This is a genomic window from Arthrobacter sp. CP30 (genome assembly GCF_053470025.1).
Genome location: NZ_JBQEMM010000009.1, coordinates 1 through 113491, shown reverse-complemented (window position 1 = coordinate 113491; position 113491 = coordinate 1). Strand labels below are relative to the sequence as shown.

114 protein-coding genes, 1 tRNA gene and 2 pseudogenes (1 of these 117 cut by a window edge) are annotated in these 113491 nt (G+C 69.2%); 38 read left to right on the top strand and 79 right to left on the bottom strand.

All coding sequences use genetic code 11. The annotated features are described in order from the left end of the window. Positions 1-242 carry the beginning of an NAD(P)-dependent alcohol dehydrogenase gene (locus ACTIMO_RS12830; protein WP_448182638.1) on the bottom strand. It extends 805 nt beyond the left edge of the window, so the window shows 242 of its 1047 coding nt (coding positions 1-242); the start codon lies at positions 240-242; its stop codon lies beyond the left edge, outside the window. Between the two features lie 342 nt (positions 243-584). Further along, the gene (locus tag ACTIMO_RS12825) at positions 585-722 is read right to left on the bottom strand and encodes a hypothetical protein (protein WP_448182637.1); all 138 of its coding nucleotides are present in this window, start codon (positions 720-722) and stop codon (positions 585-587) included. A gap of 269 nt (positions 723-991) precedes the next feature. On the opposite strand from ACTIMO_RS12825, the gene ACTIMO_RS12820 reads away from it, so the two are divergent. From ACTIMO_RS12820 to ACTIMO_RS12810, 3 genes are read left to right on the top strand one after another with little or no spacing between them, the layout of a single operon-like run. Beyond that, entirely contained in the window at positions 992-2395 is a 1404-nt protein-coding gene (locus ACTIMO_RS12820) for an MFS transporter (protein WP_448182636.1), read from the top strand. Positions 2396-2398: 3 nt separating this feature from the next. After that, positions 2399-4576 carry a molybdopterin oxidoreductase family protein gene (locus ACTIMO_RS12815; RefSeq protein WP_448182635.1) on the top strand — a complete coding sequence of 726 codons (2178 nt, stop codon included), beginning with the start codon at positions 2399-2401 and terminating at the stop codon, positions 4574-4576. Beyond that, positions 4573-6096, top strand: coding sequence for an FAD-dependent oxidoreductase (locus ACTIMO_RS12810; RefSeq protein WP_448182634.1), 1524 nt, complete (start codon positions 4573-4575; stop codon positions 6094-6096). The genes ACTIMO_RS12815 and ACTIMO_RS12810 overlap by 4 nt, the downstream gene beginning before the upstream one ends. Before the next feature lie 15 nt (positions 6097-6111). Here the strand turns inward: ACTIMO_RS12810 and ACTIMO_RS12805 are convergent, their stop codons facing one another. From ACTIMO_RS12805 to nirB, 3 genes are read right to left on the bottom strand one after another with little or no spacing between them, the layout of a single operon-like run. Then, complete coding sequence (locus tag ACTIMO_RS12805) at positions 6112-7233, bottom strand: uroporphyrinogen-III synthase (protein ID WP_055768177.1); 1122 nt, start codon at positions 7231-7233, stop codon at positions 6112-6114. Continuing rightward, complete coding sequence (cobA, locus tag ACTIMO_RS12800) at positions 7230-8336, bottom strand: uroporphyrinogen-III C-methyltransferase (protein WP_448182633.1); 1107 nt, start codon at positions 8334-8336, stop codon at positions 7230-7232. The genes ACTIMO_RS12805 and cobA overlap by 4 nt, the downstream gene beginning before the upstream one ends. A 2-nt stretch (positions 8337-8338) precedes the next feature. Next, entirely contained in the window at positions 8339-11014 is a 2676-nt protein-coding gene (nirB, locus tag ACTIMO_RS12795; protein WP_448182632.1) for a nitrite reductase large subunit NirB, read from the bottom strand. Between the two features lie 228 nt (positions 11015-11242). On the opposite strand from nirB, the gene nirD reads away from it, so the two are divergent. The 4 genes from nirD (at position 11243) to ACTIMO_RS12775 (ending at position 14459) form a co-directional block, all read left to right on the top strand. Next, the gene (gene nirD, locus ACTIMO_RS12790) at positions 11243-11614 is read left to right on the top strand and encodes a nitrite reductase small subunit NirD (protein WP_448182631.1); all 372 of its coding nucleotides are present in this window, start codon (positions 11243-11245) and stop codon (positions 11612-11614) included. A 19-nt stretch (positions 11615-11633) separates the two neighbouring features. Then, positions 11634-12434 carry a sirohydrochlorin chelatase gene (locus tag ACTIMO_RS12785; protein WP_448182630.1) on the top strand — a complete coding sequence of 267 codons (801 nt, stop codon included), beginning with the start codon at positions 11634-11636 and terminating at the stop codon, positions 12432-12434. A 118-nt stretch (positions 12435-12552) separates the two neighbouring features. Next, positions 12553-13761, top strand: a complete 1209-nt coding sequence (locus tag ACTIMO_RS12780) for a cysteine desulfurase-like protein (protein ID WP_448182629.1) — start codon at positions 12553-12555, stop codon at positions 13759-13761. A 74-nt stretch (positions 13762-13835) separates the two neighbouring features. Then, complete coding sequence (locus ACTIMO_RS12775) at positions 13836-14459, top strand: DUF305 domain-containing protein (RefSeq protein WP_448182628.1); 624 nt, start codon at positions 13836-13838, stop codon at positions 14457-14459. 234 nt (positions 14460-14693) lie between these two features. On the opposite strand, the gene glmM is transcribed toward ACTIMO_RS12775, so the two are convergent. The 3 genes from glmM to rplM all read right to left on the bottom strand — a co-directional run bounded on the left by glmM (position 14694) and on the right by rplM (position 17145). Then, positions 14694-16052 carry a phosphoglucosamine mutase gene (glmM, locus tag ACTIMO_RS12770; RefSeq protein WP_055768158.1) on the bottom strand — a complete coding sequence of 453 codons (1359 nt, stop codon included), beginning with the start codon at positions 16050-16052 and terminating at the stop codon, positions 14694-14696. Between the two features lie 111 nt (positions 16053-16163). Beyond that, positions 16164-16661 carry a 30S ribosomal protein S9 gene (gene rpsI, locus ACTIMO_RS12765; RefSeq protein WP_448182627.1) on the bottom strand — a complete coding sequence of 166 codons (498 nt, stop codon included), beginning with the start codon at positions 16659-16661 and terminating at the stop codon, positions 16164-16166. Between the two features lie 40 nt (positions 16662-16701). Next, entirely contained in the window at positions 16702-17145 is a 444-nt protein-coding gene (rplM, locus tag ACTIMO_RS12760) for a 50S ribosomal protein L13 (protein ID WP_055768152.1), read from the bottom strand. 503 nt (positions 17146-17648) lie between these two features. Between rplM and ACTIMO_RS12755 the strand changes: the two genes are divergently transcribed. From ACTIMO_RS12755 to ACTIMO_RS12710, 10 genes and pseudogenes are all read left to right on the top strand, one after another. Continuing rightward, positions 17649-17885, top strand: a complete 237-nt coding sequence (locus ACTIMO_RS12755; RefSeq protein ID WP_448182626.1) for a Flp family type IVb pilin — start codon at positions 17649-17651, stop codon at positions 17883-17885. 63 nt (positions 17886-17948) lie between these two features. Continuing rightward, a pseudogene (locus ACTIMO_RS12750) lies at positions 17949-18032 on the top strand (TadE/TadG family type IV pilus assembly protein); the annotation flags it as partial. Between the two features lie 30 nt (positions 18033-18062). Then, complete coding sequence (locus ACTIMO_RS12745; protein ID WP_448182683.1) at positions 18063-18335, top strand: hypothetical protein; 273 nt, start codon at positions 18063-18065, stop codon at positions 18333-18335. Continuing rightward, positions 18323-19366, top strand: coding sequence for a pilus assembly protein TadG-related protein (locus tag ACTIMO_RS12740; protein ID WP_448182625.1), 1044 nt, complete (start codon positions 18323-18325; stop codon positions 19364-19366). The genes ACTIMO_RS12745 and ACTIMO_RS12740 overlap by 13 nt, the downstream gene beginning before the upstream one ends. A gap of 22 nt (positions 19367-19388) precedes the next feature. After that, a complete protein-coding gene (gene cpaB / locus ACTIMO_RS12735) occupies positions 19389-20153 on the top strand; it encodes a Flp pilus assembly protein CpaB (RefSeq protein ID WP_448182624.1) in 765 nt (254 codons plus the stop codon). Further along, positions 20150-21346 carry an AAA family ATPase gene (locus ACTIMO_RS12730; protein ID WP_422390424.1) on the top strand — a complete coding sequence of 399 codons (1197 nt, stop codon included), beginning with the start codon at positions 20150-20152 and terminating at the stop codon, positions 21344-21346. Before cpaB ends, ACTIMO_RS12730 begins: the two co-directional genes overlap by 4 nt. Then, a complete protein-coding gene (locus tag ACTIMO_RS12725) occupies positions 21343-22782 on the top strand; it encodes a CpaF family protein (RefSeq protein WP_448182623.1) in 1440 nt (479 codons plus the stop codon). Before ACTIMO_RS12730 ends, ACTIMO_RS12725 begins: the two co-directional genes overlap by 4 nt. Positions 22783-22786: 4 nt before the next feature. Further along, positions 22787-23722 (top strand): type II secretion system F family protein, encoded by a 936-nt coding sequence (locus ACTIMO_RS12720; RefSeq protein ID WP_448182622.1) that lies wholly within the window; start codon positions 22787-22789, stop codon positions 23720-23722. A gap of 10 nt (positions 23723-23732) precedes the next feature. Beyond that, a complete protein-coding gene (locus ACTIMO_RS12715; RefSeq protein WP_422390427.1) occupies positions 23733-24614 on the top strand; it encodes a type II secretion system F family protein in 882 nt (293 codons plus the stop codon). 133 nt (positions 24615-24747) lie between these two features. Then, positions 24748-25119: an Hpt domain-containing protein gene (locus tag ACTIMO_RS12710; RefSeq protein WP_448182621.1), complete on the top strand. Its 372-nt coding sequence runs from the start codon at positions 24748-24750 to the stop codon at positions 25117-25119. 15 nt (positions 25120-25134) lie between these two features. On the opposite strand, the gene ACTIMO_RS12705 is transcribed toward ACTIMO_RS12710, so the two are convergent. Continuing rightward, positions 25135-25911, bottom strand: a complete 777-nt coding sequence (locus ACTIMO_RS12705; protein WP_448182620.1) for a response regulator transcription factor — start codon at positions 25909-25911, stop codon at positions 25135-25137. 193 nt (positions 25912-26104) lie between these two features. On the opposite strand from ACTIMO_RS12705, the gene ACTIMO_RS12700 reads away from it, so the two are divergent. Next, on the top strand, positions 26105-27799 hold the full coding sequence (locus ACTIMO_RS12700; protein ID WP_448182619.1) for a sensor histidine kinase: 1695 nt from the start codon (positions 26105-26107) through the stop codon (positions 27797-27799). Next, positions 27800-28444 carry a prepilin peptidase gene (locus ACTIMO_RS12695; protein WP_448182618.1) on the top strand — a complete coding sequence of 215 codons (645 nt, stop codon included), beginning with the start codon at positions 27800-27802 and terminating at the stop codon, positions 28442-28444. On the opposite strand, the gene ACTIMO_RS12690 is transcribed toward ACTIMO_RS12695, so the two are convergent. From ACTIMO_RS12690 to ACTIMO_RS12475, 44 genes are all read right to left on the bottom strand, one after another. Continuing rightward, positions 28441-29229 carry an anti-sigma factor gene (locus ACTIMO_RS12690; RefSeq protein ID WP_448182617.1) on the bottom strand — a complete coding sequence of 263 codons (789 nt, stop codon included), beginning with the start codon at positions 29227-29229 and terminating at the stop codon, positions 28441-28443. The two genes, ACTIMO_RS12695 and ACTIMO_RS12690, sit on opposite strands and share 4 nt — an antisense overlap. Beyond that, entirely contained in the window at positions 29216-29785 is a 570-nt protein-coding gene (locus tag ACTIMO_RS12685) for an RNA polymerase sigma factor (RefSeq protein ID WP_055769261.1), read from the bottom strand. Before ACTIMO_RS12685 ends, ACTIMO_RS12690 begins: the two co-directional genes overlap by 14 nt. 86 nt (positions 29786-29871) lie before the next feature. Beyond that, complete coding sequence (locus ACTIMO_RS12680) at positions 29872-30606, bottom strand: sortase domain-containing protein (RefSeq protein WP_448182616.1); 735 nt, start codon at positions 30604-30606, stop codon at positions 29872-29874. A 77-nt stretch (positions 30607-30683) separates the two neighbouring features. Beyond that, positions 30684-31505, bottom strand: a complete 822-nt coding sequence (locus ACTIMO_RS12675) for a DUF4397 domain-containing protein (RefSeq protein WP_448182615.1) — start codon at positions 31503-31505, stop codon at positions 30684-30686. Between the two features lie 119 nt (positions 31506-31624). Next, entirely contained in the window at positions 31625-32596 is a 972-nt protein-coding gene (locus tag ACTIMO_RS12670) for a tRNA pseudouridine synthase A (RefSeq protein ID WP_448182614.1), read from the bottom strand. A gap of 22 nt (positions 32597-32618) precedes the next feature. Beyond that, a complete protein-coding gene (rplQ, locus tag ACTIMO_RS12665; RefSeq protein ID WP_448182613.1) occupies positions 32619-33227 on the bottom strand; it encodes a 50S ribosomal protein L17 in 609 nt (202 codons plus the stop codon). A gap of 67 nt (positions 33228-33294) precedes the next feature. Next, a complete protein-coding gene (locus ACTIMO_RS12660; protein ID WP_055769255.1) occupies positions 33295-34305 on the bottom strand; it encodes a DNA-directed RNA polymerase subunit alpha in 1011 nt (336 codons plus the stop codon). 150 nt (positions 34306-34455) lie between these two features. Further along, a complete protein-coding gene (gene rpsK, locus ACTIMO_RS12655) occupies positions 34456-34857 on the bottom strand; it encodes a 30S ribosomal protein S11 (protein WP_019481517.1) in 402 nt (133 codons plus the stop codon). Between the two features lie 140 nt (positions 34858-34997). Then, a complete protein-coding gene (gene rpsM / locus ACTIMO_RS12650) occupies positions 34998-35375 on the bottom strand; it encodes a 30S ribosomal protein S13 (protein WP_043440660.1) in 378 nt (125 codons plus the stop codon). Positions 35376-35538: 163 nt separating this feature from the next. Next, complete coding sequence (rpmJ, locus tag ACTIMO_RS12645) at positions 35539-35652, bottom strand: 50S ribosomal protein L36 (RefSeq protein WP_043440658.1); 114 nt, start codon at positions 35650-35652, stop codon at positions 35539-35541. A gap of 21 nt (positions 35653-35673) precedes the next feature. After that, on the bottom strand, positions 35674-35895 hold the full coding sequence (gene infA / locus ACTIMO_RS12640) for a translation initiation factor IF-1 (protein WP_019481515.1): 222 nt from the start codon (positions 35893-35895) through the stop codon (positions 35674-35676). A gap of 288 nt (positions 35896-36183) precedes the next feature. Continuing rightward, positions 36184-37011: a type I methionyl aminopeptidase gene (gene map, locus ACTIMO_RS12635; RefSeq protein WP_448182612.1), complete on the bottom strand. Its 828-nt coding sequence runs from the start codon at positions 37009-37011 to the stop codon at positions 36184-36186. A 6-nt stretch (positions 37012-37017) separates the two neighbouring features. Further along, positions 37018-37581: an adenylate kinase gene (locus tag ACTIMO_RS12630; protein WP_448182681.1), complete on the bottom strand. Its 564-nt coding sequence runs from the start codon at positions 37579-37581 to the stop codon at positions 37018-37020. A gap of 5 nt (positions 37582-37586) precedes the next feature. Next, the gene (gene secY, locus ACTIMO_RS12625) at positions 37587-38897 is read right to left on the bottom strand and encodes a preprotein translocase subunit SecY (protein ID WP_055768099.1); all 1311 of its coding nucleotides are present in this window, start codon (positions 38895-38897) and stop codon (positions 37587-37589) included. Between the two features lie 224 nt (positions 38898-39121). Then, on the bottom strand, positions 39122-39610 hold the full coding sequence (gene rplO / locus ACTIMO_RS12620) for a 50S ribosomal protein L15 (RefSeq protein WP_055768097.1): 489 nt from the start codon (positions 39608-39610) through the stop codon (positions 39122-39124). Beyond that, positions 39610-39828, bottom strand: coding sequence for a 50S ribosomal protein L30 (gene rpmD / locus ACTIMO_RS12615; protein ID WP_055768095.1), 219 nt, complete (start codon positions 39826-39828; stop codon positions 39610-39612). The genes rplO and rpmD overlap by 1 nt, the downstream gene beginning before the upstream one ends. Then, complete coding sequence (rpsE, locus tag ACTIMO_RS12610) at positions 39828-40535, bottom strand: 30S ribosomal protein S5 (RefSeq protein WP_152812406.1); 708 nt, start codon at positions 40533-40535, stop codon at positions 39828-39830. Before rpsE ends, rpmD begins: the two co-directional genes overlap by 1 nt. A 29-nt stretch (positions 40536-40564) precedes the next feature. Further along, complete coding sequence (gene rplR / locus ACTIMO_RS12605; RefSeq protein WP_055768092.1) at positions 40565-40948, bottom strand: 50S ribosomal protein L18; 384 nt, start codon at positions 40946-40948, stop codon at positions 40565-40567. Between the two features lie 2 nt (positions 40949-40950). Further along, complete coding sequence (rplF, locus tag ACTIMO_RS12600) at positions 40951-41487, bottom strand: 50S ribosomal protein L6 (protein WP_055768089.1); 537 nt, start codon at positions 41485-41487, stop codon at positions 40951-40953. 18 nt (positions 41488-41505) lie between these two features. Beyond that, positions 41506-41904 carry a 30S ribosomal protein S8 gene (gene rpsH, locus ACTIMO_RS12595; protein ID WP_043440638.1) on the bottom strand — a complete coding sequence of 133 codons (399 nt, stop codon included), beginning with the start codon at positions 41902-41904 and terminating at the stop codon, positions 41506-41508. A gap of 87 nt (positions 41905-41991) precedes the next feature. Then, complete coding sequence (rplE, locus tag ACTIMO_RS12590; RefSeq protein WP_055768087.1) at positions 41992-42567, bottom strand: 50S ribosomal protein L5; 576 nt, start codon at positions 42565-42567, stop codon at positions 41992-41994. Further along, entirely contained in the window at positions 42567-42941 is a 375-nt protein-coding gene (gene rplX, locus ACTIMO_RS12585; protein WP_055768085.1) for a 50S ribosomal protein L24, read from the bottom strand. The genes rplE and rplX overlap by 1 nt, the downstream gene beginning before the upstream one ends. Positions 42942-42944: 3 nt before the next feature. Next, positions 42945-43313, bottom strand: a complete 369-nt coding sequence (gene rplN / locus ACTIMO_RS12580; RefSeq protein WP_049829173.1) for a 50S ribosomal protein L14 — start codon at positions 43311-43313, stop codon at positions 42945-42947. A 324-nt stretch (positions 43314-43637) separates the two neighbouring features. Continuing rightward, a complete protein-coding gene (gene rpsQ, locus ACTIMO_RS12575) occupies positions 43638-43949 on the bottom strand; it encodes a 30S ribosomal protein S17 (protein WP_448182611.1) in 312 nt (103 codons plus the stop codon). Continuing rightward, a complete protein-coding gene (rpmC, locus tag ACTIMO_RS12570; protein ID WP_152812412.1) occupies positions 43946-44290 on the bottom strand; it encodes a 50S ribosomal protein L29 in 345 nt (114 codons plus the stop codon). The genes rpsQ and rpmC overlap by 4 nt, the downstream gene beginning before the upstream one ends. Before the next feature lie 2 nt (positions 44291-44292). Beyond that, the gene (gene rplP / locus ACTIMO_RS12565; RefSeq protein ID WP_049829176.1) at positions 44293-44709 is read right to left on the bottom strand and encodes a 50S ribosomal protein L16; all 417 of its coding nucleotides are present in this window, start codon (positions 44707-44709) and stop codon (positions 44293-44295) included. Further along, the gene (rpsC, locus tag ACTIMO_RS12560; RefSeq protein ID WP_055768076.1) at positions 44710-45558 is read right to left on the bottom strand and encodes a 30S ribosomal protein S3; all 849 of its coding nucleotides are present in this window, start codon (positions 45556-45558) and stop codon (positions 44710-44712) included. Continuing rightward, complete coding sequence (rplV, locus tag ACTIMO_RS12555; RefSeq protein WP_055768073.1) at positions 45559-45924, bottom strand: 50S ribosomal protein L22; 366 nt, start codon at positions 45922-45924, stop codon at positions 45559-45561. Between the two features lie 37 nt (positions 45925-45961). Then, positions 45962-46243 (bottom strand): 30S ribosomal protein S19, encoded by a 282-nt coding sequence (rpsS, locus tag ACTIMO_RS12550; protein WP_026549122.1) that lies wholly within the window; start codon positions 46241-46243, stop codon positions 45962-45964. Positions 46244-46255: 12 nt separating this feature from the next. Next, complete coding sequence (gene rplB, locus ACTIMO_RS12545; protein WP_055768070.1) at positions 46256-47095, bottom strand: 50S ribosomal protein L2; 840 nt, start codon at positions 47093-47095, stop codon at positions 46256-46258. Between the two features lie 32 nt (positions 47096-47127). Further along, positions 47128-47433, bottom strand: coding sequence for a 50S ribosomal protein L23 (gene rplW, locus ACTIMO_RS12540; RefSeq protein ID WP_049829181.1), 306 nt, complete (start codon positions 47431-47433; stop codon positions 47128-47130). Then, on the bottom strand, positions 47430-48053 hold the full coding sequence (rplD, locus tag ACTIMO_RS12535) for a 50S ribosomal protein L4 (protein ID WP_055768067.1): 624 nt from the start codon (positions 48051-48053) through the stop codon (positions 47430-47432). Before rplD ends, rplW begins: the two co-directional genes overlap by 4 nt. A gap of 4 nt (positions 48054-48057) precedes the next feature. Further along, positions 48058-48714 (bottom strand): 50S ribosomal protein L3, encoded by a 657-nt coding sequence (gene rplC / locus ACTIMO_RS12530; protein WP_422390435.1) that lies wholly within the window; start codon positions 48712-48714, stop codon positions 48058-48060. Between the two features lie 16 nt (positions 48715-48730). Then, complete coding sequence (rpsJ, locus tag ACTIMO_RS12525; protein ID WP_026531952.1) at positions 48731-49039, bottom strand: 30S ribosomal protein S10; 309 nt, start codon at positions 49037-49039, stop codon at positions 48731-48733. Between the two features lie 468 nt (positions 49040-49507). After that, on the bottom strand, positions 49508-53383 hold the full coding sequence (locus tag ACTIMO_RS12520) for a hypothetical protein (RefSeq protein ID WP_448182610.1): 3876 nt from the start codon (positions 53381-53383) through the stop codon (positions 49508-49510). A gap of 154 nt (positions 53384-53537) precedes the next feature. Further along, positions 53538-54728, bottom strand: coding sequence for an elongation factor Tu (gene tuf / locus ACTIMO_RS12515; RefSeq protein WP_055768056.1), 1191 nt, complete (start codon positions 54726-54728; stop codon positions 53538-53540). 199 nt (positions 54729-54927) lie between these two features. Beyond that, a complete protein-coding gene (fusA, locus tag ACTIMO_RS12510) occupies positions 54928-57042 on the bottom strand; it encodes an elongation factor G (protein ID WP_055768051.1) in 2115 nt (704 codons plus the stop codon). Between the two features lie 86 nt (positions 57043-57128). Next, positions 57129-57599, bottom strand: coding sequence for a 30S ribosomal protein S7 (gene rpsG, locus ACTIMO_RS12505; protein ID WP_043440595.1), 471 nt, complete (start codon positions 57597-57599; stop codon positions 57129-57131). Position 57600: 1 nt separating this feature from the next. Next, the gene (rpsL, locus tag ACTIMO_RS12500; RefSeq protein ID WP_043440593.1) at positions 57601-57975 is read right to left on the bottom strand and encodes a 30S ribosomal protein S12; all 375 of its coding nucleotides are present in this window, start codon (positions 57973-57975) and stop codon (positions 57601-57603) included. Between the two features lie 436 nt (positions 57976-58411). Then, complete coding sequence (locus ACTIMO_RS12495) at positions 58412-62305, bottom strand: DNA-directed RNA polymerase subunit beta' (protein WP_448182609.1); 3894 nt, start codon at positions 62303-62305, stop codon at positions 58412-58414. Between the two features lie 174 nt (positions 62306-62479). Next, positions 62480-65989 (bottom strand): DNA-directed RNA polymerase subunit beta, encoded by a 3510-nt coding sequence (rpoB, locus tag ACTIMO_RS12490; RefSeq protein ID WP_448182608.1) that lies wholly within the window; start codon positions 65987-65989, stop codon positions 62480-62482. A gap of 292 nt (positions 65990-66281) precedes the next feature. Next, positions 66282-67901 carry a phytoene desaturase family protein gene (gene crtI, locus ACTIMO_RS12485; RefSeq protein ID WP_448182607.1) on the bottom strand — a complete coding sequence of 540 codons (1620 nt, stop codon included), beginning with the start codon at positions 67899-67901 and terminating at the stop codon, positions 66282-66284. Then, positions 67898-68797 (bottom strand): phytoene/squalene synthase family protein, encoded by a 900-nt coding sequence (locus tag ACTIMO_RS12480; protein WP_422390438.1) that lies wholly within the window; start codon positions 68795-68797, stop codon positions 67898-67900. Before ACTIMO_RS12480 ends, crtI begins: the two co-directional genes overlap by 4 nt. Continuing rightward, positions 68798-69859, bottom strand: coding sequence for a polyprenyl synthetase family protein (locus ACTIMO_RS12475; RefSeq protein WP_235498665.1), 1062 nt, complete (start codon positions 69857-69859; stop codon positions 68798-68800). It abuts the gene before it with no gap. Positions 69860-70013: 154 nt separating this feature from the next. On the opposite strand from ACTIMO_RS12475, the gene idi reads away from it, so the two are divergent. After that, a complete protein-coding gene (gene idi, locus ACTIMO_RS12470) occupies positions 70014-70631 on the top strand; it encodes an isopentenyl-diphosphate Delta-isomerase (protein WP_082471267.1) in 618 nt (205 codons plus the stop codon). A gap of 62 nt (positions 70632-70693) precedes the next feature. Continuing rightward, positions 70694-71893, top strand: a complete 1200-nt coding sequence (locus ACTIMO_RS12465) for an acetyl-CoA C-acetyltransferase (RefSeq protein ID WP_448182606.1) — start codon at positions 70694-70696, stop codon at positions 71891-71893. Positions 71894-72017: 124 nt separating this feature from the next. On the opposite strand, the gene rplL is transcribed toward ACTIMO_RS12465, so the two are convergent. The 8 genes and pseudogenes from rplL to ACTIMO_RS12425 form a co-directional block, all read right to left on the bottom strand. Further along, positions 72018-72395 carry a 50S ribosomal protein L7/L12 gene (rplL, locus tag ACTIMO_RS12460; protein WP_055768032.1) on the bottom strand — a complete coding sequence of 126 codons (378 nt, stop codon included), beginning with the start codon at positions 72393-72395 and terminating at the stop codon, positions 72018-72020. 57 nt (positions 72396-72452) lie between these two features. Then, complete coding sequence (gene rplJ, locus ACTIMO_RS12455; protein WP_055768030.1) at positions 72453-73052, bottom strand: 50S ribosomal protein L10; 600 nt, start codon at positions 73050-73052, stop codon at positions 72453-72455. Positions 73053-73333: 281 nt separating this feature from the next. Beyond that, positions 73334-74122: pseudogene (locus ACTIMO_RS12450) on the bottom strand (GNAT family N-acetyltransferase); the annotation flags it as partial. Continuing rightward, positions 74122-74826: a 50S ribosomal protein L1 gene (rplA, locus tag ACTIMO_RS12445; protein WP_055768025.1), complete on the bottom strand. Its 705-nt coding sequence runs from the start codon at positions 74824-74826 to the stop codon at positions 74122-74124. The gene rplA and the pseudogene ACTIMO_RS12450, both read right to left, overlap by 1 nt. Before the next feature lie 147 nt (positions 74827-74973). Then, positions 74974-75405 carry a 50S ribosomal protein L11 gene (gene rplK, locus ACTIMO_RS12440; protein WP_043440576.1) on the bottom strand — a complete coding sequence of 144 codons (432 nt, stop codon included), beginning with the start codon at positions 75403-75405 and terminating at the stop codon, positions 74974-74976. Between the two features lie 122 nt (positions 75406-75527). Further along, complete coding sequence (gene nusG / locus ACTIMO_RS12435; RefSeq protein WP_448182605.1) at positions 75528-76475, bottom strand: transcription termination/antitermination protein NusG; 948 nt, start codon at positions 76473-76475, stop codon at positions 75528-75530. A 103-nt stretch (positions 76476-76578) separates the two neighbouring features. Beyond that, complete coding sequence (secE, locus tag ACTIMO_RS12430; RefSeq protein WP_235498664.1) at positions 76579-76836, bottom strand: preprotein translocase subunit SecE; 258 nt, start codon at positions 76834-76836, stop codon at positions 76579-76581. Positions 76837-76989: 153 nt separating this feature from the next. Then, positions 76990-77062, bottom strand: a tRNA-Trp gene (locus ACTIMO_RS12425). A gap of 301 nt (positions 77063-77363) precedes the next feature. Here ACTIMO_RS12425 and ACTIMO_RS12420 point away from each other — a divergent pair. Continuing rightward, positions 77364-78599, top strand: a complete 1236-nt coding sequence (locus ACTIMO_RS12420) for a pyridoxal phosphate-dependent aminotransferase (protein WP_055768017.1) — start codon at positions 77364-77366, stop codon at positions 78597-78599. A gap of 130 nt (positions 78600-78729) precedes the next feature. Here the strand turns inward: ACTIMO_RS12420 and ACTIMO_RS12415 are convergent, their stop codons facing one another. Further along, a complete protein-coding gene (locus tag ACTIMO_RS12415) occupies positions 78730-79410 on the bottom strand; it encodes a LuxR C-terminal-related transcriptional regulator (protein WP_448182604.1) in 681 nt (226 codons plus the stop codon). Between the two features lie 84 nt (positions 79411-79494). Further along, entirely contained in the window at positions 79495-80865 is a 1371-nt protein-coding gene (locus ACTIMO_RS12410; protein ID WP_448182603.1) for an ATP-binding protein, read from the bottom strand. A gap of 124 nt (positions 80866-80989) precedes the next feature. Here ACTIMO_RS12410 and ACTIMO_RS12405 point away from each other — a divergent pair, with 124 nt between their 5' ends. The 4 genes from ACTIMO_RS12405 to ACTIMO_RS12390 all read left to right on the top strand — a co-directional run bounded on the left by ACTIMO_RS12405 (position 80990) and on the right by ACTIMO_RS12390 (position 84472). Next, a complete protein-coding gene (locus ACTIMO_RS12405; RefSeq protein ID WP_448182602.1) occupies positions 80990-82903 on the top strand; it encodes a PspC domain-containing protein in 1914 nt (637 codons plus the stop codon). After that, a complete protein-coding gene (locus tag ACTIMO_RS12400) occupies positions 82900-83211 on the top strand; it encodes a hypothetical protein (protein ID WP_422390446.1) in 312 nt (103 codons plus the stop codon). The genes ACTIMO_RS12405 and ACTIMO_RS12400 overlap by 4 nt, the downstream gene beginning before the upstream one ends. Positions 83212-83352: 141 nt before the next feature. Beyond that, on the top strand, positions 83353-83592 hold the full coding sequence (locus ACTIMO_RS12395) for a PspC domain-containing protein (protein WP_448182601.1): 240 nt from the start codon (positions 83353-83355) through the stop codon (positions 83590-83592). Positions 83593-83674: 82 nt separating this feature from the next. Further along, complete coding sequence (locus tag ACTIMO_RS12390) at positions 83675-84472, top strand: carotenoid biosynthesis protein (protein WP_422390448.1); 798 nt, start codon at positions 83675-83677, stop codon at positions 84470-84472. 115 nt (positions 84473-84587) lie between these two features. Here the strand turns inward: ACTIMO_RS12390 and ACTIMO_RS12385 are convergent, their stop codons facing one another. Next, positions 84588-86021: a phytoene desaturase family protein gene (locus tag ACTIMO_RS12385; protein WP_448182600.1), complete on the bottom strand. Its 1434-nt coding sequence runs from the start codon at positions 86019-86021 to the stop codon at positions 84588-84590. After that, complete coding sequence (locus tag ACTIMO_RS12380) at positions 86018-86884, bottom strand: UbiA family prenyltransferase (protein WP_235498663.1); 867 nt, start codon at positions 86882-86884, stop codon at positions 86018-86020. The genes ACTIMO_RS12385 and ACTIMO_RS12380 overlap by 4 nt, the downstream gene beginning before the upstream one ends. Positions 86885-87120: 236 nt before the next feature. Here ACTIMO_RS12380 and ACTIMO_RS12375 point away from each other — a divergent pair, with 236 nt between their 5' ends. Continuing rightward, positions 87121-88146 (top strand): 6-phosphofructokinase, encoded by a 1026-nt coding sequence (locus ACTIMO_RS12375; RefSeq protein ID WP_055767992.1) that lies wholly within the window; start codon positions 87121-87123, stop codon positions 88144-88146. After that, a complete protein-coding gene (locus ACTIMO_RS12370) occupies positions 88143-88874 on the top strand; it encodes a GNAT family N-acetyltransferase (RefSeq protein ID WP_448182599.1) in 732 nt (243 codons plus the stop codon). Before ACTIMO_RS12375 ends, ACTIMO_RS12370 begins: the two co-directional genes overlap by 4 nt. 54 nt (positions 88875-88928) lie before the next feature. On the opposite strand, the gene ACTIMO_RS12365 is transcribed toward ACTIMO_RS12370, so the two are convergent. The 4 genes from ACTIMO_RS12365 to ACTIMO_RS12350 all read right to left on the bottom strand — a co-directional run bounded on the left by ACTIMO_RS12365 (position 88929) and on the right by ACTIMO_RS12350 (position 92109). After that, positions 88929-89366: an ankyrin repeat domain-containing protein gene (locus tag ACTIMO_RS12365; protein ID WP_448182598.1), complete on the bottom strand. Its 438-nt coding sequence runs from the start codon at positions 89364-89366 to the stop codon at positions 88929-88931. Then, complete coding sequence (gene ygfZ, locus ACTIMO_RS12360) at positions 89363-90454, bottom strand: CAF17-like 4Fe-4S cluster assembly/insertion protein YgfZ (RefSeq protein WP_448182597.1); 1092 nt, start codon at positions 90452-90454, stop codon at positions 89363-89365. The genes ACTIMO_RS12365 and ygfZ overlap by 4 nt, the downstream gene beginning before the upstream one ends. 70 nt (positions 90455-90524) lie before the next feature. Beyond that, a complete protein-coding gene (locus ACTIMO_RS12355) occupies positions 90525-91124 on the bottom strand; it encodes an FABP family protein (RefSeq protein WP_055767982.1) in 600 nt (199 codons plus the stop codon). Positions 91125-91356: 232 nt separating this feature from the next. Next, positions 91357-92109, bottom strand: coding sequence for a hypothetical protein (locus ACTIMO_RS12350; protein ID WP_055767980.1), 753 nt, complete (start codon positions 92107-92109; stop codon positions 91357-91359). 204 nt (positions 92110-92313) lie between these two features. Between ACTIMO_RS12350 and ACTIMO_RS12345 the strand changes: the two genes are divergently transcribed. From ACTIMO_RS12345 to ACTIMO_RS12320, 6 genes are all read left to right on the top strand, one after another. Then, positions 92314-93021, top strand: coding sequence for a winged helix-turn-helix transcriptional regulator (locus ACTIMO_RS12345; RefSeq protein ID WP_055767977.1), 708 nt, complete (start codon positions 92314-92316; stop codon positions 93019-93021). Between the two features lie 226 nt (positions 93022-93247). After that, positions 93248-94219 carry a mycothiol synthase gene (gene mshD, locus ACTIMO_RS12340; RefSeq protein ID WP_448182596.1) on the top strand — a complete coding sequence of 324 codons (972 nt, stop codon included), beginning with the start codon at positions 93248-93250 and terminating at the stop codon, positions 94217-94219. Positions 94220-94294: 75 nt separating this feature from the next. Further along, positions 94295-96517, top strand: a complete 2223-nt coding sequence (locus ACTIMO_RS12335; RefSeq protein WP_448182595.1) for an RNA degradosome polyphosphate kinase — start codon at positions 94295-94297, stop codon at positions 96515-96517. Next, positions 96517-97485: an NUDIX hydrolase gene (locus ACTIMO_RS12330; protein WP_448182680.1), complete on the top strand. Its 969-nt coding sequence runs from the start codon at positions 96517-96519 to the stop codon at positions 97483-97485. Before ACTIMO_RS12335 ends, ACTIMO_RS12330 begins: the two co-directional genes overlap by 1 nt. A gap of 163 nt (positions 97486-97648) precedes the next feature. Then, positions 97649-97888, top strand: coding sequence for a hypothetical protein (locus ACTIMO_RS12325; protein WP_157365751.1), 240 nt, complete (start codon positions 97649-97651; stop codon positions 97886-97888). A gap of 178 nt (positions 97889-98066) precedes the next feature. Continuing rightward, positions 98067-98933, top strand: coding sequence for a 4'-phosphopantetheinyl transferase family protein (locus ACTIMO_RS12320; RefSeq protein WP_448182594.1), 867 nt, complete (start codon positions 98067-98069; stop codon positions 98931-98933). Positions 98934-99030: 97 nt separating this feature from the next. Here ACTIMO_RS12320 and ACTIMO_RS12315 read toward each other — a convergent pair whose 3' ends face one another. Next, entirely contained in the window at positions 99031-100401 is a 1371-nt protein-coding gene (locus tag ACTIMO_RS12315) for a M1 family metallopeptidase (protein WP_448182593.1), read from the bottom strand. Further along, positions 100391-104368 (bottom strand): Pls/PosA family non-ribosomal peptide synthetase, encoded by a 3978-nt coding sequence (locus ACTIMO_RS12310; protein WP_448182679.1) that lies wholly within the window; start codon positions 104366-104368, stop codon positions 100391-100393. Before ACTIMO_RS12310 ends, ACTIMO_RS12315 begins: the two co-directional genes overlap by 11 nt. Positions 104369-104519: 151 nt before the next feature. Between ACTIMO_RS12310 and ACTIMO_RS12305 the strand changes: the two genes are divergently transcribed. From ACTIMO_RS12305 to ACTIMO_RS12290, 4 genes are all read left to right on the top strand, one after another. Further along, complete coding sequence (locus tag ACTIMO_RS12305; protein WP_055769234.1) at positions 104520-105299, top strand: thymidylate synthase; 780 nt, start codon at positions 104520-104522, stop codon at positions 105297-105299. Next, entirely contained in the window at positions 105296-105859 is a 564-nt protein-coding gene (locus tag ACTIMO_RS12300; protein WP_055767959.1) for a dihydrofolate reductase, read from the top strand. The genes ACTIMO_RS12305 and ACTIMO_RS12300 overlap by 4 nt, the downstream gene beginning before the upstream one ends. A 53-nt stretch (positions 105860-105912) precedes the next feature. Next, positions 105913-107052: an aspartate-semialdehyde dehydrogenase gene (gene asd / locus ACTIMO_RS12295; protein WP_082471261.1), complete on the top strand. Its 1140-nt coding sequence runs from the start codon at positions 105913-105915 to the stop codon at positions 107050-107052. Between the two features lie 142 nt (positions 107053-107194). Further along, on the top strand, positions 107195-107623 hold the full coding sequence (locus ACTIMO_RS12290) for a hypothetical protein (RefSeq protein WP_157365750.1): 429 nt from the start codon (positions 107195-107197) through the stop codon (positions 107621-107623). A gap of 12 nt (positions 107624-107635) precedes the next feature. On the opposite strand, the gene ACTIMO_RS12285 is transcribed toward ACTIMO_RS12290, so the two are convergent. The 8 genes from ACTIMO_RS12285 to ACTIMO_RS12250 form a co-directional block, all read right to left on the bottom strand. Continuing rightward, the gene (locus ACTIMO_RS12285; protein WP_414826601.1) at positions 107636-108727 is read right to left on the bottom strand and encodes a UDP-N-acetylmuramate dehydrogenase; all 1092 of its coding nucleotides are present in this window, start codon (positions 108725-108727) and stop codon (positions 107636-107638) included. Beyond that, on the bottom strand, positions 108724-109164 hold the full coding sequence (locus ACTIMO_RS12280; protein ID WP_055767951.1) for a MaoC family dehydratase: 441 nt from the start codon (positions 109162-109164) through the stop codon (positions 108724-108726). The genes ACTIMO_RS12285 and ACTIMO_RS12280 overlap by 4 nt, the downstream gene beginning before the upstream one ends. Before the next feature lie 2 nt (positions 109165-109166). Further along, entirely contained in the window at positions 109167-109616 is a 450-nt protein-coding gene (locus tag ACTIMO_RS12275) for an FAS1-like dehydratase domain-containing protein (RefSeq protein WP_055767948.1), read from the bottom strand. A gap of 72 nt (positions 109617-109688) precedes the next feature. Continuing rightward, positions 109689-109919, bottom strand: a complete 231-nt coding sequence (locus ACTIMO_RS12270) for a hypothetical protein (protein ID WP_055767946.1) — start codon at positions 109917-109919, stop codon at positions 109689-109691. A 45-nt stretch (positions 109920-109964) separates the two neighbouring features. After that, positions 109965-110906 carry a DUF2797 domain-containing protein gene (locus ACTIMO_RS12265; protein WP_448182592.1) on the bottom strand — a complete coding sequence of 314 codons (942 nt, stop codon included), beginning with the start codon at positions 110904-110906 and terminating at the stop codon, positions 109965-109967. Between the two features lie 49 nt (positions 110907-110955). Further along, entirely contained in the window at positions 110956-112005 is a 1050-nt protein-coding gene (locus tag ACTIMO_RS12260) for an ATP-dependent DNA ligase (RefSeq protein WP_448182591.1), read from the bottom strand. A gap of 137 nt (positions 112006-112142) precedes the next feature. Further along, positions 112143-112709, bottom strand: coding sequence for a type 1 glutamine amidotransferase domain-containing protein (locus ACTIMO_RS12255; protein WP_055767941.1), 567 nt, complete (start codon positions 112707-112709; stop codon positions 112143-112145). Positions 112710-112796: 87 nt separating this feature from the next. Beyond that, on the bottom strand, positions 112797-113491 hold a 695-nt coding region (locus ACTIMO_RS12250; RefSeq protein ID WP_448182590.1), incomplete at its 5' end, for a MinD/ParA family ATP-binding protein.

The window sequence follows — 113491 nt, the reverse complement described above, 5'->3', positions numbered from 1 at the left end:
ACCTTGTGTTTGGTGACCTCGGAGCCGATCTCACTCACGGTGCCGACGATCTCGTGGCCGACGACCTGGGGGTACTGGATGTCGCCCCACTCGCCGCGGACGGTGTGGATGTCGGAATGGCAGACGCCGGAGTAGGCGATGTCGATCAGGACGTCCTTGGGGCCGACGTCGCGGCGCTCGATGGTGGTCCTGATCAGTGGTTCGGTGGCGGACGGTGCCGCGACGGCGTTGACGGTGCGCATGATTCTCCTTGAAAAGGGCGGGGTGTGGGCAGGCTGTGGGCGTACAGATGAGGCATCAGTGCGTCTTCACGACAGCTGGCGTGTTGGTGTCGGTCGATGGTGACCGCGGCCTCGAGGTACACAGGACGCGGGGTGGACCCTGTTGACGCCGGGTGACCGCCAGCGCATCGTCTGAGGCCCCACGATCGGCACCTCTTCGACAGTGCCTGATCAGCGATCCCTACGTAGTAGCCGATCTGTTCGTCGTAGCGGATTCGTCGGCGGTCGATGCTCGACAGTCGATCTTACCGAATCCAGCGCTACTGATTGCGCGCGCCGCCATCGTCGAGTGGCTTGGGAAGCTCAACGGCACGCCTCAATCATGCAGGACGAGGTGAGCGGGAGCTGCTTCGGGGGCCGCTGACCGAACGGCCCGTGCTCACCGAGGGCGTTCAGGCCCACCAGCAGGTTCTTGACCTGCGGCAGGCACTCCTTCCTCACGGCCGCACCCTCCTAAATCCGGTCGGCACGGCTCATCGAGGACAAGACCCCCGATCCTGCTTCTTCGCGTCCGGTGGCTCCCCGGAGACCTACAGCCGGCCGGCATGGCACACGGTCGACGCCGGAGGAGGACCGCGCCGGAACTTCTCACGATGCACCTGCGCCGCGGATAGGTGATCGTCACGAATCGTTCACGCGGCGCGCCAGGACCTGAAACGCAGCCTCACTAGCCTCGGGGAAACGCTCGAACACCATCCCTGGAGGACTCCGTGAGCATCGACGAGGCAGCATCCCCCACCCTTGCCCCACCACCATCGGGCGTCACCGCGCTGACCCATCGCCCCGGCCGCTGGATCGACGGCTGGGATGCCGAGGACACCGCGCAGTGGAACGGCGTCGGCAGGTCCATCGCGAGACGCAACCTGCAGTGGTCCATCGCCTGCGAGTTCCTCGGCTTCGTCGTCTGGCAGCTCTGGTCCATCGTCGTCGTCTACCTGCCGGCGGCGGGCTTCACCTTCACGACGTCGCAGATCTTCTGGCTGATCTCCATGCCGTCCCTCGTCGGTGCGACGCTGCGCATCCCCTACACCTTCATGGTGCCGAGATTCGGCGGACGCAACTGGACCATCATCTCGGCCCTGCTCCTGCTCATCCCGGCCGTCGGACTGGCCCTGTGCGTCTCGAACCCGGAGACGCCGTTCGGCGTGATGCTCGCCGTCGCCGCCCTCGCCGGTCTCGGTGGCGGCAACTTCGCCAGTTCGATGGCGAACATCACCTTCTTCTACCCTGCCCGCGAGAAGGGCTGGGCCCTCGGGCTGAACGCCGCGGGCGGCAACCTCGGTGCCGCCGTCGCGCAGTTCGTGGTCCCCGTCGTGATCGGCCTCGGAGCGGCCTTCACCCTGGGCATCCCCTTCGCCGGGTGGGTCTGGGTCCCGCTGATCCTGGTCGCCGCGTTCGGCGCCTGGAAGTACATGGACAACCTGTCCAACGCCAGGAGCGACCTCGCCGGATCCCTCGCGGCGGTCCGCGAGCCACACCTCTGGATCATGGCGCTCCTCTACATCGGGACGTTCGGCTCGTTCATCGGCTTCGCGGGCGTCTTCCCGAAGCTGATCGCCGATTCCTTCCCGGCCTTCAGGACCATCGACATGATGGGGATCAGCCTCACCCTGGCCTTCCTGGGCCCGCTGGTCGGCTCGCTCGCCCGCCCGTTCGGGGGGCGTCTCGCGGACCGCTTCGGCGGTGCGATCATCACGGTGTGCGCCTTCGCCGTGATGGCGGCCATTGCCCTCACCGTGGTCTGGACGCTGCCCCTGGGCAACTTCTGGCTCTTCCTCGGCCTCTTCCTGGTCCTCTTCACGGCGGCCGGCGCCGGCAACGGTGCCACGTACCGGATGATCCCGATCATCTTCGCCCGGCGCGGCGCAGCGGGACAGGCAGGGGAGGTCCGTGAGTCGGTCAGTACCGCCCGAAAGTCAGCCGCGGCCCTCGGCCTCATCTCCGCCGTCGGTGCCTACGGCGGCTTCCTGATCCCCCAGGTGCTCAACGCGTCGAACAGTGCGACCGGCAGCTATGACAACGCCTTCTACGGCTTCGTGGCCGGCTACGTCCTGATGCTCGCCGTCACCTGCTTCTTCTACCTCCGCCGCTCGTCCACGGTCGGCAAGGTCTGATCCGTGCCGGCCCAGGTGGGAACCGAGACGCACTGCCCCTACTGCGCACTCCAGTGCGCCATGACGGTCACGGCGGGCTCCGGGAGCGTCCGCGGGGACACCGGACGGCACGACGACGCGACGATCGCGGGCCGCGACTTCCCCACCAACCGCGGCGGGCTCTGCCGGAAGGGCTGGTCGGCCGCCGACCTCCTCCGCCACCCGGACCGGCTCACCGCTCCCCTGCTGCGTGGACCGGACGGCGTGCTCCGGGAATCGACGTGGGACACCGTGCTCCCCCTCATCTCCCGACGCGTCCGGAGCATCCAGGCCGAGCACGGCCAGGATGCCGTCGCGGTCTTCGGCGGCGGCGGGCTCACCAACGAGAAGGCGTACACCCTCGGCAAGTTCGCGCGGCTGGCCCTTCGCACCTCGAGGATCGACTACAACGGACGGTTCTGCATGTCCTCCGCGGCAGCCGCCGGGAACCGTGCCTTCGGCGTCGACCGCGGCCTGCCGTTCCCCCTGGCCGACCTCGACGACGCGTCGGTGGTGCTGCTGCTCGGGTCCAATGCGGCGGACACCATGCCGCCCTTCATCCAGCACCTCCGCGGCGCACAGGCGGCGGGCGGACTGATCGTCGTCGACCCCCGCCGTTCCGCCACCGCACGCCTGACCGGACAGGGGCAGGGCCTCCACCTCCAGCCCACCCCGGGGACGGACCTCGCGCTCCTGCTCGGGCTCGCGCACGTCGTCGTCGCCGAGGGTCTCGAGGACCGCGCCTTCCTCGCGTCCCGGACGCGGGGGTACGGGGACGTCGCCCGGGAACTGGCGCGCTGGTGGCCCGAGCGCGTCCAGGCCGTCACCGGCGTCCCGGCCCCGCTGATCCGCGCGACGGCGAGGCTCCTCGCCCGCGGCGCCCGCAGCGGGACGGCCGGCGGACCCGGTGCGTACATCCTCACGGGGCGCGGCATCGAGCAGCACGCCGACGGCACGGACACCACCACGGCCGCGATCAACCTGGCGCTGCTCCTCGGCCTGCCCGGCACCGCGGGAAGCGGGTACGGCACCCTGACGGGTCAGGGCAACGGGCAGGGCGGCCGCGAGCACGGACAGAAGGCGGACCAGCTGCCGGGCTACCGCAGGATCACCGACCCCGCGGCCCGCGCGCACCTGGCATCCGTGTGGGGCGTGCCCGAGGACGCCATCCCCGGACCGGGACTTCCGGCGGTCGAGCTGCTCGCCTCGCTGGGGCGACCCGATGGCACGCGCTGCCTCTTCGTCCACGGAGCCAACGTGGCGGTCTCGGCACCCGACGCCTCCGCGGTCATCGCGGGCCTGGAGTCCCTGGACCTGCTGGTCGTCTCGGACTTCTTCCTCTCCGAGACCGCTGCCCTCGCCGACGTCGTGCTCCCGGTGCTGCAGTGGGCCGAGGAGGAGGGCACCGTGACGAACCTCGAGGGACGCGTCCTCCGCCGCCGCGCCGCCGTCACGCCGCCGTCCGACGCCCGGAGCGAGCTGTGGATCATGCAGGAACTCGCGCGCCTGCTGGAGGCCCCCTCGGTGTTCAGCGAGGACCCGGAGACCATGTTCGACGAGCTGGCGCGCGCGAGTGCCGGCGGCCCTGCCGACTACTCCGGCCTCGACTACGCCGTGCTCGACGGCGGCTCCCCCGCCTACTGGCCCTATCCGATCGGCAGCACCGGCACGCCCCGGCTCTTCCTCGACACCTTCGCCCACTCCGACGGCCGGGCCGTCCTCGTCCCCGTCACCCCGCGCGCCGACAGTGCGGCGGCCCGCGTCCCGGCGCCCCTGCTCCTCGCGACGGGCCGCCTGCTCGAGCACTACCAGTCGGGTACGCAGACGCGCCGCGTGCCCGAGCTGCTCGCCGCCCGGCCAGGGCCCCGCCTGGACCTGCACCCCGCCACGGCGCAGGGGCTCGGGATCGGCCAGGGCGACCCCGTCCTCGTCACCAGCACGCACGGGGAGGCGCAGGCCACCGTCCACCTGACCCCGGACATCCGCCAGGACACGGTGTTCCTCGCCTTCCATTTCGCCGGCGCCGGGAGCGCGAACCTCCTGACGGGCGGGCCGACCGACCCGGTCTCGGGCATGCCGGAGTTCAAGACGACGCCGGTACGGGTGACCCGCCTCATCGCGCGCGCCCAGGGGGACGATCAGGTACAGGAGGTGTACGCATGACGGCCACGGGCGAATCCGCTGCCGAGCGGATCGTGATCGTGGGCTTCGGGCCCGTCGCCGCACGCCTTCTCGAACACCTCGAACCGCTCGTCGCTGCGGGCGCCGTCGCGGTGACCGTGATCGGCCAGGAGCCGGAGGCTGCATACAACCGCGTCCTGGTCGCGGATGTCGCCGTCGGCCGCACCCGGGAGGGGGCCATCCGGCTCGCGGACGCCGCGGCACTGGCCACCCTCGGCATCGACGTCCGGCTCGGTGCGCGCGTCACCCGGGTGGACCGGCCGTTCCGGCGCGTGCTGCTCGACGACGGTGGGAGCGTCGACTACGACCGCCTGGTCCTCGCGACCGGCTCGCGCCCCGTCCTCCCCCGGCTCGCCGGGATCGACGACGCTCTGCTGCCTGCCGGTGTCAGCTTCCTCCGGGATCTCGCCGACGCGCGGGCGCTCTCCTCGGCCATGGCCGCGGACCGGCGCGTCGTGGTGCTCGGCGGCGGGATCCTCGGCATCGAGGCCGCCCTCGCCGCCGCCGAGGAGGGAGCACGCGTCACGCTCGTCCACTCCGGCCGCGCTCCGCTGGAACGCCATCTCGGCGATGGCGCCCGCGTCCTCGGAGCGGCGCTCGCCCGGACCGGTATCACCGTGACGGGCGGTGCCTCGACAGGGATCACCCTGACGGACGGGCGTTTCTCGGGCCTCACCCTCGAGGGCGGCCTGCAGGTCGAGGGCGGGGCGCTGGTGATCGCCTGCGGTGTCCGTCCGCGGACCGAGCTCGCGGATGGCTGCGACCTCAACACCGCCGCCGGCATCCTCGTGGACCACGACCTCCGCGCGCTCGACACCCGGGACATCTGGGCCATCGGCGACTGCGCCGAGGTGCGCTGCTGGGATCCCTCCTGCGCGGGATGCTCCGGAACCACCGTGCCGCAGGGGCTGATCGGGCCGGGCTGGCAGCAGGCGGACCAGCTCGGGGCGGCCTTCACCGCCGAGCTCACCGGCGCCCTCCCGTCCGCCGCCGCCGGGCCGCCCGATCGGCGGGACCCCCTCCTGCTCCTCAAGGCCCGCGGTGTCGACGCCGTGACCGCCGGGGAGACCGACGCCGATCCCTGGTCCACGGAGCCCGGCCTCGACGTCGCCGTATGGACCGACCCGGGCCACGGCCGCTACGCGAAGATGGTGACGCGCGACGGCGTCCTCGCGGGACTGGTCTGCGTGGGCATGCCGCGGACCGGCGCCGAACTGGTGCTGCTCTTCGAGCGGGGCAGCGAACTGCCGGCCGACCGCTCGAGCCTCCTGCGCCTCGACGGTGTGGAGGGAGGGGCACCGGCCCTCCTTCCGGGACCGGAGGCGACGCTGTGCCGGTGCGCCGGCATCACGCGGGGCACGGTGGAGGCCTCCGTCCGCGCGGGCTGCACGACGGTACAGGAGGTGTCCGCGGGGACCCGTGCCGGCACCGGGTGCGGAGGCTGCCACGAGGACATCCGGTCGGCGATCGAGCAGCATTACGCGGCGGCAGTGGCCCCGTGAGCGGGCAACGGGTGCTCAGACGTGCAGCCGGTACCCGCGCTTGACCACCGTCTCGACGAGGTGCGGGTCGGGCAGCGACTTCCGCAGGCGGTTCACGTTCATGTCCAGTGCGTGCCCTGCCCCGGTGTGCGCGAGCAGGGAGGTGAGCGCGTCCCGGCTCAGCACCGCGCCGCGCGCGGAGAGCAGCGCCTTGAACAGCACCAGCTGCGCGGGGGCGAGGTCCACCTCGACGTCGTCGACCCGCACGGACCGGCCGCGCACCTCCACGTATCCGGCGCGCGTGCGGAGCTGCTCCACGTGGTGTTCCGCGAGGTGGTCGCACACGAGGCGGATCAGCGCGCCCATACGGAAGCGCTCGGGGACGATCGGCTCGATCCCCGCATCGACCAGGGGCTGCGCGGTGACCGGGCCCACGGCGGCGGCGAGGACGCTCCGCCGGAAACGCTGGATCAGTTCCTCCTGCAGCCCCTGTTCCGCGGCGGTGCTGAACAGCGCGTCGACGGCCGGTGCACTCGTGAACGTCACGCAGTCCAGCCGGCCCGCACACACGGCCTCGATGAGGCGGGGCAACCGCTCGGATCCCTCGGGCTTGATCCACCGGTAGGGCGTCACGGTGAGGAGGGCGGCGCCGGCTGACCGCAGGCGTTCCAGCTGATGCGCATCCGCGTAGGCGTGCAGCTGCACACCGATTGTCAGCCCGGCGAGGTCCTGCTCCAGCAGCTCGTCCACGAGCGTCGCCGTGGTCTCGTCGGAACTGATGCCGACGTCGTCGAGCCCCGCGGCGCGCACCGCACCCCGCGCCTTCGGGCCGCGGACGTAGATCCGGCCGCTCCCGAGCACGTCCAGGAGATCGTCACCGAGGCCCGCGGCGTCCGCGGCCTCGAACCACCTGCGCATGCCGTACGCCGTCGTGATGAGGAAGAGATCGGGCCGGGCCTCGACGATGGCGGCCGTGTCGGCGAGCAGGTCGACGTCCTCGGCGATGGGCGCGATCTTCAGCGCGGGGGCGTGGAACACGGAGGCCCCACGCCGTTCCAGGGCGTCGATGAGGTCGCCGGAGCGTCGGTCGGACGTGACCCCGATCCGGAACCCGGCGAGCTGTCCGCCGGACGTGTCGATGCGGAGGGTCTCGGTCATGAGGCCAGCGATTCCGTGAGGCGGGCCAGGTGCGCCGCTCCGCCCTGCAGCTCCAGACCCACGCGCACCACCTCACCGATCACGAGTACCGCCGGCGATTGGCAGCGCGCGGCACCCGCCGCGGTCACGATCGTGGCGAGCGTCCCCGCCGTCGTCCGCTGCGACGCGCTGTAGCCGCGCTCGACGACGGCGACCGGCATGTCCGGCCGCATTCCCGCGCGGCCGAGGCCCGCGACCAGCTGGGGCAGCGTCGAGACGCCCATGAGGACCACGATGGTCCCGCCGAGCCCGGCGAGGTGCAGGTGCTCCTCCTCGGAGAGGGGCGCGTGGCCCGAGACCACCGTGAACACGTGGCTGACGCCCCGGTGCGTGACAGGGATACCCGCCGCGGCCGGCACCGAGATCGCGGAGCTGACGCCGGGGACCACCCGGCACGGGACGCGTGCCTCCAGGCAGACAGCGAGCTCCTCGCTGCCGCGCCCGAAGACGAACGGGTCCCCGCCCTTCAGCCGCACCACGTGCCGCCCCTCCCGCGCGTGCCGGACGAGCAGGTCGTTGATGCCGGACTGCGGGACGCGGTGGTGCCCCGGCAGCTTGCCGACGTCGATCAGCTCCGCGGCCGGGGCGAGGACGGCGAGGTCCTCGGTGGGTGCCAGCCTGTCGTACAGCACGACGTCGGCCTCGCGGAGGGCGGCCGCGGCGTCGAGCGTGAGCAGGCCGAGCGCTCCCGGACCGCCGCCGATCAGCGTCACGTGGCCGGGCCCCCCGGCTGCGGCCTCCTCCCGGACGACCAGGACACCGGCGTGCCGGCAGCGTTCCCGCAGATCCCCGGCGACGTCGGTCCGGTCCGGTCCCGCCGGCCCCGATCCGGCAGCCACGGACGGAACGTCCGCGGCCCGGGGGGTGCATCCGCCCCCGTGCGCTCCCTCGACGAGGACGACGAGGCGCGCGCCCGCCAGGGCGCCCCGTTGGAGCGCCGCGGCACCGCCCACGCGCTCGACGTCGGCCCCGGCGGCGCGATACCGCGCCAGGACCCTGCGCGAGGCCTGCTCGGTCCCGACGACCACGACGCGTTGCCCGGCCAGATCGACGTCGAGCTGCATGGTCAGCCTTCCGTTCGTGGCATGGTGCCGGCCCCGGCGCGCACGGGGATCGCGGAGCCGAGATCGGTCCGCCGTGCCCGGGCCTCGAGTTCCGCCTCCGTGGCCGGGCGTCGCTGGCCGCGTTCCTCGACGAGGACGATCGACTGGTCCGCGGCGTCCGGCGCGTTGACGAAGGACCGGAAACGGCGGAGCCGGTCCGGGTCCCTGAGCGTCGCGGCCCACTCGTCCTCGTAGTGCTCCACGTGCCGGGCCATGGCCGCCTCCAGGTCCTCGCCGATGCCGAGGGAATTCTCGACGACGACGCTGCGCACATGGTCGAGACCACCGTCGAGGTCGTCCATCCAGCGGGCGGTGCGCTGCATCCGGTCCGCCGTCCGGATGTAGTACATGAGGTAGCGGTCGATGTACCTAATCAGGGTCTGCCCGTCGAGGTCCTGGGCGAGGAGCTGTGCGTGGGCCGGCTGGAACCCCCCGTTGCCGCCCACGTAGAGGTTCCAGCCCTGGTCCGTAGCGATCACGCCGACGTCCTTGCTGCGGGCCTCGGCGCATTCTCGGGCGCACCCCGAGACGCCCATCTTGAACTTGTGCGGCGCGCGCAGCCCGCGGTACCGCAGTTCGAGGTCGATCGCCATGGCCACCGAGTCCTGGACGCCGAACCGGCACCAGGTGGACCCGACGCAGGACTTCACGTTCCGCAGAGCCTTGCCGTAGGCCTGGCCGGACTCGAACCCGGCCTCGACGAGGATCTTCCAGATCTCCGGCAGCTGCTCGAGCCGCGCGCCGAAGAGGTCGATGCGCAGCGCGCCCGTCAGCTTCACGTACAGGCCGAACTGCTCCGCCACCTGCGCGATCACCGCGAGTTTCTGCGGGGTGATCTCGCCTCCCGGGATGCGCGGCACCACGGAGTAGGTGCCGTTGCGCTGCATGTTCGCCAGCGCCCGGTCGTTGGTGTCCTGCAGCGTGCCGCGGCCGCCGTCGAGCACGTACTCGCCACGCTGGGTCGCGAGGATGGACCCGATGGCCGGCTTGCAGATGTCGCAGCCGTGACCGGCCCTCGCCTCGTCGGTGGTGCCGAAACGCCGGATGATGTCGGTGAAGGAGCTGAGGTCGAGCGCCTGGATGGCCTCGAACAGCTCGGGCCGGGACATCCCGAAGTGCTCGCACAGCCCCCGGGAGACCGTCCGCCCGGCCTTCGTGAGTTCACCGTCGAGGAGCTTCTTGAGCATCGGGACGCAGGAGCCGCACTGCGTCCCCGCCCGCGAGCAGGCCTTGAGTGACGGCAGGTCGAGGGCGGGTTCCACCGCCGAGCCGTCCTCCGCCGTCCCATGGACCGCCGAACGGCAGGCCCCCGCCGTCACGTTGTTGCAGGAGCAGAGCACGACGTCGTCCGGCAGCTCGGACTGCGGCGCCTCGCTGCCGCCCGCGGAGGAGAGGTACGCGCCGGGTTCGGCGGGGAGTTCGCGTCCGAGGAGCGGTCGCAGCGCCGAGTAGGGGGCCGCGTCGCCCACGAAGATCCCGCCGAGCAGGGTCTTCGCATCGTCGGTGACCACGAGCTTCTGGTAGAGCCCGCGTGCGGGATCTGCGTAGACGATCTCGAGGCTGCCCTCGGTGTCGGCGAGCGCATCCCCGAAGCTCGCCACCTCCACGCCGGAGAGTTTGAGCTTGGTCGCCGTGTCGAAGCCCGCGAAGCTCGAGACCCCGCCGAGGATCCCGTCGGCGCAGACCTCGGCCATGGCGTTCGCCGGCGCCACCAGCCCCATGCTGACGCCACCGTAGCTGGCCACCTCGCCGATCGCCCAGACGCCCGGCACCGACGTCTCGCAGGAGGCGCTGATGACCACGCCGCCGCGCGGTGCAGTGGCCAGGCCCGCATCGCGGGCCAGCTCGTCCCGGGGGCGGATACCGACGGCGAAGACCACCAGATCCGCGGGGAGCACCGCCCCGTCGCTGAGGCCCACGGCCGTGACCCGGCCGTCGTCGTCCCTGTCGATCGAGGTCGGAGCCCCGCCGCAGTGGAGGCCGAGCCCCTTGGCGGCGATGAGGCGGCCGAGGGCCTGGCCGCCGCCCTGGTCGAGCTGTGCGTTCATGAGCCAGCCGGCGCGGTTCACCACCGTGGCGTCGGCGCCGAGGACCTGCAGCCCGCCCGCGGCCTCGAGCCCGAGGAGCCCGCCGCCCACCACGACGGCGCGCGGCGGCCGCCCGAGGTCCTCCGCGAGTCTCGCCGTCTCAGTCCGCAGCCAATGCACGTCGTCGAGCGTGCGGTAGACGGCAGCGTGCTCGCCGTTGGGCACCGGCAACCGCACGGCATCGGAGCCTGTGGCGAGGACGGCGTCGTCGTACGCGTAGACCGTCCCGGACGCGCCGATGACACAGCGTGCCGCCGTGTCGAGCCGCACGGCGCGCTCACCCGTGACGAGGCGGATGGTGGGTTCGCGCCACATGAGGGGTTCACCGAGGGTGAGATCGACGTCGCCCGTGAGCGCCGAACTCAGCGCCACGCGATCGTAGGGCGCGTGCTCCTCCTCGGTCAGGACGGTGATGTGCAGTCCGTCCGTGCCGCGCCGCCAGAGCGCCTCGACGAAGCGGTGGGCCGCCGGGCCGCCACCGACGACGACGATGCGGCGCTCCGCTCCTTGCGGGGAGTCCCCGGCGGGCCGTGGTGATCGCGTCTCGCTCATGGGTGCCTTCCGTCCGGACCTGGTGTCCCGTTCCTTGGCTCCCACAGTACGAACGGGCAATTTCTCCCGTGTGTCACCGATGTGTCGCAACGTTAACTTCCGGCTCACGCGGCAGCCCGACCGCGGTGAGCCCGAAGTTACCCGCGCGCAACAGCGGCGGGACGCACCCGACACGCGCGGTGCCTAGCGTGGGATGCAGCCCGACCGTCGCCCGACAGGAGAACCGACATGACCGAACTCGTCCTGCAGCGTCCCGTGGACGCGGGAACCACGGAGCCCACCTGGCGTCCGGTGTGCCGCCTCGACGACCTCGAGGAGTGCTGGGGCGAGGCCGCCCTGGTGGACGGCGAGCAGATCGCCCTGTTCCGGCTGCCCGGCGACAGGCTCCACGCCGTCGGCAACATCGACCCCCGGACCCGCGCGGCGGTGATGGCCCGGGGGATCGTGGGGTCCAGGGGCGCAGCACCCACCATCGCCTCTCCACTGCACAAGGAGGTGTACGACCTCACGACCGGCGCCTGCCTCTCGGGCGGCGAGGGCCTCCTGACCTATCCCGTCCGGAGCGTGGACGGCGTCGTCCAGGTCGGCCGCGCTGCGTGATACCGGGCCGGATGCTTGAATGTCACCCATGATCCTCGACGCCGCCGGTCCGCCGGTCCTCATCGCCTGCTCGCACGGGACGGACAACGCGCAGGGGCGCCGCGAGATCGATGCCGTCCGCGCCGGCATCTCCGCCCTCCGACCGGACCTCGACGTCGTCGAGGCCTACGTGGACGTGCAGGAGCCCGACCTCGTGGACGTCATCGCCGCGCTCCCCGAGGGGCGGTCCACCGTCATCGTCCCCCTGCTCCTCTCGGTCGGCTACCACGTGAAGGTGGACATCGCGCGGGCGGCCGCCGGCAGGCCGGGAACGGTCTCCGCCCTGCCGCTGGGCCCGGATCCTCGCCTGGCCCGGGCCCTGCAGGAGCGGCTCGCCGACGCGGGGGTGCCCGACGATGCCGCCGTGGTCCTCGCTGCCGCCGGATCCTCGGATGCCTGCGCGGCGGAGGACGTGGGCGAGGTGCTCGCGGTCCTCGCCGGCCTCCGGACCGGGCCCGTGAGCGCCGGTTTCGGGTCGAAGGCCTCGCCGTCCGTCCCGGCGGCGGTCGCCGCGTTCCGCTCGGCCGGGTGGGAGCGCGTGGCGCTCGCCTCCTACCTCCTGGCTCCCGGATACTTCCACGACCAGCTGGCCCGGGCACAGGCCGACGTCGTCACCGCTCCCCTGCTGCCCAGTTCCCTCGTCGCCGAGCTCGCGGTGGCGCGGTACGACGACGCCGTCGCGCACCTCCCCGGTCCGGTCCGCGCGACGACGCCCTGTCCGCGTCCCTGCCGCGCGCTGGTCTCGACCTGCGTGCGCAGCGCAGCGCTGCAGACCGCCTGACACCCCGGAGCCGACCTTCGCTCCCCGGGCACGGGCATGTCCGAGGAATCAGCGCCGGCATCAGCCACACCACCCCGCCCTCCTTCCCGCGTCGGCCACCACCTGACACAGTGTTGGGATGAACCTCGACATCGCCGCGTTCCGTGCGCACTTCCCCGCCCTGCTCACCGGCATCGCCTTCTTCGACGGGCCGGGCGGAACGCAGGCCCCCGCGGCCGTGGGAGCGGCGATGGCCGGGGCCATCACCGGGCCGCTGTCCAACCGCGGCTCCGGCGTGCTCTCGGAGACCAACGCCGACGCAGCGGTCGGCGGATTCCGGCAGGCGATGGCCGACCTGCTCGGCGCCCATCCCCGCGGTGTCGTCTACGGGCGGAGCGCCACGCAGCTCGCCTACGACTTCTCCCGCCACCTCGCCAAGTCCTGGGGGCCCGGTGACGAGGTCGTCGTGTCGCGCCTGGACCATGACTCGAACATCCGCCCCTGGCTGCAGGCCGCCGAGGCGGTCGGCGCCACCGTACGGTGGATCGAGTTCGATCCGGGGACCACGGAGATCGACGAAGCGTCCGTCGCAGCCGCGATCACCGGGCGCACCAGGCTCGTGGCCGTCACCGCCGCGTCGAACCTCCTCGGCACCAAACCGCCGCTGCGCCGCATCGCGGATGCCGCGCACGCGGTCGGCGCCCTGGTCTATGTCGACGGCGTGCACTACACCGCTCATGCCGCGGTCGATGTGCAGGAGCTGGGAGCCGACTTCTTCGCCTGTTCGCCCTACAAGTTCCTCGGGCCGCACTGCGGGGTCCTGGTGGCCGACCCGGAACTGCTGGAGTCGCTGCAGCCGGACAAGCTGCTACCTTCCACGAACGAGGTGCCCGAGCGGTTCGAGTTCGGCACCCTCCCGTACGAGATCATGGCCGGGGTCACGGCCACCGTCGATTTCCTCGCCGCGATCGCGCCGGGCACGGCGACCGGGCGCCGCGCGCGCCTCCTCGCCTCCGCCCAGGTGCTCGACGCGCACGAACTCACGCTGCGGCACCGCCTGGAGGCAGGGCTGGCCGAGCTCGGCGAGGCCGTCACGCTGCACAGCCGGGCACGGGAGCGGACACCGACGCTGCTGGTGACCTTCCCGGGACGGTCCTCCGCCGACGCCTACCGGTATCTCGCGGATCGCGACGTCCTCGCACCGGCAGGGTCCTTCTACGCCTACGAGGCCTTCCGCCGGCTGGATCTCGAGGACAGCGCCGCGCTGCGCATCGGCGTGGCTCCCTACAACGACGACGACGACGTCGACCGCCTCCTGGCCGGGCTCGGCGCCTTCGTCGCTAAGTAGCCTCAAATGCCGCAGGTGCCGCGGCGGCCCAGGCCCATCATCCCTTCCCGTGACCATTGAAGGATCCGACCATCGTGAAGCGTCCACTCCCCCTTGCAGCCCTGTCCCTGACCGCCCTGATCACCCTCTCCGCCTGCGGTTCCTCCTCCGGCGGAGACATGGAGGGGATGGACATGGCCCAGGAGAGTTCCGCCGCCCCCACCGCCGGGTCCGGCGCCGGGGCTTCGTCGGGCGCCCCTGACGAGGCCCCGGCCGAGCACAACGACGCGGACGTCCTGTTCGCGCAGATGATGATCCCGCATCACCGGCAGGCGGTGGAGATGAGCGGGATGATCCTCGCCAAGGACGGCCTCGAGCCGCAGGTCACCGGGCTGGCGACCACGATCAGGAACGCCCAGGACCCCGAGATCGAGACGATGACGGGTTGGCTCGGGGCCTGGGGCGAGCCGTTGGAACCCGAGGACGCCATGGAAGGCCACGACATGGGTGACATGGGTGGCTCGGGGGCCATGAACGGCGTGATGAGCGAGGACCGGATGGCCGAGCTCGCTTCAGCTGACGGTCCCGACGCGTCACGCCTCTTCCTCGAGTCCATGACGGCCCATCATGAGGGCGCGATCGGGATGGCGCAGGACCAGCTCGACGACGGCCGGTACCCCGAGGCTCTCGAACTCGCAGCGACCATCGTGGAGACCTAGCAGGCCGAGATCGACGCGATGGAGCAGGTGCTCGCCGCCCTGTAGTCCGCTGGGCGGCGCCGGTCGTGGCGAGGGCGACGACTGCCGTGGCCTGGCCCGCAGCAGCACCGACCCTGTCCTGCGTCGCCGGTACGCCGGCCGACTCGGGACCGAGAGCAGCAGGTCGGTCCATCCCGGGCAGCAGATGTGCGGTGGCCCCTCCGTGCCCGCCTGCGCACGGGTGGTGTGGCGCTGCTAGGCGACCGGTTCGAGGGACAGGCGCTCCTGCACCGTCGCGGCGAGGTCCTCCGCGATGCGCTGCGCGGTGTCCGTGTCCGCGGCCTCGACCATGACACGCACCACCGGCTCCGTGCCGGAGGGTCGCAGCAGGACGCGTCCCGTCTCCCCCAGCACCGCTTCGGCCTCGCGCACCGCGTCCTGGACGCCCTCGTCGGAGCCGGCCGCCGTCCGGTCCACGCCCCTGACGTTGATGAGCACCTGCGGGAGCTTGGTCATGACGGCGGCGAGTTCCTTGAGCGTCTTGCCCGTACCGGCCATCCGCGCCGCGAGCTGGAGGCCCGTGAGGACGCCGTCGCCCGTCGTCGCATACTCGGCGAAGATCACGTGGCCGGACTGTTCACCGCCGAGGCTGTAGCCGCCGTCGCGCATCCCCTCGAGGACGTAACGGTCCCCGACGCCGGTCTCCTTCAGGGTGATGCCGGCCTCGCGCAGCGCGATCTTGAGGCCCAGGTTGCTCATGACCGTGGCGACGAGGGTGTCGTCGCGGAGCTTCCCGGCGTCCCGCATGGCCAGCGCCATCACGGCCATGATCTCGTCGCCGTCCACGATGCTCCCCTCGTGGTCGACCGCGAGGCAGCGGTCGGCGTCGCCGTCGTGGGCGATCCCGAGGTCTGCGCCGTGCTCGAGGACGGCGGCCTGCAGCTTCTCGAGGTGGGTGGAGCCGTAGCCGTCGTTGATGTTCACGCCGTCGGGATCCGCGCCGATGACCACGATCTCGGCGCCCGCGTTGCGGAACACCTCGGGCGAGCAGCCGCTCGCAGCACCGTGGGCACAGTCCAGCACCACGGTCAGTCCGTCGAGGCGGTGCGGGAGGGTCTGGAGGAGGTGCACCACGTAGCGGTCCTCGGCGTCGGCGAACCGCTGGATGCGTCCTACGTCGCCGGCGACGGGGCGACGGTTCTCGTTGGCCATCTCCGCCTCGATGGCGTCCTCGAGCGCGTCACTGAGCTTCTTGCCGCCACGGGCCAGGAACTTGATGCCGTTGTCCGGCGCGGGATTGTGGGAAGCGGAGATCATGACGCCGAAATCGGCGTCCAGGTCCGCGACGAGGAACGCGGCGGCCGGTGTGGGGAGGACCCCGGCGTCGTACACGTCGACGCCGGAACTCGCGAGGCCGGCCTCGACGGCGGCCGCGATGAATTCACCGCTGATGCGGGGGTCACGCGCGATCACCGCGGTGGGCCGGCGACCGCCGTCGACCACGTTGTGCCCGAGGACGACCGCGGCGGCCTGTGCCAGCTGCAGGGACAGTTCGGCGGTGATCAGGCCGTTGGCCAGACCTCGCACGCCATCGGTGCCGAATAACTTGCTCATCGTTGATCATCCTAAGTGAGGAACTCGAGACCGCTCAGGTGGGCCTCCATCAGGTTAAAGCACGATGCCCGCCCGGAAGGCCCGGACGGGCATCGAAATGCGGTGAAAAAATCAGCGCTTGGAGTACTGGGGCGCCTTGCGGGCCTTCTTGAGACCGGCCTTCTTGCGCTCGATGACGCGGGCGTCACGAGTCAGGAAGCCTGCCTTCTTGAGGGCGGGGCGGTTGTTCTCGCGGTCGATCTCGTTCAGCGTGCGAGCGACACCGAGACGCAGCGCACCGGCCTGGCCCGAGGGGCCGCCACCGTGGATGCGGGCGATGACGTCGTACGCGCCGTCGAGCTCGAGGAGCTTGAAGGGATCGTTGACTTCCTGCTGGTGCAGCTTGTTCGGGAAGTAGTCGGCGAGCTCGCGCCCGTTGACGATCCACTTGCCGGTGCCGGGGACGAGGCGCACGCGGGCGACTGCTTCCTTGCGGCGTCCAACGGCTCCGCCGCCGACGGTCAGGGCGGGGCGCTCCTTGATGGCGGTCTCGCTGCCTTCGGTGGACTCTGAGGTGTAGCTCGTGAGCTCCTCAGTCGGTTCGTTCAGCTCTTCAGTGTTCTGAGCCACGGTTCTCCTTGAAGTGATTTCTTAGTGTTGGTGGCCAGGACTACTGGGCGACCTGGGTGATTTCGTACGTGGTGGGCTGCTGCGCAGCGTGGGGGTGCTCCGCGCCGCGGTAGACCTTCAGCTTGCCGATCTGCTGAGCGGCGAGCGAGTTCTTGGGAAGCATGCCGCGGATGGCCTTCTCGACCGCGCGCTCCGGGTTCTTGTCCAGGAGCTCGACGTAGCTGGTCGACTTCAGGCCGCCCGGGTAACCCGAGTGGCGGTAGGCGCGCTTCTGCTCGAGCTTGGAGCCGGTGAGGGCCACCTTCTCGGCATTGATGATGATGACGAAGTCGCCCATGTCCATGTGGGGGGCGAACGTCGCCTTGTGCTTTCCGCGCAGCAGGATGGCTGTCTGGCTGGCGAGGCGGCCGAGCACAACGTCGGTTGCATCGATTACGTGCCACTGGCGGGAGATATCGCCTGGCTTCGGGGTGTACGTACGCACGGTTATGGCCTTCGTTTCTATTTCGGTGTCGCCCACATCCACGGAGTGCTCCGTGCCCGAGGGCTCAGCTTATTCATGCGCTACCGGAACTTCAGGTGAGGGCTGAAATACGACCAGTCATCCCGTAAAACTCGGCTCCGCCCCCGGGCCAGGTGGTTCTGCAACTGAACCGCTCCGGAGGGCGCAGACGTATCGAGCAGGGATACGCACAACGACTACCAAGATTAGCGTGCCCCGCTCCCATAGGCAAAACAGCGGGTGCGTCTGCCCTACCCGCCGGTCCTACAAGGCGGGAGGCGGTGGGCTTCACTGCCGCGCGCGGCCGCAAGGAGCCGGACGACGATGCTTGGGCAGCGCGAGCGCAGGTTCTGCTCAGGAGCAGTACAGCTTTGCGAAGGTTCACTCAGGATCAGGGCAGATCCGGTTTCTGCCGGCATCGCGTTGCTACTTTTCTGGCAGTGCTGGCGCTGGGCCAGCCGCACCGTCCCCCTCAGGAGTCCCCCATGTTCCTCGTCTCAAATACCCGCATGCACCTCCTCCCCCGTCTGGTCCGCAAGGAAGACGGCGCCACCGCCGTCGAGTACGGCATCATGGTTGCGCTCATCGCCGTCGTCATCATCACCGCTGTCACCCTCCTCGGTGGCGGTTTGCAGACATCCTTCACCAAAGCCCAGTGCGCGATCACTGGTAAGACTCTCGTCGCTGCAACGGACACTACCCCCGCGTCCTGCTCGGTGTGATGCTCCGTGAAGGTGCCCGGAGCCACCAAATTCTGGGCACCTTCAGCACAGGAAGATAGGCGCATGCGAAGCGAAAGAGGAGCGGCAGCCGTAGAAATGGCGCTACTCCTACCGGTCCTCATCCTTCTCCTCCTCGGAGTCATGGAGTTCGGTCGTGCATACAACACCCAGATACTCATGACCAACGCAGCGAGGGAAGGGGCGCGGGTGATGTCTATCTCGAAGGACCCCGCCCTCGCTCGTTCAGCCGCCATCGATGCAGCGTCGACGCTGAATCCGAAACTTGTGGCATCGAATATCGCCATCGCTTCAATCGGCCAGACAACGACCAATCTCTGTCCGTCGGGCAGCACGGCGACCGTCACCATCAGCTACCAGTTGACGAGCATGACACGAATCGCCGGCCCCTTTGCCATGACCGGCAAGGCGGCAATGCTGTGCGGCGGCTAGGACGTCCGATTCAATACCGGATTCGGTCCGGTGAGCGAGGTGCAGTCAGTGTCATCGTCGCCCTGCTCATGGTCGTGTTACTCGGTTTCGCTGCCCTGGCCATAGACGTCGCGATGATCGCCTCGGAGAAAGCGCAGTTGCAGAATGGGGCAGACGCCGCCGCGTACGCCGTGGCACAGAAGTGCGCAGTGAATCAGTCGGATACGGCGTGCACTACGACGTCGAGCCTCGCATCCAGCTTCGCCAATCAGAATGCCCTGGATGCCCGCAGCAACGTCAAGCAGATCGTCCTCGACAGAACGGCGCGCAAAGTCTCGGTGACCGCTGGGGCGCTCCAGGATGGCCAGGCCCCCAATCGACTCTCGCTCCTGTTCGCAAACGTGCTGGGCATCAGTTCGAGCGAGGTGACCGCGACCTCGAGCGCTATCTGGGGCAGCCCCACCAAAGGGACTGCTCCGTTCCCCCTCGCGTTCTCCATCTGCCAGGTGCAGGGCCAGGTCAACGGATCGCTCCAGCTCCTGCAGGCTCACGGAGACAACGCGAATCCTGACTGCAACTATGGACCCTCGGGCGCCGCTGTCCCCGGCGGTTTCGGTTGGCTCACGCAATCATCCGGCCAATGCGGGGCATTCGTGGACATCGCAGTGCAATTGGGCGGCAGCGACACCGGCAATGACGGACCGAGCAACTGCAATTCGGTGATGAACGGGTGGGCGGCGGACATCTCTGCCGGTAGGCCCGTGACACTCCTCCTGCCGGTGTTCGATCAGGTGACTGGGACGGGCAGCGGGGCGCAGTACCACCTCGTGTACTTTGCCGCCTACGAGGTGAAGGGGTGGGCCTTCAGCGGCAACAACAGCCTGCCGAAGACCTTCAACACCTCCGTGACCAACGGGTCAGTGACCAAGAGCTGCAACGGCAATTGCCGCGGCATCATCGGGTCCTTCATCAAGTACGTCTCCCTTGCGGACGGTTACACCCTCGGACCCGTGTCCAACGGCGGGGTCACCATCGTCCGCCCCGTGCTCTAGAACCTTCCAGGGAAGAACCACCATGAAATCCCGTCTCCTCGCCGGCGTCGCAGCCGTCGTCCTCGCGCTCGTCGGAGCCATGCTGCTGTACGGCTACGCGCAGGGCGCCGAAGCACGCGCCGTCGAGGGTCTCGATCCGCTGCCCGTTCTTGTCGTAGCGACCGAGATTCCCGCCGGTACGCCGACCGCCGAACTGATGCCTTTCCTGACCACGGAGAGCCTGCCCGCCACAGCCGTCAGCGCGACCGCCCTGAAAGACCTCGACGCGTCTGCGGGCAAAGTCACCTCGGTGGTCCTCATGCCCGGTGAACAGGTGCTTGCCGAGCGGCTCGTTGACCCTGACGACGCGGCGATCACAGGCAGCGTCGCCGTGCCCGACGGCCTGCAGGAAGTCTCGTTCACGATCGAGCCGGACCGGGCGGTCGGCGGAAAGATCACGCCGGGCGACACCGTCGGCATCTTTGTCTCGCTGGAGAGCGGCGGCCTCGAGGAGACCCCGGACGTCCCCACCACGAAGCTCGCCCTGCACAAGATCCTCGTCACCTCCGTTCAGCGTGCCCCTACTGCCGCCGCCGTCGACCCGGCTGCCGATCCCGAAGCACAGGCGCGAGCTGAAGCGGAAGCCCTGCCGAGCGGTTCGCTCATGCTTACGGTCGCGGTGGACACCGCCCAGGCGACCAAGATCGTCCACGCGAACCAGAACGCCACCCTGTGGCTGAGCAAGGAATCCGACACCACGATCGAGGGCGACTCCCCGATCGTCGAGAACAAGGAACTGTACCGATGAGCCGATTCGTCCTGATCACTCCGAGCTCCGACTTCGAGCAGAAGGTCCGCCTCGCGATTGCCGGCGGGCTGCAGGGGCACGTGAAGAGCCTGCCCGCGAGCGTCCTGGGGGGCGACACCGACGCCGTGCTCGAACAGCTGGCGATCGAGCTCCCGGAGGTCCTGGTCTTCGGGCCCGGCGTCGCCATCGAGGATGCCCTACGTCTGGCCATTATCGTGGACGTGACTTTCCCCGCGATCAGCGTGGTGCTCGTCCACGACGATCACCCGGATATTGCCCTCCAGGCCATGAGGGCCGGCGTTCGCGACATCCTGAGCCCCCTTGCCGACGTGCCGAGTATCCGTGCGCAGCTCGAACGCGCCTGCCATGCCTTCGCGACCCGCCAGCGCTCCACGCAGCAGCTGCCGATCGAGAAGCAGACCGGCCTCGTCATCGGGGTCTTCTCGCCGAAGGGTGGCGTCGGTAAGACGACCATCGCCACGAATCTCGCGGTCGGTCTCGGCAAGCTGGCACCCATGAGCGTCGTCATCGTGGACCTCGACCTCCAGTTCGGCGATGTGGCGACCGGCCTGTACCTCAACCCGGAGTACTCGGTACTGGATGCCGTCTCCGGAGCCGCCACGCAGGACACCATGGTGCTGAAAGCCTTCCTCACAGCCCATCCCTCCGGCATCTACGCCCTGTGCGGTCCACGCAACCCGGCCGACGCCGACCGCATCTCCTCCGAGCAGATCACGCGACTCATTCAGCAGCTCGCGCTCGAGTTCCGCTACGTGGTCGTCGATACCGGCCCCGGGTTGACGGAGCCGAGCCTTGCGGCCCTGGAACAGTGCACCGATGCCGTGTGGGTCACCGGCATGGATGTGCCGAGCGTCCGCGGCCTGCGTTCCGGACTCGATGTCCTGAGCAAGCTCAATCTTCTTCCCGAGACGCGTCATGTGGTCCTCAATTTCGCCGACACGAAGACGGGGCTGTCCGTCCAGGACATCGAAGCGACCCTCGCCGCGCCCGTCGACGTGTCCATCCCCCGGTCCCGCGCCCTCACTCTGGCGACGAACCGCGGCGTCCCACTCCTGCAGGACAAGGTACGCGACCCCGCCACCAAGAGCCTGAACGACCTCGTCCAGCGATTCGATCACGCCTGGCGCGCGGCTTCGCAGCGCAAAGCGCACCGCCGGGTCGTGGTCCGGTGAAGCTTTCCGCCCGCATCCAGGCGGCCGGCCTCTCCCCTGCCGTGTCCGCAGTACAAGCCGTGGGAGCTGTCGAGACGCTCGAGGAGGCCCGTCCAGCCACCCTCGCTCCCGCCGTCGCACGGGAGCCGGCCGACAAGCCGGGCACAGCGAGGCTGGATGTCTTCGCAGGCCTCAAGCAACGTGCGGCATCCGCTCTCTTCGAACGCATGGGCGTCCGCGCCAGCGACACCTCGATCAGCGAGGACGATCTCAAAGCCGTTGCCCGTGAGGAACTGAGCCAGATCATCGACGCCGAGCAGGTGCCGCTGAGCCCCGACGAGCGCCGCCGCCTCATCCAGGATGTGGCCGACGACGTCCTCGGCTTCGGCCCGCTACAGCGCCTCCTCGACGACGCGACGGTCACCGAGATCATGGTGAACCGCATGGACCAGATCTATGTGGAGCAGAAGGGTCGGCTGACCCTGAGCGAATCGCGCTTCAGTTCCGAGGAGCACCTCCGCCGTGTCATCGAGCGCATCGTCTCCAAGGTGGGCCGCCGCATCGACGAATCCTCGCCGTTCGTCGACGCTCGGCTCGAGGACGGCTCGCGTGTCAACGCGGTGATCCCTCCACTGGCCGTCAACGGATCCTCCCTGACCATCAGGAAGTTCAGCAAGGTCCCTCTCACCGTCCAGAATCTGATCGACTTCGGGACCCTGACGCCCGAGATGGCCGAGCTCCTGGACGCGTGCGTGAAGGCGAAGCTCAACATCATCGTCTCCGGCGGTACGGGTACTGGAAAGACCACACTTCTCAATGTGCTGTCGTCCTTCCTGCCAGGGGACGAACGGATTGTCACCATCGAGGACGCCGTGGAGCTGCAGATCCAGCAGCAGCACGTGGTGCGTTTGGAGAGCCGCCCGCCGAACACCGAGGGCAAGGGGGCCGTCACCATCCGCGACCTCGTGCGTAACTCGCTCCGCATGCGACCTGACCGGATCGTCATCGGGGAGGTCCGCGGCGGGGAGTCCCTCGACATGCTGCAGGCGATGAACACCGGTCATGATGGCTCACTCTCGACCGTCCACTCCAACTCCCCCAGGGACGCCGTCGCGCGGTTGGAGACCCTCGTCCTCATGGCCGGGATGGATCTGCCGCTGCGTGCTATCCGCGAACAGATTGCCTCCGCGGTCCATCTGGTCGTGCAGATCTCCCGCCTCCGTGACGGCAGCCGCCGCATCACGCACGTCACCGAGGTACAGGGCATGGAGGGAGACGTCGTCACCCTGCAGGACGCCTTCGTCTTCGACTACTCGGCCGGTGTGGACAGCAAGGGCCGCTTCCTCGGGAAGCCGGTCCCGACCGGTATCCGGCCCCGGTTCATGGAGCGTTTCGAGGACATGGGGATCACCGTCTCTCCCGCGGTCTTCGGGTCCGTCACGACCCTGGGCCGGTGACGGCGTGACCCTCGTCCTCCTGGGCGGCGTCGTGCTCCTGATCGGTTCCGCGGCCCTTATCCTTGTCGCCACGCGCCCCCTGCAGTCTCCCGTCCCGCTCGAGCGCCGGCGGCCGCCTGCCGAAGTGCCTGATTCGCAGCTCTCGCGGTTCGCCGGCGCGGCAGGGCGCGCCATGGACGCCTACCTGAACCGGCACCCGATGCGCTTCCTCGACCGCTCCACGCTGGAGACGGCGGGCGTGAAGCTGAGCCAGGCGGAGGTGTACCTGCTGGTCGCCCTGGCGGGCATCACCGGGCTTTTGCTCGGCTGGGGCCTGGTCGCCCCGGTGGTCGGGGTCCTCGCTCTCCTACTCGCGCCCGCCGCTGGGCACCTGACGGTGTCCTTCCTGACCGGGCGGCGGCGGCGCCGGTTCGACGCGCAGCTGGGCGATACACTGCAGCTCCTGACAGGGGGGCTACGTGCGGGCCACAGCATCCTGCGGGCGATCGACGCGGCGGCGACCGAGGCCGACAATCCGACATCAGAGGAGATGCGCCGCATCGTCGCGGAGACGAGCCTCGGAAAGGATCTGCTCGCGTCGCTGATCGACACCTCGCACAGGATGCAGAGCGAGGACTTCGCCTGGATCGCCCAGGCCATCCAGATCAACCGCGAGGTCGGCGGTGACCTCGCTGAGGTGCTCGACCAGGTAGGCCACACGATCCGCGAGCGCAGCGAGATCAAGGGACACATCAAGGCTCTTGCGGCTGAAGGGAAGTTCTCGGCCTACATCCTGGCGGCGCTGCCGTTCGGGATCGCGCTCATCCTCACGGTCATCAGTCCCGGCTACGTAGATCCGCTCTTCACCAAGCCGCTGGGCTGGGTGATGCTCGGAGGCGCTGCCGTGATGATGACCATCGGTGGGTTGTGGCTCCGTAAGATCATCGACCTGAAGTTCTGAGGGGAACACCATGGAACCGATCCTGCTCGCTTCACTTCTGCTCACCACAACGCCGATCGCCTACTTCACGTGGTCACTTCTTACGTCGGATACCAAGGTTCGCCGCACGGTGCAGCAGAACCTGAGCCAGGGCATGGGGCCAGCAAGTGCCGCCACGGAGCAGGCCAATCCCCTGCTGAAGCTCGGCCGACGGCTCACGCCGGACGCCTACGTCGCGAAGCTCGACCACCTCCTGAGCCTTGCGGGGCGCCCCGTGTCGATGCCCCTGGCGAAGGTGCTGACCGCCAAGCCACTCCTGGGACTCGCAGGAGGCCTCGCGGGCCTGCTCCTCCTGCAATCGAATGCGACCAGGATGTTCATCCTCCTCGCTCTCTTCATCACGGTGCTGGGCTACTTCGTGCCGGATCTCCTGCTCTACAGCAAGGGCCAGGAGCGCCAGAAAGCGATGGCCCTGGAACTCGCGAACACCCTCGACCAGATGCTGATCTCCGTCGAGGCCGGACTCGGTTTCGAGAGTGCGATGCAGCGCGCGGGAGAGACGGGTAAGGGCCCCCTCGCCGAGGAACTGGTCCGGACGCTGCAGGACATGCAGGTGGGGCGCAGCCGCCGGGAGGCCTATCTCGCGATGGCGGAGCGCAGCAACATCCCGGAACTGCGAAGTTTCGTCAAGGCCATCGTGCAGGCCGATGCCTACGGGATCGCCCTCTCCGGGGTGCTCAGGACTCAGGCGAAAGTGATGCGCGTCAAGCGGCGCCAGCGCGCCGAGGAGAAGGCCATGAAGCTGCCGGTGGCGGTCCTGTTCCCCCTGCTGCTGTTCATCTTCCCTGTCCTGTTCATCGTGATCCTGGGGCCTGCCGTGCTGAACGTCATCGACACCTTCGCCGGTCAGTGATGAGCGGCGAAGGTGGGCAGCCGGTCCCGGACCAGCGACTCGTAGCATGCTCAAGCGAAGGCGCAGTTATCGCTCAGTATCAGCGAATGCCCTGCAGATGGTCAGACAGTGGCCGTAGCCTGACGGAGTGCCAATGAACGCCGCCCCGATGGTCCTCCCGATCGTGGACCTCGCCGTCCTCTCCCTCCTCGAGAGCCAGCTCAACGATCCCCGACCCGCGCGCGCCTTCGCCCGCGACTACATCGCCGGCTTCCAGGACAGGTTCCTGCGCCTCACGCGGGCCATCGGCAACCGGGACCTCCCGTCGGCGCTCGACGCCGCCCTCAGCCTGCGCAACTCGTCGGCGATGGTGGGCGCGGCCCGGCTCTCCGCCATGGCCGAGACGTTCGAGCTCGCCGTCGTCTCCGCCGATCTGGACACCGCGCGGCGCACCCTGCCCGCCATCGAACTCTGCGGCCTGGCGACCATCAGCGAACTCGAGGAACGGTACCTCGCCCCCGCCTGACCGCCGACACGGCGATCAGGCGCGGGCGGGCGTCAACCGGTAGCCGACACCGCGGACGGTCTGCAGCCACCGCGGGCTCTTCGGATCCTCCTCGAGCTTCCGCCGCAGGTTACCGACGTGCACCTCGATGGCGCGCTCGTCGGAGTCGCTGATGTAGGTGTCCTCGCCGTAGTAGTCGCCGCGCACCACACGCACCAGGTCGGACTTCGTCCGCACGGCGCCGTTGCTGCGGAGCATCTCGTGGAGGAGGTCGAACTCACTACGGGTGAGGAGCAGGTCCCGCCCGTCGACGACCACGGTCCGCGCCGAGGCATCCAGCGCCAGCCCATTGTGCTGCAGGACCGACGACGGGGCAGCAGAGGCGGCGGCCTGAACAGCTGGGGTGGCAGGGACAACGACGGCGGACGGGGTCTCGGGCACGGCGCGCGGACGGCGGAGCATCGCTGCGATGCGGGCCCGGAGCTCACGCGGCCGGAAGGGCTTCGTCAGGTAGTCGTCGGCCCCGGACTGCAACGCCGTCAGCGTGTCGAGTTCATCACCGCGCGAGGTCAGCATCACCACATAGCAGTTGCTGAAATTGCGGATCCGCCGCAGGACCTCGTACCCGTCGATATCGGGCAGACCGACGTCGACCGTCACCACCGTCGCCTCATGCTGCCGGACCAGGTCCACCCCGGATTTCCCCTCGGGCGCCACATGGACGTCGAACCCCGATTGCCGCAGGACCGCGCTCACGAGATTCCGTACGTCGGCATCGTCCTCGATGACCACCGCCACTCCCGGATCACTCACGCGGCGCCCCCCGTCTGACCTGCGCTGAGGCTCTGTCGACTCGTCATGAACCCCATTGTGCCTGCCGTCATCCCCTCTTGGTGTCGGCTACTGCCGCAAAATGCCGAGTCGGCTACATAATGGTACGCAGTACGTAGGTCTCAGCGTCCAAAGGTCTCTCACATGCGGTTCTCCCCCTACCCCCGGCCAACACGTGCCTAGCGACACCACGGCGCTTCGATTGCGCGCTGTCGCGTCGAAGATCACCGTCCACCGATCCATCGTGCTCTGCCAGATCCCCCTGTCCGTGATCGTCGTCGTCATCGGCATCACCGGCCCCATCCTCCGGCCAGGGCTCATGTCGGATCCGACCTTCGAACTCGGGTTCTCGGCGATCCTCGTGCTCCTGGCGGTCGCCGTCCTCGTCCCGTGGCGAGAGCTGCCGCGCGGGAGCCTCCTGCTGATACCCGTCCTCGACTTCCCTGCGATCGCGCTGATCCGGGCAGGGGCGATGGAGTCCCAGCCCGCGCTCGGCGTGCTCGCCATCTTCCCGGTCCTCTGGCTCATGCGTTCGTCGCTCCCCACGTGGGCGGCACTGGCACTGGCCACCGGGGGCTCGCTACTGATCACGGCCTGGCCGTTGCTCGGCGCCTTCGACCCAGCCCTTGCCCACTCCTACCTTGGCGTGCTCCTGCTCCCGATCGTGATGCTCTGCATCGGCGTGATCGTGCGCATCATGAGCCTGAACGCCTGGGCCCGCGAGATCGAGATCGAGCAGAAGGACCGGGAGCTCAATGAGCTCCTGCGCGCCGCCATCGACCGCGAACGCGTCCTCACAGCCATCCTGAACACGGTCGACGTCGGGCTCACCGCCGTGGATGCGCAGGGCACCACCACCATGACCAATCGTCAGCAGGAGTTGTTCAACCGGCTCGCTGCCGGGCCCGACGACGACGGCGGCACAGCGCCCAGCCTGGTCTTCGGCGCGGACCGGACCACCTGTCTGCCGGCGAACCGCCGGCCGATCTACCGAGCCCTGACGGGTGAGACCTTCGCCGACGAGTTGGTGTGGGTGGGCGACGGCGACGCCCAGCGTGCGCTCTCGACAGCCGCGCGGCCGATCACGAATGCGCAGGGCGAGCTCACCGGCGCCCTGATCGCCTGTAGCGACGTCACCGAACTGGTGGAGGCGGTGACCGCCAAGGACACCTTCATCTCGAACATCTCCCACGAGTTCCATGCGCCGCTGACCTCGGTCCTCGGCTACCTCGAGCTGGTCCTCGAGGACGAGCACCCGTTGCCGCCGCACCTCCGCGGCTACGTCGACGTCGCCGGCCGGAACGCGGAGCGTGTGCTGCACCTCGTCGCCGATCTCCTCTCCACCGCGGGTGACCAGGTCCGGGTGCACCCTCGGCCCGTCGATCTCGCGGCGCTCATCGAGATGAGTGTGCGTTCCAATCGCCTGCGGGCGCAGAAGAACCGGGTGAAGCTGCGGTCGGACGTCCAGGAGCCGCTCTGGACCCTCCTCGACCCGCTGCGGATCTCCCAGGTGCTCGACAATCTCCTGTCCAACGCCATCAAGTACTCGCCCGACGGCGGGATCGTGACGGTGCACGCGGAGGAGTCGGAGTCGGCCATCGCGCTGCACGTCGAGGACCGCGGCATGGGCATGACCGAGCAGGAGGCCCAGCAGGTGTTCTCGCGTTTCTACCGCACCCCGTCCGCGCGGCGCGCGGACATCGCGGGCGCGGGCCTGGGCCTCGCCATCACCCGGTCCATCGTCGAGAGCCATGGCGGCTCCATCCGCTGCGCGAGTTCCCCGGGCAAGGGCAGCCGCTTCACGGTGACGCTCCCGGTCAACGGTGAAGTGGGTCGGGTGCACCAACACTCCCTGGAGGAATCGGCCTAGGTGCAGGCTCTCGACGCATCGGTCCTCGGGGCGGTCCTCGCTGCAGTCCTCGCCTCGCTGCTGGCCCTGGTGGTCGTCGACCGCGCTGGACGCGATCCCCGTACGGCGCTCCCGCCCTCGGGCCGGGCTCCGCTCGCCGCCCTCGCGGGACTAGCCGCCGCCTGCGGGAGCCTGCTCCTCGAGGCGTGGTGGGAAGATCTCCTGGTGACGGTGTTCGCCGCCTTCGCCGTCGTGCTCGCAGCGATCGACGCGCGGACCAAGCTGTTGCCGAACGCCCTCGTCCTGCCCTTCGCCCTCGGCACGCTCGCGGTCCTGCTCGTGGCGGCTGTCGCGAGCGGATCGTGGTGGAGCCTGCTCGGCGCCCTCGGCGGAGGGCTGGCCCTGTTCGCGGTCTACCTCCTGCTGGCGCTCGTCTCACCCGCGGGCATGGGGATGGGCGACGTGAAGCTCGCCGCGGTCCTCGGCCTCTATGGCGGGTGGGCCGGCTACGCGGCGTGGATGTGCACGCTGCTCGGCGGATTCCTGCTGGGTGGCCTCGCGGGCGTCCTCGTCCTGGCGCTACGGCGCGGCACCCGCGGCACCACCTTCCCCTTCGGCCCCGGCATGCTCCTCGCGGCATTCGCCGGGCTCGTCCTCCTCGGCTAGTCCTGCTGCCGGTCAGATCCGGCCGGCAGTGTCCCCCGGAGCACGCTCACCCCGGAGTGGGTGGGATCGCCGTCGAGCGGCTCGTCCGAGACGTCGACGATGGGGAATTCCGCCAGGTCCACGCTGTCGGGGATCGTCAGGGAGCCGTCACCGCCGTGCAGCACACCCAGGCTGTACATGCGGTCCAGTCCGGGTGCGATCAGCCAGACCTCCTCGAAGCCGCCGGCCTCGCCCGCCGTCGACCGGACGTCGAGCGAGCGCACGCCGCCCTCGCCGGACACGACGGTCGCCGTCCCCTCCCCCGTGGATCCGTCGAGGGGTTCGAGCACCGTCTCCGCCAGAACCTCCGGTCCGGGTGGGGACGCGAAGACCTGGACGGCCCACAGTGCGCCACCGCCGACCAGCACGCCCACCGCGGCCGCGGCCGCCAGGTGACGCACACCCAGGGGTCGCCGGGACGATCGGCCCCTCATCGACGCGCCGTCCGCGGTCCGCGAGCCCGCCCCGACGGCCCGGAGTGCGTCATGGGTCGGAACCGTCCGCGTCAGGGGGTCCCCGAGCTGCGCCGGCCCGAGGCCGAGCTCCGCGTGGATGCCTGCCCACACCGCCGGATCCGGCGACTCGAGGGGGTCGTCATCGCCGGCGCGGGCCAGCCGGACGACCTCGTGGAGATCCTCGACCTCCATGGCACAGGTGTCGCATCCCTCGAGGTGGGCACGGCCGGACTCGTCGAGGTCCTCCCCGAGGGCGGCCAGGCTGATGGACTCGGGGTCAAGGTGCTGCATGCCAGGCCTCCAATCGGCGTCGTAGGTGGGTGAGACTTCGGCGGATGTGACTCTTGACGGTCCCGAGGGGCAGCCGCAGCCGCGTGGCGATCTCCTGGTGCGTGAGGTCGTCGTAGAAGGCGAGCTTCAGGATCGACCGCTGGGGTTCCCCGAGCATCTCCAGCTCGGAATCGAGGACCACCCGATCCGCCAGTCCATCCATGATCTCGCTGCCCGGACCGGCGGAGCGGTGATCGGCCACGGTGGTCGCCAGATGGTCCAGGCGCTCGCGCCGGCGGCGCGCAGCGAGGGCATCGGCGATCACGTTCCGGTTGATGCCGAGCAGCCAGGCGGGCAAGCTCCCGGCCTCGGGGTCGAACCCCGACCGGAAGCGCCACGCCCGGATGAAGACCTCCTGCGTCGCGTCCGATGCGGCCTGGCGGTCTCCGAGGGCGCGGAGGGCCACGCTGAACACCAGCGGCGCATGAGCGCGGTAGGCCAAGGCCAGCCCTTCCTCACCACCGGTCGCGAACTGCAGCTCGGGAGTCCCGGCCGGCCCTCGACCTGAGGATGCCACGGTGCTCTCCTTCGGGCGGGGACGCTGGACGACGGCCTCCTGCGTCGACTCCGTCGCGCCCGTCCACATCTCGATGTCGGGGCGTTTCAGAGCGGCGTTGCCGTGAGGACCACATTATCCTCATAGTCCGCGCGGTCCGAGAGCCAGTCCCCGCCGCAGGTCACGATGACGAGCTGGTGGTCGCCGTCGCGCCGGAAGATCTCGTCGGTGTCGAGGGCCGCCTTCGGCTCGTTGCGTACATCCGTGACCCGGTAGCGCACGGGCTCGGCGTCCTCACGCCCCACGGTGATCTCGGTACCGATCGCGACGTCCTTGAGCCGCGCGAAGGGCATCTGCTCCGTGCCGATGTCGATGTGCGCGGCGAGAACGGCGTTGCCCGACGAGGCGCCCGGTGCGGGGCCGTACCGGTACCAGCCGGCCTCGTAGAAGCTCGAGGGGATCTCCATCTCGTCGTCGTCCGCGATCCCCACGTCGATTACGTCCACCTGGATGTCCGTGCCCTCGATGTCCAGGGAGACCGGTGGAGGAGCGGCCTCCGTCTGCGCTGCGGTGGCGGGCCGGAGGGTGATGCCGGCCGCCGACGTCCCGCTCGGGACCGCAGCGGCGGGCGCGGAAGCGTCCTTCTCCGCTTCCGGGCCCTGCGTCCCACCGGGAGCCGGTACTGCGTCGGCTGCTGGCGATGTGCCGGTGTCCTGCCCTGCGCCGACCGCCGACGACGGCGTGGGCTGGGGTGCCGCAGCGGGCTGTGCGCATCCGGCGGAGACCAGGCCGAACCCGGCGCTGAGCAGCAGGACGGCGATGCGATGGGGCAGTCGAGTCACGGACTTCACTTTCGGTCGAGGAAGGGGCGACCAGGCGGGGCAGGAGGATGGAGGGGCCTCCAGCCCCGCCGGCCGGCTCATGCGGCCGTGCGCGAACCCCGCACGCGAGCTGCCACGACGGCGCCGGAGAGCAGCACGAGGCCTACCGCGCCCGCTCCCAGGAGCATCCCCGAGCTGTCCTGCGCCGGTCCTGCCTGGGCGCCCGGAACGGCGGCGGGATCGGAGTGGAGCCCCTCGATGACCTGCGTGGCGAGGGCGAGGTTGCCGTCCTCGAGACTGCCCCACGCGTACACGATCGTCGCGGTGCCCTCGGCGAGCGTGAGGTCGGCCGGGCCGATCACGGGCGCGGTGGTTCCCGTGGCGGCGACTGCTGCAGAGATCGTGCCGGGATCCGTCGTGAGCGTCGCCTCATCGGGGTTGCTCAGGTTCTCGACCACGGGCGCGCCGCCGGCCAGCACGTCGACGGCGGGAGCGGCGGCGGTGTGCCGCACGGTGAGGCGCGACTTCCCGGCCTCGACCGCGGAGACGTCATTCGTGTAGAAGTTCGCGGTGGGCGCGCCCTCGGCGTCGAGGTTGGCCGTGGCGGTGTAGTTCCCGCCGGCTGCGAGGGTCACGGTGACCGGGCCGATGACGGGGGCACTGGCGTCGGCGGCATCCGCCGCCGTCACGGCCAGTTCGTAGTCGCCCGCGGGGAGCTCGAGGGGCCCGGCGAGGGTTCCGGGTGTGAAGTCGTCGAGGGTCAGGTCGCCGTTGACGTAGACGTCCACCGTGAGATCGGGGACGGCGTGGAGGACGGACAGCTGGGCCGTGTCCGCCGTCTCCGCCGCGATCGCGGGGCTGGCGACACCGGCGACACCCAGTGCTGCGACCGCACCGACGGCATAGAAGCTCTTGCGCATGTTCTTCTCCTCGTTCGGGCTCCGTGGAGCCTCCGATTGATCCTTACACCCGTACTACCGGCCGGAGGGCCGCCCTGGATGCAGAATGACGAAAAGAAGTGGGACGGCCCCCGGCGGTCTCAGTCCTGGTCCGGGTCGACGACCTGCGATGAGCCGTCGGAGAGGTGTCCGGAGGTACGGCGCGCACGCGTCAGTGCGGCCCGGCCCGCGAGCTCGCCCTCCCCCGGATAGGCGATCTCCTCCAGCACGAGGGGGTGCGGGGCAGCGAGGATGGACCGTGCGTCCTTGAGGCGGGCGGCGAGCCGTTGTGCCAGCCAGACCGGCGGCATCTCCCCCGAACCCACCCGCAGCGTCGAGCCGATCAGCGCGCGCACCATGTTGTGGCAGAAGGCATCGGCCTGGACGGTCGCCGTGATGGCTCCGTCGTGCCCCCGCACGAACTCGTAGCGCTGCAGTTCCCTGATGGTCGTGGACCCCTCCCGCGGCTTGCAGAAGGCCGCGAAGTCCTGCATCCCGAGCAGGTGGGAGGCGCCCTCGTTGAGCAGTTCCACGTCGAGCGGTGCCGGATACCACAGGGTGGTGTGCCGGTGGAGCGGGTCCTGGCCCGTCATCGCGTCGGCGATCCCGTAGCTGTACCGGCGCCAGAGTGCCGAGAAGCGAGCGTCGAATCCCTCAAGAGCACGCGAAGCGGAACGCACGACGACGACGGGGACGGAGTTCCGCACGGAGCGTCCCCTGCCGCTGATGCCGTCGGTGAGGACGCGGTTGATCGTCCCGGTCAGGCGGCGGCGGAAGGCGTCCGCCGGGTCGACCTCACGTCCCCTCCCCATGCCGGTCCATTCCCCGGCAGTGAGGTCGGCGTGGGCCACCTGCCCCCGTGCGTGGACGCCCGCGTCCGTACGCCCGCCGACCGTCAGCCGGACGGGACGCCTCAGCAGTGTGAAGAGGGCGTCCTCGAGGACGCCCTGGACGGTGACGAGCCCGGGCTGCAGTGCCCAGCCGGAGAACGGCGATCCGTCGTACGCGATATCGAGGCGGACACGCAGGAGCCCGCCGTCCCTCTCGGGTACGGCGGGCTCCTGGGTGGTCATGGCGTGCGTCGGGTGGGAAGAATTACTTCTTCTCGTCCTCGACGGTGCCCTCGACGACGACGACCTCGTCGGCGGTGCCGGCTTCGGCGTCGACCGTGGTGTCCTCCGCAGCTACCTCTTCGGCAGATGCGGCGGACTCAGCGGACTCGGCGGAATCCACCGAGTCGACGGAATCAGCGGACTCGGGCGAGTCGACGGATTCGGCGACCAGCGCGGCAGCGGCGGGAGCCTTGGCCTGCTCGGCCTCGGCGACCACGGACTGCTTGGCCGACATGGGCTCCAGCACCAGTTCGATGACGGCCATGGGGGCGTTGTCGCCCTTGCGGTTGCCGATCTTCGTGATGCGGGTGTAGCCGCCCTCGCGGTTGGCGACGGCCGGCGCGATGTCCGTGAACAGCTCGTGGACGATGCTCTTGCTGCTGATGACGCCGAGGACGCGGCGACGCGACGCGAGGTCACCCTTCTTCGCGAACGTGATCAGACGCTCGGCGTAGGGGCGGAGGCGCTTGGCCTTCGTCACCGTGGTGGTGATGCGCTTGTGCTCGAACAGTGAGGCGGCCAGGTTGGCGAGCATCAGGCGTTCGTGCGCCGGACCGCCTCCGAGGCGTGGGCCCTTGGTGGGTGTGGGCATGGTTCTTTCTCCTCATTAGGGTGTCCGCCCGCCGCTCCGGGGAGCAGCGGGCGGGCAGATAGCGTTGTTAGAGCTCTTCGTCGCCGTAGGCGGCGTCGTCCTCTTCGATGGCGGCAGCGCGGGCGGCAAGGTCGAACCCGGGAGGGGAATCCTTCAGGGACAGACCGAGCTCGACGAGCTTCGCCTTGACCTCGTCGATGGACTTCGCACCGAAGTTGCGGATGTCCATGAGGTCGGCCTCGGAGCGTGCAACGAGTTCACCCACGGAGTGGATGCCCTCACGCTTGAGGCAGTTGTACGAGCGGACCGTCAGTTCGAGGTCCTCGATGGGCAGCGCCATGTCGGCGGCCAGAGCGGCGTCCGTCGGCGACGGGCCGATCTCAATGCCTTCGGCGGCGGTGTTCAGCTCGCGGGCGAGCCCGAACAGTTCCACCAGGGTGGTGCCGGCGGACGCGACGGCGTCGCGGGGGGCGATGGCGTCCTTCGTCTCGACGTCGACGATCAGCTTGTCGAAGTCGGTGCGCTGCTCCACACGGGTGGCCTCCACGCGGAAGGTCACCTTCAGGACCGGCGAGTAGATCGAGTCGACCGGGATCCGGCCGATCTCGGAGTCGCCGGACTTGTTCTGCGAGGCGGACACGTAGCCACGGCCACGCTCGATGGTCAGTTCGAGCTCGAACTTGCCCTTCGAGTTGAGCGTCGCGATGTGCAGGTCCGGGTTGTGGAACTCGACGCCGGCGGGAGGCGCGATGTCCGCCGCGGTGACGACGCCGGGACCCTGCTTGCGCAGGTAGGCGACGACCGGCTCGTCGTGCTCCGAGGAGACGGCGAGGTTCTTGATGTTCAGGATGATCTCGGTGACGTCTTCCTTGACACCGGGAACCGTGGTGAATTCGTGCAGCACGCCGTCGATCCGGATGCTCGTCACGGCTGCGCCGGGGATCGAGGACAGGAGGGTGCGGCGGAGCGAGTTGCCGAGGGTGTAACCGAAGCCGGGCTCGAGGGGCTCGATGACGAACCGCGAGCGGTTGTCGGCGACGACTTCTTCAGTCAGGGTGGGGCGCTGTGCAATGAGCACGTACATTTCCTTTCAGGAAGCATCCGCTATATGACGCTTCTCAGTGGGGCGGGACTGCTGGTCAGCCGGCTCTGGAGCTACCGGGAACGGCACCGAACCGCCCTGCCGGAACTCTCGTTCCTGCAAGGCGGTGCGGTGACGGCAGGCCGATCAGACGCGGCGACGCTTCGGCGGGCGGCATCCGTTGTGGGCGCTGGGGGTGACGTCCTGGATGGATCCGACCTCGAGGCCCGTTGCCTGCAGCGAGCGGATCGCGGTCTCGCGACCGGATCCCGGACCCTTCACGAAGACGTCGACCTTCTTGACGCCGTGCTCCTGCGCACGCTTGGCAGCGGCCTCTGCAGCCATCTGTGCAGCGAACGGGGTGGACTTGCGCGAGCCCTTGAAACCGACCTCACCGGCGGAGGCCCAGGAGATGACTGCTCCGCTGGGGTCCGTGATGGAGACGATGGTGTTGTTGAACGTGCTCTTGATGTGCGCCTGGCCGAGCGCGATGTTCTTCTTGTCCTTGCGACGCGGCTTACGCACCGCTCCACGAGTCTTGGGGGGCATTACTTCTCCTACGAAGGTATTGGGTAAAGCATTGAGTCGGATCAAATCCTGCTGGAGGTCCCGCAAACAGGGGCCTCCGCCGGCGAGGGTCCCCTGGCCTGACGAGCGCTAGCGAGTCATGTTAGGGAGCCGGTGGGGATCTAGCGTCCGACCTTCTTCTTGCCTGCGACCGTGCGCTTCGGGCCCTTGCGGGTGCGAGCGTTGGTCTTCGTACGCTGTCCGCGTACGGGAAGGCCGCGGCGGTGCCGAATGCCTTCGTAGCTGCCGATCTCGACCTTGCGGCGGATATCGGCGGCGACCTCACGGCGGAGGTCACCCTCGACCTTGAAGTTGCCCTCGATGTAGTCGCGGAGCTGGACGAGCTCGACGTCGGAGAGGTCCTTGACGCGCGTGTTCGGGGAGATTCCCGTGTCGACGATCGTCTTCTCCGCACGGGTCTTGCCCACGCCGTAGATGTAGGTAAGCGCGATGACTACCCGCTTTTCGCGGGGGATGTCTACGCCAGCGAGACGTGCCATGGTGGCGGTGCTCCTTCAGTGGTGCCGGAGGTGTGGAGCAGAACGTGCCCGGGACCTGCGTTCCGGTCCCCGGCCTCCGAGCCGGGGGTGTACGTCCCCTGCGGGACGCTGTTCTGCCGTTGAATGTACTTCTACGCGCGGGAAGAACCTCTGGAAGAGGTTCTCAGCCCTGGCGCTGCTTGTGGCGCGGGTTCTCGCAGATGACGAGAACGTTGCCCTTGCGGCGAACCACCTGGCACTTCTCGCAGATCCGCTTCACGCTCGGGTTGACCTTCATGGTTTTCCTTCGAGTTGATTCTTATTTGTAGCGGTAGACGATACGGCCCCGGGTGAGGTCGTACGGGCTGAGTTCCACTACGACCCGGTCCTCAGGAAGGATCCGGATGTAGTGCTGGCGCATCTTTCCCGAGATGTGGGCGAGAACAATGTGACCGTTGGCCAACTCAACGCGGAACATCGCATTGGGCAGCGCCTCGTTCACAGTGCCTTCAATCTCAATGACACCGTCTTTCTTGGCCATATCCTCCGCTAACGTCGATGCCCACCACTTGGACGGTGGGCGGGTTTGGGGTTTTGATCGTCTGACCTGCGGGGAGCCTGGGCTCGTCCCGCAGAACGGTCTCCGGGGCCCATTGGGCACGGAAAGCAGAGACAACCAACAGACGACTCTACTCCATTCTTCACGAATGGTTAAATCACGTCCGGGGCTCGCGCTGCGGACGACGAAGGCCCTGCAGCGGGCTGCAGGGCCTTGGGGAGTGAGCGGCGTGCGGATCGAGCCGAGCTGCGCCGGAGCGCAGCCCCTGTCTCACGCGTGCAGGGGAACCGGTGTGACGCCGAGCGGTTCCAGGCGGGAGGCTCCGCCGTCCGGCGCGGAGAGCACCCAGATGCCGGCGTCGTGCACGGCGACGCTGTGCTCCCACTGCGAGGCGCGCCTGCCGTCCGTGGTCACGACCGTCCAGTCGTCGTCGAGCACTGTGGTCTGCAACCCGCCCTGCACGAGCATCGGCTCGATGGCCAGGCACATGCCCGGCCGCACCTTCGGCCCGCGATTCGAACTCCTGTAGTTGAGGACGTCCGGCGCCTGATGCATCTGGGTGCCGATCCCGTGCCCCACGTAGTCCTCCAGGATGCCGAGTGCCGGCCCCGGGACGGACGAGACGTAGTCGTCGATCGCCGCGCCGATGTCGCCGACGAACCGCGCGGAGGCGAGCGCTGCGATACCCCGCCACATGGCTTCCTCGGTGATGCGGGACAACCGGACGTCCTCCGGCCGAGGCGTCCCCGCGATCACGGTCCGCGCAGAGTCGGAGTGCCAGCCCCTGACGACGGCGCCGCCGTCGATCGAGATGATGTCCCCGTCCTGCAGTGCATATCCGCCCGGGATCCCGTGGACCACCTCGTGGTTCACCGAGGTGCAGATGCTGGCCGGGAACCCGTGGTACCCGAGGAAGTTCGACGTCGCGCCCTCCTCCTGCAGGACGGCCTCGAACACTCCGTCGAGCTCCGCCGTGGTCACGCCCACCCGCACGGCGGCGACTGCTTCGTCGAGCGCCCTGGACAGCACCAGGCCGGCATCGCGCATGACGAGCATCTGCTCGCTGGTCTTGTACTCGACCTTCGGCTGACGGAACATGCGGTCCTAGCTCGCGACCTTGAGCGCCGCCATGACCCGCTCGGTGACCTCGTCGATCGAGCCGATCCCGTCCACCTTCGTCACGATCCCCCGCTCCTCGTACCTCGACACGACGGCCTCGGTCTGGTCGTGGTAGAGCCCGAGGCGGTGCCTGATGACCCGCTCGTTGTCGTCCGACCGTCCGTCGAGCTGCGCCCGTCCGAGGAGCCTCGTGACCAGTTCCTCGTCATCGGCCGTGAGCTGGAGGACGACGTCGAGGTCGAGCGCGTTCTCCCGCAGGATGTCGTCGAGCTCCGTCACCTGGGCGGCGGTGCGCGGGTACCCGTCGAGGAGGAAGCCCTCCCGGACGTCCTCCGCCGCGAGCCGATCGCGCACCATGCTGTTCGTGACGCTGTCGGGAACGAAGTCCCCGGCGTCCATGAACTTCTTCGCCTCGAGTCCCAGCGGGGTCTCGCGCTTGACGTTGTCGCGGAAGATGTCCCCGGTCGAGATTGCCACGACGGCGAGACGTTCCGAGATCCGGGCCGCCTGGGTTCCCTTGCCGGAACCCGGAGGACCGATGATGAGCATTCTCGTCAACGCAACAACCCTTCGTAGTGACGCTGCTGGAGCTGCGCGTCGATCTGCTTGACGGTCTCCAGCCCCACGCCCACCATGATCAGGATCGACGTGCCGCCGAAGGGGAAGTTCTGGTTGGCGCCGATCGCCACGAGGGCGATCAGCGGGATGAGCGCCACGAGACCGAGATAGATGGCGCCCGGCAGGGTGATGCGGGAGAGCACGTACTGCAGGTACTCGGCCGTGGGCCGGCCTGCCCTGATGCCCGGGATGAAGCCGCCGTACTTCTTCATGTTGTCGGAGACCTCGTCCGGGTTGAACGTGATGGCGACGTAGAAGTACGTGAAGAAGACGATCAGCAGGAAGTACATCGCCATGTAGAGCGGGTGGTCGCCACTGGTGAGGTACGTGGTGATCCAGTTGACCCAGTCGGCGGGCGGTGTCCCGTCCTGCGGCGTGTTGAACTGTGCGATCAGGCTCGGCAGGTACAGCATCGACGACGCGAAGATCACGGGGATGACACCCGCCATGTTGACCTTGATGGGGATGTACGTGCTGCTGCCGCCGAGCGTGCGCCGGCCGACCATGCGCTTGGCGTACTGGACCGGGATGCGGCGCTGCGACTGCTCCACGAAGATCACGAGGGCGACGACGACGACGCCCATCAGGAGCACGAACGCGAACACGGTGGCACCCTGGGTACGGAAGATCTCACCCAGCGAGGTCGGGAACCCGGCCGCGATCGCGGTGAAGATGAGCAGGGACATGCCGTTGCCGACGCCGCGCTCGGTGATGAGCTCGCCCATCCACATGATCAGGCCGGTGCCGGCAGTCAGGGTGATGATCAGGAGGATGATCGTGATGAGCGAATCGTCCGGGATCAGCGGGACGGGACAGTTGCCGAGCAATGCTCCCGAGCGCGCCAGCGAGACGAGGGTCGTGGCATTGAGGAGACCGAGGGCGATCGTCAGGTAACGCGTGTACTGGGTCAGTTTGGACTGGCCCTGGGCGCCTTCCTGGTGCAGCTCCTGGAAGCGGGGGATGACCACCCGGAGGAGCTGGGTGATGATGCTCGCGGTGATGTACGGCATGATGCCCAGCGCGAAGATCGAGACCTGCAGGAGGGCTCCGCCGCTGAAGAGGTTGACGAACTGGTACAGGCCGCCGTCGGTGTTGCCGAGGTCCAGGCACTGCTGGACGTTGCCGTAGTCGACTCCCGGGGCGGGGATGAAGGCCCCGAGGCGGAAGATGGTGATGATTCCCAGCGTGAACAACAGCTTGCGCCGCAAGTCTGGCGTCCGGAATGCCCGGCCAATAGCGCTAAGCAAGCGTCCTCCTGAAGGTCTGTTGGTCCTGTGGCGGACCGTGCACAACAACCGAGTCTAACGGTTGGTCGCCGGCGCGAGACTCACGCCGGCCCTGGGGTGGCCGGAGCCGAAAAAAGACTCCTGGTGGGCCGATTCGGTCCTGCCCACCAGAAGTCTAGTTCCTCAGTGCTGTCGATCACAGCCGTCCCCTCCCCCGACACACGGGAAAGCAGACGGCCAGTGGCCTACAGTTCGGTGACGGTTCCGCCCGCAGCGACGATCTTCTCCGCAGCGGAGGCGGAGAAGGCGTCGGCCGAGACGTTCACGGAAACCGTGATCTCGCCCGTGCCCAGCACCTTGACGGGCTGGTTCTTGCGGACCGCACCGTTCGCCACCAGGCTGTCCACCGTGACGTCGCCGCCGTCGGGGTACAGCTCGGACAGCTTGTCCAGGTTGACGACCTGGAACTCCACGCGGAACGGGTTCTTGAAACCGCGCAGCTTCGGAAGGCGCATGTGCAGGGGCAACTGGCCACCCGCGAATCCTGCCTTCACCTGGTAGCGCGCTGCGGTCCCCTTGGTTCCACGTCCGGCGGTCTTACCCTTCGAACCCTCACCACGGCCGACACGGGTCTTCGCCGTCTTGGCACCCGGGGCGGGACGCAGGTGGTGGACCTTGAGGGCGTGGACGCGCTCCTCGCTGGCGGCCGGAGCCGCAGTGTTCTTCTCTGCCATTAGTTGGCCTCCTCAACCTTCAAGAGGTGCGGAACCGTGTTGACCATGCCGACGGTGACGGCGTCTGCTTCACGGACCACGGTGTGGCCGATCCGCTTGAGGCCGAGCGACCGCAGCGTGTCGCGCTGGTTCTGCTTGCCGCCGATGGCGGACTTGATCTGTGTGATCGAGAGCTGCTTGGTGCTCACGACTACGCGCTTCGGAGTGATGGCGGTCATCACGCACCTGCCTTCTGAGCTGCGATCGCGCGCAGCATCTGGTGGGATGCGACCTCGTCGAGGGGCAGGCCACGGCGGGCCGCGACTGCCTGGGGCTCTTCGAGGCGCTTCAGGGCATCGACGGTCGCGTGAACGATGTTGATGGCGTTCGCCGAACCGAGCGACTTCGAGAGGACGTCGTGGATGCCGACGCACTCGAGCACCGCACGCACCGGACCGCCGGCGATCACACCGGTACCCGGGGACGCGGGACGGAGCAGCACGACGCCGGCTGCGGCCTCGCCCTGCACCAGGTGCGGGACGGTGCCACCGATCCGCGGAACGCGGAACATCGTCTTCTTGGCTTCCTCGACGGCCTTCTGGATGGCGGAGGGAACTTCCTTCGCCTTTCCGTAGCCGACGCCGACCATGCCGTTGCCGTCGCCGACCACCACGAGGGCGGTGAAGCTGAAGCGACGGCCGCCCTTGACGACCTTCGCGACGCGGTTGATGGTGACGACGCGTTCGATGAACTTGTCCTTGTCGTCGTTCCGACCGCCGTCACGGCCGCCACGGCCGCCGCGCTCGCCACCGCGGGCGTTGCCGCCGCGCTGGTCACCGCCGCGCGAGTTGCCCCGCGCGTTGGAGCGGTTGGCGTCAGCCGACGCGGTGTCGGTTGCGCCTGCAGCCGGAGCTTCGGCCGCGGGCTGCTCTGTAGCCGTATTCAATGGGGCTTCCTTTGCCTTGGTTTCCTCGGTCACAGTGACAGCCCACCTTCACGTGCACCGTCTGCGATGGCTGCAACCCGACCGTGGTACTTGTTGCCACCGCGGTCGAAGACGACGGCCTCGACGCCGGCAGCCATGGCCCGTGCCGCGACGAGCTCGCCGACGCGCTTGGCCTTGGCGGTCTTGTCACCGTCGAAGGACCGGAGGTCCGCTTCGAGGGTGGATGCCGAGGCGACGGTCATGCCCTTGGTGTCGTCGACGACCTGCACGAAGACGTGGCGGGCCGAACGGTTGACGACCAGGCGCGGACGCACGGCCGTACCCGAGACGCGCTTGCGTACACGGAGGTGGCGACGTCCACGCGAGGCGGACTTGCTCTTCGAGCTGCGCTTCTTGTTGATGCTCAGACCCATGGTTACTTACCAGCCTTTCCGACCTTGCGGCGGATGATCTCGCCTGCGTAGCGGATGCCCTTGCCCTTGTACGGGTCGGGCTTGCGCAGCTTGCGGATGGTTGCAGCGACCTCGCCGACCTGCTGCTTGTTGATGCCCGCGACCGAGAGCTTGGTGGGGCTGTCCACGGTCAGGGTGATGCCCTCGGGAGCCTTGACGGCCACCGGGTGGCTGTAGCCCAGGGCGAACTCGAGGTCACTGCCCTTCGCCTGCACGCGGTAACCGGTGCCGACGATCTCGAGGTTCTTCTTGTAGCCCTCGGTGACTCCGACGATCATGTTGGAGATCAGCGTGCGCGTCAGGCCGTGCAGTGAGCGCGACTCGCGCTCGTCGTTCGGCCGGGAGACGGTGAGGATCCCGCCGTCGAGGGTGACCTCGATGGGGCTGGGCACCCTGTGGCTCAGTTCGCCCTTGGCGGCCTTGACCGAGACGACGTTGCCGTCGACCGTGATGTCGACACCGGCAGGAACGGTGATGGGGAGACGTCCAATACGTGACATGTTCTGTTCCCTTTCCCGTTACCAGACGTAGGCGAGGACTTCCCCACCTACACCCTTCTTGGATGCCTGGCGGTCCGTGAGCAGACCGGAGGACGTGGACAAGATGGCGATGCCGAGTCCGCCGAGCACGTGCGGCAGGTTGGTGGACTTGGCGTACACGCGGAGGCCCGGCTTGGAGATGCGGCGGATGCCGGCGATGGAGCGCTGGCGGTCCGGGCCGAACTTGAGGTCGATGGTCAGCTTCTTGCCGACCTCCGCTTCCTCTTCCTTCCAGCCGGCGATGTAGCCCTCGGCCTTCAGGATGTCCGCGACGCGGGCCTTCAGCTTGCTGTACGGCATGGACACGGAGTCGTGGTAAGCCGAGTTTGCGTTGCGCAGACGCGTGAGCATGTCTGCGACAGGATCTGTCATTGTCATGTGGGCTCTTGCCCTTCCTCGAAACGGTTTCCGGTCTCCGCCCGGCACTCAGGGTGCCGGCTGGAGCGGACCTGCAACGTAGTTAGATTAATCTTCGGATTTGAAGGGGAAGCCGAGCGCCTTGAGGAGCGCGCGGCCCTCGGCGTCGGTCTTGGCGGTCGTGACGACGGTGATGTCCATGCCACGTACACGGTCGATACGGTCCTGGTCGATCTCGTGGAACATGGACTGCTCCGTGAGGCCGAAGGTGTAGTTGCCGTTGCCGTCGAACTGCTTGCCGTTGAGGCCGCGGAAGTCGCGAATACGGGGCAGTGCGAGGGAGATGAGGCGGTCCGTGAATTCCCACATGCGGTCTCCACGCAGGGTCGCGTGTGCACCGATGGGCATTCCCTCACGGAGCTTGAACTGCGCGATGGACTTGCGGGCCTTGGTGACCTGGGGCTTCTGGCCCGTGATCGCCGTAAGGTCCTTGACGGCCCCGTCGATCAGCTTGGAGTCCTTGGCGGCGTCACCGACACCCATGTTCACGACGACCTTGACCAGGCGGGGGACCTGGTTCACGTTGGAGTAGTTGAACTGCTCCTGCAGGGTCGCCTTGATCTCGGCCGCGTAGCGGGCCTTGAGACGGGGAAGAACCTTGGTCTCTGTGGTCTCGACAGTCATTACAGATCCTTCCCTGATGACTTGGCGATGCGGACGCGGACAACGCGCTCACGGCCGTCGCGCTCGACGGTCTCGGTGCGGTATCCGACGCGCGTCGGCTTCTTGGTCTCGGGATCGACGACGGCCACGTTGCTGATGTGCACCGGCGCCTCGACGACCTCGATGCCACCGGTCTTGGTGCCGCGCTGCGACTGCCCGACCTTGGTGTGCTTGGTGATCCGGTTGATGCCTTCCACGAGGACGCGGTTGGACTCGGGGAACACCTTGAGGACCTTGCCCTGCTTGCCGCGGTCTCCGCCGCGTTCCTGCTTGGCTCCGGTGATGACCTGCACGAGGTCACCCTTCTTGATCTTGAGCTTTGTCTTCTGTGCCATGGACTACAGCACCTCCGGCGCCAGCGAGATGATCTTCATGAAACGCTTGTCGCGGAGCTCGCGACCGACAGGGCCGAAGATACGGGTACCGCGGGGGTCGCCGTCGTTCTTCAGGATCACTGCTGCGTTCTCGTCGAACTTGATGTAGGAACCGTCCGCACGGCGGCGTTCCTTCTTGGTGCGGACGATGACCGCCTTGACGACGTCGCCCTTCTTGACGTTGCCGCCCGGGATGGCGTCCTTCACCGTGGCGACGATGACGTCGCCGATGCCTGCGTAGCGGCGCCCGGATCCTCCGAGAACGCGGATGGTCAAGATTTCCTTGGCCCCCGTGTTGTCGGCGACCTTTAGCCGCGACTCCTGCTGAATCACTGATTACTCCTGTCGTCGCGCCGGTTCTCTCATCGAGCCTTGCGGAACGGATATGGGTGGGCCCCGAGATACTGGTCCTCACCACGCGTGCGCCTGGACGCACGGTCCTGCAGGATACCTGCGTGGGGTGGTGAACAAGATCATCGGGCTTTTGCCTATTTGCCCGGTGTGAGGGTCACCCGCGAGGGAACCTCGTGAGGGCATGCGCCAACCCACCAGACAGACAAGATCCTCATGGTATCGCGAGAATGCCCCGGACACGAAATCGTGTCCGGGGCATCCCGGTCGGGAGCCGGCGCGCCGGTCCCTGGTGGTGCTCAGGTGCTACTTGGCCTTCTCGATGACCTCGACCAGGCGCCACCGCTTGGTGGCGGACAGCGGGCGGGTCTCGCTGATGAGGACCATGTCGCCGATGCCGGCGGTGTTGTTCTCGTCGTGCGCCTTGACCTTGGAGCTGCGGCGAAGCACCTTGCCGTACAGTGCGTGCTTCACGCGGTCCTCGACCTCGACGACGATGGTCTTCTCCATCTTGTCCGAGACGACGTAGCCACGGCGTACCTTGCGGTAGCCGCGCGAGTCGGCGCCGTGGACGGCCTTCTCGGGTCCTACGGTCGTCTCGCTCTGCTGCTCACTCATTTGGCGTCCTCCTCAGAAGCCTCGGTGCTCACGGAAGGTTCGTCCTTCGTGGCTGCCTTCTTGGCCTTCTTGGGCTTCTCCGCTTTTGCGGGCTTCGCTTCCTCGACGGGAGCGACGACCTCGGGACGGATACCCAGTTCGCGCTCACGCAGCACCGTGTAGATGCGGGCGATGTCGCGCTTAACCGAGCGAAGGCGACCGTGGCTCTCCAGCTGGCCGGTGGCCGACTGGAATCGGAGGTTGAACAGCTCCTCCTTGGCCTTGCGCAGTTCTTCCACCAGACGGTCCTTGTCGAAGCCGTCCAGCTGGTCTGTTGCCAGTTCCTTTGAACCCAGAGCCATAACTATTCACCACCCTCACGACGCACGATGCGTGCCTTCAACGGCAGCTTGTGGATCGCGAGGCGCAGGGCTTCGCGGGCTACCTCTTCGGAAACACCGGACAGTTCGAAGAGAACACGTCCTGGCTTGACGTTGGCCACCCACCACTCGGGCGAACCCTTACCGGAACCCATGCGGGTCTCGGCAGGCTTCTTGGTCAACGGGCGGTCCGGATAGATGTTGATCCAGACCTTGCCGCCACGCTTGATGTGGCGGGTCATGGCGATACGAGCGGACTCGATCTGCCGGTTGGTGACGTATGCCGGGCTCAGCGCCTGGATACCCCACTCGCCGAAGCTGACCTCGGTACCGCCCGTAGCAGCGCCCGAGCGACCCGGGTGGTGCTGCTTACGGAACTTGACTCGACGTGGGATAAGCATTTAAGCCTGTCCTCCTTCAGTCGCGGCTGTAGAAGCTGCGGCGGTCTCGGCGGGTGCTGACGCACCCTGGCCCTCGGAACGCTCGGGAGCGCGACGACGACGGTCTCCGCCGCGGTCGCCACCACGGTCGGCGCCGGCAGGGCCACGGCCCGGACGGTCTCCACCGCGGCCGCGGGAAGGAGCAGCGGCAGCCTGGGCTGCGAGTTCCTTCGCCGTGACGTCACCCTTGTAGATCCAGACCTTCACGCCGATGCGGCCGAAGGTGGTCTTCGCTTCGAAGAAGCCGTAGTCGATGTTGGCGCGGAGCGTGTGCAGGGGAACGCGTCCCTCGCGGTAGAACTCCGAACGGCTCATCTCGGCGCCACCCAGGCGACCGGAGCACTGGACACGGATGCCCTTGGCTCCCGCACGCTGGGCGGACTGCATGGCCTTCTTCATTGCGCGCCGGAAGGCCACGCGGGAGGAGAGCTGCTCAGCGATGCCCTGGGCGACGAGCTGTGCCTCGATCTCGGGGTTCTTGACCTCGAGGATGTTCAGCTGGACCTGCTTGCCGGTGAGCTTCTCGAGCTCGCCGCGGATGCGGTCCGCCTCGGCTCCACGACGGCCGATCACGATACCGGGACGTGCCGTGTGGATGTCCACGCGGACACGGTCGCGGGTGCGCTCGATCTCGACCTTCGCGATGCCGGCGCGGTCCATGCCGGTCGACATCAGCTGGCGGATCTTGATGTCCTCACGGACGAAGTCGCGGTAGCGCTGGCCCGGCTTGTTGCTGTCGGCGAACCAGTGTGACCTGTGGTCGGTGGTGATGCCGAGTCGGAACCCATGCGGGTTTACTTTCTGTCCCACTTAGCGGACCTCCACTTTCTCAGGGGTAGCGACGACAACCGTGATGTGGCTGGTCCGCTTGTTGATGCGGAACGCACGGCCCTGGGCGCGCGGCCGGAACCGCTTCATCGTGGGGCCTTCATCAACAAATGCCTCGCTGATGATGAGGTTGTCCTCGTCGAAGGCGACGCCGTCACGGTCCGCGAGGACTCGTGCGTTGGCCATCGCCGACTGGACCACCTTGAATACCGGCTCCGAAGCAACCTGTGGGGCAAACTTCAGAATAGCCAGAGCCTCATTCGCCTGCTTACCACGAACAAGGTTGACGACGCGCCGGGCCTTCATAGGCGTTACGCGGATATGACGCGCAATAGCCTTGGCTTCCATTGCTTTCCTTCTCTCGTCTTAGCCGTAAGAGCAGCGCCTAGCGGCGCTTGCCCTTGCGGTCGTCCTTAACATGGCCGCGGAAGGTCCGCGTGGGAGCGAATTCGCCGAGCTTGTGCCCGACCATCGACTCGGTGACGAACACCGGGATGTGCTTGCGTCCGTCGTGCACCGCGATCGTGTGCCCGAGCATGTCGGGGACGATCATGGAGCGGCGGGACCACGTCTTGATGACGTTCTTCGTGCCCGATTCGTTCTCGCGAGCGACCTTTACATAAAGGTGCTGATCGACGAAGGGGCCTTTCTTCAGGCTGCGTGGCATGTCTCCAGGCTCCTATCGCTTGTTCTTGCCGGAACGACGGCGACGCACGATGAGTGAATCGCTCTCTTTGTTGGGGCGACGGGTGCGGCCTTCGGCCTTACCGTTCGGGTTGACCGGGTGGCGTCCACCGGAGGTCTTGCCCTCGCCACCACCGTGCGGGTGGTCGACCGGGTTCATGGCGACACCGCGGACGGTCGGGCGGATGCCCTTCCAGCGGTTACGGCCGGCCTTGCCCCAGTTGATGTTCGACTGCTCGGCGTTGCCGACCTCGCCGATCGTCGCGCGGCAGCGGACGTCGACGTTGCGGATCTCGCCGGAGGGCAGTCGCAGCTGGGCGAAGCGGCCTTCCTTGGCGACGAGCTGGACCGAGGCACCGGCGGAGCGTGCCATCTTCGCGCCGCCACCCGGTCGGAGCTCGACGGCGTGGATGACGGTACCCACGGGGATGTTACGCAGCGGCAGGTTGTTGCCGGGCTTGATGTCCGCCCCGGCGCCGGCCTCGACGAAGTCACCCTGCTTGAGCTTGTTGGGTGCGACGATGTAGCGCTTGGTGCCGTCGACGTAGTGCAGCAGGGCGATGCGCGCGGTGCGGTTCGGATCGTATTCGATCTCCGCGACGCGGGCGTCGACGCCGTCCTTGTCGTGGCGGCGGAAGTCGATCAGACGGTACTGACGCTTGTGTCCACCACCCTTGTGGCGGGTCGTGATCTTACCGGTGTTGTTGCGTCCACCCTTCTTGGGAAGGGGACGGACCAACGACTTCTCCGGTGTCGACCGGGTGATTTCTGCGAAGTCGGCAACGCTCGAGCCACGACGGCCCGGGGTTGTCGGCTTGTATTTACGGATTCCCATAACTCAATTCCTCGTTAAAGTGGTCTCCGCTCTCAGGAGAGCGGACCGCCGAAGATGTCGATCGAGCCCTCTTTGAGGGACACGATGGCACGCTTGGTGCCCTTGCGCTGACCCCAGCCGAACTTGGTGCGCTTGCGCTTGCCAACCCGGTTGATGGTGTTGATCGAGTCGACCTTCACGGAGAAGATCTTCTCGACCGCCAGCTTGATCTCTTCCTTGTTCGAGCGGGGGTCGACCAGGAAGGTGTACTTGCCTTCGTCGATCAGGCCGTAGCTCTTCTCCGAGACGACGGGTGCAATGACGACGTCGCGCGGGTCCTTTGCGATGCTGCCGCTCACGTGGCATCCTCCTCGGTGATGACATCAGCCGAACCGACGAACTGGTCGTAGGCTGCCTTGGTGAAGATCACGTCGTCGGACACCAGCACGTCGTACGTGTTGAGCTGGTCCACATAAAGGACGTGTACCTCGGGGACGTTGCGCACGGACAGTGCGGCGACGTCGTTGGCACGCTCGATCACGACGAGCAGGCGGGGCCGCTCGGAGATCGCGCGCAGGGTCTCGATGGCACCCTTGGTGGACGGCTTGCCGCCGTCGACCAGGGACTCGAGAACGTGGATACGACCGTTGCGTGCCCGGTCCGAGAGGGCGCCGCGCAGTGCAGCAGCCTTCATCTTCTTGGGGGTGCGCTGGCTGTAGTCGCGGGGCGTGGGTCCGTGGACGACGCCACCACCGGTCATGTGGGGTGCGCGGATCGAACCCTGGCGGGCGCGACCGGTTCCCTTCTGCTTGAACGGCTTGCGGCCTGCACCGCTGACCTCGGCGCGCGTCTTCGTCTTGTGCGTGCCCTGGCGGGCGGCAGCAAGCTGAGCCACGACGACCTGGTGCAGCAGCGGCACGTTGGTCTGTGCGTCGAAGATCTCCGCGGGGAGATCGACCTGAACTGGATTGGCAGCCATGTGGCTATGCTCCCTTCACGGCGGTGCGTACGAGGACGACCTGGCCGCGGGCGCCGGGGACGGCACCCTTGATCAGCAGCAGCGACTTCTCGGCGTCGACAGCGTGAACCTTGAGGTTCAGCGTGGTCTGACGAACGGCACCCATGCGGCCTGCCATTTTCATTCCACGGAAGACGCGGCTGGGGGTGGATGCTCCACCGATGGAACCGGGCTTGCGGTGGTTCTTGTGGGCACCGTGCGATGCACCGACGCCGTGGAAACCGTGGCGCTTCATGACGCCTGCGAAGCCCTTGCCCTTGGTGGTGCCGATGACGTCGACCGTCTGGCCGGCCTCGAACATCCCGACGGAGAGTTCCTGACCGAGCGAGTAGGAGTCGGCGTCGGAGGTCCGCAGTTCGACGACGTGACGGCGAGGCGTGACGCCTGCCTTCTCGAAGTGGCCGGCGAGCGGCTTGGTGACCTTGCGGGGATCGATCTGGCCGAAGCCGATCTGCACGGCGGTGTAGCCGTCCTTCTCCTCGTCGAGGAGCTGCGTGATGACGTTCGAGTCAGCCTGGACGACGGTGACGGGGATGAGGATGTTGTTCTCGTCCCAGACCTGGGTCATGCCGAGCTTGATGCCCAGCAGGCCTTTTACCTGGCGCGTAAGTGAAGTAGACATGTGTATCCGCTCTCCCTTACAGCTTGATTTCGATGTTCACGTCCGCAGGCAGGTCGAGACGCATCAGCGAATCGACGGCCTTGGGCGTGGGATCAATGATGTCGATCAGGCGCTTGTGAGTACGCATTTCGAAGTGCTCACGGCTGTCCTTGTACTTGTGCGGGGACCGGATGACAACGAAAACGTTCTTCTCCGTGGGCAGGGGCACGGGGCCCACTACCGTTGCGCCTGCGCGCGTCACCGTCTCAACGATCTTCCGGGCTGAAACATCGATGACCTCGTGGTCATATGACTTCAGCCGGATGCGGATTTTTTGTCCCGCCATGGCGTCTCGACTCTCTCTCTACATAACTGCCTGGGCAGTTCCGGTACGTACGTACATTTCCTGCGTCCGTTGCGCGACGCTCCCCGAACAGACTGAATCCGGATGGATCCGGGTTCCTCACCCTGCCGGGACTCCGACCCCCGCGCTCGGGCGTGTCGCACTTCCTTGACACACACGGTCCGCTGTTCCGGACGAGCCGAACGGGGTGGATTTTATCTTTGGGCCATACCGAACGGTGGATCTGACCCCTGCATCAGGCATTATCCTGACCGGGATGAGGTCTCAGACCGCGCACGCTGGCGCTTGAACAACTTATTTAGTGTCGCAGATCGCCGGGATGATTGCGAACCGGCGGGGAAGTGCCGCACCGTGATCCGTCACACCCGCATCGTGCCCGGACGGTGAGGGAGGGCGCGAGCGAGGCGCGGACCATGCTGCAAGGATCAGGACGGGACGGACACCGGCCCGTCACGCTTGGGGCTCCCGGCCCGGCCTGCCGGCCGGCTGCACGGCGTCCGGTGCGGCCTGCCCGCCGCCCGGCCGCGCCGGACCCTCGCCACCGTCATCCCATGCCGGGACCTCGGGTGGCCCGGGCTGGACAGGAGCGGTGGCCTCGCTCCCCCGCGTCTGGCTGTTGAGCTTCCAGACCGCGAAGGCGAGCAGCGCGAGCGCTGCGACGGTGAGCAGCAGGAAGGTGTACCCCCGCAGGAACCACAGCAGGGCGAGGACTATTCCGACGGCTCCCCAGATGCTGAAGAGCCGGCGGGACAGCGCGACACCCGCCGCCAGGAGCAGCACGTGACCGCAGAGTGCCCAGACCTGCGCACCCGCGGTTCCGCCGGTGATGGTCAGCAGTGCGGTCCCGGAGAGCACGACGGCCCCTGCGGACAGCCAGAGCGGCCCGCGCCGGGCGCTGCCGCGCAGGAACGAGTAGGCGACGAGAACCGCGAGGGCGACCACCCACCACTGCGCCGCCCAGAAGAAGGTGATGCCGCCCGACACCGCCCAGGTGATGCGCTGCGCCGCGGCGACGAGTACCAGGAACGCCAGTTCCGCGGCGACCGGCCGCCGTGGCGCCGGCACCTCGCGCACCGCCAGGACAGCCACCACTCCGAGGACCACCGACCCGGCAATGGCTTCCTGATGGGGCACCGTAGCGACCAGCGAGGCCACGGCAGCCCAGCAGAGCGCCGTCGAACCGAGGATCCGGTAGCGGAGCTCGCCGTGATCATCCATGGCCAGCAGATCCCGGGCGAGGTACAGGAGGCCTGCTGCCAGGACTGCGCCGACCAGCAGTTGCATCACGGCTGATCCGGCTGGACCCCCCATGTCCAGCGTGACTTCCTGGATGAAGGCCGTGGAGAGGACGATGACCGCGAGGGCGGCAATCCCGTCGAGCCAGGGGAGGCGGTCGACGCGCGAGAAGGCGAAGAGGGCGCCGGCGACGGCCGCCGCGACGATGACCCGGTCCCAGCCGCCATCCGCGAACGAGAAGAGGCCTGCCTCGAGGGCGAAGAGTCCCGCTCCCACCCGGAGGGGGAGCCTTCGGCGTTCCTCCCCGGAACGCACCCCCACGACGACGAGGGCGAGGAGCAAGGCAGCCGCCAGCAGTGCTCCGCCCCACATCGCCAGTGGCGCCCGGGGCAGCCATCCCTGCGGTGCTGTTTCCAGCCCACCCGCCAGGACGGCGATCGAGGCAGCCAGCGCGTACAGGGCAGGGTAGGCGGCAGCCGTCCTGTGCTGGACGGTGAACAGGATGACGGAGACGACCAGCAGCAGAGCCAGATGCACCACGATGACCCCGAGCTGGACTGTCGGACCCGCCAGCACCGAGTACGCCAGGGGCAGTGCTGCCAGTGCCGCGGTGCTCAGCCAGGCCGACGACGCTTGCAGACCGAGGTCCCGGAGCCGCCGTCGGATGATCACGCGGACGATCTCCTGCAGTGCTATGCCGACGGCCACGACGGTCAGTACGCCGTGCACGGTGAGGTCCAGATCCCTGGACACGAGTGCGGTGAGCACGGTGAAGGCGATCTGCGCCGCGAGCAGATAGGCACCGCGGCGGCGGTGATCGATGGCACGCCGTGCCGTCAAGCCACCATGCACGACGGCGCACGCGAGCAGGACCTCGAAGGTGCGGTACCCGAAGCCCGCGGCGGCGCACGCACATGCCGCAACGATCAGGGAGACCGGACCGGCCGCCTCGACGTACCACCCCTGCAGCACCGGGCGCGGGGCCCGCGGTCCACCCTGCTGGGTGACCGGTCCCCCGGTCGGCTGCGTCGACGTGCTCTCCTCCACGAGCGGCAGCAGGAGCGTCGTCAGGAGGCCGGCGGCGACGGTGGTCCAGATGGCGATCGCGGTGACCGGTCCTACTCCTGAATCCGCCGCGGCGACGAGCGCTGCCACGAGCGAGATGACACTCGAGGTGCAGATGACCCACGGGCTGTACGGGGTTGCACGCATCGCACGGGTCCGCACCACCTCGGCCAGGTGGTTCGCGACCGCCCCCAGGACCACGGCGAGGAGGGCGAGCTCCCCCAGTCGGGCGTCGGGAAGCTCCAGCGTGCGCAGGTGGACCATCACCGCCACCGGCAGCAGGAGGACGCCGCCCGCCCGTGCGGCGAGGAGGAAACGCTCGCGCAGCACGGGCATTGCAGCTCGCGCCCGGAGCAGGAAGTATCCGACGGACAGTGCCAGTACCAGCTCGGCGCGCCACGGCGACTCGCCCGGCGCGATCACCGCGAGCAGGACGCCCGGCAGCACCAGCACCTCCGCCGCTCCCCCGAAGCGCACGGCGATCCACAGGCCGAGGGCAAGCACGAGGAGCACGGGAACCAGGACATCGGGGCCGTCGGGTCCGTCGCCCCGGAGCGGGGACGCCACGACGGCGGCCGCCAGGGCGGCGAGTGCGAATGTCACCAGGACATCCCGGCGGTACCGGGCCTGCGCGCGCTCTTGCGGGTCGATCTCTCCGCCGACCGAGGTGGTCGGGGCCGGGCCTGCGGCGGTGTGGGCTCCCCCTGGGCCCGCGCCGGGCGGGACCGGGGACGGTCTCGCACCCGGGGTGAGGAGCCGACGCAGTGGTGCTGCAAGCACAAGGGCTCCGGCCACCTGCACGGCGAGGCAGAGCGCCAGGACCATGACGGCCCAGAGGAAGGGCAGGTCCAGCGCCGCCAGGATGAGGACGGCTGCCAGTGTCGCGATCAGACGCGTCGCGTAGAAGTGCACGGTCTTCGACACAGGGACGAACACCAGAAGGGCAGCGTAGTGGACGGCCGCGACGACCCACAGGAGTGCACGCTCGCCCGGCGCCAGAAGACTGCCGAGCAGGAGGGACGCACCGAGGGCCAAGGGTGTCAGGACACGGTGCGCGTCGAGCACCGCGCGCGTGAGTACCTCGGGCATCCACCGGGGAGCCGGATGAGCCAGCACGGCGAGCAGCGCCGCCACACCGATGGAGCAGGTGAAGTACCAGATGAGCGCGCCGCCGATCAGCGACACCGAGGACAACGCGATCGACAGGAGGAACGGGATGCTCAGGTAGGCGACCACCCGGCTCTGGAGGCGGACGGCGGCGAGGAGGTAGGCGGCGGTCCCGATCAGTGCCGTGCCGAACCAGGCCAGGGGCCCCTCGTCGGTCAGGACACCGAACAGCACACCAGCCACCGGCAGCAGGGCGAGCCCGGTGCCCGCGAACGCCACTGCAGCGGGACGCAATCGGGGTAACCGGTCGTGGAGGATCACGCCGCCGACGTAGAACAGCGCGACGACCGCACAGATCGTCACGGCGCGTGCCGGACCCGGCACCGCGGCCCCGATGAACAGTCCTCCTGCAGCGACGAGCAGGAGGCTTGCCGAGTACAGCGCGATGTTGATCGCGCGCAGGTCCCGCGCGGCTTTCGCTGCTGCCAGGTCTTCGGTGGACGGCGGCGCGGGTGGTCCGAGCGGAGCGGGCCGTCCGGTCAGAGCCGGAGCGGGCGGCGCGGACGCCGCGGGCGGCCCGATCGGCGAGGCCTGCCCGGTCGGGGTCGGGACGGTTGGGACGGTCGGGACGGACAACGACGACCCGGTCCGAGGAGGCGCGGGCGGCGCCGACGCGGGCGCTGGCGCCCAGGCCTGCAGCGGACGGCCCGACGCTCCGGGGCCTCCCTCCGCTCCGAGGGGAGCCTGCGCCTCCTGGGCCGCCCGGTAGCCGGCCTCGAAGCCCTCCCCGTACACGACGGCCGGCGGCGGTACATCCCGCGGCCAGCTTCCCGCCCGACGTGCGCTCCGTGCGCCGAGGAACCAGCCGACGCCGACGAACGCGCCGAGGAACACCACCAGGACCAGAACAAGGATCACACCCACTGCACTCCCCCACTTCGGACCCACGCCTGTGCGTCCTCCGGCAAGTGTAGGGGTCTGTCCCGCCCGGAACGCCGAAGGGCCCTCACTGTCGAGACAGCGGGGGCCCTTCGTGGATCACCGGCTCAAGCCGGTCTCCGGTGGAGCGATGTTACTTCATGATCTTCGTGACACGTCCCGAACCGACGGTGCGGCCGCCTTCGCGGATCGCGAAGCCGAGGCCCTCTTCCATGGCGATCGGCTGGATGAGCTCGACCGTCATTTCGGTGTTGTCGCCGGGCATGACCATCTCGGTGCCCTCGGGGAGGGTGATGACGCCGGTCACGTCCGTGGTGCGGAAGTAGAACTGCGGGCGGTAGTTCGAGTAGAACGGGTTGTGACGCCCGCCTTCGTCCTTCGCCAGGATGTAGACGTTGGCCTCGAAGTCGGTGTGCGGGGTGATGGAACCCGGCTTCACGATGACTTGGCCGCGCTCGACGTCCTCACGCTTGATGCCGCGGAGCAGGAGGCCACAGTTCTCGCCGGCCCATGCCTCGTCGAGCTGCTTGTGGAACATCTCGATACCGGTGACCGTGGTCTTCTGGACCGGACGGATACCGACGATCTCGACCTCGGAGTTGATGGCGAGGGTTCCACGCTCGGCGCGGCCCGTGACGACGGTTCCACGACCGGTGATCGTGAAGACGTCCTCGACGGGCATGAGGAACGGCTTGTCCTTGTCACGCACGGGGTCAGGAACGTTGTTGTCAACGGCTTCCATGAGGTCCTCGACGGACTTGACCCACTCGGCGTCGCCTTCGAGGGCCTTCAGGCCGGAGACGCGGACGACAGGAGCGTCGTCACCGTCGAAGCCCTGCGAGCTGAGGAGCTCACGCACCTCCATCTCGACGAGATCGAGGAGTTCCTCGTCGTCGACCATGTCGGACTTGTTGAGCGCGACCAGCAGGTAGGGTACGCCGACCTGGCGTGCGAGCAGGACGTGCTCGCGGGTCTGCGCCATGGGGCCGTCAGTGGCGGCGACGACCAGGATCGCACCGTCCATCTGCGCAGCACCGGTGATCATGTTCTTGATGTAGTCGGCGTGGCCGGGGGCGTCTACGTGTGCGTAGTGGCGCTTCTCGGTCTGGTACTCGACGTGCGAGATGTTGATCGTGATGCCGCGCTGCTTCTCCTCGGGAGCCGAGTCGATCGACGCGAAGTCACGCTGCTCGTTGAGAGTGGGGTACTTGTCGTACAGCACCTTCGAAATGGCAGCCGTCAACGTGGTCTTTCCATGGTCGACGTGACCGATGGTGCCGATGTTAACGTGCGGCTTAGTCCGCTCGAACTTTGCCTTCGCCACGGGTTCCTCCTAGAACGTTTGAGAAGAATTGCTTCCCAGCCACGCTGTTCGCGGCTGAAACTCATGCAAGTCTACTGGGGGCTTTTGGTTTTGATGAAATTGCTGGTTACCGCCGGGACCGCGTGGTCCGGCCGCGGGAGAGCGGATCGGGCTGCCTGTGGCAGGCCGCCCCGCTCTCCGTGGTTCCCGTCTCCGGGTGTTACTCGCCGCGCGTCTTCTGGATGATCTCGTCGGCCACTGCCTTCGGGACCTCCGAGTAGCTGTCGAACTTCATCGAGTAGACGGCACGGCCCTGGGTCTTCGACCGGAGGTCACCGATGTATCCGAACATGCCCGAGAGGGGCACGTGAGCGGTGATGACCTTAACGCCACTGGCGTCCTCCATCGACTGCATCTGGCCACGGCGGGAGTTGAGGTCACCGATGACTTCACCCATGTATTCCTCAGGGGTGCGGACCTCGACCTCCATCAGCGGCTCGAGCAGAACGGGCTTGGCCATGCGTGCGGCCTCCTTGAACGCCATACGACCGGCGATCTTGAACGCCATCTCCGAGGAGTCGACGTCGTGGTACGCGCCGTCGAGGAGCGTCGCCTTGATCCCGACCACCGGGTAGCCGGCGAGCACGCCGTCGTTCAGCGCATCCTGGATGCCGGCGTCGACACTCGGGATGTACTCGCGCGGCACGCGGCCACCGGTCACCTTGTTGTCGAAGGCGTACATGACGCCCTCCTCGACCTCCATCGGCTCGATCGCGATCTGGATCTTCGCGAACTGACCCGAGCCACCCGTCTGCTTCTTGTGGGTGTAGTCGTGCTTGGCGACCTTGCTGCGGATGGTCTCGCGGTAGGCGACCTGGGGCTTGCCCACGTTGGCCTCCACGCGGAACTCGCGGCGCATGCGGTCCACCAGGATGTCCAGGTGGAGCTCGCCCATGCCGGCGATGATCGTCTGCCCGGTGTCCTCGTTGAGGGACACCTGGAACGTCGGGTCCTCGGCCGAGAGCTTCTGGATGGCCGTCGAGAGCTTCTCCTGGTCACCCTTCGTCTTCGGTTCGATGGCCACCGAGATCACGGGTGCCGGGAAGCTCATCGATTCGAGCACGATCTGGTTCGACGAGTCGGAGAGGGTGTCACCGGTGGTGGTGTCCTTCAGCCCGATCGCCGCGTAGATGTGCCCGGCCGAAGCCTCTTCGACGGGGATCTCCTTGTTGGCGTGCATCTGGAAGAGCTTCCCGATGCGCTCCTTCTTGCTCTTGGTGGAGTTCACCAGCTGCGTGCCGGCGGTGACGTGCCCGGAGTAGACGCGGATGAAGGTCAGCTGTCCGAAGAACGGGTGCGTGGCGACCTTGAACGCGAGGGCCGAGAACGGCTCCTCGGTGCTCGGCTTGCGCGTCAGCTCGACCTCTTCGTTCCGGGGATCGTGACCGATCATCGGGGGGACATCCAGCGGTGAGGGCAGGTAGTCGATGACAGCATCGAGCATCGGCTGCACGCCGCGGTTCTTGAACGCGGAGCCACACAGGATGGGGTAGAGCTCGGAGTTGATCGTCATCTTGCGGATGCCGGCCTTGAGTTCCTCGACGGAGATCTCTTCGCCTTCGAGGTACTTGTTCATGAGCTCGTCCGAGGACTCGGCGACGGTCTCGACGAGGGCCGCGCGGTACTCCTCGGCCTTCTCCTTGAGATCCGCGGGGATCTCCTGGATCTCGTACTTGGCACCCATCGTCACGTCACCCTTGGAGTCACCGGGCCACACGAGAGCACGCATGTAGAGCAGGTCGACGACGCCCACGAAGTCGTTCTCGGCTCCGATGGGGAGCTGCAGCACGAGCGGCTTGGCGCCGAGGCGGCTGATGATCGTGTCCACGGTGAAGTAGAAGTCCGCGCCGAGCTTGTCCATCTTGTTGACGAAGCAGATGCGGGGGACTTCGTACTTGTCGGCCTGGCGCCAGACGGTCTCGGACTGGGGCTCGACGCCCTCCTTGCCGTCGAACACCGCGACGGCGCCGTCGAGCACGCGGAGCGAACGCTCCACCTCGACGGTGAAGTCGACGTGTCCGGGGGTGTCGATGATGTTGATCTGGTTGTTCTCCCAGAAGCAGGTCACGGCGGCAGACGTGATGGTGATGCCGCGCTCCTTCTCCTGTTCCATCCAGTCGGTGGTGGAGGCGCCGTCGTGCGTCTCGCCGATCTTGTGGTTGACACCCGTGTAGAACAGGATGCGCTCGGTAGTAGTGGTCTTGCCGGCATCGATGTGGGCCATGATGCCGATGTTGCGGACCTTGTTGAGGTCGGTAAGCACGTCCTGTGCCACGGTGTCTCCCTTATGACGAGAATGGAGTTCAGCTGGAGCGCCGGCCGGATCGTGACCCTGGGGTCACGACCCGCCCGGCAGTGCTGCTACCAGCGGTAGTGTGCGAAGGCCTTGTTCGACTCGGCCATCTTGTGCGTGTCCTCGCGGCGCTTGACTGCGGCACCGAGACCGTTCGACGCGTCGAGGATCTCGTTCTGCAGGCGCTCGGTCATCGTCTTCTCGCGGCGGGCCTTGGAGTAGCCGACCAGCCAGCGCAGGGCCAGCGCGGTCGAACGACCGGGCTTGACCTCGACGGGCACCTGGTAGGTTGCACCACCGACGCGGCGTGAGCGGACCTCGAGGGTCGGCTTCACGTTGTCCATGGCTTTCTTGAGCGCTGCGACGGGGTCGCCGCCGGACTTGGCACGGGCACCTTCGAGGGCACCGTACACGATGCGCTCTGCGGTGGACTTCTTGCCGTCGACGAGCACCTTGTTGATCAGCTGCGTGACCAGGGGGGAGCCGTAGACGGGATCTACAACGAGCGGCCGCTTCGGGGCCGGGCCCTTACGTGGCATATTACTTCTTCTCCATCTTTGCGCCGTAGCGGCTGCGAGCCTGCTTGCGGTTCTTGACGCCCTGGGTATCCAGCGCGCCACGGACGATCTTGTAGCGGACACCGGGAAGGTCCTTCACACGACCGCCGCGCACGAGCACGATGGAGTGTTCCTGAAGGTTGTGACCGACACCGGGGATGTAGGCGGTGACTTCGATGCCGCCGTTGAGGCGCACGCGGGCCACCTTGCGGAGCGCCGAGTTCGGCTTCTTCGGGGTGGTCGTGTAGACGCGGGTGCAGACGCCGCGCTTCATGGGGCTGCCCTTCAGTGCGGGCGCCTTGGTCTTGGAGACCTTAGGTGTCCGGCCCTTGCGGACCAGCTGGTTAATCGTAGGCACTTTCGTGTTCTCCGTAATGTCTGAAGATGAGATCTCTGTCGCCCTTCTCCGCGGTGGCGGCCACCTCTCGGGGCCGTGCCACCCGGAGTCCGGGATGATCAGTCGTTTGGCGCGACGCCGACCGACAAGCTGCCGCAGAACGACTGTAGGCGTGCGAAAAAGTGGCATTCGCTGTACAACTTACGTACAACACGGAGATACGTTTCGCAACGCCAATCCACTGCCACACAAACAATTACCGTCCAGTCTACCAGAGGTCCGACGGCGACCCGTGCGCTCCCCCGTTCCCTCCGGCTCTTCCCCGTCCTCCGGCTCGGTCCTCCCACACCAGGACAGGCCCCGGACCGTGTGGTCCGGGGCCTGTCCTGAGGACCCTGGCCGCGGAGTGCGGCTCGGGTCCGGGCGTCACCGGGATCGTTCTCCCGGTGACGACGTCCTAGCGGAAGTCGCTGTTGCCCATGTCGTAGTCGTCCAGCGGGATCGCGTGGAACTCGGGGCTCAAGCCGCCCTCGACACCGGCGTAGTCGAAGTCGCTGAACGCGCTCGGACCGGTGAACAGGTTCGCCTTGGCCTCCTCCGTGGGCTCGACCGTGACCTTCGTGTAGCGGTCCAGGCCGGTTCCGGCCGGGATGAGCTTACCGATGATGACGTTCTCCTTGAGCCCGAGCAGCGGATCGCTCTTGCCTTCCATTGCAGCCTGCGTGAGGACACGCGTGGTCTCCTGGAAGGAAGCGGCCGACAGCCACGAGTCGGTGGCGAGCGACGCCTTGGTGATCCCCATGAGCTCGGGACGGCCGGAGGCCGGCTTCTTGCCCTCGGACACCACGCGACGGTTCTCGTCCTCGAAGCGGCGACGCTCGGCCAGCTCACCGGGGAGCAGGTCCGACTCGCCGGACTCGATCACGGTGACGCGACGCAGCATCTGGCGGACGATGACCTCGACATGCTTGTCGTGGATACCGACGCCCTGGCTGCGGTACACGCGCTGGACCTCGTCCACCAGGAATTCCTGGGCCTTGCGCGGGCCGAGGATCCGGAGGATCTGCTTCGGGTCGACAGCACCGAAGACGAGCTGCTGCCCGACCTCGACGTGGTCGCCGTCCGACACCAGCAGGCGTGCACGGCGCAGGACCGGGTACGCGATCTCCTCGGACCCGTCGTCGGGCGTGACCACCAGGCGAAGCTGCTTCTCGGCATCCTCGATGGTGACGCGTCCGGCGACCTCGGAGATCGGGGCGACACCCTTGGGTGTACGCGCCTCGAAGAGCTCCTGGATACGGGGCAGACCCTGGGTGATGTCCTCGGCCGAGGCAACACCACCGGTGTGGAAGGTACGCATGGTCAGCTGCGTACCTGGCTCGCCGATGGACTGTGCCGCGATGATGCCGACGGCCTCTCCGATGTCCACGGTCTTGCCGGTCGCGAGCGAGCGGCCGTAGCAGAGGGCACAGGTACCGACGCTGGACTCACAGGTCAGGACCGAGCGGACCTTGATCTCCGTGATGCCGGCCTCGAACAGCTCCCCGATGACGACGTCCCCGAGGTCCGACCCCGCGGCAGCGAGGACAGCGCCCTTGGCGTCGACGACGTCGGTCGCCAGCGTACGGGCGTACGCCGAGTTCTCGACCTCCTCGTGCAGCACCAGCTCACCGTCGGCGTTCGGCACGGCGATCGTGACCTTCAGGCCACGCTCCGTACCGCAGTCGTCCTCGCGGACGATGACGTCCTGCGAGACGTCGACGAGGCGTCGGGTCAGGTAACCCGAGTTCGCTGTCCGCAGTGCAGTGTCCGCGAGGCCCTTACGGGCACCGTGGGTGGCGATGAAGTACTCCAGGACCGACAGGCCCTCGCGGTACGAGGACTTGATCGGACGCGGGATGATCTCGCCCTTGGGGTTTGCCACGAGGCCACGGATACCGGCGATCTGACGGACCTGCAGCCAGTTACCACGGGCACCGGAGGACACCATGCGGTTGATGGTGTTGTCCTTCGGCATGGCGGCACGCATCGAGGCGGCCACCTCGTTGGTGGCCTTGTTCCAGATGTCGATGAGCTCCTGGCGGCGCTCCTCGTCGGCGATGAGGCCCTTGTCGAACTGCGACTGGACCTTGGCGGCCTGCGTCTCGTAGCCCTCCATGATCCCGGCCTTGTTGATCGGCGCGGAGATGTCCGAGATGGCGACGGTGACGCCCGAGCGCGTGGCCCAGTAGAAGCCGGCATCCTTCAGGTTGTCCAGCGTCGCCGCCGTGACGACCTTCGGGTACCGCTCCGCGAGATCGTTGACGATCGTCGAGAGCTGGCCCTTGTCGGCGACCTTCTCCACCCACGGGTAGTCCAGGGGAAGGGTCTCGTTGAACAGGACCTGCCCGAGCGACGTCTCGATGAGTGCAGGCGTCCCCGGCTCCCAGCCCTCGGGAGCGGCGATGTCCGCACTCGGCACGAAGTCGTCGACGCGGATCCGGACCACCGAGTTGAGGTGGAGCGAGCCCATGTCGAACGCCATGATGGCCTCGGCGACGCTTGTGAAGACGCGTCCTTCGCCGGCACTTCCCTCACGCTTGGTGGTGAGGTGGTGCAGACCGATGATCATGTCCTGCGAGGGCAGGGTGACCGGACGGCCGTCGGACGGCTTCAGGATGTTGTTCGAGGAGAGCATCAGGATGCGTGCCTCCGCCTGGGCCTCGGGGCTCAGCGGCAGGTGCACTGCCATCTGGTCGCCGTCGAAGTCCGCGTTGAAGGCGCCACAGACCAGCGGGTGGAGCTGGAGTGCCTTGCCTTCGACGAGCTGCGGTTCGAACGCCTGGATGCCGAGACGGTGCAGGGTGGGTGCACGGTTCAGCAGCACGGGGTGCTCGGTGATGATCTCCTCGAGCACGTCCCACACCTGGGGGCGGTAGCGCTCGACCATGCGCTTGGCGCTCTTGATGTTCTGTGCGTGGTTGAGGTCCACCAGGCGCTTCATCACGAACGGCTTGAAGAGCTCCAGCGCCATCTGCTTGGGCAGACCGCACTGGTGCAGCTTCAGCTGCGGGCCGACGACGATGACCGAACGGCCCGAGTAGTCGACGCGCTTGCCGAGGAGGTTCTGGCGGAAACGACCCTGCTTGCCCTTCAGCATGTCCGAGAGGGACTTCAGGGGACGGTTGCCCGGTCCGGTGACCGGACGGCCACGACGACCGTTGTCGAACAGGGAGTCGACCGCTTCCTGGAGCATGCGCTTCTCGTTGTTCACGATGATCTCGGGGGCACCGAGATCGAGCAGGCGCTTGAGGCGGTTGTTCCTGTTGATGACGCGGCGGTACAGGTCGTTGAGGTCGGACGTCGCGAAGCGGCCACCGTCGAGCTGGACCATCGGGCGCAGCTCCGGCGGGATCACGGGAACGGCGTCGAGGACCATGCCCAGGGGGCTGTTCGTCGTCGTCAGGAAGGCGTTGACCACCTTGAGACGCTTCAGGGCGCGCGTCTTCCGCTGGCCCTTGCCGTTCTGGATGATGTCGCGCAGCATCTCGGCCTCGGCCGGCATGTCGAAGTTCTCGAGGCGCTTCTTGATCGCCTCGGCGCCCATGAAGCCCTCGAAGTACAGTCCGTAGCGGTCGCGCAGCTCGCGGTACAGGCCTTCGTCACCCTCGAGGTCGGCGACCTTGAGGGTCTTGAAGCGCTCCCACACCTGGACGAGGCGCTCGATGTCGGCGTCCGCACGCTTGCGGACGTTCGCCATCTGGCGGTCGGCCGAGTCGCGGGCCTTCTTCTTGTCGGCAGCCTTGGCGCCCTCACCCTCGAGGCGGGCGAGCTCGTCCTCGAGGTCCTTGGCGATCGCGGCGATGTCGGAGTCGCGCTGGTCCGTCATCTGCTTCTTCTCGAGGTCGTGCTCGGCCTGGAGGTTGGGCAGCTCGGCGTGGCGGTTCTCCTCGTCGACCGAGGTGATCATGTACGCGGCGAAGTAGATGACCTTCTCGAGGTCCTTCGGAGCGAGGTCCAGCAGGTAGCCGAGGCGCGAGGGAACGCCCTTGAAGTACCAGATGTGGGTGACGGGAGCGGCGAGCTCGATGTGGCCCATGCGCTCGCGGCGCACCTTGGCGCGGGTGACCTCGACGCCGCAGCGCTCGCAGATGATGCCCTTGAAGCGCACGCGCTTGTACTTGCCGCAGTAGCACTCCCAGTCACGGGAAGGGCCGAAGATCTTCTCGCAGAAGAGGCCGTCCTTCTCGGGCTTGAGCGTGCGGTAGTTGATGGTTTCCGGCTTCTTGACCTCGCCGTAGGACCAACCGCGGATTTCGTCCGCGGTGGCAAGGCCGATTCGCATGAGGCCGAAGGAGGATTCGCTGGACATAGGGTCCCTGTTCTCTCTTTGTTCTCTAAATTCTTGAAGTCTTATGGGGTGCGGCGGAAAGCCGGGCGGATGCCGTACCGGTGTTCGAGGAAGGGGCCTTCAATATTTCAAGGCCGCTCGCGGCCGCGGAAATTTCGTTGGCCCCGTTCGAACGCCGGTACGGCGTCCTGAAACCTAGACTTCCTCGACAGAGCTCGGCTCGGCCCGTGAGAGGTCGATGCCCAGTTCCTCCGCGGCCCGGAAGACTTCTTCATCCGAGTCACGCATCTCGATCGTCGTACCGTCGGTGGAAAGGACTTCCACGTTCAGGCAGAGCGACTGCATTTCCTTGATCAGCACCTTGAAGGACTCGGGGACACCCGGCTCGGGGATGTTCTCGCCCTTGACGATGGCCTCGTACACCTTGACGCGTCCGTGGATGTCGTCCGACTTGATGGTCAGGAGTTCCTGCAGCGTGTAGGCCGCGCCGTAGGCCTCGAGGGCCCAGACTTCCATCTCACCGAAGCGCTGGCCACCGAACTGCGCCTTACCACCCAGCGGCTGCTGCGTGATCATCGAGTACGGTCCCGTCGAGCGGGCGTGGATCTTGTCGTCCACCAGGTGGTGGAGCTTCAGGATGTACATGTAGCCGACGGAGATCGGGTCCGGGAACGGCTCGCCGGAGCGGCCGTCGAACAGGCGCGCCTTGCCGGACTCGCCGATGAGGCGCTGTCCGTCACGCGTGACGTTCGTGGAGCCCAGCAGGCCGACGATCTCGTCCTCGGTGGCGCCGTCGAACACGGGGGTCGCGACGGTGGTCGAGGAGATCTCCCGGGGAAGGTTCGGGAGATTCTTCATCCACTCGGGGTCACCCTCGATCTTCCAGCCCTGCTTGGCTGCCCAGCCGAGGTGGATCTCGAGGACCTGGCCGACGTTCATGCGGCCCGGGACACCCAGCGGGTTCAGGACGATGTCGACGGGCGTGCCGTCCTCCATGAACGGCATGTCCTCGATCGGGAGGATCTTGGAGATGACGCCCTTGTTGCCGTGGCGGCCGGCGAGCTTGTCGCCGTCCGTGATCTTGCGCTTCTGTGCCACGTAGACGCGGACCAGCTGGTTGACGCCCGGGGGCAGCTCGTCGTCGTTGTCGCGGTCGAAGATGCGCACACCGATGACCGTGCCCGACTCGCCGTGGGGCACCTTCAGGGAGGTGTCGCGGACCTCACGGCTCTTCTCGCCGAAGATGGCGCGCAGCAGGCGCTCCTCCGGGGTCAGTTCCGTCTCGCCCTTGGGTGTGACGCGGCCGACGAGGATGTCCCCGGCTTCGACCTCGGCACCGATGTGGATGATGCCGCGCTCGTCGAGCGCTCCGAGGACTTCCTCGGACACGTTCGGGATGTCACGCGTAATCTCCTCGGCACCGAGCTTGGTGTCGCGGGCATCGACTTCGTGCTCCTCGATGTGGATCGACGTCAAGACATCGTCGGAGACGATGCGCTGCGACAGGATGATCGCGTCCTCGAAGTTGTGACCCTCCCAGGACATGAATGCCACGAGCATGTTCTTGCCCAGCGCGAGCTCACCCTGGTCGGTCGAGGGACCGTCCGCGATGATCGTGTTGAACTCGACGCGGTCGCCCTCGGCGACCAGGACACGCTGGTTGTACGCGTTGCCCTGGTTGGAGCGGGCGAACTTCATGATCGGGTAGTTCGTCTCGGTGCCGTCGTCGTTGAGGATGCTGACCAGGTCGGCCGACACCTCCTTGACGACGCCGGCCTTCGTCGCGGTGACGGCGTCACCGGCGTCGACGGCTGCGTTCTTCTCCATGCCGGTGCCCACGAGGGGACGCTCGGAGCGGAGCAGGGGCACGGCCTGGCGCTGCATGTTCGCGCCCATGAGGGCGCGGTTGGCGTCGTCGTGCTCCAGGAACGGGATCATCGCGGTTGCGACGGACACCATCTGGCGCGGGGAGACGTCCATGTACTCGACCTCGTCGGGCGTGACGAGCACGGGCTCGCCCGAACCACCACGGGTCCGCACCAGGACCATGTCCTCGGTGAAGGTGCTGTTCGCATCGAGGGGCGCGTTCGCCTGGGCGATGAGGCGCTCCACCTCGTCGTCCGCGGTCAGGTAGTCGATCTGGTCGGTGACGATGCCGTCGACGACCTTGCGGTACGGGGTCTCGATGAAGCCGAACGCGTTGATGCGGCCGTACGAGGCGAGCGAACCGATGAGGCCGATGTTCGGGCCTTCAGGGGTCTCGATGGGGCACATGCGTCCGTAGTGCGAGGGGTGGACGTCACGGACCTCCATGCCTGCGCGGTCACGGGACAGACCACCAGGGCCCAGCGCGGACAGGCGACGCTTGTGCGTCAGGCCGGCGAGCGGGTTGTTCTGGTCCATGAACTGCGACAGCTGGGAGGTTCCGAAGAACTCCTTGATCGCGGCCACGACGGGACGGATGTTGATCAGGGTCTGCGGCGTGATGGCCTCGACGTCCTGGGTCGTCATGCGCTCTCGGACGACGCGCTCCATGCGGGACAGGCCGGTGCGGACCTGGTTCTCGATGAGCTCGCCCACGGCGCGGATCCGGCGGTTGCCGAAGTGGTCGATGTCGTCGACCTCGACGCGGAGCTCCACGTCGCCGCCGTCGCGCTTGCCGCCGAGGGTCTTGTCCCCGGCGTGCAGGGCCACCAGGAACTTGATCATCGCGACGATGTCGTTGATGTTCAGCACCGAGGCGTCGGAGTCCGTGAGGTCCTTGTCGATCCCGAGCTTGCGGTTGATCTTGTACCGGCCGACCTTCGCGAGGTCGTAGCGCTTCGGGTTGAAGTACAGGTTGTCCAGGAGGGTCTGGGCAGCCTCGACCGTGGGGGGCTCGCCCGGTCGCAGCTTGCGGTAGATGTCGAGGAGGGCGTCCTCGCGGGTCTCCGTCGCGTCCTTCTCCATGGTGGCCCGGATGGAGTCGTACTGGCCGAACTCCTCCAGGATCTGGCCCTCGGTCCAGCCGAGCGCCTTGAGCAGGACGGTGACGGACTGCTTGCGCTTGCGGTCGAGGCGGACGCCGACCTGGTCGCGCTTGTCGATCTCGAGCTCGAACCAGGCACCGCGCGACGGGATGATCTTCGCGCTGAAGATGTCCTTGTCACTGGTCTTGTCGGCGGTGCGCTCGAAGTAGGCGCCCGGCGAACGGACGAGCTGCGACACGACGACGCGCTCCGTGCCGTTGATGACGAAGGTGCCCTTGTCTGTCATGAGGGGGAAGTCACCCATGAACACGGTCTGCTGCTTGATCTCACCCGTGTTGTTGTTCATGAACTCGGCCTTGACGTACAGCGGGGCGGAGTAGGTCGCGTCGCGATCCTTGCACTCGGCCATCGTGTACTTGGGGTCGGCGAACTCCGGCTCGGAGAAGCTCAGGGACATGGTGCCCTGGAAGTCCTCGATCGGGGAGATCTCTTCGAAGATGTCGGCCAGACCGGAGGTCGTGGCCACACCCTGCAGGCCCTTCTCCAGTGCTTCCTCGACGCGCGCCTTCCAGCGCTCGTTCCCGATCAGCCAGTCGAAACTGTCCGTCTGCAGGGCAAGGAGATTGGGAACGTCCAGCGGTTCGTGAATCTTTGCGAATGAGAGCCGGGGTGCGGCGCCGTCGGCGTCGACCTGGCTGGTAGCGGTTGCATTATTAGAGGTGCTCGGGGCGACCAAGAGGGATCCTTCCACAGACCGTCAGGCTTGTCAGCGCCCTCGCCTCGGCACCGCCACCGCAGGATGCTGCGGGGATCTCAGTGCTCACCGGAGTCTGCTCGCGCGATTCCCAACCAGGTGGCCAGGTAGAACGACGAGAGCAGAGCAAAGCCCACCGCTATATGAAGGCTGAGGTTCAGAGGGAAGACGCAAAGACCTACACTACGGCACGCGCAGCGTTAAGTCCAATAGCGCTTCTCCCCCATCACCGTCAAGCCCGCCGCGCCCGGGAGGAGCGAGATCGGCGCGCAGCCTAGCCGAGCGCCGGCTCCGGCAGGGGTCCCGTACTCGTGTCCCCACGCAGCCGCTTCACGATCAGCTCGGCACTGATCAGGCACATCGGGATCCCGATGCCCGGCACCGTGGAACTGCCCGCGTAGAAGAGGTTGGCGACCTTCTCGCTCCGGTTCGAACCGCGGAAGAAGGCACTCTGCTTCAGGATGTGCGCCGGCCCGAGGCTCGTCCCGCGCCAGGCATTCAGGTCGGTGGCGAAGTCCTGGGGACCGTAGCTGCGCCGGACCACGATCCGCTCCGCCAGGTCCGGGATCCCCGCCCACCCGGAGATCTGCGCGATGACCTCGTCGGCGATCTCCTCGACCCGGGCGTCTCCCCCGCGATCCAGCCCGCCCTTGCCGATGGTCACGTCAGCGGGGATCGGCACCAGGACGAAGACGTTCTCGTGCCCCTCCGGCGCCACGGAGCCGTCGGTCGCGCTCGGGCGGCAGACGTAGAGCGACGCCGGTGACGGCACCGAGGTCTCCTTGCCGAAGATCCGGCCGAAATTGTCGCGCCAGTCCGTGGTGAACAGCAGTGTGTGGTGCTCGAGCTGCGGCAGGCTCCCCCGGACGCCGAGGTAGAGCAGCAGGGCGCTCGGACCGGGGACGCGCTTCTCCCAGTACTTCTCGGGATAGGTCTGCAGGGGCGTGGGCAGCAGCGTGGTCTCGGTGTGGTGGAGGTCCGCGGCGGAGACGACGATGTCGGCGTCGAGCGTCGTGGCCGCTCCCGCGGACCGGTACGTCACCGACCGCACCGATGCCGCCCTGCGGTCCAGCGGCGACCGGCCCGCTGTCCGGGGATCGGTGTCGATCGAGACGACGTCGGCGCCCGTCCGGATCGTCACGCCGGCCGCCACCGCCACGCGCTGCATCGCCTCGACCAGCGTGGTGAAGCCGCCCATCGGATAGAGGACGCCGTCGTCGAGGTCGAGATGGCTCATGAGGTGGTACATGCTCGGCGCGTCGAACGGCGAACTGCCGAGGAACACGGCCGGGTAACCGAGGATCTGCTGGATCCTCGGATCCTTGAAGCGCTTCTCGACGAAGGACTGCAGCGGCTGCAGCAGGAGCGAGCCGATGCGCGGGAGCCGCCTGAGGACGTCCGGCCGGACGAACGGCAGGAAGGACTGGAAGGTCGAGTAGAGGAAGCGCTTCTTCGCGATCTCGTAGGCGTCCTCGGCGGAGTCGAGGTACTTCGACAGCTGCTCCCCCGCGCCCTCCTCCATCGACTCGAAGAGCTTGGTCACCGCCTCGCGTTCGGCGGGCACGTCGACGGAGCCGCCCTGCTCGAACATCACGCGGTAGCCGGGGTCGAGCAGCCGGAGGTCCAGTTCCTTCGCGGCGCTCGTACCCATCATCCTGAAGAAGTGGTCGATCACCTCGGGCATCAGGTACCAGGACGGCCCGGTGTCGAAGCGGAAGCCGTCGTGTTCCCACGATCCCGCGCGTCCGCCGACCTGGTCGCGCTTCTCGAGCAGCGTCACGTCGTGGCCCTCACGCGCGAGGAGCGCCGCCGTCGCCAGTCCGCCGATCCCGCCGCCGATCACGACGACGTCCTGTCCGCCCACGCGCGCACGTCCGTTCTGCTCGGTTGTCATGCCGTCCTCTCCTGCGCGGCGAGTTCCGGTACCGCGCGACCGGTGAAGGCTTTCGCCATGATGCGGAACTTCACCGGATTGGGAACCCGGATCCGTGCCCTGAGCAGGTCGTCGGCCGGAGTCCGCCTCAGCCGCAGGGCGAGTTCGGTGAACAGGCCCTGGGCGAGGGCGACGGCGCGGCGGGGGGTGGCAGGCAGGCCCGGGAGGGCCGCGGCGGAGATGCGGAGATCCTCGTCGATGTCCGCGAGGAGTCGGAGCTTGTCCGCTTCGGTGAAGTTCCCCGGACGGACGCCCGGGAAATAGCTGCGGCCGAGGGTGGAGAAGTCCTCCGCGAGGTCGCGCAGGAAGTTGATCTTCTGGAACGCGGCCCCGAGGTGGCGCGCGCCGTCCACGAGCACGGCGTCCTCCTCCGCGGTCACGCGCCGTCCGACGAGGAACGCCCGCAGGCACATCAGGCCGACGACCTCCGCCGATCCGTAGACGTACCGGTCGAAGGACTCCTGGTCGTGCTCGCTCTGCGTGATGTCGGCGCGCATGGAGGCGAAGAACGGACGGGTGAGCTCCGTGCCGATGCCGGTGGTCCGGGCCGTGACCGCGAAGGCGTGCACCACGAGGTTGGCGCTGTATCCCGTGGCCATGGCCGTCTCGGTGTCACGCTCGAGGCCGTCGAGCAACTGCTCCACGACGTCCGCGGAGAGGCCCGCCCCGGCCGCGGCGCCGTCCACGATCTCGTCCGCCACGCGCACCAGCGCATAGACGGCCTCGATGTGGCTCCGCGTGGTGCGATCGAGGATGCGGGACGCCATGCCGAACGACGTCGAGTAGCAGCGGATGACCTCGGCGGAGGTCTTCAGTGCAGCCGCGTTGTAGCGGGCGAGCGAGTCCTCGACGCCCACCTAGTGGACCCGGTCCACGACGGCGGACACGACCGGCTCGAGGGCGGACCGGAGGGCGGACGGCACGACGTCGGACTCGAGGTGGGTCCGGGCCCGCGACGCGTAGTCCGCCGCGAGGTCCGCCGAGTAGTCCTTCGCTCCGCTCTCGACGAGGACACGCCTCACGTAGTCGGCCTCGGCGGCGGACATGCCCGGCGTGCCGATGAGCGCGGAGATGCTCTCCCACTCGGGGCGGGAGGAGACGTAGGAGAGCAGGGCCGTGCGCTTGCCCTCGCGCAGGTCGCCCCAGTTGGTCTTGCCCGTGCGGGTCTCGTTGCCGAACACCCCGAGGAGGTCGTCCGCGATCTGGTAGGCGATCCCCGCGTCGCGCCCGAAGTCGCCCAGCCGGTCGACCACTTCCTCCTCGGCACCGGCCAGGACGGCACCGGCCTGCAAGGGGCCCTCGAAGGAGTACACGGAGGTCTTCAGCCGGGCCATCTGGACGATGTCCTCGAGCGGGGGCATGGAGCGGTCGAGCGACGTCTCGATGTCGAGGAACTCGCCCGCCGCCGAGGCGAAGACCGCTTCGTCGAGGATCTCGCCGAGCCTGCGCCGTACGGCCGGCGGCGCCTCGACGCGCTCTAGCAGGCGGTAGGCGTTCGACAGGGCCAGGTCCCCGGCGATGACACCGGCGGAGAAACCGACGTGGCGGGCCGCCTCGGGCGACATGCCGGCCGACTCGGCGATGCTGCGATAGCGACCGGAGACGTTCGGGATCCCCCTGCGGACGAAGTCGCGGTCGATGACGTCGTCGTGCACGATCAGTGCGGTGTGCAGCAATTCGAAGGCCGCGCCCACCCCGGCTGCATTGTCGAGGTCGCGGCCACCGAGCATCTGGTAGGCGGACATGACGAGCCGGGGCCGGAATCGCTTGCCCCCGGCGGTGCAGCGTTCGAGGGTCTCCCACAGGCCGTGGTAGCCGGGGCCCACCTTCGCCGCCCGGACCTTCGATTCATCGAAGAGCCGGTCGAGCGCACCCTCGACCTGCTCGAGCCCGACGGGCTCGACCAGCAGAGTGTCCATGTCCATAGGTAAAGTAAACAACGAGAAGGGCGCCCCTGACGAAACGCGGGGCGAATGCAGCCGGACCGATCACCGCCACGCAGCGGACAGCGTGCGTGCGCACGGCGCGGGCGATCACCGGGCAACCGACGACCAGCGGAAATGAGTGCCGATCATGGCGAGCGAAGCAGGAACCATCGGGCAGGGCTCCGCCCGCGACGGCCGGGACAGCGGCCGGACGTCCGCCACCGAGGTCGTGGTGCTGCTCGCCGAGGACGGCTCCGCCATCGGGACGCACGAGAAGGCCACCGTCCACACCCTGGACACCCCGCTCCACCTCGCCTTCTCCACGCATGTCTTCGACGACGCCGGCCGCATCCTCGTGACCCGCCGCGCTCTCAGCAAGAAGGCGTGGCCGGGAGTGTGGACGAATTCCTTCTGCGGGCACCCGGCACCGGGTGAGGCCTTCGAGGACGCCGTCACGCGACGCGCGGCCCAGGAGCTCGGCTTCACGGTCCGGGACATCCGCCCGGCACTCCCCGACTTCCGGTACCGCGCGGTGGACGCCTCCGGGATCGTCGAGAACGAGATCTGCCCCGTGTACACCGCCGTCGCCGACAGTGCGCCGGCTCCCCTGCCGGACGAGGTGATGGACGTGCAGTGGGTGGACGCCGCCGAATTGGTGCGGGCCGTCACCGCGACGCCCTGGGCGTTCTCGCCGTGGCTCACGCTGCAGTTGCCCCTGCTCTACCCCGAGGGCGCCGACGGGCCGGGTCCGCGCGACACCGTCTGATCGTGGCCCTCACCGCCTAAGGTTGGAGCGGCACCATTTCAACGACGAAAGAGAGTCTCGCCATGGCGACACCCACGCCGGCCCCCCACGACGTCGTCATCGTCGGCGGCGCCCGGACACCCCTCGGACGCCTCAACGGCCAGCTCGCCTCCTTCACCGCCGTCGACCTCGGAGCCCTCGCCATCTCCGCCGCGATGGAGCGCTCGGGCGTCGACCCCGGGAGCGTGGACGCGGTCATCATGGGTCACGTGGTCCAGGCGGGCTGCGGCCAGAACCCCGCCCGCCAGTCCGCCGTCCGCGCGGGCATCCCGTGGGACGTTCCTGCCGTGACCCTCAACAAGGTGTGCCTCTCCGGCCTGACCGCGGTCATCGACGCGGCCCGGCTCATCCGCAGCGGCGAAGCGCGCGTCGTCGTCGCCGGCGGCCAGGAGTCCATGACACGGGGCCCGCACCTCCTGCCCGGCTCACGGCAGGGCTGGAACTACGGCTCCATCCAGGCGCTCGATTCAGTGGCACACGACGGCCTGACCGACGCCTTCGACAACGACTCGATGGGCGCCTCGACGGAGCGGGGCAACGTGCGCCTCGAGATCGACCGGGCGGCGCAGGATGCCGTCGCCGCCGCGTCGCACCAGCGGGCTGCTGCTGCGACCGGGAGTGGGATCCTCGCGGAGGAGATCGTGCCCGTCACCGTCGTCCGGCGGAAGGGCGACGACATCGTCCTGACCAGTGACGAGGGGATCCGGCCCTCCACCACCGTCGAGTCCCTCGCGACGCTGCGGCCGGCCTTCAATGCCGATGGCGCCATCACGGCCGGGAACTCGTCCCCGCTGTCCGACGGCGCTGCGGCCCTCGTCCTCACGACCAGGGCGCAGGCGGACGAGGCCGGCCTGGTGGTACTCGCCGTCGTCGGCTCGCCCGGCCAGGTGGCCGGGCCCGACAACACGCTCCACTCGCAGCCGTCGGCGGCCATCCTGCAGGCGCTCGGCCGCGCCGGCTGGAGCACCGCCGACCTCGACTTCATCGAGATCAACGAGGCCTTCGGATCCGTCGCGGTGCAGTCCCTCAAGGATCTGGACTACCCCCACGAGCAGTGCAACATCCATGGCGGGGCGATAGCCCTGGGGCACCCCATCGGCGCCTCGGGTACACGCCTCGCCCTGCACGCGGCGATGGAGCTGGCGCGCCGGGGTTCCGGCTGTTCGGCCGTCAGCCTCTGCGGCGGCGGCGGTCAGGGCGAGGCCGTCCTGCTGTGGCGCTAGGCCGCTGACGCAGCCGGACGCCTGTACCGGTGACAACGAGAAGAGCCCCGCTTCGTGAGAAACGGGGCTCTTCTGCTGTCCTGCATCGGAACCGGCGACGGGGCCGGTCCGCGGAGCAGGGGTACTACTTGAGGGTGACGGTGGCGCCGGCAGCCTCGAGGGACTCCTTGGCCTTCTCTGCAGCTTCCTTGGTGGCGCCTTCGAGGACGGCCTTGGGAGCGCTGTCGACAACGTCCTTGGCTTCCTTGAGGCCCAGCGAGGTGAGCGCGCGGACTTCCTTGATCACTGCGATCTTCTTGTCGCCGGCAGCTTCGAGGATGACGTCGAAAGCGGTCTGCTCCTCGGCCTCGGCCTCGGCTCCGCCACCGGCGGGGCCTGCAACTGCAACTGCAGCGGCGGTGACATCGAAGGTCTCCTCGAACAGCTTCACGAAGTCCGAGAGTTCAATGATGGACAGTTCCTTGAAAGCTTCAATGAGCTCTTCGTTGGTGAGCTTCGCCATGGGAGGCGTCCTTCCTTTAGTGGTGCACGGCACCTTCAGTATGTGGACGAAGGGAAACTAGTTCGCTTCGGTTGCTGCGGCTTCCTCGGCGGGAGCCTCCGCGGCAGCTTCTGCGGGTGCAGCAGCTTCCTCGGCAGCAGAAGGATCGGCGTCCGCTGCGGGTGCAGCACCAGTTCCCTCTTCGAGCTTGATGCGCAGTGCATCGACGGTGCGGGCCAGAGCGGACATCGGTGCCTTGAGGACACCAGCCACCCGGGCGAGCTGGAGTTCACGCGATTCGAGGGCCGCCAGGGCGATGACCTCGGATGCGTCGAGGGCCTTGCCCTCGAAGATTCCAGTCTTGATGACGAGCTTCGGGTTGGCTTTCGCGAAATCCGTGAGGCTCTTGGCTGCAGCGACGGCGTCACCCTTGATGAAGGCGATCGCGGTGGGTCCGGACAGCTGGCCGTCGAACGCGTCGATGCCTGCTTCCTTCGCCGCGATGCCCGTCAGGGTGTTCTTGACGACCGAGAACTTCGTGTCCGCACCCAGGGCGCGACGCAGTTCCTTGAGCTGAGCAACGGTGAGCCCGCGGTATTCGGTCAGGACAGCCGCGGTGGAGTCCTTGAAATCGGTGGTGATCTCATCCACTGCAGAAACCTTTGTTGGCGTTGCCATAACCCTCCTTCCGGGGAATATGCGCCGGTTTTCCTGCTCCCATAAAAAACGCCCCGCGCAGATGCACGGGGCTTGGCTCGACGCGGAGGTGATCCGCGGAGAGGAGCTTCGTTCACCTGCGTAGGCCGTCCCTGACGGGAACTTTCGGATCCTTCTCCTTCTTCACCGACCCGTACCTAAACAGGAGAGGGAAGCGGAGGGGGATCGACCGACGGTCTTTGGTCCCTCAAGCGTACGGGACTGCACCGCCGCCACCAAATCGACTCAGGACCGGGCAACTGTCACCCCGCGGTGCGGCCTGACGGCCTGAAGCCGAGGCCCACGTTCACCTCCACCATGAAGCTGTTCTCCTCGGCGTTCCAGGTGTAGATGCGCTCGGCATCGGCCCAGCTGTCCGCTGCACGCCGCAGGTTGCTCGCCTTCAGCCACTGCCGAGGCGGTGCCCGCGGTGCTCGTCGAGGACCAGGGTGTCCTCCTGGTGGACGACGGCGGGCCTCGAGCCGGTACTCATCCGACGGCACAGCATGGCGTGGTCCTCCACGAGGCCCCCGGGACAGCGATCCACCCAGCCGGACCAGCCCGTAACACTCCGATCCCCTGACCAGCGCCTCGGCCTCCTGCCGGAGCAGGATGTCACGACCTCGATCCGACCGGACGTCCGCCAAGTGCAGGACGCTCTGACGATCGACCTGCACGAGGTCGGACCCCCTGCCGGCCGCCGGACGGGCGGCGGGCTCGGCGGCGGGGTACCATCCCGCGCCGGTGGGTGGAACGAACCGCTCGACCGCGGCCACGCGCCCTTCCGCACCTGCATCCCCGTCGACGTCCATCCGCGCCTCGCACCAGGACATGATGGTGGTCCGCCCCCGCAGCCTGAGCTGCTGCTCGGCGAAGGCCAGGAGCGCCGAGGCGATGCCCTGCCGGCTCATCCCGGGCAGGACCTCGAGCTGGACGTGCGCTGCCTGCAGGTCGTCGCGCAGGGGATCGCTGGTGCGGGCATCGCCGACGATCCCGCCCTCCACGAAGAAAGCCCCGCAGCATGAGCTGCGGGGCTTCTCGGAGGGTTCACCTAGACGGCGAAGACCTTGGTGACGCTCGGGTCGACGGAGATACCGGGTCCGAAGGTCGTCGAGACGGTGGCCTTCTGGATGTAGCGGCCCTTCGACGCGGACGGCTTCAGGCGGAGGATCTCCTCGAGGGCAGCGGCGTAGTTCTCGCCCAGCTTCTGCTCATCGAAGGACACCTTGCCGATGATGAAGTGGAGGTTGGAGTGCTTGTCGACGCGGAAGTCGATCTTTCCACCCTTGATGTCCGTGACAGCCTTGGCGACATCCGCCGTGACCGTTCCGGTCTTCGGGTTGGGCATCAGGTTACGGGGGCCGAGGATCTTACCCAGGCGGCCCACCTTGCCCATGAGGTCCGGGGTGGCGACCGCGGCGTCGAAGTCGGTCCAGCCGCCCGACACCTTCTCGATCATGTCGTCCGATCCGACGAAGTCGGCCCCGGCGGCGATGGCCGCCTCGGCCTTCTCACCGGTCGCGAACACGAGCACGCGGGCGGTCTTGCCCGTGCCGTGGGGGAGGTTGACGGTGCCGCGAACCATCTGGTCCGCCTTACGGGGGTCCACTCCGAGACGGAAGGACACCTCGACCGTGGCATCGAACGTCGAGGGGTTCGTCGCCTTGGCGAGGACGACCGCGTCGAGGGGGGCGTACTGCTTGTCCGCCTCGATCTTCGCGGCAGCTCCCTTGTATGCTTTGCTGCGCTGTGCCATCTGCTTGTTCTCCTTATGCAGTCGTGGTCGTCGGACCGCGCTGGGCCCTGCCACTCACGACGGTCTCCGCAGGGCGGCGGCGTCGTGCTGTGAAATTGGTGGTGTGCCCGCTCCGGCGGGGCCGGGTCGGGCGGTGGTGCGAGGTGTTCAGCCCTCGACCGTGATGCCCATCGAACGGGCGGTCCCGGCGATGATCTTCGCAGCGGCCTGGACGTCGTTGGCGTTGAGGTCCTCCATCTTCATGGTGGCGATCTCTTCGACCTGGGCGTTCGTCAGCTTCGCGACCTTGACGGTGTGGGGAGTTCCCGAACCCTTGGCGACGCCGGCAGCCTTCTTGATGAGCTCGGCGGCCGGAGGGGTCTTGGTGACGAAGGTGAACGAGCGGTCCTCGTACACCGTGATCTCCACGGGGATGACGTTTCCGCGCTGGGACTCCGTGGCGGCGTTGTACGCCTTGCAGAATTCCATGATGTTGACACCGTGCTGGCCAAGCGCGGGACCGATGGGAGGAGCCGGGTTGGCGGCGCCTGCATTGATCTGCAGCTTGATGAGGCCGGTGACCTTTTTCTTGGGGGCCATGAAAGGGTCCTTCTCTTGCATTGCGTTCCCGCGGGACAGGAGCGTCCTGCGGGGTGGTGGCCATCATGGCGTGATGGCCTGACGACGCTCCCCGGCCAAGCACGCCGGGTGGCGTCGAAGCTTTACTGGATCTTGGTGACCTGGCTGTAGGAGAGCGTCACCGGGGTCTCGCGCTCGAAGATCGACACGAGCACCACCAGCTGCTGCGACTCGTGCTTGATCTCGGAGATCGACGCCGGGAGGGTCTCGAACGGACCCTCGTTGACCGTGACGGACTCGCCGATCTCGAAGTTGACCGTCGCCGGGGTGAACTGCGGCTGGACGGGCTTGCCCGACTCGGCATCGGTGTGGACGATCGTGTGCTCGAGCATCGAGAAGACCTCGGACAGGCTCAGCGGCACCGGGTTGTGGGCGTTGCCCACGAAGCCGGTGACACCGGGCGTGTGCCGTACGGTTCCCCACGACTCGTCGGTGAGGTCCATGCGCACCAGGACGTAGCCCGGGATACGGACGCGGTTGACGATCTTCCGCGTCGTGTTCTTGATCTCGACGACCTCCTCCATCGGCACCTGGATCTCGAAGATGTAATCTTCCATGTCCAGCGTCTGGATGCGGGTCTCGAGGTTGGCCTTCACGCGGTTCTCGTACCCGGCGTAGGAGTGGATGACGTACCAGTCACCCTCCTGGCGGCGGAGCTTGGCCTTGAAGGTCTCGACCGGATCCTCGGCGGGGGCCTCGTCCGACCCGTCGGCGTCTGCGGCCTCGTCGGCGTCTGCGGCCTCGTCGGCGTCCGCGGCCTCGTCGGTCTCCGACGAAGCAGCCTCGTCGACGGCGTCCGTCGCGGTCGCCTCGATCTCGTCCGCGGCGTCGTCCGCCTCCGTGGGATCCGCCTCGGCGTCGTCGGCGAGGAGTCCGTCCTCGGCCGCGACATCCGTGTCGGCGGGGTACGTCTCGGAGCCGTCAGCAGGCACGTCGAGGTCGGAGGCTTCCACGCCCGCCTCCGTCCCGTACTCCTCGTTCTCCAGACCATCTTCGGGAGTGATCTGCCGTTCGAGTTCTTGCTCGGACACCTAGCCGCCTGCTTTCTGACATTCTTCGGGAGTTGTTCTGCTTGCGTGTACTGCAGCCGTCACGGAACTGCCGCTCCGGGTCGCGCCGTCGTGCGGGGCGGCGTCAGTTGCCGCCGAAGACCCACACCGCGCCGGCCCCGAACAGGAGGTCCAGGGCTGTCACGAGGAGCATCATGATGACCACGAAGACGAGGACGGTGATGGTGAACCGGACCAGTTCCCGGCGGGTGGGCGTGACCACCTTCCCGAGTTCCGCGAGGACCTGGCGGATGAACAGCATGATGCGTCCGAAGAACCCGCGACGGGGAGCCTTCTTCTCGGAGGGGCTTCCCTTGGAGCTGCTCGCAGCCGTATCGGTCACCGTCAACCTCATCAATCTCTGTGGTGTCCCAGCCGGACCACCAGTGGCGCACCCAGCTGATCATGTGTACCGCCGCGCGGGGCCTGTGCCTGCGCCGGGGCTTCGTGATCTGTTTCTGCCGTACCTTCGCGGATTATCCGCGAAGGCCACGCGCAGGGCAGACAGGACTCGAACCTGCAACCTGCGGTTTTGGAGACCGCTGCGCTACCAATTGCGCCACTACCCTTCGGTTTTGAACCGCTGTCGCGTCCACTCCGGCCGCCCCGGTCAGGGCACGAACCATCATGGTGTTTCAACACCGAGGATCAAGTCTACGCATTGACCGCCGGAACGTCGAACCGGTGCCCGTCCGGGCCTGGTCGGGGCCCGCGCGGAGAGCAGCCGGCACCCGACGGTGCATGCTCCCTGGCGGACCGTGGACCGGTGGTCGACGGTCCGTGACGCCGTCGTGAACCGGCGATGCGGGGCAGCCAGGGGGCCACCGCCTAAGCTGGGACCTGCCACAGACCCTCACGGAACGGGACCCGATGAACGCCACGACCGATGACTCCATCCGCGCAGCACTTCCCCGGATCTCCCGGCGGATCGACTCGATCGCGGAGTCGGCGACACTGGCCGTGGATGCCAAGGCCAAGGCTTTGAAGGCGGCCGGCCGGCCGGTCATCGGCTTCGGGGCGGGCGAACCCGATTTCCCGACGCCGGACTACATCGTCGAGGCGGCGATCGACGCCGCGCGCCAGCCGCGGTTCCACCGCTACTCCCCCGCGGGCGGGCTTCCCGACCTCAAGCAGGCCATCGCCGACAAGACGCTGCGCGATTCGGGCTACGAGGTGGACCCGGCGCAGGTACTCGTGACGAACGGTGGGAAGCAGGCCGTGTACGAGTCCTTCGCCGCACTCCTCGATCCCGGGGACGAGGTTCTCGTGCCCACACCCTTCTGGACCACCTACCCCGAGGCGATCCGCCTGGCGGGCGGTGTTCCCGTCGAGGTCTTCGCCGGACCCGAGCAGGGCTACCTGGTGACCGTCGAGCAGCTCGAGGCGGCGCTGACGCCGAGGACCAAGGTGCTGCTGTTCGTCTCGCCGTCCAACCCCACCGGCGCGGTCTACGGCGCCGACGCGGTCCGCGAGGTCGGCGAGTGGGCCGCCGGACGGGGACTGTGGGTGGTGACGGACGAGATCTACGAGCACCTGACCTACGACGGCGTCCCCTTCACCTCGATCGCCACCGCCGCACCGTCGCTCGGGGACAAGGTGGTCATCCTCAACGGGGTCGCCAAGACCTACGCGATGACCGGCTGGCGGGTCGGCTGGATGATCGGCCCCAGGGACCTCGTCAAGGCCGCGACCAACCTGCAGTCGCACGCGACCTCCAACGTGTCCAACGTCCCGCAGATGGCCGCCCTCGCTGCCGTGTCCGGGCCGCTGACGGCCGTGGACGAGATGAAGGTGGCGTTCGACCGGCGCCGTCGCGCCATGGTGTCCGCACTCAACTCCATCGACGGGGTGGAGTGCCCGACGCCGCACGGGGCCTTCTACGCCTACGCGGACGTCCGCTCCCTGCTCGGCAGGAGCATCGGCGGGGCGACGCCTGCCACGTCCGCCGAGCTTGCCGCGCTGATCCTCGAGAAGGTCGAGGTCGCCGTCGTCCCCGGCGAGGCGTTCGGCCCCAGCGGTTACCTGCGGCTCTCCTACGCGCTCGGGGACGAGGACCTGGCGGTCGGCGTCGAGCGCCTGCAGGACTTCCTCGGCTCGGCCGGCTGACGGGAGACAGTCTGCCGGCTGCGGGCCGTGCACGTCCGCCGCGGCCGGCTGACCGGAGACAGTCGGCAGGCCCGGCCGGCTGCCCGGTGCGCCCGTCCGCCGCGGCCGGCGGGCCGGACCGTGGGCAGCCTCAGAGGAGCCGCCGCTCCGTGGCCCAGCGTGTGAGTTCGTGCCGCGAGGAGAGCTGCAGCTTCCGGAGGACGGCCGAGACGTGGGTCTCGATGGTCTTCACCGAGATGAAGAGCTCCTTCGCCGTCTCCTTGTAGCTGTAGCCGCGGGCGATCAGGCGCATGACCTCGAGCTCACGGGCCGAGAGCCGGTCGAGCTCGTCGTCCACCGCAACGGACGCTGTACCGAACGCGTCCAGCACGAACCCTGCGAGCCGCGGGGAGAACACGGCGTCACCCGACGCGATGCGCTGCACGGCGTCGGTGATCTCGGGTCCCGAGATGGTCTTGGTCACGTAACCCCGTGCTCCTGCCCGGATGACGGCGACGACGTCCTCCGCCGAATCGGAGACGCTCAGGGCGAGGAACCGGGCGGTGGTCCCCTGCCGCGTGCAGCGGTGGATGACCTCCGCTCCCCCGCCGCCGAGCCCGCCGGGCAGGTGTACGTCGAGGAGGACGACGTCGGGGGCGATGGCCCCGATCACGGCCTCGGCCTCCTCGACCGTCGCGGCCTCGCCGAGAACGCTGATCACCGGACCCAGTGCGGCCCGCAGGCCCGAGCGGAAGATGCCGTGATCGTCCACGATCACCACCGAGACCGTCCCGGCCACCGGCCCGTCAGCTGCCAACGTCTCTTGCTCCACGTCCGTCCCTCCTCCGACCGTTCGGCCGTCCATCACTGTCGTACCGATTGTCCTGCGCCGGATACCCGGGTGCGGCGCGGCCCCTCACCGCTGTCGCTCACCCTCGGTCGGCGCGGCATTCGCTTCCGTCCTCGGCAGGCGCAGGCGGACCTCCGTGCCGTCCCTGTCGCTCCTGATCTCCGACGAGCCGCCGTGGCGCAGCATCCGGCTGTGGATCGACTCCCGGATCCCGGCCCGGTCCGCCGGGACCGCTGACTGGTCGAACCCTTCGCCGCGGTCCCGCACGAACACCTCGACGGTGTCCGGGCCGGCCTCGAGGTATACCGAGACAGCGACGCCGGCGTGCCGGGCGGCGTTCAGCATGCCTTCACGCGCCGCCTGCGCGAGGGCGTCCTCCGCCGACCCGAGATGGGCGTCGCCGACGGCGACGACGGACACGGGATGACCGTACAGGTCCTCGACCTCGCCCGCCGCGACCTTGAGCCGCTCCGCCAGGCTACCGGGGTCCCGGGTGGGGTCCGCGAAGAGCCACTGACGCAACTCGCGCTCCTGCGCGCGAGCCAGACGCAGGACGTCCGTCTCGGAGTCGGCCCTGTTCTGGATCAGGGCGAGCGTCTGCAGGACGGAGTCGTGGAGGTGTGCGGCGATCTCCGCCCGCTCCGTCTCCCGGACGCGGGCTGCGCGTTCGGCCTCGAGGTCGCGCCAGAACTTCAGCCCCCACGGAGCGAGCACCAGGCCGACTCCTGCCAGGACCGCGAGCACGGCGACGAGCGTCGCCATCGTCAGGGTCCATGAACCGCTGCTGGACAGGGCCACCAGCACGCCCGTCACGACGAGCACGATCCCGGCGAGCAGGCGCAGGGTCCCCCCGGCGCGCTCGGCCCCCGCCCGGTTCATGACGCGTGCGCGGCGCACCTCGTCCAGTTGGGACCAGGCGAGCGCGGCCCCTGTCGCGACCACGGCGATCGGCACGAAGAACCCCCAGTCGACCTGCACGCCGAGCAGCTGCAGGACGAGGACGGCCGCTGCGAGGAGGAGCGCCGTACCGAACAGGACCTCCCGCCGCCCCGCGCGGAGGGTCCGTTCACGCCAGCCCTCGGCGTCGAACGCACCCGCTGCCGGTGCGGGTGACGGATCGCCGAGGACCCGGGCGGTCTGGCCCGTAGCCCTGCTGCCCGCTCCCGCCGGCACGCCACCAGCAGCTCCGGCCCCGGCGCCGACGCCGTGCATGAAGGCCGCAGGGCCGGTCTGCCGTCCGGACTCTGCCGCGCGGTCCGCCGCGGTGGGAACGAAGATCCACAGCCAGGCATAAAGCAGGACACCCGCGCCGGAGGCGAGGGTCAGGACCCCCATGCCGATCCGGACCCACGAGCGCTTGACGCCCAGGTGTGCGGCCAGCCCGGCGCACACGCCGGCGATGACGCCGTCGGGGCTGCGCAGCAGGGGTGGTCTCATGCCCTCATCAAAACACGTCAGGGGATCCCAGGGGGCGCTCCCGGACCGGAATCAGGGCGGACTCAGGGTCGAGTCAGGGTAGGCCCCGATGGTCCGGCGCCTGCGCCGCCGGGAGGATGGAGGCATGACCTCAGCACCCACCCCAGGCGGGCCGTCCTGGCAGCACGAACCGGCCGCACCGACCGCGGGACCTCCCGCCTCCTCTTCGTTCTTTCGCTGGATCCGTGGACTCGACATCACCCGGGCACCCGATCGATGGGTCGGGGGCGTCTCCGGGGGGATCGCCCGGCGTACGGGCCTCGACCAGGCCCTCGTCCGGGGGCTCATCCTGATCCTCTCGGTCTTCGGCGGGATCGGCGTGCTGCTGTACGGCCTGGCCTGGGCACTGCTGCCCGAACCGGACGGGCGCATCCACGTGGAGCAGGCCGGCCGGGGGTCGTGGACGTCCGGCCTCACCGGCGCAGCGGCCCTCGTGGCGATCGGCCTGCTGCGTCCCAACATCCCGCTGTTCGGCGACGGCGGGACGGGCGGCCTCCTCTGGACGCTCTTCTGGATCGGCGCGGTGGTCCTCTTCGTCTACTGGATCGTCAATCGGAACAGTGGCAAGGGCCGGCCCGGGGGGCCCGGCTTCCAGGGGCCCGGGGCCGGGCCCGCTTCCGGAGGTCCCGGAGCGGGCGGGCCGGGCTCCGGTGAACCGGGCTTCGGCGGACCAGGCTCCGGCGGACCCGGAGCGGGCGGACCAGGCTTCGGGGGGCCAGGCTTCGGCGGACCCGGAGCGGGCGGGCCGGGCTTCGGCGGGCCAGGCTTCGGTGCACCCGGGTCCGGGCCGTCGCAGCCCTTCGGACCGGCACCGTCGAACTCCGCGGCCTCCGGTTCCGCGCCTGCCGGACCACCGCCCACCGGACCCGTGCCCATCGCACCACATCCGGACGGACCGGAATCCGCGGCGGCGAGCGGGGCCGCCCCGGACACGACCGATACCGGGCCGTCCGGAAGTACGCCGTCCGGTGCCGCGTCCTTCTCCACCGCTCCGGGCGCGGCACCGGGGACAGGAACCGGATCCCCGATCCGGTCGGGCGGAGCAGCACCGGTCGCCACGGAGGGCGATGACCCGGTCACGGAGGACCATGACGACCGCACCGTCCCCCTGCCCTATCGTCCGGACACCCTGACCCGCCCCCTTCCCGGCCCCTTCCCCTACGCCGCCGACACGGCGGGGCCGGGCTGGACGGGTCCCGGGTCCTCTGCACCCTTCCCCGCTCCCTCTGGAGCGGGGCCGGGGACAGGTCCTGTCGCCCTCCGCGCACCACGGTCCGTCCGCATCCGTCCGAGCCGCCCGTCGGGGCCCGCCACGGCGCTGCTCATCGGCGGCGCCCTCGTCGTCGCGGCTGCCGTGCTGGCCGCCGACTACCTTGGCGCCCTCGCCGTCACCGATGCAGCGGTCGTGGCCTGCGCCGCAGCCGCCGTCGTGCTCGCCCTCGGCGTGATCGTCCTCGGGCTGCGGGGGCGCACGTCGGGTCTTGTCGGAGTGGCCGCCACCCTGGCCCTCCTCGGCGGGCTGATCGCGTCCTTCTCGGTGATGGGTGGAACGTGGATCGTCGCGCAGGAGAGCCGGACGGCGCCCGCAGCACTTGCCGGCGCGGCCGACGGCTACAGCATCCTGGCGGCCCAGAGCACGATCGACCTCTCGGACGTCCGTCGCCCCACCCGGGACGTCGTCGTGCCGGTCAACGCGCTCGTCAGCGAGGTCACCGTGATCGTCCCGGGCGACATCCCCGTGGAGGTCCGGAGCCGCATGGCACTCGGTGCCGCGGAAGCCCGCGGGACCGCCGTCGACGATGCGGCGGCACCGGAGTTCCGGAGCGACGGCGGCGTCCTGCAGCTGGACAACCGCGATCTCAACCCGGACGCGTCCGGTCCCGCCATCGTGCTGGACGTGAGGGGCGCCCTCAGCGACGTCACCATCGTGACGGCGTCGCCGTCGGACAGCCCGGCACCCGGGACCAGCGCACCCACCCCCACAGGAGACACCCCATGAGCACCGCCATCACCCCTCCGCGCCGAGCGCGCCTCGTCACCGTCGTCTGGGGAATGGTCATCCTGACCGTCGCCGGGCTCCTGCTCGCGGGCCAGTTCGTGACCCTGTCCATCGATCCGGTGGTGGTGGCCCTGGGCCTCCTGGTCGGCGTCGGACTCGCCCTCGTCGCGGGAGGCCTTCTGTCCCTGCGCGGACGCGGCACACCGATCGGTCACCAGGACGGGGACAGCGCGGGTATCGCGTCGTTCGAGGGCGACGACGACCTCCCGTCCGCAGGCCAGGGCCCATATTCCCCCACGGCATACTGAAGCGGAGCACCGGATCCCCGCATCAGGCGGAGCACCACCCCCGGCACCACCCCCGGCACCACCCCCGGCACCGCCGGGGCACCACCCCGATTCACCGACCGACAGACACGGCCGCCACGGCCAGAACCCGAAAGGCACACCATGCAGTCCTTCTACCGCATCCTCCGCTCCTTCCCCATCAAGCGCGCACCGGGGGGAATCCTCGGCGGCATCGCCTCAGGTATCGCGCGGGAGTACGGCTGGCGGGTGAGCTACGTCCGCATCGCGATGCTGCTGAGCTTCCTGCTCCCGTTCATCGGCCTCCCCCTCTACGCGGTGCTCTGGCTGCTGCTGCCGACGACGGACGGCACGATCGCACTGGAGAAGGCACTGAGCCGCTGACACCGCCAGGACGGGCGTGACGGGGACGGGGCCTTCGGGGACGATGCCCCGTCCTTCTCCGTGACCTGCAAGGATGGATGCCGTGCCGAAGACCTCAGCTGCCCGAAGCTTCCCCCGCCTGCTCGTCGTCGCCTGCGCGTTCCTCTTCGTCTCCGGCTACTTCGTGGTGCGGTTCCCCGACGTCGAGGGTGCCGAATACGCGTCCTACGGCTTCAACCTCCTCATCGCGCTTCCCGCCTTCGTCGCCCTCGTCCACCAGTTCGGTGCCGTACGCGGCGCCGCGACGCTGGTCGCGGTGTCGGTCTTCGGCTACCTGATCGAAGGATTCGGGGTGGCCACGGGTGTCCCCTACGGCGAGTTCTACTACGGCAGCGCCATGGGGCCGACGATCCTCGGCCTCGTCCCGTACCTGCTGCCGCTGTCCTACGTGCCCCTCGTCATCGGAGCCGTGGCCATGGTGTCGGGCGCGGGTTCCCTCCTGCGGAGGATCCTCCTCGGCGGCCTCCTGCTGGTCGTGATCGACGGCGTGCTCGACCCGGGCGCCGTGGCCCTCGGATTCTGGATCTGGCCCGGTGGCGGCCCCTACTACGGCGTACCGCTCTCCAACTACGGCGGCTGGCTCATCTCCGGACTCATCGCATCGGCACTCGTGGCGCTGATCGGCGGGCGGCGCATCACCGATCAGCCGCTCCGGCCCGGTCTGCTCGACAGCCTACTCGTGTCGATGTTCCTCTGGCTCGGTGTGTGCATCTTCTCCGGCCTCGCGTTCCCGGCCGTCCTCGCCGCGGTGCTCATCGCCGGCATCGTCCGCCGCCGGCTGCAGCTGACCCGGACCATCGCAGCCCCGCAGGCCTCCGGCGCCCCCGCACACGCCGGCTGACAGGCCGCCCCTGGGGTCCACGCGACCGGGTGGACGATCCGACCGCCTGAACCGCTCGCGTCCCGCATCCCGTGCCGAGAGGCGGAGCCCGGTCGATTGCGCGCCGGTGGAGTCCCTAGGCGACCGGTCCCAGCCGCGCCAGCAGCTTCTGCGTGGACATCATGGCCCCGCCGAGGACGGCGGGCAGCCCACCTCCCGGGTGCACGGACGCACCGACGCGCCACAGCCAGGGCCGCAGCGGGTCCGAGTACGGCGGGACATGGAACGGTCCGCTCATCCAGGCCGGGTGCACAGCGCCGTACAGCGCCCCGCCGGCCGACCCCCGCTCGCCGAAGTATCCGGGGTCGAGCACCGTCGACGACGCGACGTAGTTCTCGAGGGGCTCGGGCAGGCCGAGGACGCTGGTGGTGCGATCCAGCTCCCGCCGGACGAAGGGATCCTCGAGCGTGTAGGTCCGGCTGTTCGCCGGCGCGGTGAGGAGCAGGGCGAGGGTCGCCGACCGGTTGGGATACACCTCGTCGGCGGGATAGTAGTTGGCGAACGCCATGGTCTGCTCCGGCTCGCAGCCTTCCTCGAGGCTCGCGTAGAGTGCCGCGGGATCGTCCGGCATGATGACGCCGTGTCGCGGGGTCCCCCCGGGAAGCGGGCGCGAGAGGACCGCGTACACCCCGACGGCGGAACAGGTGAGTCTGCGCGGCGTCCTGGGACGACGACCGGCCAGCAGCCCCGCGAGCCGATGGGCGTCGAGGCCACTGACGACGGCGTCGGCCGGGTACGTCCCCTCCGCCGTGACCACGCGCCGCCGGCCGATCCGCCGTGCGGGCTCCCCGGTGCGGATCTCGACCCCGGCGCCGACGGCCAGTCGCTCCAGGGCGCGCACGAGCTCGTAGATGCCACCGCGCGGGATCCAGACGCCGTCGTGCGCCATGATCGCCGGCATGCTCGCATAGAGGGCGGGCGTCCGGGTGGGACTGACCCCGGCGTTGAGGGTGTGGATCGCGATGACCTCCCGCAGCCCCTCGGGCAGCCAGTCGAGGCTGTCGAGGTAGCTGCGGGTGGTGAGGCGGCGCCCGTAGAGGCCCGCGAGCTTCGCCAGCGCCGGGTGGGACCGGCGGTCGAGCGGACCGGTCGTCAGCAGGCGTGAGACGTCGCCGCCCAGCACACCGTGCTCGGCGGCGAAGCGTTCCCAGGCCTCGTGCCACGGGTGTCCCGGGGGGACGGGCAGCGGACAGGCCTCCCCGCGGTAGTAGTAGGTGCCGACCTCGGCCAGGCGCTCGAGATCGAGGCCGGCCTCGGCGGCGGCCGGTGCGGGATCGGCGGAAGCCGGGGTGACGGCGTCGAGCAGGTCCAGCAGCTCGCACCAGACCGTCGGGAAGGTGAACAGCGACGGCCCCGTGTCCATGCGCTGGCCGTCCACCTCGATACGGCGACTCTTGCCGCCCACGTGGTCCGTCGCCTCGAGCAGCGTGACGCTGTGACCCGCGCGGCCGAGGAGCGCGGCGGCGGTGAGACCACCGATCCCGCCTCCGACGACGACGACGCGGCTCATCGGTAGAGGCCCAGCGTGAGGGCGACGACGAGCTGGACGCCCGCCACCGTGCCCGCCACATAGGGGAAGGCGATGGAGTAGCGGTAGAGCCGGTGGCCGGTCTCGGGCCGCGGATCACGCCACAGCCCCCAGAGGAGCCACCCGGCGATCAGCGCGTTCACGACGGCGACCGGGATGTTGACGAGCGCGAAGCACACGGTGGAGACGGCCCACCACGCACCGCTCCACGCGACGACCCCGCGCGGCCCGAGCCGGACCGCCGTCGTCGTGATCCCCACGCCCCTGTCCTCGTCGATGTCCTGGACGGCGTCGTAGGTGTGTTTCGCCGCGCTCCAGGCCATCAGGCCGACGGCGGCCGCCCAGACCGGTTCGGCACCCAGGGCATAGGGCACGATCACGAGGGGGAAGGCGTAGGCCGCGTTGCTGATCGAATCGAGGCAGGGACGCGCCTTGAAGCGCAGGGGTGGCGCCGAGTAGAAGACGAACACCAGGGCGTAGGCCGCGATCCAGGCGAGCGCCGCAGGAGGCAGCGTGACGGCGAACCACGCGAGGAACGGCAGGTTGGTCGCGAGGACCGCGATCCAGATGGCGCGGACCTCCGACGCCCTGATGAGCGCCCCCTCGAGGGAGCCCTTGCGCGGGTTGAGCGCGTCGGTGTCCTGGTCGAAGATGTCGTTGACGCCGTAGATGAGGAGATTGAACGGCAGCGTGAGCCAGACCAGGAGCGCCAGGGCCTCCCACTGCCAGAACGACCCGGTGAGCCACAGCCCCACGACTCCGGTGCCCAGCGTGTTGATCCAGAGGACCGGCCGGGAGATGTGGACCATGCGCAGCGCCGCTGGCGCAAAACCTGCCTGGGGCACTGCTGGTGTCCTCCTCGGACCTGCGGGTGAACGCTCGGCGGGACTCGGTCCGCCGTGCGCCGGTCCGTCCCAGCCTACGTGCTCCCCGGCAGACCCGACGCCGGACCGGCAGGGGGTCCGGGCCTGGTGTGACGCGTTCGGGTGGCCGGGCCGGGGTGTGTCTAGAATCATAGGCGGGCCCGACGGCGTGCTCCTGACGGACCACCCACCCCCTCTCCGAAGGAAACCCACCCCCCATGAAGATCGGAATCCTCACCAGCGGCGGCGACTGCCCCGGGCTCAACGCCGTCATCCGTGGCGCCGTGCTCAAGGGCATCAAGACGTACGACCAGGAGTTCGTAGGATTCCGGGACGGGTGGCGCGGCGTCGTCGAGGGCGACGTCGTCGACCTCCCCCGCCACGCCGTGCGGGGCATCTCCAAGCAGGGCGGCACCATCCTCGGCACCTCGCGCACCAACCCCTTCGAGGGCAAGGGCGGCGCGGAGGCCATCAAGGCCAATCTCGACCGGTTGGGCATCGACGCGGTGATCGCGATCGGCGGCGAGGGCACGCTGGCCGCCGCCAAGCGGCTGACGGACCTCGGCCTCAAGATCGTGGGCGTTCCCAAGACGGTCGACAACGACCTCGACGCCACCGACTACACCTTCGGCTTCGACACGGCCGTGCAGATCGCCACCGAGGCGATCGACCGCCTGCGCACCACCGGCGAATCCCACAGCCGCTGCATGATCGCCGAGGTCATGGGGCGCCATGTCGGGTGGATCGCCCTGCACGCCGGCATGGCCTCCGGCGCCCACGCCATCCTCATCCCCGAACAGCAGACGAGTATCGAGCAGATCGCCGAATGGGTCTCCGACGCCAACGCCCGAGGCCGCGCGCCCCTCGTGGTCGTCGCGGAGGGCTTCGTGCCCTCGCACATGGAGCAGGCCCACTCCGAACGCGGACTGGACACCTTCGGCCGCCCCCGCCTCGGCGGCATCGCCGACCAGCTCGCACCCGAGCTGGAGTCGCGCACGGGCATCGAGACCCGCGCCACCATCCTCGGACACATCCAGCGCGGCGGTGTGCCGACGTCCTTCGACCGCGTCCTCGCCACGCGCCTCGGTATGGCGGCAGTGGATTCCGTCAAGGACGAGCTGTGGGGCACGATGGTCTCGCTCAACGGCACGGAGATCGCCCACGTGGGCTTCGAGGCCGCACTCGGCAATCTGAAGCGGGTTCCGCAGCACCGCTACGACGAAGCCGCCATCCTCTTCGGGTGATCGTGGAACTCGATCCCGGCACCGTCTCGATCATCCGGCTCGCCTGGTCACGGCTTCTCGGACTGGAGGACGGCGCCCTCGAGGACGACGGCGGCGATCGCCTCTACAGCGTGGACGACGACACCGGCGTCCTGACCTTCGTGACCCTGTTCGGCCGCGAGATCCTGAAGGGCCCGCGGTGGGCGGTCGACGCGGGCAGGACGCTGACGGGTCCCGACCTCCGGAGCCACTCGACCCTGCTCTCCCTGAGCCGCGACCACGGCGGCCGGGGACTCGGCGAGGCACGGCTGTACTTCTGCGACGCGCTGCCCCGCTTCGACGGCCCTCCGGCGGTGGTGTCGGGCGAGCGGGATCTCGTCCTCGATCTCGAACGCCGGTGCCCGCCCGACGATGTCGCGGAAGCCGGCCTCAGCGAGTCGGAGCACCCTTTCGTGCTGGTGGAGGGCGACGGCGAGCCGGCAGCGGGCCGGCCGGTGTCGTTGGCCGGGGCGGGTTACGACATCTGGGAGGGGATCCTCGCGCACCTCGCCGTCATCACCCCGCCCGACGAACGGCGGAAGGGCTACGCCCAGCGCATCGCAGCCGTGGCGGTGGAGGAGTCCATGGCTGCCGGCCTGGTGCCCCAGTGGCGCGCCCGGACGGACAACACGGCATCGCAGCGCACCGCGCTGCGGGCGGGATTCGCCTACGCCGGGACCCAGACGTCGGTCATCCTCGACGCGAAGTGATCCTCCCGGCAGGCCGGAACGGCGGGCACCCTGCTGACGGGTACCCGCAGGCGGTCACCCGTCGAACAGGGCCATGAGCTCGGTCCGGCCGAACAGCTCCGCTGCGGCCCGGGCGGACGGGGCACCGGCGTCCGGGTCCCCTCCCGCGTCGAGGAGCAGCCGCGCGACCTCCGTGTGACCCTTGAAGACGGCGCCTGCCAGCGGGGTCTGCCCGCGGTCGTTCGCCTGGCCGGCGTCGGCCCCGCGCGCCAGCAGGTCACGGACGATCGCGGGATGCCCGCTGTAGGCGGCCAGCATGAGCAGGCTGTCGCCCGCCGTGTTGGTCAGCGTGTAGGGCACCCCGGCGTCGAGGTAGCGGGTGAGCGTCGGGCCGTCGCCCTGCCGCGCGGCGTCGAACAGGGCATGCGCCAGGGCGATGGCCGCCGCCGCTCCGTCGTCGCCCGCCGCCCCCTGCCGCCCGGCGTCGCCCGGCCCGCCCTGGACACCGGTCACCGCGGTGCCCTCAGGAAGCCCGTGGCGCGTCCGACCACCTGGCCGGCGTCAGGCGCGACGATGACCTCCTGCGCCGCGGCGTAGAGCTCGTCCCCGTCCTGCACCAGGAGGTCCGCGGAGGCGTCGACGGACCGCTTGAGGACGGCGAGGGCGATGGGGCCCATCTCGTAGTGGTGACCGACGGAGGTGACCCGGCCCACGGTCCTGCCCTCGCTGAGCACCGGGCTGCCCGCCACGGGAAGCGTGTGCTGGCTGCCGTCGAGGTGCAGGAAGGTCAGGCGCCGCGGAGGATGCCCGAGGTTGTGCACGCGCGCGACGGTCTCCTGACCCTTGTAGCAGCCCTTGGCGAGATGCACGGCGGTACGCATGAGGTCGAGTTCGTGCGGGATGGTCTTCTCGTCGGTCTCGAACCCGGGCCGGGGCCGCCAGGCGGCGATCCGCAGGGCTTCCGCGGCCGACGAACCGGCCAGGGCGAGGCCCGTCCGGGCCACGGTCGTGTCCAGTGTTCCGCGGGGTACGAGGTACTCGAACCAGGGGCGCTCGCGGCCGGGGTGCGCGCCGGCCTCGACCGTGGAGTACGCGTACCCACCTGCGCCGACGGCGGGCCAGGGATCCTCCCAGACGACGACGTCATGTCCCAGCTCGGGCAGCGCCCGGGTGGCTCCGAGCACGGCCCACTCCCACGTGGCGTCCGCCACCTCCACCCGCAGCATGAACTTCATGCGCTCGAGCCAGGCGGCGAGCGGTGCGGACTCCCCACCCTCGGTGATCAGCCAGGCCGTGGTTCCGTCGTCGACGATGTGGATCGAGTACTCGATGCGCCCCTGCACGGTGAGCAGCAGGGTCTCCGAGCTCTGCCCGGGCCGCAGCCCGAGCAGCAGCTGGGAGGACAGGGTGTTGAGCCAGCTCAACCGGTCCGGTCCGGCGACCGTGACGACACCGCGGTGCGAGAGGTCGACGACGGCCTTCCCCTCGACGAGGACACGCTGCTCACGGAAGGGATCCCCGTAGTGGGACGCGACGAGGGCGTCCGCTCCCCCGCCTCCGACGGCGCCGGGACGGGCAAGGAGTGGGCTGGGTTCGGTCATGACCATGTAACGCCTCCCGGGCGTGACTATTCCTGCGGTGGTGCGGGCGGCAGCCGGACGGGCGGCAGGGTCAGGACGACTTCTTGAGGATCGCCGACGCGTGCGCCTCCAGCGCGTTGCCGTCCGCCGCGACGTCCCAGCGCCAGTAGAGATCACCCTCCACCAGACCGAACAGACGCGTGGCCGCGGTGTACTCCTTCGAGTGCTGTCCGCGCATCACGAGGTCCGTGCTCAACTGGATCTGCGGACCCTTGATGCTGCCGTAGTACAGCTCGGCGATGCCGCCGGGGTGCACGATGGTCGCCGTGATGTCGAACCCGCCGGCGTCGTTGCGGAACTGCTCCACCTCGTCGGCGCTCTTCAGGGCGGGGACGATGTCTGCGGGGTTCAGGCCCGGGCCGACGTCGGAGTCGTCGAGCTTGCGCTCCAGCGACCAGAAACCCGTCTCCACCGAGAGCGGGCGCAACTGCGCACCCTGCTCGTCGATGAGCCAGGACTCGGCGCTGTACTGCAGGAAGGGAAGGCCGTGCTGGGAGAAGACGACACGCTGCGAGAAGCGCTCCGATTCAGCGGTCCCCTCACCGAGCATCCCGGTGCCCTCCCAGGTTCCGAGAAGCCACGACAGCGGGACGAGCTCGGGCGTGAGGTCGGTAGGCAGATCGATCGACATGGGGCTCCGGGCCGATCGGCTACTTCTGGCCCTTGTAGAGGCGCGTGATCACGAGGGCTGCGAAACCGGCCATGCCGAGACCGGCGAGGACCAGCAGCGAGATGAAGAAGATTTCAAGAGCGAGGATGGACATGCCACCATCCTAGCGCGGGGCGCCGACGTGCCGGGACGTGCTCGCCGCAGCGGGGACGGCTTCCCGGGAGGACCGCCGGCACGCCCTGTCGGACGACGATCAGGCCAGGAGCAGCTTCTCGAGGAAGTACACGACGGCGCCGAGGGCCAGTACCGGGGCCACGCCCGCGGCGATCGCCGCGGTGGTGTCGAGGGGAGACTCGCGGGCCACCAGGAGACGGCGGGTGCCGGCGAGGACCGCGCCGCACGCCACCCCGACCACGGCGGCGGGAAGAGCCGGGACGTCGGTGAACAGGAGTGCACCCAGCGGACCGGCGAGACCTGCGAGCACGACGGCGGCGGGAGCCACGAGGCGGTCGGGCAGGGGCAGGAGGCACACGGCGATCGCGATGACGACGCTCACCCCCGTGACGAGGAGGACACCCGAATCGGCGGCGTTCACCCCCAGCCGGTCGGCAGCCACCCAGCCCGATCCCATGGCCACGGCGATCACCCCCGAACTCGCCCCGAGCGTCGATTCCAGGCGGTAACTCTGTCCCGTACCGCGGATCAGCTGGATCATGAAGACGGCCCCGACACCGAGGGCCACCGAGGCGGGGAACCAGGTCAGGAAGGACGGCCCGGGATCGACGGACGTGAGGACGACGGCCAGCAGGGCGCTCGACCCGATCGCCGCGGCCTGGCTCTTCCGGGCGGGTACCCGGAGGATCGCGGGCCAGCCGATCGCCGCGACGACGCACAGCAGCCCGGTGACGATCGCCACCGACGGCAACGAGACATAGGAGGCTCCGACGATCGCCGCCGTCGCCCCCGACGCGGCCCCTGCCGCTACGGCCACACTCGTCCTCTTCATCCCAGCAATACTGCCCTACGTCCTCGGGCGGCGGGAAAAACGGTGGCGGGACGCCCGGCCTTGGGGGAGCGTCGCGTGCGCCGCATCACAGGCCGGGGAGGCCTGCGGCTATACTTGCCCACATCTCTACCCGCCTCGCCCACCCGTCCAGGGGGCGGTGGCGCCGCTGCCCGATGATGCGCATTCCCGACCCGTGGAGGACACATGCCGCACATCCTGATGCTCACGAACACCACCGGTTCGTCCGTCGACATCCTGCCGGCCCTCGAACTGCTGAACCACAAGGTGCACATCCTCGCGGCCGAGCCCACGGCCCTCCTCGAGACGGAACCGTGCGACGTCGTCCTCGTGGACGCGCGGAAGGACCTCGTGGGCGCCCGGTCGCTGACCCAGCTGCTGAAGGCGACGGGCCTGAGTGCGCCCCTGGTCCTCGTCCTGACGGAAGGCGGCATGGCCGCCGTCGCGGCCAACTGGCTCGCCGACGACGTCGTCCTCGACTCCGCGGGGCCAGCGGAGGTCGAGGCCCGGCTGCGCCTGGTCATCGCGAGGTCCGCCGCTGCCGGCGAGGAGACCAGCACCGAGATCCACGCCTCCGGGGTGGTCATCGACGAGGCCAGCTACACGGCACGGGTCGGCGGCGAGCCGCTCAACCTGACCTACAAGGAGTTCGAGCTCCTGAAGTACCTGGCGCAGCACCCCGGCCGCGTCTTCACCCGCGACCAGCTCCTGCACGAGGTCTGGGGCTACGACTACTACGGAGGCACGCGCACCGTCGACGTGCACGTGCGGCGCCTCCGGGCGAAGCTGGGCTCGGACCACGAGCAGCTCATCGGCACCGTGCGCAACGTCGGGTACCGGTTCACACTCACCCGTCTCCCCGAGGACCGCAGCTCGGTCAACCAGGACGCCTGACCGGGTCCGCGCGGACACCTTTCCCCGCGGGAACGACGAAACCCCCTTCCACCACGGGTGGAAGGGGGTTTCGCTGTCCCGGTGACGGGACCATGGTGGAGGACATACGGGTCGAACGTATCGCGGGCACCCCACTGGTGCATCCCCCTCGAGCAGGTCACGACATTACCCCACGCCCGGGCGACCGGCAAACCGGCACCGACCGGGGCAGGGCTAGGCTGGGCGCATGACCGCCGTCGAGCACACACCCACCTGGTCCGTCGACAGGATCGCCGGCGCGCCGGCGGCCGCGACCCTCGAGGAGATCCGCCGCCTGGCCGCGGCAGCCTCCGAGGCCGACGGCAACCCTCCCCTCTCGGAGCAGACCCTCGTCACGCTGCGGGCCGAGGACGCCGGCGAGCGACTGCTCGTCATCACCGCGCGCTCCGCGGGCCAGCCGGACAGCGATCTGGCCGGTGTCGCCGTGATCACCCGCGGGTCGGGCGACGGCTCCGTCCTGGAACTCGTCGTCGGGCCGGACTGCCGGGGGGAGGGCGCAGGAACGGCGTTGATCGAGGCCGTCCTCGCCGAAGGGATCACCGATCTCCGGGGCTGGTCCCACGGCAACCATTCGGCGGCCGCCGATCTCGCCGCGCGCTTCGGGTACGCACCCGTGCGGGAACTCTGGCGCATGCGGCTCACGCGCGCCGCCGTCGAGCAGTCGGTCCCCGCCCTGCGCCTGCCCGACGGCGTCGTGCTGCGTCCCTTCGTCCGCGCTCGGGACGAGGAGGCCTGGCTCGCCGTCAACGCCGCCGCCTTCGCGCACCACCCGGAACAGGGCGCGACGACGCGCGCGGACCTCGAGGCACGCCTGGACGAGGACTGGTTCGACGCCGAGGGCTTCCTGCTCGCCGTGCGGTCCGCGGACGACACCCTGCTCGGCTTCCACTGGACGAAGGTCCACCCGGGCACCGGCGGGCATCCGGCCATGGGCGAGGTCTACGTCGTCGGGGTGGCGCCCGAGGCGCAGGGCACGGGCCTCGGCAAGGCGCTGACCATCGCGGGGATCGACCACCTGCACGGCAAGGGCCTGCAGGCGATCATGCTCTACGTCGACGCGGACAACACCGCCGCCGTCGCGCTGTACCGCACCCTCGGTTTCACCCGGTGGGACGTGGACGTCATGTACGCGCCAACCGCGGCGCAGGCCACCTTGTAAGGTTATTTTCGAGGCGTACCCCTGCCCGATCAGGGCGGGGTACGCGATGATGCCCGCCCACCTGCAGGAGACGCCATGGATTCGAAGACCACACCCCGGGGTGCCTCGCTCTACGGCTCGTCCGAGACGGCTCCGGCCCGGGCGACGCAGGACCGCATCGACATCCCCGAGTTCGCTCCGAGCCTCCTGCCCTCCGGCGACATCCGGCCGGACCGCTTCCTCGACCGTGAGATCAGCTGGCTCGACTTCAACGCCCGCGTGCTCGAACTCGCGGAGGACCCCGAGCTCTTCCTGCTGGAGCGGGTCAACTTCCTCTCCATCTTCGCGTCCAACCTCGACGAGTTCTTCATGGTCCGTGTCGCCGGGCTGAAGCGCCGCATCGCGACCGGTCTCGCCGTCCCCTCGGCCGCGGGACTCAGCCCCATCGAGCAGCTCGAGAAGATCATGCAGGACGGCTACCAGCTGCAGCAGCGCCACGCGGCCGTGTTCGCCGAGCACATCCGGCCGGCCCTCGCCGAGGAGCAGATCCACCTCACCACCTGGCAGGAACTCGACGAAACCGCGCGGGCGGAACTGCACAAGATCTTCGCGGAGAAGGTCTTCCCGATCCTCACGCCCCTCGCCGTCGATCCCGCGCACCCGTTCCCCTACATCTCCGGACTCTCCCTCAACCTCGCCGTCGTGGTCCGCAACCCGGTCAGCGAGAAGGAGCTCTTCGCCCGCGTCAAGGTGCCGGACCAGCTGCCGCGCCTCATGTCCGTGGACGGTCCGCGTGCCGGGAACGTCGCCGGGCGGATCGCGCGCTTCATCCCGCTCGAGGAGGTCATCGCCGTCCACCTCGACCAGCTGTTCCCCGGCATGGAGGTGCTCGAGCACCACCTGTTCCGCGTGACCCGCAACGAGGACCTCGAGGTCGAGGAGGACGACGCCGAGAACCTGCTGCAGGCCCTCGAGAAGGAGCTGCTCCGCCGCCGCTTCGGTCCGCCGGTGCGCCTCGAGGTGACCACGGACATCAATCCGAGCATCCGCGCCCTGCTGTCGCGCGAGCTCGGCGTCGAGGAGGACGAGGTGTACAACCTCCCCGCCCCCCTGGACCTCCGGGGACTCAGCGTCATCGCCGGGATCGACCGCGGCGACCTGCACTACCCGAAGCACGTCCCGCACACGAGCCGCCACCTCAACGAGAGCGAGACCTCGAAGGCCGCGAACGTCTTCGCCGCCATGCGCCGCCGGGACATCCTCCTGCACCACCCCTACGACTCCTTCTCGACGTCGGTGCAGGCGTTCCTGGAGCAGGCCGCGGCCGACCCCAAGGTGCAGGCCATCAAGCAGACGCTGTACCGCACCTCGGGTGACTCCCCGATCGTCGACGCCCTGATCGACGCGGCGGAGGCCGGCAAGCAGGTCCTCGCGCTCGTCGAGATCAAGGCGCGCTTCGACGAGCAGGCGAACATCTCCTGGGCCCGGAAGCTCGAGCAGGCGGGCGTGCACGTGGTGTACGGGATCGTGGGCCTGAAGACGCACTGCAAGCTCTCCCTCGTGGTGCGTCAGGAGATCGACGGGCTGCGCCGGTACTGCCACATCGGCACGGGCAACTACCACCCCCGCACGGCGCGGTACTACGAGGACCTCGGGCTCCTCACGGCGAACGAGCAGGTGGGCCAGGACCTCTCGAGGCTGTTCAACCAGCTCTCCGGGTACGCCCCGAAGTCCACGTTCAAGCGCCTGCTCGTCGCTCCGCGCTCGGTCCGCTCGGGCCTGATCGACCGCATCGAGCGGGAGATCGCCAACAAGCAGGCCGGTCTCGCCGCGCGGGTGGTCATCAAGGTCAACTCGATGGTGGACGAAGCCATCATCGACTCGCTCTACCGGGCCTCGCAGGCCGGTGTGCAGGTCGACGTGATCGTCCGCGGCATCTGCTCCGTCCGCCCCGGCGTCCCGGGACTCAGCGAGAACGTGACGGTGCGCTCCGTGCTCGGCCGGTTCCTCGAGCACTCCCGCGTCTTCGCGTTCGCCAACGGCGGGGAGCCCGCCGTCTTCATCGGCTCGGCGGACATGATGCACCGCAACCTCGACCGTCGCGTCGAGGCGCTCGTCCAGTTGAGCGCACCGGAGGACATCTCCTACCTGATGACCCTCATGGACCGCTACATGAACCCGGGGGTCTCCAGTTGGCACCTCGACGAGACGGGCTGCTGGACCCGCCACCACAAGGACGACGGCGGCGCACCGCTCGAGGACATCCAGTCGTGGCTGCTCGCCTCCCGGGCGCGCCAGCGAGCGGTGTCGCGCCGCTGATGGCGACGTCGACGAAGGACGCGACCGCCCAGACCGCACCGGGCAGTGGCGCCACGGTCATCGCTGCGGGCACGCTGTGCTGGCGCGTGGAGAAGGGATCCCTGGAGGTCCTGATCATCCACAGGCCGCGCTACGGCGACTGGTCGTGGCCCAAGGGGAAGCTCGATCCGGGTGAGACGACGCCCGAGTGCGCCGTGCGCGAGACGTTCGAGGAGGTGGGGGTGAGCGTCAAGCTCGGCATCCCGCTCGCGACCATCACCTATCCGGTCACATCTGGTGGGAAGACGGTGCACTACTGGGCAGCGAGGACCGAGCGGCTCACGCCCGTGCCCGACGGCAAGGAGGTGGACGGCTTCGAGTGGGTCGCCCCGGAGCGGGCCCGGACGATGCTCAGCAACCCGTCCGACGTCGAGCCGCTCGACGCGCTGGTCGCCGCGCACCGCGCGAAGGACCTGCAGACCTGGCCGCTGATCGTCGTGCGTCACGCGAAGGCGAAGCCACGCTCGTCGTGGAGCCGTGCCGAGGGCGAGCGTCCCCTCGCCGCCACCGGCCGGCGCCAGGCGATCGCGGTCGGCAGGCTGCTGCAGGCCTGGAATCCCGAGCGCGTGGTCAGCAGCCCCTGGGTCCGGTGCGTCCAGACCGTCTCCCCCTACGTCACCCAGCGCAGCGCGAAGCTGAAGCTCGTGGATGCCCTGACCGAGCACGACGCCGCCCGCAGGCCCGGGCGCGCGCGGTCCGCCGTCGAGCGGGTGTTCGACAAGCGCCGCTCCGTGGCGATCTGCACCCATCGGCCCGTGCTGCCCCTGGTCTTCTCGGTACTCGGCACCCACATGACCGGTACCCTCCGGGCCCTCCTGCCGGTCGAGGACCCCTACCTGGCGCCCGGCGAGGCCGTGATCTGCCAGGTCAGCAGCGCCAATCAGGGGCGGATCGTCTCGGTGGAGCAGTTCAGGGCGTACGACGACTGAACCTCGACACTCGTGCCGGGCGCACCCGTGCGGATCAGCCACGACGATGATCGGTTCACGGAGGATCATCCGCCGGTCCCGCGCCGTTCATGCCTGGTTCATCAGCCTTCCCTAGGGTCGGAAGCTCATGCACAGCACGCTCCGACGGACGGGAACCGCAGGGATGGCCGATGTGAGAGGCGTTGTGCGGGGACTCGCACCGCACGAGATCGAGGAACTCCGGAGCATCGGGCCGGCAGGGCCGCTGACACCACGGCTCGTGCACGCGATCGACCGCGCAGCCGGCGGCCCCGGGGAGGGACGCGGCTACTACGTGTACGGCCGGCGCGCCGACGCCGACCGACCGCGCCCGTTCATCCTGCGCGACGACGTCTGCAGCGAACTCCTCGACGTCCGTCTCTAGGGGTCCGTCTCTAGGGGTCCGTCTCTAGGGGTCCCCTCATCAGGCGTCCCTCACCAGGCATCTGCCACTCGGGGTCCACCGGCACGGACCGGGCGTCGCACCCCTGCGCAGGGCCCCTCCGCCCAGCACCCGTCCGCAGGACCACCTCGGCGGAGCATCCATCGACGATCATGGGGTGATGACGTCCCCCTCGCTGCCCGGCACCGCCTCCCCGGCGCAGCCGTCCGGCGTCGTCGTGCGGCTCCTCCGGACCGGCCCCACCCCCGGCCTGCACCCGGCGCCCCATGCGTCGGGCGAACCGGGCCGGCGGGCCCCTGCCCGGCTCGACGGCTTCGACGAGGTCCACGGTCTCGATGCCCTCGAACGTGAGCGCGCCGGTCGTTTCGTCGATCCGGTTCGGGCAGCGCAGTTCGTGGCCGGACGTGCGGCCCTCCGGGAGCTCGCCGCGGAGCTGCTCCATGTCGGCCCCGGACGCCTCCGCTCGGACTTCTCCTGCCCGCGATGCTCGCCCGCCGGCGGGTCCGACCACGGGAGGCCCGGCTACACCGTGGACGGCGTACGGACGCCCCTGTCCCTCAGCCTCTCCCGCGCCGCGGGGTTCGTCCTGGTCGGCGGCCTCACCGCGACCGGCGACCGGGCGGACGAGCAGCAGAGCCTCGGCGTGGACCTCACCGCCGTGACCGAGGTGGACTTCGACGGCTTCGACGACGTGGCCCTGACGGTCCGCGAGCGCAGGGCCGTGCACGGGACGCCACCGGACGGACGCGCGGCGACGCGGGCACGGCTCTGGGCGCGCAAGGAGGCCGTGGCCAAGGCTCTCGGGACCGGCTTCGGCGGCGGCACGGACCCGGGTGCCGGCGCCGGTCCCCCGACGGGTGCGCGTGCAGGCGCCGAGGCGCACAGCGGCCCGGGGCGCGGTACACGACCCCTCGAGCCGCACGAGCTCGACGTCCTCGACGATGCCCGGGTCAGGGACCTGCACCGCATCGACGGAGTGCTGCTGACCGGGCACGGACTGGCGGCCGCCGTCGCCGTCGGGCCCTAGTCCCGGGCCGTGGCCCTCGGCCGACGCGCTGCAGGCCGCGCGCGTCGAGCAGGGCGGTGGGCCCGGGCTGCCGTGGACCGTTGAAGGACGAGCCGCGCTACAGGGCGGGAAGCGCCGCGGCGTGCAGCCACGGACCGAGGAGCACCTCGGCATCGGTCCCGGGCAGGGTGCGGGTCACGAAGGCGAGGAAGTCCGGCGTGGTGACCGAACCGAAGCGGTACCCGGCCGTCCACGAACGGAGGAGGCCGAAGAAGGCGTCGTCGCCCACGGCGGTCCGGAGCGCATGCAGCGCGAGTGCACCGCGCTTGTACACGCGGTCGTCGAACATGTCCGCGGCGCCGGGGTCGCCGATCACGAGGTCCTGGGGTTCACGGGCGAGATGCTGGTGCGTCGAGCGCGCGTGCGCCTCCGCCGTCGTCGCCCCGCTCGCCTCGGACCAGAGCCATTCCGCGTAGCAGGCGAAACCCTCGTGCAGCCAGATGTCCTGCCAGCGGGCGGTGGTGACCGCGTTGCCGAACCACTGGTGAGCGAGCTCGTGCGCGATCAGCCGTTGCGCCTCCCAGCCCTCGTCGAGGTGGTTGCGCCCGATGATGGACAGCGTCTGCGCCTCGAGGGGGATCTCCAGGTCGTCGTCCGCCACCACCAGGAGGTACTGGGGGAACGGGTAGGGCCCGAAGCGCTCCTCGAAGGCGGTCATCATCTCATGGTGCCGGCCGAGGGCGGCCTTCGCCGCGTGCGCGAGGGCCGCCGGCACGGCCGCGTACTGGGGAACGGGACGCCCCGTCCCGCGTCCCCCGCCTGCATGGCGGGGAAGGCCGACGGCGGGCTGCGCCGGGTCGTTCAGCGCCACGAGGTCGTACCGGCCGATCTGCACCGTCGCGAGGTAGGTGGGCATCGGTTCCGACTGCTCGTACACCCACGTGGTGCGGCTGGACTTCGCGATGCGCGCGACGAGGACGCCGTTGCACACCGCGCGGTAGCCGGCGTCGGTGGTCACGGTGAACCGGTAGGCCGCCTTGCCGGAGGGGTGGTCGTTGCAGGGGAACCACGACGGCGCACCGGTCGGCTGCCCGGCCACCAGGACGCCGTCCGTGAGCTCCTCCCAGCCGACGTCCCCCCAGGTACCGCTGATGGGTGCCGGGTTCCCCTCGTACCGGATGTCGAGCCGTAGCTCGGCGTCGTCGGGCACGGGGTCGCGGAAGGCGACGACCAGTTTGCCCGCCCGCTCCTTGAACGAGCGCACGCGCACCGTGTCGGAGGTGACCTTCGTGGTCCGCAGCCCGCTCAGGTCGAGCTCGAGCTGGTGCAGTTCGCGGTGGGCGGCCATGGTGAGGACCGCACGGCCGGAGAGGCGGTTGCTGGCGAGCTTGTAGTCCAGGGTGAGGTCGTAGTGCTTCACGCGGTAGGCGGTGCTGCCGTTGCCCGGCGTGTAGGAATCGGGCGCGGAGCCCTCGGAGCTACTGCCCACGCACGGGTCCGGGCCCGGTCCACGAGCTGACCGGGTTCCCCATCCAGGAGCTGCCGGCGGGAACGGTCTCTCCCCGCATGACGAGCGAGGCGGGCCCCACGGTGGCGCCGGAGCCGATGTCCGCCGCGGGCAGGATCACGCTGTGCGGGCCGAGGGTCGCGCCTGCAGCGAGCTCCACGGTGTCCATGCTCATGATCCTGTCATGGAAGAGGTGCGTCTGCACCACGCAGCCACGGTTGACGGTGGACCCGGCGCCCAGCGTCACGAGGTCCGCCTCGGGGAGCCAGTAGCTCTCGCACCAGACGCCGTGCCCGATCTTCGACCCCAGCGCACGCAGCCACCACACCAGGGCGGGTGTCCCGCTGGCGGCGCGGGCGAACCACGGGGCGCTCACGCTCTCGATGAAGGTGTCCACCACCTCGTTGCGCCAGATGAACGAGCTCCAGAGCGGGTGCTCCCCCGCCCGGATGCGTCCTACGAGCAGCCACTTCGCGAGGACGGCGCTTCCCGCGGCGACGGCTCCGAGGGCCATGAACACCAGGCCGCTGAGCAGCGCTGCGACCGCGTGCCCGGCCCACAGGGCGAGCGCGTCGATGATGACCAGGGAGGCGGCGGCGATCATGACCGTCAGGATGATCGGCACGATCCGGCAGAGCTCCCAGAACGCCCGGGCGGCCTTGAGCCGGGGAGGCGGCCGGAAGGTGCGGCTGCTGTCTCCCGTGACCGCGAAGCGGCGCAGGCGCGACGGCGGACTGCCCAGCCAGGAGCTCCCGGCCTTCGCCTTCGCGGGGGTTGCCGAGAGCACGGCGACGAGCGAGTTCTTCGGGACGCGCCGGCCGGCCGACGTCATGCCGGAGTTGCCGAGGAACGCGCGCCGGCCGATCTTCGCCGGAGCGATGCGCAGGTGGCCGCCACCGAGCTCGTAGGACGCCACCCTGGTGTCGTCCGCGAGGAACGCCCCTTCACCGATGGTCGTCATCGCCGGGATCAGGAGCACTGTGGATGCCTCGACGTTCCGTCCGACCCGCGCGCCGAGCAGTCGGAGCCACACCGGCGTGACGAGGCTCGCGTAGAGGGGGAAGAGGAGGTCGCGCGCCATGTCGAGCGTGCGTTCGGTGGCCCAGATCCGCCACCCGGTGCGGCTGCGTGCCGGGTAGTGGCCCTCCTGCAGTCCGAGGCCGAGCAGCCGCACGGTGACGACGACGAGGAGCGCGTTGACCAGCAGCCACAGGACGGCGGCGAGGACCACCGGACCGACGAGCGTGGGCCAGGCGGCGGCGAGCGACGGCGCACCCCGGAGGGCCGCCACCACGGGCAGGGACGCCACGACGGCCGCGACGAACGGGATCAGCGCCAGCGCACCGGATGCTGCGGCGAAGGCCAGGAACGCCATGCGCGCACGGAACGGCGAGCGGGGCGGGGGGGCGTCGGGCCGGTCCTGCCGGGCGCGGCCCTCCCGCACCGCCGGCGACCCGGAGAAGAGCTGTCCGGCCTTCACCGCGCCCTGCACCGCGGATCCGGGTGCCACCTCCGCCCGGGCGCCGACCCGTGCGCCCGGCATCAGGGTGCTGCGGGCACCGACGACGGCACCGGCGCCCACGTCGATGGCGCCGACGTGGACGCGGTCGCCGTCGATCCACCAGCCGGAGAGGTCCACCTCCGGCTCCACGGAGGCGCCTGCACCGAGCGTCAGGAACCCCGTGACGGGCGGGACGGAGTGGAGGTCGACGTCGGGCCCGATCCTCGCCCCGAGGGCCCTGGCGTACACGGGGACCCACGGGGCACTCGCCAGACCCACGGCGCCGACGCTGTCCGAGATCTGCTCGGCGAGCCAGAGCCGCAGGTGCACCCTGCCGGACCGCGGATACACACCGGGCCGGACGCCCCGCAGCAGGACACGGGCGGCGGCGACGGAGAGGGCCATGCGGCCGAAGGGGCTCACGAAGACCAGCCAGGACGCGGCGACCCAGGCCCACGGCACCGTGGGCGCGGCGGTGAGGACGCCGAGGCCTGCCAGGACGTTCGTCGCGATCATGGCGTACGTCAGCCAGCGCATGCCCGCGAGGAGCTGCAGCGGGATCCCCAGGAGGGTCTGGAAGGCCTGCGACCTCCGGCTGGTGCGCCGCACGGTCCGGACGGGGGCGGCCTGCTGCTCGACGCCGTCGCCCGTGCTCGCCGCGAGCGCGGCGAGCGCGCCCAGGCGCGGGTGCGCGTAGACGTCCGCGACGGTGACGACCGGGTAGCGGGCGCGGATCATGGAGACGAGCCGGGCCGCGGCGAGGGAGCCGCCACCGTGGAGGAAGAAGTCGGCGTCCCCGTCGACCGGGACTGTGCCGAGCACGGCGGCCCACTGGTCGGCGATCCACTGGACCTGCGGGTCGAGGGCCTCGAGCGCCGCCGCGCCCCCGGCCTCCTCCCTGCCGGGAAGCGGCCAGGGCAGCGCGTCCCGGTCCACCTTGCCGCTGGTCTTGGTGGGCAGCGCGTCGGTCACGGTCAGGAGCGGCACGAGGGCCGCGGGGAGCTGCTCGGCCAGCAGGGCGCGGAGCGCCGCGAGGTCGGGGGCGGCGGAGGCAGCGACGAGGTACCCGACGAGCAGCTGGTTGCCGGACGGCGTCGTCCGCACGGCGGCGGCCGCCCCGGCGATGTCCGGGAGGGCCTGCAGCGCGGCGTCGACCTCCCCGAGCTCGACGCGCCGCCCGCCGAGCTTCACCTGGTCGTCCGCGCGGCCGACGAACACCAGCCCCGCCGCCTCCAGCTTCACGAGATCCCCGGAGCGGTAGGCGCGGTCCCAGCCGAGGGTCGGCAGCGGCGCGTACTTCTCGGCGTCCTTCGCGGGATCGAGGTAGCGGGCCAGGCCCACTCCCCCGATGATCAGTTCGCCGACGGCGCCCTCGGGCACGGGCACGCCCGATCCGTCGACGACGGCGAGGTCCCAGCCGTCCAGCGGCAGGCCGATGCGGACGGGTCCACCACCGCCGAGGCGCGCCGCGCAGGCGACGACGGTCGCCTCGGTGGGCCCGTACGTGTTCCACACCTCGCGGTCGTGCACGGCGAGGCGCTGCGCGAGGTCCGGCGGGCAGGCCTCGCCGCCGAAGATGAGCAGCCGGACGTTCTCGAGCGCATCCGCGGGCCACAGGGCTGCGAGGGTCGGCACCGTGGACACGACCGTGATGCCGCGGGCGATCAGCCACGGACCGAGGTCGACGCCGGTCCGCACGAGGGCGCGCGGCGCCGGGACGAGGCACGCACCGTGGCGCCAGGCCAGCCACATCTCCTCGCACGAGGCGTCGAACGCGACGGACAGGCCCGCCAGCACGCGGTCGGCGGGGCCGATCGGCTCACGCTGCAGGAACAGGCGGGCCTCGGCGTCGACGAAGGCCGCGGCCGAGCGGTGCGTGACGGCGACCCCCTTGGGCGTGCCGGTGGAGCCGGAGGTGAAGATGATCCAGGCGTCGTCGTCGGGCGTCGGTCCTCCGTCGATCCCCCGGGGGCGTCCCGCGGGGGTGAGCGCCAGGCCCGGCCCGACGACGACGGCGGCCCGCGACTCGGCGAAGACGACGAGCGCGCGCTCGTCGGGATCGTCGGCGTCCACGGGGACGTAGGCCGCGCCCGCCGCGAGGACGCCGAGGATCGCGATGTACAGCTCGCTGGTACCCGAGGGCAGGCGGACGCCGACGGAGTCCCCACGGCCGACCCCCGCCCGCCGGAGGGTGCCGGCGAACGCCTGCGCGGCAGCAACCAGCTCCGCGTAGCTGAGGGCCGAGGTGCCGTCGTCGAGCGCGGAGGCGCTGGGGTGTGCCGCGGCGGTCGCGTGGAGGATGTCCAGCAGCGTCCGGGGCTCCGGCGCGCGTCCGGCGGCGGCGAACTGCGCCTGCCGGACAGCGGGGTCGACGGCGGGGTCGACGGTGGGATCGACGGCGGGGTCGACGGTGGGATCGACGGTGGGGGCTGCCTCGGGCGGGGGGATGGTCACGGCTGGAGTCTTCCGGTGCAAGGTGAACGGCAGATGACCGGCGCTCTCCCCCGGCCCCGGAAGTCTACCGGCGCCTCATCCGCTCTAGACTTGCCGGGTGAGCTCCCCCATCCCCACCCCGTACGAGGACCTGCTGCGCGACGTCATGGCGAACGGCGCGGCGAAGAGCGACCGGACGGGCACCGGGACCCGCAGTGTCTTCGGCCGCCAGCTGCGTTTCGACCTCGCCGAGTCCTTCCCGCTGATCACCACCAAGCGCGTGCACTTCAAGTCGGTGGCGCTCGAACTGCTGTGGTTCCTCCGCGGCGACTCGAACGTGCGCTGGCTCCAGGAACGCGGCGTCTCCATCTGGAACGAGTGGGCGGACGACGACGGCGAGCTCGGCCCCGTGTACGGCGTCCAGTGGCGCTCGTGGCCCACGCCCGACGGCGGGCACATCGACCAGATCGCGCAGGTCGTCGAGGCCCTGCGGACCAACCCCGATTCCCGCCGCCACCTCGTCTCGGCCTGGAACGTCTCCGAGATCAAGGACATGGCCCTGCCGCCCTGCCACGTGTTCTTCCAGTTCTACGTGACACCCGGCCAGGACGGCACTCCCGGCAAGCTCTCCTGCCAGCTGTACCAGCGCTCCGCGGACACCTTCCTCGGCGTGCCCTTCAACATCGCGTCCTACGCCCTGCTGACCCTGATGGTCGCCCAGCAGACGGGCTTCGAGCCCGGCGAGTTCATCTGGACGGGCGGGGACGTGCACGTCTACGACAACCACGTGGAGCAGGTCGCGGAGCAGCTGTCCCGCGACCCGTACCCGTACCCGCGCGTCGAGCTCACCCGGAAGCCGGCCGGCATCTTCGACTACCAGCTGGAGGACTTCGCCGTGCTCGACTACCGGCACCACCCCACCATCAAGGCGCCGGTCGCGGTATGAGCCAGGACAGCCCGCCCCGGGCCGTGACGGTCTCCGACGCGGTCCGGGCCAGGCCCGTGATCGGCATGATCTGGGCGCAGACGGAGAACGGGGTGATCGGGAAGGACGGCGGCATCCCCTGGCACGTCCCCGAGGACCTCGCGCACTTCCGTGCGACCACCACGGGGCACCCGGTGATCATGGGCCGCCGCACCTGGGAATCGTTCCCCGAGCGCTTCCGGCCCCTGCCGGACCGCACCAACATCGTCATCTCGACCTCCGTCACCGATCTGCCCGGCGCCGTCGTCGTCCCGTCGCTGGACGCCGCGCTGGCAGCGGCTGCGGCTGCCCCGGGAGCGGACGAGGTCTGGATCATCGGCGGCGGGCGCGTGTACGCCGACGGTATGGCCCACGCCCACGCCGCCCTGGTCACGGTGGTCGAGGATGCCGCGGAGGGTGACACCCTGGCGCCGGCCCTCGGTCCGGACTGGTCGCTCACCGCGTTGACGCCCGAGACGGGCTGGCTGGAGTCCTCCAGGGGTCCGCGGTACCGGATCAGTCTCTGGACGAGGCAGGACTGAGCCGGGCCGGTCACAAAGCGGGCCGGACTCCCCCTCCCGCCTAAACTGGGCGTATGACTTCAGCACCCGAGAGCGCCGCCCTGCCGTCCGTCGGATTCGTCGGCTGGCGCGGCATGGTCGGCTCGGTCCTCATGCAGCGGCTCCAGGACGAGGGCGACTTCGCCCGCATCAACCCCGTGTTCTTCTCGACGTCGGCCGCGGGCGGCGCGGCGCCGTCCTTCGCCGACGGCGCGGACCCCCTGCAGGACGCCTACGACGTCGAGACCCTCGCCACGCTCCCCATCATCGTGACGGCGCAGGGTGGCGACTACACCTCCGAGGTGTACCCGAAGCTGCGCGACGCGGGCTGGTCCGGGCTGTGGCTGGACGCCGCCTCCACCCTGCGCATGGATCAGGACAGCGTGATCGTCCTCGACCCGGTCAACCGGTCCGCGATCGACGCGGGCCTCGCGGGCGGCGTCCGCGACTTCATCGGCGGCAACTGCACCGTGTCCTGCATGCTGATGGGCCTCGGCGGGCTCTTCCGCAACGGTCTCGTGGAGTGGGGCACGTCCATGACCTACCAGGCGGCCTCGGGCGGCGGCGCCCGGCACATGCGCGAACTCCTCACGCAGTTCGGCGACCTCCACGGCACCGTGGCGATGAACCTCGACGATCCCGCGTCGGCCATCCTGGACATCGACCGGGCCATCCTCGCGAAGCAGCGCCACCCGAGCCTGGAGGCCTCCCAGTTCGGTGTGCCGCTGGCCGGCTCCGTCATCCCGTGGATCGACAGCGACCTCGGCAACGGCGTGTCCCGCGAGGAATGGAAAGCGGGCGCGGAGACCAACAAGATCCTCGGCACCGACGCGCGCATCCCCTTCGACGGACTGTGCGTCAGGGTCGGCGCCATGCGCTCGCACTCGCAGGCCCTGACCCTGAAGCTGACCGAGGACCTGCCCGTCGGTGAGATCGAGGCGATCATCGCGGCGGACAACGACTGGGTCCGCGTCATCCCGAACACGAAGACGGACACGCTGGCGTCCCTGACGCCGGTCGCCGCCACCGGGTCGCTGACCGTCCCCGTGGGGCGTATCCGCAAGCTCGAGATGGGCCCGGACTACATCAGTGCGTTCACCGTCGGTGACCAGCTGCTGTGGGGTGCGGCCGAGCCCTTGCGCCGCATGCTGATGATCGCGACCGGCAACCTCTAGCCCGCACGGCCCGTCGCAGGGTCCGACGACGGCGAGGACACCGCCCGTCCCCCGGCGGGCGGGACCGGGCAACCCGGTGGACCGGCAGGGGCAGTCGTGGCGGGTGTCTGAAAAAGTCGGTGGGCGGCGGCACCATGGGCGCATGGACCCGATGAACGCAGACACCATCCTCCGGCGCTTCTTCGCCGTGAGCGGCCACACCCGGCATCCGGAGAGCCTGCTGCGCTACGAGCGGGTCCAGTCCCACCTCCGTGGATACCTCGAGGAGGTGGCCGCCGCGGGGCTCGAGGGACCCGCGCGCGAGCTGCTCGAGCTGGAACGCCAGTTCGACGCCGAGGCTCCCTACGCACGGCTCCTCGGAGCGCGGGAGCTGCTCCACGCGCTCCCGGACTTCCTCGCCGTCCCGCAGCTGCTCCCCGACTTCCACGACCGGCTGGCCCAGATCAGCGTCGCCTCCCGGCTGGCCCAGTGGCTGTGCTCGCGCCGGCTCGTGCAGCGGGAGGACAGCTGGGACGACGTCGTCCTCACCCGGGCCGCCGCTGAGCAGGCCCGGCGCTCTCCCGCCCTGTGACCCGTCCTCGCCTCAGAGCGAGCAGTTGATGAGCAGCGGCTCGGGCTCGAGGCGGATGCCGAATCGCGCCTCGACGCCGTCCCGTACGAGCCGCGCCACGGACAACAGGTCCGAGGTGGTGGCCCCGCCCCGGTTCGTGACCGCCAGCGTGTGCTTCGTCGAGAGGGAGGCCCGGCCCTCAGCGGCGGCGTATCCGTCGTCGTCCCCGAGGCCGAAGCCCTTCGAGAAGCCCGCGCGCTCGATCAGCCACGCCGCGCTGAGCTTCACCTGGCCCTCGAGACCGGCGGGATAGCGCGGCGCATCGGGGGGAAGCGCTGCGGCGACGTCCTCGGACACGATCGGGTTGGTGAAGAAGGAACCGGTGCTCCAGGTGTCGGGATCGGGTGCGTCGAGCACCATCCCCTTGCCGGCACGGAGGCGCAGGACCGCCCGGCGGACATCGTTCGCGTAGGTCCGTTCCCCCACCCCGATACCCAGGGCGGCCGCCAGTTCCGCGTACCGCACGGGCTTGCTCATCCGGCCGAGACCGAGCTGGAACTCCACCGAGAGGACCACGTAGCGGGGAGACCCGCCGACGGTGCTGCGCTTCAGCAGCGAGTCCCGGTAGCCGAACCCGAGCTCGAAGTTCGTGAAGCTCTTGATGCTGTCCGTCTCGCGGTCGAAGGTGCGGACCGTCGCGATGGTCTGCGCCACGTCCGAGCCGTATGCGCCCACGTTCTGCACCGGCGTCGCCCCGGTGGAGCCCGGGATCCCGGACAGGGCTTCCAGCCCGGAGAACGCGTGGAGCACGGTGTACCGGACGAGGTCGTCCCAGTCGTGGCCGGCCTGCACCTTGACCATGACCCCGCCGCAGGTGGCGTCGTCGTCGTCCACGGTGAACCCCGAGGACGTGATGCGCACGACGGTCCCGTCGAAGCCGTCGTCGCCGATCAGCAGGTTCGATCCCCCGCTCACGATCAGCAGCGGCTCGCCCGCTGCGTCCGCCGCCCGGACGGCCGCCACGATCTCCTGCTCGGTAGCCGCCTCCACGAGGGTCCGGGCGGCACCGCCCACGCGCGCGGTGGTGAGGTCGGCCAGGCGCGGGCCGGTCACGGGGGCGCTCATGGCAGCCTCACCACGGCCTGCGCCTTCACGAGGACCTTCTGACCGCCGTAGGTGACGGTCAGGTCGATGCGCGCGGTCGACCGCTCGGCGTCGAGCGCGCCGACCGTGCCGGTCACCTCGACGACGGCGCCCGGCTCGCCGGGACGGGCCGTGGTGTCCTCGACGACCACGGGCTTGGTGAAGCGCGTCTGGTAGTCCACGACGGCGGCGGGGTCCCCGCACCAGTCGGTCACCAGCTGGACGGAGGCCCCCATGGTGAACATGCCGTGGGCGATGACGCCGGGGAGGCCCACTCCCTCCGCGAAGGACTGGTTCCAGTGGATCGGGTTGAGGTCCCCGGACGCACCGGCATAGCGGACGAGGTCCTGCCGCGTCACGTCGATGGTGCGGGTGCCGATCTGCTGACCGACCTCGAGGGTGGCGAATCGTGCGCTCATGGCTACTGGTCCTCTCCGCGGACGAGGAGCGACGACGTCGTCGTCGCCGTGTGGATGCCGTCGACCGTCGAGATCTCGGCGCGCGTGGTGATCATCGCGCCCCCGCCCATCGCACGGACCTGGTCCACGTGCAGTTCGGCGACCAGTTCGTCACCGGCGACGATGGGACGGTGGTGGACGAAGCGCTGGTCCGCGTGCACCACGCGCGTGAAATCGATGCCCGCGCTCGGGTCCGCGATCAGCTGCGCATCCGCCCGTTGCGCGACGACGATCGCGAAGGTCGGCGGCGCGACGAGGTCGGCGTGTCCGAGCGCCACCGCTGCGTCGACGTCGAAATGCGCGGCGTGCGTCGCCTTGACGGCCCGGGCGAAGTCGCGGATGGCCTCGCGTCCCACGGAGTAGATCTCACCCGCAGGGTAGCTGCGTCCCTGCAGGTCTGGGTCGATGGTCAATGGATCCTCCGATGGAAGGGGACAGGATGGACGGCCGCGCAGGGTGGAACCGGCGGACGGAGCCGGGGTGGGTCAGCTGCGGTCCCGCAGGCGGCGGCGTACGTCCCGGGACCGCACCACCATGCCGGCGAGGTGGCAGACCATACCGGCGACGATGATCGGGATCGCCGTGACGACGAGGACGCTCTGGTCGGTCGCCGCGCCGAGGACCGCGATGAGGATGCCGATACCCGTGGTCACGAGTGCGGAGACCACCAGCTTCCGGTACAGGTCCGAGCCGGTCTCCCAGGGCGTGTTCAGCATGATGCGATTCTACCGCCGTCCGCGTCGCTGCCGACGGGCGGGACCTCAGAAGAGCGATTCCTGCACGGCAGGGACGGGCGTGCTGAAGTCCCCGAAGCGGAGACGCCTGCCCTTCAGCTGCGCGAGATCGACGACGAACAGTACCTCGGTGCCGTCGATCGCGACCAGCGCCGAGGGACCGAGGACCTGACGCACGGTGAAGCCGTGCCGGCCATGCGTCAGGGGCTCGGGGTAGGGCTGGAGGGCGGGGTGCCCGAGGACGGCGCCCCAGGAGGGCGGCGGCTCGAACTCCTCGTGCACCACCTCGTAGCCGTCGATTCCCAGACCGCCGTCGAGCAGGCCGCGCGCCGCCAGGGCGAACCCGTCGTTGAGGTGCTCGAGCCGGGCCATCGGCAGCGGCGTGCACAGGGAAGCGGCCTTGGCTCCGGACCTCACCGCCTGCTGCAGGCCGACGGTCCGCGTGACCTCGTCCTCGAGGACCCGCACCACGCGGCCGTCCGCTGCGTGCGCGACGAACTGGGCCACCACGGCGCCCTGCTCCACGAGGCGCGCGTGCTTGCGCAGGTGCGATGCCGTCCCCACCTTGGTGGCGCCGTCGGCGAAGGTCGCGACGTACAGCCAGTGCGGCTGCTCGAGATAGCGCTTGAGCCCGGCGGGGGCGATCCCCGAGCGGTGGATGTCATGCATGAACCGCAGATCGTCCTGCACGAAGCACCGGCCGCACTGGTGGCCCCTGTCCGCCGGCGCCTGGCCGACGCAGCGCACCCACGTGCGGTCGTCGCGGCCGTGCACGCGGTGGAACCCGAGGCAGTAGCGGTCCTCCCCGGCGACCTCGAAGGCCACCCGGGTGCCGACGTCGAGCGGGAGATCCCCGTCCGGCGCGCCCGGGACGTCCTCCGCCCCGCCCTGCCCGGGCACGGCATGCAGCGACAGGGCGGGGACCGAGGCCCCCCAGGTCGGACCGCCGCAGAGGAGGATCGGAGTCATCGTCCAAGCCTAGGCGTCACCGACGACGGCGACGGGCCGCGCGGCGCGGTCAGGCCAGGACCCGGCTGAGGTCGTAGGCTGCGGGGATCTCGAGCTGGTCGAAGGTGCAGGAGCCGGCGTCGCGATCGGGCCGCCAGCGCTCGAACTGCACCGTGTGCCGGAAGCGGGAGCCCTCCATCTGGTCGTACCGCACCTCGACCACGCGGCGCGGGTGCAGCCGCACATAGGAGACGTCCTTGCCCGAGGCGAACCTGCTGCGCTCGGTGGCACCCCGCTGCACCTCGCCGTGGTCGTCCAGCATGACGTCCTGCTCGAGCTCGTCGACGAGTTCGAGCCGCCGCTTGGTGGAGAACGCGGAGATGCCGCCGACGTTCTGCAGTACGCCGTCCTCGTCGTACAGCCCGAGCAGCAGGGATCCGACGCCCTGGCCGGACGTGTGGACGCGGTACCCGAGGACCACGGTGTCCGCGCTGCGGTGGTGCTTGACCTTGAGCATGCGGCGCTTGTTCGGCTCGTAGGCGGACGCGAGGGGCTTGGCCACCACGCCGTCGAGCCCCGCGCCCTCGAATTCGACGAGCCAGCGGCGGGCGAGCTCGACGTCGCGCGTGACCTGGGAGAGGTGGACCGCTCCGCCGAAGGACTGGCCGATGCCCTCCAGTGCCTCGCGCCGGTCGCGGAAGGGCAGGGCGGTGAGGTCCGTCTCATCGATGGCGAGGAGATCGAAGACGACGAACGAGGACGGCGTCTGGGCCGCCAGCAGTCTGATGCGGCTCTCCGCGGGATGGATGCGCTGGGAGAGGGCTTCCCAGTCGAGGCGCTCCGCCCCCGGTTCGCCGCGGCGCACCACGATCTCACCGTCGACCACGCACCGCTCCGGCAGGTGCTCGAGCAGGGCGTCGACGAGTTCGGGGAAGTAGCGCGTGAGCATCTTCGACCCGCGGCTGCCGATCTCGCACGTCCCGTCCTGGATGCGGATGATCGCGCGGAAGCCGTCCCACTTCGGTTCGTAGACGAGCCCGCCCGGCACGCTGTCCTGGTCCGGCACGGCGTCGACGGCTTTGGCCAGCATCGGTTGGAGGGGGAACGGCAGCTCTGTCATGTCCTGATCCTGTCGCATCGGAGGCGGATCCGGCCAGCCGCCGCCCCTCGCACGCCGTGCGCCGGTGGAGGTCCGGTCACGCGAACGGCGACCCGGATGGACCCGGGTCGCCGTTCGCGAGGCATCTCGCCGTCGACTCAGACGGTCTGGCCCTCGTGCGGACCTTCCTCGATCTCCTCGAGGAGCTTGTCGTTGAAGGCGTCGAGGTCGCCGGGGTTGCGGCTGGTGACCAGTCCCTGGTCCACAACCACCTCCTCGTCGCTCCAGTTGGCGCCGGCGTTCTTCAGGTCGGTGGCCAGGGTGTGGAAGGACGTCAGGTCACGGCCATCGACCACGCCCGCCTCGATCAGCAGCCAGGGCCCGTGGCAGATGGAGGCGACGGGCTTGTGCTGCTCGAAGAAGGCGCGGGCGAAACGCTGGGCGTCCGTGTCGACGCGCAGGAAGTCGGCGTTGACGACGCCGCCGGGGAGCACCAGTGCGTCGTAGTCCTCCGCTTTCGCGTCGGAGACCGCGAGGTCGACGTCGAAGGTGTCACCCTTGTCCATGCCGTTGAAACCCTGCAGCGGCCCCGCTGCGGGCGAGACGAGCGTGGGTACGCCGCCCGCTTCCTTGACCGCGTCCCAGGGGCTGGTGAGCTCGATCTGCTCCACCCCGTCGGTCAGCAGGAAGGCGACCTTCTTGCCTGAGATGTCGTGTGTGGACATGCTGTTCTCCCTTGCGTAGAGCGTGGCTGGCGTACGTCCACCCAGCCTAGGAACCAACGAAGTGATAAGCAAGCTGAGTATCTGTGTTCAGAGCCCTTCCGAGACGGCGGCCGCGGCTGCGAGCCAGGCACGCTGCGTCGCCGGTCGCAGCGCGGAGAAGCGGATGCGCCCCTTGAGGAGTGCGATGTCGAACGGGATGGTCACCGCGCGTCGGGCCAGGTCGCCGAACCCGTCGGCGATCGCCCGGGCCTGGGCCTGCGTCCCGTTCTTGTCCGACTGGCTGACCACGACGACGGCCCGCTCCGACAGCTCGCCGTAGCGACCGCCCCGCGCCCGCAGCGCCTCGAGCAGCAGCGCACCCGCCTCGGCGTGTTCCTCCAGGGTCGTGGTGGCGATGACGAGCTGGTCCGTGTGGTGGATCATGCGGAGCCAGCGTTCGGCCGTCTCGTCGTTGCCCGAGTCGATGACGTTCAGCCTGAAGTACTTGGACGCGACCTCGTGCAGGGCGTCGAAGTCCTGGGAGGTCACCTTCTGCTGCGTGGCGAGGACGTCCGGCTTGGACCGGAGAACGTCGAACTTGTCCGCCGTCTGGTGGTGGACGTATCGCGCCAGGAGGGCCGATTGCGCGGAGGGCGCGAGGAGGGCGTCCGTCTGCGGCAGGAGGTCGAGGACGGTCGCCTCGTGCGGGCCCTGCTCCGTCCGCCACCCGAGCGTGCCGCGGGTCTCGTTGTTGTCCCAGGCCAGGACGGGCGCCCCGCCGTTGCGGGCGAACACCGCGGCGA

Bases quoted from the DNA above. Each gene is read 5' to 3' on its own strand.
- ACTIMO_RS12810 (WP_448182634.1), top strand. From the start codon at position 4,573: ATGACGGCCACGGGCGAATCCGCTGCCGAGCGGATCGTGATCGTGGGC.
- ACTIMO_RS12805 (WP_055768177.1), bottom strand. From the start codon at position 7,233: ATGACCGAGACCCTCCGCATCGACACGTCCGGCGGACAGCTCGCCGGG.
- cobA (WP_448182633.1), bottom strand. From the start codon at position 8,336: ATGCAGCTCGACGTCGATCTGGCCGGGCAACGCGTCGTGGTCGTCGGG.
- nirB (WP_448182632.1), bottom strand. From the start codon at position 11,014: ATGAGCGAGACGCGATCACCACGGCCCGCCGGGGACTCCCCGCAAGGA.
- nirD (WP_448182631.1), top strand. From the start codon at position 11,243: ATGACCGAACTCGTCCTGCAGCGTCCCGTGGACGCGGGAACCACGGAG.
- ACTIMO_RS12785 (WP_448182630.1), top strand. From the start codon at position 11,634: ATGTCACCCATGATCCTCGACGCCGCCGGTCCGCCGGTCCTCATCGCC.
- ACTIMO_RS12780 (WP_448182629.1), top strand. From the start codon at position 12,553: ATGAACCTCGACATCGCCGCGTTCCGTGCGCACTTCCCCGCCCTGCTC.
- glmM (WP_055768158.1), bottom strand. From the start codon at position 16,052: ATGAGCAAGTTATTCGGCACCGATGGCGTGCGAGGTCTGGCCAACGGC.
- ACTIMO_RS12755 (WP_448182626.1), top strand. From the start codon at position 17,649: ATGTTCCTCGTCTCAAATACCCGCATGCACCTCCTCCCCCGTCTGGTC.
- ACTIMO_RS12745 (WP_448182683.1), top strand. From the start codon at position 18,063: ATGACCAACGCAGCGAGGGAAGGGGCGCGGGTGATGTCTATCTCGAAG.
- cpaB (WP_448182624.1), top strand. From the start codon at position 19,389: ATGAAATCCCGTCTCCTCGCCGGCGTCGCAGCCGTCGTCCTCGCGCTC.
- ACTIMO_RS12730 (WP_422390424.1), top strand. From the start codon at position 20,150: ATGAGCCGATTCGTCCTGATCACTCCGAGCTCCGACTTCGAGCAGAAG.
- ACTIMO_RS12715 (WP_422390427.1), top strand. From the start codon at position 23,733: ATGGAACCGATCCTGCTCGCTTCACTTCTGCTCACCACAACGCCGATC.
- ACTIMO_RS12710 (WP_448182621.1), top strand. From the start codon at position 24,748: ATGAACGCCGCCCCGATGGTCCTCCCGATCGTGGACCTCGCCGTCCTC.
- ACTIMO_RS12690 (WP_448182617.1), bottom strand. From the start codon at position 29,229: ATGCAGCACCTTGACCCCGAGTCCATCAGCCTGGCCGCCCTCGGGGAG.
- ACTIMO_RS12675 (WP_448182615.1), bottom strand. From the start codon at position 31,505: ATGCGCAAGAGCTTCTATGCCGTCGGTGCGGTCGCAGCACTGGGTGTC.
- ACTIMO_RS12670 (WP_448182614.1), bottom strand. From the start codon at position 32,596: ATGACCACCCAGGAGCCCGCCGTACCCGAGAGGGACGGCGGGCTCCTG.
- rplQ (WP_448182613.1), bottom strand. From the start codon at position 33,227: ATGCCCACACCCACCAAGGGCCCACGCCTCGGAGGCGGTCCGGCGCAC.
- rpsK (WP_019481517.1), bottom strand. From the start codon at position 34,857: ATGCCCCCCAAGACTCGTGGAGCGGTGCGTAAGCCGCGTCGCAAGGAC.
- rpsM (WP_043440660.1), bottom strand. From the start codon at position 35,375: ATGGCACGTCTCGCTGGCGTAGACATCCCCCGCGAAAAGCGGGTAGTC.
- rpmJ (WP_043440658.1), bottom strand. From the start codon at position 35,652: ATGAAGGTCAACCCGAGCGTGAAGCGGATCTGCGAGAAGTGCCAGGTG.
- infA (WP_019481515.1), bottom strand. From the start codon at position 35,895: ATGGCCAAGAAAGACGGTGTCATTGAGATTGAAGGCACTGTGAACGAG.
- map (WP_448182612.1), bottom strand. From the start codon at position 37,011: ATGTTCCGTCAGCCGAAGGTCGAGTACAAGACCAGCGAGCAGATGCTC.
- ACTIMO_RS12630 (WP_448182681.1), bottom strand. From the start codon at position 37,581: ATGCTCATCATCGGTCCTCCGGGTTCCGGCAAGGGAACCCAGGCGGCC.
- rplO (WP_055768097.1), bottom strand. From the start codon at position 39,610: ATGGCAGAGAAGAACACTGCGGCTCCGGCCGCCAGCGAGGAGCGCGTC.
- rpmD (WP_055768095.1), bottom strand. From the start codon at position 39,828: ATGACCGCCATCACTCCGAAGCGCGTAGTCGTGAGCACCAAGCAGCTC.
- rplR (WP_055768092.1), bottom strand. From the start codon at position 40,948: ATGGGTCTGAGCATCAACAAGAAGCGCAGCTCGAAGAGCAAGTCCGCC.
- rplF (WP_055768089.1), bottom strand. From the start codon at position 41,487: ATGTCACGTATTGGACGTCTCCCCATCACCGTTCCTGCCGGTGTCGAC.
- rpsH (WP_043440638.1), bottom strand. From the start codon at position 41,904: ATGACAATGACAGATCCTGTCGCAGACATGCTCACGCGTCTGCGCAAC.
- rplE (WP_055768087.1), bottom strand. From the start codon at position 42,567: ATGACTGTCGAGACCACAGAGACCAAGGTTCTTCCCCGTCTCAAGGCC.
- rplX (WP_055768085.1), bottom strand. From the start codon at position 42,941: ATGGCACAGAAGACAAAGCTCAAGATCAAGAAGGGTGACCTCGTGCAG.
- rpsQ (WP_448182611.1), bottom strand. From the start codon at position 43,949: ATGAGTGAGCAGCAGAGCGAGACGACCGTAGGACCCGAGAAGGCCGTC.
- rpmC (WP_152812412.1), bottom strand. From the start codon at position 44,290: ATGGCTCTGGGTTCAAAGGAACTGGCAACAGACCAGCTGGACGGCTTC.
- rplP (WP_049829176.1), bottom strand. From the start codon at position 44,709: ATGCTTATCCCACGTCGAGTCAAGTTCCGTAAGCAGCACCACCCGGGT.
- rplV (WP_055768073.1), bottom strand. From the start codon at position 45,924: ATGGAAGCCAAGGCTATTGCGCGTCATATCCGCGTAACGCCTATGAAG.
- rpsS (WP_026549122.1), bottom strand. From the start codon at position 46,243: ATGCCACGCAGCCTGAAGAAAGGCCCCTTCGTCGATCAGCACCTTTAT.
- rplB (WP_055768070.1), bottom strand. From the start codon at position 47,095: ATGGGAATCCGTAAATACAAGCCGACAACCCCGGGCCGTCGTGGCTCG.
- rplD (WP_055768067.1), bottom strand. From the start codon at position 48,053: ATGGCTGCCAATCCAGTTCAGGTCGATCTCCCCGCGGAGATCTTCGAC.
- rplC (WP_422390435.1), bottom strand. From the start codon at position 48,714: ATGTCTACTTCACTTACGCGCCAGGTAAAAGGCCTGCTGGGCATCAAG.
- rpsJ (WP_026531952.1), bottom strand. From the start codon at position 49,039: ATGGCGGGACAAAAAATCCGCATCCGGCTGAAGTCATATGACCACGAG.
- rpsG (WP_043440595.1), bottom strand. From the start codon at position 57,599: ATGCCACGTAAGGGCCCGGCCCCGAAGCGGCCGCTCGTTGTAGATCCC.
- ACTIMO_RS12495 (WP_448182609.1), bottom strand. From the start codon at position 62,305: ATGTCCAGCGAATCCTCCTTCGGCCTCATGCGAATCGGCCTTGCCACC.
- crtI (WP_448182607.1), bottom strand. From the start codon at position 67,901: ATGACAACCGAGCAGAACGGACGTGCGCGCGTGGGCGGACAGGACGTC.
- ACTIMO_RS12475 (WP_235498665.1), bottom strand. From the start codon at position 69,859: ATGGACACTCTGCTGGTCGAGCCCGTCGGGCTCGAGCAGGTCGAGGGT.
- idi (WP_082471267.1), top strand. From the start codon at position 70,014: ATGGCGAGCGAAGCAGGAACCATCGGGCAGGGCTCCGCCCGCGACGGC.
- ACTIMO_RS12465 (WP_448182606.1), top strand. From the start codon at position 70,694: ATGGCGACACCCACGCCGGCCCCCCACGACGTCGTCATCGTCGGCGGC.
- rplL (WP_055768032.1), bottom strand. From the start codon at position 72,395: ATGGCGAAGCTCACCAACGAAGAGCTCATTGAAGCTTTCAAGGAACTG.
- rplJ (WP_055768030.1), bottom strand. From the start codon at position 73,052: ATGGCAACGCCAACAAAGGTTTCTGCAGTGGATGAGATCACCACCGAT.
- rplA (WP_055768025.1), bottom strand. From the start codon at position 74,826: ATGGCACAGCGCAGCAAAGCATACAAGGGAGCTGCCGCGAAGATCGAG.
- rplK (WP_043440576.1), bottom strand. From the start codon at position 75,405: ATGGCCCCCAAGAAAAAGGTCACCGGCCTCATCAAGCTGCAGATCAAT.
- ACTIMO_RS12420 (WP_055768017.1), top strand. From the start codon at position 77,364: ATGAACGCCACGACCGATGACTCCATCCGCGCAGCACTTCCCCGGATC.
- ACTIMO_RS12410 (WP_448182603.1), bottom strand. From the start codon at position 80,865: ATGAGACCACCCCTGCTGCGCAGCCCCGACGGCGTCATCGCCGGCGTG.
- ACTIMO_RS12405 (WP_448182602.1), top strand. From the start codon at position 80,990: ATGACCTCAGCACCCACCCCAGGCGGGCCGTCCTGGCAGCACGAACCG.
- ACTIMO_RS12400 (WP_422390446.1), top strand. From the start codon at position 82,900: ATGAGCACCGCCATCACCCCTCCGCGCCGAGCGCGCCTCGTCACCGTC.
- ACTIMO_RS12395 (WP_448182601.1), top strand. From the start codon at position 83,353: ATGCAGTCCTTCTACCGCATCCTCCGCTCCTTCCCCATCAAGCGCGCA.
- ACTIMO_RS12385 (WP_448182600.1), bottom strand. From the start codon at position 86,021: ATGAGCCGCGTCGTCGTCGTCGGAGGCGGGATCGGTGGTCTCACCGCC.
- ACTIMO_RS12375 (WP_055767992.1), top strand. From the start codon at position 87,121: ATGAAGATCGGAATCCTCACCAGCGGCGGCGACTGCCCCGGGCTCAAC.
- ygfZ (WP_448182597.1), bottom strand. From the start codon at position 90,454: ATGACCGAACCCAGCCCACTCCTTGCCCGTCCCGGCGCCGTCGGAGGC.
- ACTIMO_RS12355 (WP_055767982.1), bottom strand. From the start codon at position 91,124: ATGTCGATCGATCTGCCTACCGACCTCACGCCCGAGCTCGTCCCGCTG.
- ACTIMO_RS12350 (WP_055767980.1), bottom strand. From the start codon at position 92,109: ATGAAGAGGACGAGTGTGGCCGTAGCGGCAGGGGCCGCGTCGGGGGCG.
- ACTIMO_RS12345 (WP_055767977.1), top strand. From the start codon at position 92,314: ATGCCGCACATCCTGATGCTCACGAACACCACCGGTTCGTCCGTCGAC.
- mshD (WP_448182596.1), top strand. From the start codon at position 93,248: ATGACCGCCGTCGAGCACACACCCACCTGGTCCGTCGACAGGATCGCC.
- ACTIMO_RS12335 (WP_448182595.1), top strand. From the start codon at position 94,295: ATGGATTCGAAGACCACACCCCGGGGTGCCTCGCTCTACGGCTCGTCC.
- ACTIMO_RS12330 (WP_448182680.1), top strand. From the start codon at position 96,517: ATGGCGACGTCGACGAAGGACGCGACCGCCCAGACCGCACCGGGCAGT.
- ACTIMO_RS12325 (WP_157365751.1), top strand. From the start codon at position 97,649: ATGGCCGATGTGAGAGGCGTTGTGCGGGGACTCGCACCGCACGAGATC.
- ACTIMO_RS12320 (WP_448182594.1), top strand. From the start codon at position 98,067: ATGACGTCCCCCTCGCTGCCCGGCACCGCCTCCCCGGCGCAGCCGTCC.
- ACTIMO_RS12305 (WP_055769234.1), top strand. From the start codon at position 104,520: ATGGCGAACGGCGCGGCGAAGAGCGACCGGACGGGCACCGGGACCCGC.
- ACTIMO_RS12300 (WP_055767959.1), top strand. From the start codon at position 105,296: ATGAGCCAGGACAGCCCGCCCCGGGCCGTGACGGTCTCCGACGCGGTC.
- asd (WP_082471261.1), top strand. From the start codon at position 105,913: ATGACTTCAGCACCCGAGAGCGCCGCCCTGCCGTCCGTCGGATTCGTC.
- ACTIMO_RS12290 (WP_157365750.1), top strand. From the start codon at position 107,195: ATGGACCCGATGAACGCAGACACCATCCTCCGGCGCTTCTTCGCCGTG.
- ACTIMO_RS12285 (WP_414826601.1), bottom strand. From the start codon at position 108,727: ATGAGCGCCCCCGTGACCGGCCCGCGCCTGGCCGACCTCACCACCGCG.
- ACTIMO_RS12280 (WP_055767951.1), bottom strand. From the start codon at position 109,164: ATGAGCGCACGATTCGCCACCCTCGAGGTCGGTCAGCAGATCGGCACC.
- ACTIMO_RS12270 (WP_055767946.1), bottom strand. From the start codon at position 109,919: ATGCTGAACACGCCCTGGGAGACCGGCTCGGACCTGTACCGGAAGCTG.
- ACTIMO_RS12265 (WP_448182592.1), bottom strand. From the start codon at position 110,906: ATGACTCCGATCCTCCTCTGCGGCGGTCCGACCTGGGGGGCCTCGGTC.
- ACTIMO_RS12260 (WP_448182591.1), bottom strand. From the start codon at position 112,005: ATGACAGAGCTGCCGTTCCCCCTCCAACCGATGCTGGCCAAAGCCGTC.
- ACTIMO_RS12255 (WP_055767941.1), bottom strand. From the start codon at position 112,709: ATGTCCACACACGACATCTCAGGCAAGAAGGTCGCCTTCCTGCTGACC.